The organism is Haloferax sp. Atlit-4N, from assembly GCF_003383025.1.
GTDB classification, from domain to species: Archaea; Halobacteriota; Halobacteria; order Halobacteriales; family Haloferacaceae; genus Haloferax; species Haloferax gibbonsii.
The window spans coordinates 1430117-1540939 of sequence record NZ_PSYY01000001.1 but is presented as its reverse complement, the minus strand read 5'-3'; the positions used below and the strand labels follow the sequence as shown (position 1 = coordinate 1540939).

At 67.1% G+C, this 110823-nt stretch carries 114 protein-coding genes and 1 tRNA gene (1 of these 115 running past the window's edge); 68 read left to right on the top strand and 47 right to left on the bottom strand.

The window, feature by feature from the left end:
* The first annotated feature begins 99 nt into the window (after positions 1-99).
* Positions 100-1023, top strand: a complete 924-nt coding sequence (locus C5C07_RS08045) for a glycosyltransferase family 2 protein (RefSeq protein WP_081605239.1) — start codon at positions 100-102, stop codon at positions 1021-1023.
* Between the two features lie 106 nt (positions 1024-1129).
* Entirely contained in the window at positions 1130-2065 is a 936-nt protein-coding gene (locus C5C07_RS08040) for a hypothetical protein (RefSeq protein ID WP_231608303.1), read from the top strand.
* A 57-nt stretch (positions 2066-2122) separates the two neighbouring features.
* On the opposite strand, the gene C5C07_RS08035 is transcribed toward C5C07_RS08040, so the two are convergent.
* Positions 2123-3466, bottom strand: coding sequence for a sulfatase-like hydrolase/transferase (locus C5C07_RS08035; RefSeq protein WP_115804850.1), 1344 nt, complete (start codon positions 3464-3466; stop codon positions 2123-2125).
* Positions 3467-3567: 101 nt separating this feature from the next.
* Here C5C07_RS08035 and C5C07_RS08030 point away from each other — a divergent pair, with 101 nt between their 5' ends.
* From C5C07_RS08030 to C5C07_RS08020, 3 genes are all read left to right on the top strand, one after another.
* Positions 3568-4980, top strand: coding sequence for a sulfatase-like hydrolase/transferase (locus tag C5C07_RS08030; protein ID WP_004976955.1), 1413 nt, complete (start codon positions 3568-3570; stop codon positions 4978-4980).
* 114 nt (positions 4981-5094) lie between these two features.
* Positions 5095-6492, top strand: coding sequence for a sulfatase-like hydrolase/transferase (locus C5C07_RS08025; RefSeq protein WP_004976958.1), 1398 nt, complete (start codon positions 5095-5097; stop codon positions 6490-6492).
* A gap of 48 nt (positions 6493-6540) precedes the next feature.
* Positions 6541-7983, top strand: a complete 1443-nt coding sequence (locus tag C5C07_RS08020) for a lipopolysaccharide biosynthesis protein (protein ID WP_004976960.1) — start codon at positions 6541-6543, stop codon at positions 7981-7983.
* A 68-nt stretch (positions 7984-8051) separates the two neighbouring features.
* Here C5C07_RS08020 and C5C07_RS08015 read toward each other — a convergent pair whose 3' ends face one another.
* Positions 8052-9125, bottom strand: a complete 1074-nt coding sequence (locus C5C07_RS08015; protein ID WP_115804849.1) for a glycosyltransferase family 4 protein — start codon at positions 9123-9125, stop codon at positions 8052-8054.
* The gene (locus C5C07_RS08010) at positions 9122-10276 is read right to left on the bottom strand and encodes a glycosyltransferase (RefSeq protein ID WP_004976965.1); all 1155 of its coding nucleotides are present in this window, start codon (positions 10274-10276) and stop codon (positions 9122-9124) included. The genes C5C07_RS08015 and C5C07_RS08010 overlap by 4 nt, the downstream gene beginning before the upstream one ends.
* A 111-nt stretch (positions 10277-10387) precedes the next feature.
* Between C5C07_RS08010 and aglJ the strand changes: the two genes are divergently transcribed.
* Positions 10388-11296, top strand: coding sequence for an S-layer glycoprotein N-glycosyltransferase AglJ (gene aglJ, locus C5C07_RS08005; protein WP_050459074.1), 909 nt, complete (start codon positions 10388-10390; stop codon positions 11294-11296).
* Positions 11297-11354: 58 nt separating this feature from the next.
* Here the strand turns inward: aglJ and C5C07_RS08000 are convergent, their stop codons facing one another.
* Positions 11355-11681 (bottom strand): hypothetical protein, encoded by a 327-nt coding sequence (locus tag C5C07_RS08000; RefSeq protein ID WP_004976971.1) that lies wholly within the window; start codon positions 11679-11681, stop codon positions 11355-11357.
* A 138-nt stretch (positions 11682-11819) separates the two neighbouring features.
* On the opposite strand from C5C07_RS08000, the gene C5C07_RS07995 reads away from it, so the two are divergent.
* Positions 11820-12032 (top strand): ribbon-helix-helix domain-containing protein, encoded by a 213-nt coding sequence (locus tag C5C07_RS07995; protein WP_004976972.1) that lies wholly within the window; start codon positions 11820-11822, stop codon positions 12030-12032.
* Positions 12033-12095: 63 nt separating this feature from the next.
* Here the strand turns inward: C5C07_RS07995 and C5C07_RS07990 are convergent, their stop codons facing one another.
* The 3 genes from C5C07_RS07990 to C5C07_RS07980 all read right to left on the bottom strand — a co-directional run bounded on the left by C5C07_RS07990 (position 12096) and on the right by C5C07_RS07980 (position 13703).
* Entirely contained in the window at positions 12096-12614 is a 519-nt protein-coding gene (locus C5C07_RS07990) for a hypothetical protein (protein ID WP_115804848.1), read from the bottom strand.
* On the bottom strand, positions 12614-13300 hold the full coding sequence (locus C5C07_RS07985; RefSeq protein WP_115804847.1) for a hypothetical protein: 687 nt from the start codon (positions 13298-13300) through the stop codon (positions 12614-12616). The genes C5C07_RS07990 and C5C07_RS07985 overlap by 1 nt, the downstream gene beginning before the upstream one ends.
* A gap of 115 nt (positions 13301-13415) precedes the next feature.
* Complete coding sequence (locus C5C07_RS07980) at positions 13416-13703, bottom strand: DUF5779 family protein (protein ID WP_004976976.1); 288 nt, start codon at positions 13701-13703, stop codon at positions 13416-13418.
* Between the two features lie 357 nt (positions 13704-14060).
* Between C5C07_RS07980 and C5C07_RS07975 the strand changes: the two genes are divergently transcribed.
* The 17 genes from C5C07_RS07975 (at position 14061) to C5C07_RS21655 (ending at position 29978) form a co-directional block, all read left to right on the top strand.
* The gene (locus C5C07_RS07975; protein WP_231608308.1) at positions 14061-15305 is read left to right on the top strand and encodes a LeuA family protein; all 1245 of its coding nucleotides are present in this window, start codon (positions 14061-14063) and stop codon (positions 15303-15305) included.
* A gap of 364 nt (positions 15306-15669) precedes the next feature.
* Positions 15670-17433, top strand: a complete 1764-nt coding sequence (gene ilvB / locus C5C07_RS07970; protein ID WP_115804846.1) for a biosynthetic-type acetolactate synthase large subunit — start codon at positions 15670-15672, stop codon at positions 17431-17433.
* On the top strand, positions 17430-18086 hold the full coding sequence (gene ilvN / locus C5C07_RS07965; protein WP_050459070.1) for an acetolactate synthase small subunit: 657 nt from the start codon (positions 17430-17432) through the stop codon (positions 18084-18086). The genes ilvB and ilvN overlap by 4 nt, the downstream gene beginning before the upstream one ends.
* Positions 18083-19129: a ketol-acid reductoisomerase gene (gene ilvC / locus C5C07_RS07960; RefSeq protein ID WP_004976982.1), complete on the top strand. Its 1047-nt coding sequence runs from the start codon at positions 18083-18085 to the stop codon at positions 19127-19129. The genes ilvN and ilvC overlap by 4 nt, the downstream gene beginning before the upstream one ends.
* Before the next feature lie 11 nt (positions 19130-19140).
* Positions 19141-19410, top strand: a complete 270-nt coding sequence (locus tag C5C07_RS07955; RefSeq protein WP_050459069.1) for a hypothetical protein — start codon at positions 19141-19143, stop codon at positions 19408-19410.
* Positions 19403-20824 carry a 3-isopropylmalate dehydratase large subunit gene (gene leuC / locus C5C07_RS07950; RefSeq protein ID WP_004976987.1) on the top strand — a complete coding sequence of 474 codons (1422 nt, stop codon included), beginning with the start codon at positions 19403-19405 and terminating at the stop codon, positions 20822-20824. Before C5C07_RS07955 ends, leuC begins: the two co-directional genes overlap by 8 nt.
* Positions 20821-21429 (top strand): 3-isopropylmalate dehydratase small subunit, encoded by a 609-nt coding sequence (gene leuD, locus C5C07_RS07945; RefSeq protein ID WP_115804845.1) that lies wholly within the window; start codon positions 20821-20823, stop codon positions 21427-21429. Before leuC ends, leuD begins: the two co-directional genes overlap by 4 nt.
* A complete protein-coding gene (gene leuB / locus C5C07_RS07940) occupies positions 21422-22396 on the top strand; it encodes a 3-isopropylmalate dehydrogenase (RefSeq protein ID WP_004976994.1) in 975 nt (324 codons plus the stop codon). The genes leuD and leuB overlap by 8 nt, the downstream gene beginning before the upstream one ends.
* Positions 22397-22599: 203 nt before the next feature.
* On the top strand, positions 22600-23367 hold the full coding sequence (gene glpR, locus C5C07_RS07935) for an HTH-type transcriptional regulator GlpR (RefSeq protein WP_004976998.1): 768 nt from the start codon (positions 22600-22602) through the stop codon (positions 23365-23367).
* Positions 23364-24281: a 1-phosphofructokinase gene (pfkB, locus tag C5C07_RS07930; protein WP_004977000.1), complete on the top strand. Its 918-nt coding sequence runs from the start codon at positions 23364-23366 to the stop codon at positions 24279-24281. The genes glpR and pfkB overlap by 4 nt, the downstream gene beginning before the upstream one ends.
* Positions 24282-24386: 105 nt before the next feature.
* On the top strand, positions 24387-25514 hold the full coding sequence (gene ptfC / locus C5C07_RS07925) for a fructose PTS transporter subunit IIC (protein ID WP_004977002.1): 1128 nt from the start codon (positions 24387-24389) through the stop codon (positions 25512-25514).
* A 44-nt stretch (positions 25515-25558) separates the two neighbouring features.
* Positions 25559-26023 carry a fructose PTS transporter subunit IIA gene (gene ptfA, locus C5C07_RS07920; protein WP_004970773.1) on the top strand — a complete coding sequence of 155 codons (465 nt, stop codon included), beginning with the start codon at positions 25559-25561 and terminating at the stop codon, positions 26021-26023.
* Positions 26023-26292, top strand: coding sequence for a phosphocarrier protein HPr (ptsH1, locus tag C5C07_RS07915; RefSeq protein WP_004977004.1), 270 nt, complete (start codon positions 26023-26025; stop codon positions 26290-26292). The genes ptfA and ptsH1 overlap by 1 nt, the downstream gene beginning before the upstream one ends.
* Before the next feature lie 3 nt (positions 26293-26295).
* Complete coding sequence (gene ptsP / locus C5C07_RS07910) at positions 26296-27993, top strand: phosphoenolpyruvate--protein phosphotransferase (protein ID WP_115804844.1); 1698 nt, start codon at positions 26296-26298, stop codon at positions 27991-27993.
* The gene (gene ptfB / locus C5C07_RS07905) at positions 27990-28466 is read left to right on the top strand and encodes a fructose PTS transporter subunit IIB (RefSeq protein ID WP_049905204.1); all 477 of its coding nucleotides are present in this window, start codon (positions 27990-27992) and stop codon (positions 28464-28466) included. Before ptsP ends, ptfB begins: the two co-directional genes overlap by 4 nt.
* Positions 28467-28631: 165 nt before the next feature.
* Complete coding sequence (fba, locus tag C5C07_RS07900) at positions 28632-29624, top strand: class II fructose-bisphosphate aldolase (protein ID WP_004977010.1); 993 nt, start codon at positions 28632-28634, stop codon at positions 29622-29624.
* 204 nt (positions 29625-29828) lie between these two features.
* Positions 29829-29978, top strand: a complete 150-nt coding sequence (locus tag C5C07_RS21655) for a hypothetical protein (RefSeq protein WP_004043442.1) — start codon at positions 29829-29831, stop codon at positions 29976-29978.
* 61 nt (positions 29979-30039) lie between these two features.
* On the opposite strand, the gene C5C07_RS22110 is transcribed toward C5C07_RS21655, so the two are convergent.
* Both C5C07_RS22110 and C5C07_RS07895 read right to left on the bottom strand, forming a co-directional pair.
* A complete protein-coding gene (locus C5C07_RS22110) occupies positions 30040-30165 on the bottom strand; it encodes a hypothetical protein (protein ID WP_255409903.1) in 126 nt (41 codons plus the stop codon).
* 106 nt (positions 30166-30271) lie between these two features.
* Positions 30272-30718 carry a DUF5799 family protein gene (locus C5C07_RS07895; protein WP_115804843.1) on the bottom strand — a complete coding sequence of 149 codons (447 nt, stop codon included), beginning with the start codon at positions 30716-30718 and terminating at the stop codon, positions 30272-30274.
* 158 nt (positions 30719-30876) lie between these two features.
* Between C5C07_RS07895 and C5C07_RS07890 the strand changes: the two genes are divergently transcribed.
* Positions 30877-32100 carry an HAD family hydrolase gene (locus tag C5C07_RS07890; RefSeq protein WP_008093357.1) on the top strand — a complete coding sequence of 408 codons (1224 nt, stop codon included), beginning with the start codon at positions 30877-30879 and terminating at the stop codon, positions 32098-32100.
* Between the two features lie 27 nt (positions 32101-32127).
* Here the strand turns inward: C5C07_RS07890 and C5C07_RS07885 are convergent, their stop codons facing one another.
* A complete protein-coding gene (locus tag C5C07_RS07885; protein ID WP_115804842.1) occupies positions 32128-32724 on the bottom strand; it encodes a hypothetical protein in 597 nt (198 codons plus the stop codon).
* Positions 32725-33130: 406 nt separating this feature from the next.
* Here C5C07_RS07885 and C5C07_RS07880 point away from each other — a divergent pair, with 406 nt between their 5' ends.
* Positions 33131-33577 carry a luciferase family protein gene (locus tag C5C07_RS07880; RefSeq protein ID WP_004977017.1) on the top strand — a complete coding sequence of 149 codons (447 nt, stop codon included), beginning with the start codon at positions 33131-33133 and terminating at the stop codon, positions 33575-33577.
* Between the two features lie 76 nt (positions 33578-33653).
* Positions 33654-34892 (top strand): mandelate racemase/muconate lactonizing enzyme family protein, encoded by a 1239-nt coding sequence (locus C5C07_RS07875; RefSeq protein WP_004977018.1) that lies wholly within the window; start codon positions 33654-33656, stop codon positions 34890-34892.
* A 191-nt stretch (positions 34893-35083) separates the two neighbouring features.
* On the opposite strand, the gene galK is transcribed toward C5C07_RS07875, so the two are convergent.
* The 3 genes from galK to C5C07_RS07860 all read right to left on the bottom strand — a co-directional run bounded on the left by galK (position 35084) and on the right by C5C07_RS07860 (position 37662).
* Positions 35084-36358 carry a galactokinase gene (gene galK, locus C5C07_RS07870; RefSeq protein WP_115804841.1) on the bottom strand — a complete coding sequence of 425 codons (1275 nt, stop codon included), beginning with the start codon at positions 36356-36358 and terminating at the stop codon, positions 35084-35086.
* A complete protein-coding gene (locus C5C07_RS07865) occupies positions 36355-36936 on the bottom strand; it encodes an MOSC domain-containing protein (protein ID WP_115804840.1) in 582 nt (193 codons plus the stop codon). Before C5C07_RS07865 ends, galK begins: the two co-directional genes overlap by 4 nt.
* A 90-nt stretch (positions 36937-37026) precedes the next feature.
* A complete protein-coding gene (locus C5C07_RS07860; protein WP_004977021.1) occupies positions 37027-37662 on the bottom strand; it encodes a hypothetical protein in 636 nt (211 codons plus the stop codon).
* Positions 37663-37798: 136 nt separating this feature from the next.
* Here C5C07_RS07860 and C5C07_RS07855 point away from each other — a divergent pair, with 136 nt between their 5' ends.
* Together C5C07_RS07855 and C5C07_RS07850 are read left to right on the top strand one after the other, a co-directional pair.
* Complete coding sequence (locus C5C07_RS07855; protein WP_115804839.1) at positions 37799-39565, top strand: globin-coupled sensor protein; 1767 nt, start codon at positions 37799-37801, stop codon at positions 39563-39565.
* 66 nt (positions 39566-39631) lie between these two features.
* Positions 39632-40774: an MBL fold metallo-hydrolase gene (locus tag C5C07_RS07850; protein WP_115804838.1), complete on the top strand. Its 1143-nt coding sequence runs from the start codon at positions 39632-39634 to the stop codon at positions 40772-40774.
* 123 nt (positions 40775-40897) lie between these two features.
* Here the strand turns inward: C5C07_RS07850 and C5C07_RS07845 are convergent, their stop codons facing one another.
* The 3 genes from C5C07_RS07845 to C5C07_RS07835 form a co-directional block, all read right to left on the bottom strand.
* Complete coding sequence (locus C5C07_RS07845) at positions 40898-41224, bottom strand: 2Fe-2S iron-sulfur cluster-binding protein (protein WP_115804837.1); 327 nt, start codon at positions 41222-41224, stop codon at positions 40898-40900.
* 125 nt (positions 41225-41349) lie between these two features.
* A complete protein-coding gene (locus C5C07_RS07840) occupies positions 41350-41835 on the bottom strand; it encodes a universal stress protein (protein ID WP_004977024.1) in 486 nt (161 codons plus the stop codon).
* Between the two features lie 34 nt (positions 41836-41869).
* Positions 41870-42157, bottom strand: coding sequence for a hypothetical protein (locus C5C07_RS07835; protein ID WP_004977025.1), 288 nt, complete (start codon positions 42155-42157; stop codon positions 41870-41872).
* Positions 42158-42258: 101 nt separating this feature from the next.
* Here C5C07_RS07835 and C5C07_RS07830 point away from each other — a divergent pair, with 101 nt between their 5' ends.
* Positions 42259-43902, top strand: coding sequence for a flippase activity-associated protein Agl23 (locus C5C07_RS07830; RefSeq protein ID WP_115804836.1), 1644 nt, complete (start codon positions 42259-42261; stop codon positions 43900-43902).
* A 71-nt stretch (positions 43903-43973) separates the two neighbouring features.
* Here C5C07_RS07830 and C5C07_RS07825 read toward each other — a convergent pair whose 3' ends face one another.
* A complete protein-coding gene (locus tag C5C07_RS07825) occupies positions 43974-44927 on the bottom strand; it encodes a transcription initiation factor IIB family protein (RefSeq protein WP_004043457.1) in 954 nt (317 codons plus the stop codon).
* A 141-nt stretch (positions 44928-45068) separates the two neighbouring features.
* Between C5C07_RS07825 and C5C07_RS07820 the strand changes: the two genes are divergently transcribed.
* The 3 genes from C5C07_RS07820 to C5C07_RS07810 all read left to right on the top strand — a co-directional run bounded on the left by C5C07_RS07820 (position 45069) and on the right by C5C07_RS07810 (position 47288).
* On the top strand, positions 45069-46052 hold the full coding sequence (locus tag C5C07_RS07820; protein WP_115804835.1) for a lamin tail domain-containing protein: 984 nt from the start codon (positions 45069-45071) through the stop codon (positions 46050-46052).
* A gap of 214 nt (positions 46053-46266) precedes the next feature.
* On the top strand, positions 46267-46662 hold the full coding sequence (locus tag C5C07_RS07815) for a hypothetical protein (protein WP_004977028.1): 396 nt from the start codon (positions 46267-46269) through the stop codon (positions 46660-46662).
* Positions 46662-47288 (top strand): METTL5 family protein, encoded by a 627-nt coding sequence (locus C5C07_RS07810; protein WP_004977029.1) that lies wholly within the window; start codon positions 46662-46664, stop codon positions 47286-47288. Before C5C07_RS07815 ends, C5C07_RS07810 begins: the two co-directional genes overlap by 1 nt.
* 51 nt (positions 47289-47339) lie before the next feature.
* Here the strand turns inward: C5C07_RS07810 and C5C07_RS07805 are convergent, their stop codons facing one another.
* The 3 genes from C5C07_RS07805 to C5C07_RS07795 all read right to left on the bottom strand — a co-directional run bounded on the left by C5C07_RS07805 (position 47340) and on the right by C5C07_RS07795 (position 49686).
* Positions 47340-48992, bottom strand: a complete 1653-nt coding sequence (locus tag C5C07_RS07805) for a rhomboid family intramembrane serine protease (RefSeq protein ID WP_115804834.1) — start codon at positions 48990-48992, stop codon at positions 47340-47342.
* A 144-nt stretch (positions 48993-49136) separates the two neighbouring features.
* Positions 49137-49415 carry a UPF0058 family protein gene (locus tag C5C07_RS07800; RefSeq protein ID WP_004977032.1) on the bottom strand — a complete coding sequence of 93 codons (279 nt, stop codon included), beginning with the start codon at positions 49413-49415 and terminating at the stop codon, positions 49137-49139.
* Between the two features lie 58 nt (positions 49416-49473).
* Positions 49474-49686: a ribbon-helix-helix domain-containing protein gene (locus C5C07_RS07795; protein ID WP_004043463.1), complete on the bottom strand. Its 213-nt coding sequence runs from the start codon at positions 49684-49686 to the stop codon at positions 49474-49476.
* Between the two features lie 182 nt (positions 49687-49868).
* Between C5C07_RS07795 and C5C07_RS07790 the strand changes: the two genes are divergently transcribed.
* The 4 genes from C5C07_RS07790 (at position 49869) to C5C07_RS07775 (ending at position 54485) form a co-directional block, all read left to right on the top strand.
* On the top strand, positions 49869-50462 hold the full coding sequence (locus tag C5C07_RS07790; RefSeq protein ID WP_004977033.1) for a sulfite oxidase-like oxidoreductase: 594 nt from the start codon (positions 49869-49871) through the stop codon (positions 50460-50462).
* A gap of 299 nt (positions 50463-50761) precedes the next feature.
* Complete coding sequence (locus C5C07_RS07785) at positions 50762-52093, top strand: isochorismate synthase MenF (protein ID WP_115804833.1); 1332 nt, start codon at positions 50762-50764, stop codon at positions 52091-52093.
* A 71-nt stretch (positions 52094-52164) separates the two neighbouring features.
* Positions 52165-53913, top strand: a complete 1749-nt coding sequence (menD, locus tag C5C07_RS07780) for a 2-succinyl-5-enolpyruvyl-6-hydroxy-3-cyclohexene-1-carboxylic-acid synthase (RefSeq protein WP_115804832.1) — start codon at positions 52165-52167, stop codon at positions 53911-53913.
* A 59-nt stretch (positions 53914-53972) separates the two neighbouring features.
* The gene (locus C5C07_RS07775; RefSeq protein WP_004977036.1) at positions 53973-54485 is read left to right on the top strand and encodes a hypothetical protein; all 513 of its coding nucleotides are present in this window, start codon (positions 53973-53975) and stop codon (positions 54483-54485) included.
* A gap of 9 nt (positions 54486-54494) precedes the next feature.
* Here the strand turns inward: C5C07_RS07775 and C5C07_RS07770 are convergent, their stop codons facing one another.
* Positions 54495-55013, bottom strand: a complete 519-nt coding sequence (locus C5C07_RS07770; RefSeq protein ID WP_115804831.1) for a hypothetical protein — start codon at positions 55011-55013, stop codon at positions 54495-54497.
* A complete protein-coding gene (locus tag C5C07_RS07765; protein WP_004977038.1) occupies positions 55006-55470 on the bottom strand; it encodes a hypothetical protein in 465 nt (154 codons plus the stop codon). Before C5C07_RS07765 ends, C5C07_RS07770 begins: the two co-directional genes overlap by 8 nt.
* Positions 55471-55589: 119 nt before the next feature.
* Between C5C07_RS07765 and C5C07_RS07760 the strand changes: the two genes are divergently transcribed.
* The 8 genes from C5C07_RS07760 to C5C07_RS07725 all read left to right on the top strand — a co-directional run bounded on the left by C5C07_RS07760 (position 55590) and on the right by C5C07_RS07725 (position 63609).
* Positions 55590-56507 carry a 1,4-dihydroxy-2-naphthoyl-CoA synthase gene (locus C5C07_RS07760; protein WP_115804830.1) on the top strand — a complete coding sequence of 306 codons (918 nt, stop codon included), beginning with the start codon at positions 55590-55592 and terminating at the stop codon, positions 56505-56507.
* Positions 56508-56651: 144 nt separating this feature from the next.
* Positions 56652-57863, top strand: a complete 1212-nt coding sequence (locus C5C07_RS07755) for an ABC transporter substrate-binding protein (RefSeq protein WP_050459052.1) — start codon at positions 56652-56654, stop codon at positions 57861-57863.
* A 1-nt stretch (position 57864) separates the two neighbouring features.
* Positions 57865-58833 carry an NAD(P)/FAD-dependent oxidoreductase gene (locus C5C07_RS07750; RefSeq protein ID WP_115804829.1) on the top strand — a complete coding sequence of 323 codons (969 nt, stop codon included), beginning with the start codon at positions 57865-57867 and terminating at the stop codon, positions 58831-58833.
* Positions 58834-59014: 181 nt separating this feature from the next.
* Complete coding sequence (locus tag C5C07_RS07745; RefSeq protein WP_049905205.1) at positions 59015-59953, top strand: 1,4-dihydroxy-2-naphthoate polyprenyltransferase; 939 nt, start codon at positions 59015-59017, stop codon at positions 59951-59953.
* 2 nt (positions 59954-59955) lie between these two features.
* Positions 59956-61008, top strand: coding sequence for an o-succinylbenzoate synthase (gene menC / locus C5C07_RS07740; protein WP_199522724.1), 1053 nt, complete (start codon positions 59956-59958; stop codon positions 61006-61008).
* Positions 61009-61077: 69 nt separating this feature from the next.
* On the top strand, positions 61078-61887 hold the full coding sequence (locus tag C5C07_RS07735) for an enoyl-CoA hydratase/isomerase family protein (RefSeq protein WP_004977043.1): 810 nt from the start codon (positions 61078-61080) through the stop codon (positions 61885-61887).
* Between the two features lie 98 nt (positions 61888-61985).
* Positions 61986-62702: a ThuA domain-containing protein gene (locus C5C07_RS07730; RefSeq protein ID WP_004977044.1), complete on the top strand. Its 717-nt coding sequence runs from the start codon at positions 61986-61988 to the stop codon at positions 62700-62702.
* A 148-nt stretch (positions 62703-62850) separates the two neighbouring features.
* Entirely contained in the window at positions 62851-63609 is a 759-nt protein-coding gene (locus tag C5C07_RS07725; protein ID WP_050459048.1) for a glucose 1-dehydrogenase, read from the top strand.
* 277 nt (positions 63610-63886) lie between these two features.
* On the opposite strand, the gene C5C07_RS07720 is transcribed toward C5C07_RS07725, so the two are convergent.
* Positions 63887-64762 carry a hypothetical protein gene (locus tag C5C07_RS07720; RefSeq protein ID WP_004977047.1) on the bottom strand — a complete coding sequence of 292 codons (876 nt, stop codon included), beginning with the start codon at positions 64760-64762 and terminating at the stop codon, positions 63887-63889.
* A 412-nt stretch (positions 64763-65174) separates the two neighbouring features.
* Between C5C07_RS07720 and C5C07_RS07715 the strand changes: the two genes are divergently transcribed.
* Positions 65175-66716, top strand: coding sequence for an ATP-binding protein (locus tag C5C07_RS07715; protein WP_115804827.1), 1542 nt, complete (start codon positions 65175-65177; stop codon positions 66714-66716).
* Positions 66717-66721: 5 nt separating this feature from the next.
* Here C5C07_RS07715 and pyrI read toward each other — a convergent pair whose 3' ends face one another.
* From pyrI to gdhB, 5 genes are all read right to left on the bottom strand, one after another.
* Positions 66722-67189: an aspartate carbamoyltransferase regulatory subunit gene (gene pyrI, locus C5C07_RS07710; protein ID WP_004977049.1), complete on the bottom strand. Its 468-nt coding sequence runs from the start codon at positions 67187-67189 to the stop codon at positions 66722-66724.
* Positions 67186-68100 carry an aspartate carbamoyltransferase gene (pyrB, locus tag C5C07_RS07705; RefSeq protein WP_004977050.1) on the bottom strand — a complete coding sequence of 305 codons (915 nt, stop codon included), beginning with the start codon at positions 68098-68100 and terminating at the stop codon, positions 67186-67188. The genes pyrI and pyrB overlap by 4 nt, the downstream gene beginning before the upstream one ends.
* 168 nt (positions 68101-68268) lie before the next feature.
* On the bottom strand, positions 68269-69522 hold the full coding sequence (locus C5C07_RS07700; RefSeq protein ID WP_050459045.1) for a Glu/Leu/Phe/Val dehydrogenase: 1254 nt from the start codon (positions 69520-69522) through the stop codon (positions 68269-68271).
* Between the two features lie 138 nt (positions 69523-69660).
* A complete protein-coding gene (locus C5C07_RS07695; RefSeq protein WP_115804826.1) occupies positions 69661-70500 on the bottom strand; it encodes a CoA ester lyase in 840 nt (279 codons plus the stop codon).
* Between the two features lie 51 nt (positions 70501-70551).
* Entirely contained in the window at positions 70552-71838 is a 1287-nt protein-coding gene (gdhB, locus tag C5C07_RS07690) for a glutamate dehydrogenase GdhB (RefSeq protein WP_004977053.1), read from the bottom strand.
* Between the two features lie 184 nt (positions 71839-72022).
* Here gdhB and C5C07_RS07685 point away from each other — a divergent pair, with 184 nt between their 5' ends.
* Positions 72023-72523 (top strand): MaoC family dehydratase, encoded by a 501-nt coding sequence (locus C5C07_RS07685; protein ID WP_338072316.1) that lies wholly within the window; start codon positions 72023-72025, stop codon positions 72521-72523.
* 96 nt (positions 72524-72619) lie between these two features.
* Complete coding sequence (locus C5C07_RS07680) at positions 72620-73075, top strand: DoxX family membrane protein (RefSeq protein ID WP_004977055.1); 456 nt, start codon at positions 72620-72622, stop codon at positions 73073-73075.
* On the opposite strand, the gene C5C07_RS07675 is transcribed toward C5C07_RS07680, so the two are convergent.
* The 4 genes from C5C07_RS07675 to C5C07_RS07660 form a co-directional block, all read right to left on the bottom strand.
* The gene (locus C5C07_RS07675) at positions 73059-73418 is read right to left on the bottom strand and encodes a DUF5658 family protein (protein WP_004977058.1); all 360 of its coding nucleotides are present in this window, start codon (positions 73416-73418) and stop codon (positions 73059-73061) included. The genes C5C07_RS07680 and C5C07_RS07675 overlap by 17 nt on opposite strands.
* Positions 73419-73607: 189 nt before the next feature.
* The gene (locus tag C5C07_RS07670; protein WP_004977059.1) at positions 73608-75353 is read right to left on the bottom strand and encodes an acyl-CoA carboxylase subunit beta; all 1746 of its coding nucleotides are present in this window, start codon (positions 75351-75353) and stop codon (positions 73608-73610) included.
* Positions 75354-75561: 208 nt separating this feature from the next.
* Positions 75562-76455 (bottom strand): class 1 fructose-bisphosphatase, encoded by an 894-nt coding sequence (locus C5C07_RS07665; protein WP_004977061.1) that lies wholly within the window; start codon positions 76453-76455, stop codon positions 75562-75564.
* A gap of 302 nt (positions 76456-76757) precedes the next feature.
* Positions 76758-77687, bottom strand: a complete 930-nt coding sequence (locus C5C07_RS07660) for a helix-hairpin-helix domain-containing protein (RefSeq protein ID WP_004977064.1) — start codon at positions 77685-77687, stop codon at positions 76758-76760.
* Between the two features lie 124 nt (positions 77688-77811).
* Here C5C07_RS07660 and C5C07_RS07655 point away from each other — a divergent pair, with 124 nt between their 5' ends.
* Positions 77812-78672 (top strand): 3-hydroxyacyl-CoA dehydrogenase family protein, encoded by an 861-nt coding sequence (locus C5C07_RS07655; protein WP_115804824.1) that lies wholly within the window; start codon positions 77812-77814, stop codon positions 78670-78672.
* Here the strand turns inward: C5C07_RS07655 and C5C07_RS07650 are convergent.
* Positions 78669-78923: a hypothetical protein gene (locus tag C5C07_RS07650; protein WP_004977066.1), complete on the bottom strand. Its 255-nt coding sequence runs from the start codon at positions 78921-78923 to the stop codon at positions 78669-78671. The genes C5C07_RS07655 and C5C07_RS07650 overlap by 4 nt on opposite strands.
* A gap of 111 nt (positions 78924-79034) precedes the next feature.
* Here C5C07_RS07650 and C5C07_RS07645 point away from each other — a divergent pair, with 111 nt between their 5' ends.
* The 5 genes from C5C07_RS07645 to C5C07_RS07625 all read left to right on the top strand — a co-directional run bounded on the left by C5C07_RS07645 (position 79035) and on the right by C5C07_RS07625 (position 84537).
* Positions 79035-80027 (top strand): ABC transporter ATP-binding protein, encoded by a 993-nt coding sequence (locus C5C07_RS07645; protein ID WP_004977067.1) that lies wholly within the window; start codon positions 79035-79037, stop codon positions 80025-80027.
* Complete coding sequence (locus C5C07_RS07640; RefSeq protein WP_115804823.1) at positions 80024-81883, top strand: ABC transporter permease; 1860 nt, start codon at positions 80024-80026, stop codon at positions 81881-81883. The genes C5C07_RS07645 and C5C07_RS07640 overlap by 4 nt, the downstream gene beginning before the upstream one ends.
* Positions 81876-82934, top strand: a complete 1059-nt coding sequence (locus C5C07_RS07635) for an ABC transporter permease (protein ID WP_115804822.1) — start codon at positions 81876-81878, stop codon at positions 82932-82934. The genes C5C07_RS07640 and C5C07_RS07635 overlap by 8 nt, the downstream gene beginning before the upstream one ends.
* Positions 82935-83030: 96 nt before the next feature.
* Entirely contained in the window at positions 83031-83369 is a 339-nt protein-coding gene (locus C5C07_RS07630) for a DUF5798 family protein (RefSeq protein ID WP_004977070.1), read from the top strand.
* Positions 83370-83556: 187 nt separating this feature from the next.
* Positions 83557-84537, top strand: a complete 981-nt coding sequence (locus C5C07_RS07625; protein ID WP_004977071.1) for a PLP-dependent cysteine synthase family protein — start codon at positions 83557-83559, stop codon at positions 84535-84537.
* A 51-nt stretch (positions 84538-84588) separates the two neighbouring features.
* Here the strand turns inward: C5C07_RS07625 and C5C07_RS07620 are convergent, their stop codons facing one another.
* From C5C07_RS07620 to C5C07_RS07610, 3 genes are all read right to left on the bottom strand, one after another.
* Complete coding sequence (locus C5C07_RS07620) at positions 84589-85008, bottom strand: CoA-binding protein (RefSeq protein WP_115804821.1); 420 nt, start codon at positions 85006-85008, stop codon at positions 84589-84591.
* 85 nt (positions 85009-85093) lie between these two features.
* Entirely contained in the window at positions 85094-85705 is a 612-nt protein-coding gene (locus C5C07_RS07615) for a hypothetical protein (protein WP_004977073.1), read from the bottom strand.
* Positions 85706-85892: 187 nt separating this feature from the next.
* Positions 85893-86747: a geranylgeranylglycerol-phosphate geranylgeranyltransferase gene (locus C5C07_RS07610; protein ID WP_004977074.1), complete on the bottom strand. Its 855-nt coding sequence runs from the start codon at positions 86745-86747 to the stop codon at positions 85893-85895.
* 94 nt (positions 86748-86841) lie between these two features.
* Between C5C07_RS07610 and C5C07_RS07605 the strand changes: the two genes are divergently transcribed.
* From C5C07_RS07605 to C5C07_RS07560, 10 genes are all read left to right on the top strand, one after another.
* Positions 86842-86916 (top strand) — tRNA-Arg (locus C5C07_RS07605).
* A 724-nt stretch (positions 86917-87640) separates the two neighbouring features.
* Positions 87641-89458 carry a hypothetical protein gene (locus C5C07_RS07595; protein ID WP_115804820.1) on the top strand — a complete coding sequence of 606 codons (1818 nt, stop codon included), beginning with the start codon at positions 87641-87643 and terminating at the stop codon, positions 89456-89458.
* Positions 89459-89543: 85 nt separating this feature from the next.
* Positions 89544-89912, top strand: a complete 369-nt coding sequence (locus C5C07_RS07590; protein ID WP_233510298.1) for a hypothetical protein — start codon at positions 89544-89546, stop codon at positions 89910-89912.
* Positions 89912-90319: a hypothetical protein gene (locus tag C5C07_RS07585; RefSeq protein ID WP_004977079.1), complete on the top strand. Its 408-nt coding sequence runs from the start codon at positions 89912-89914 to the stop codon at positions 90317-90319. Before C5C07_RS07590 ends, C5C07_RS07585 begins: the two co-directional genes overlap by 1 nt.
* A 111-nt stretch (positions 90320-90430) precedes the next feature.
* Positions 90431-92002 (top strand): hypothetical protein, encoded by a 1572-nt coding sequence (locus C5C07_RS07580; protein ID WP_115804819.1) that lies wholly within the window; start codon positions 90431-90433, stop codon positions 92000-92002.
* 1 nt (position 92003) lies between these two features.
* Positions 92004-92177, top strand: coding sequence for a hypothetical protein (locus C5C07_RS21650; protein WP_004977081.1), 174 nt, complete (start codon positions 92004-92006; stop codon positions 92175-92177).
* A gap of 34 nt (positions 92178-92211) precedes the next feature.
* A complete protein-coding gene (locus C5C07_RS07575; RefSeq protein WP_115804818.1) occupies positions 92212-92808 on the top strand; it encodes a hypothetical protein in 597 nt (198 codons plus the stop codon).
* Positions 92805-93668: a hypothetical protein gene (locus C5C07_RS07570; RefSeq protein ID WP_233510296.1), complete on the top strand. Its 864-nt coding sequence runs from the start codon at positions 92805-92807 to the stop codon at positions 93666-93668. Before C5C07_RS07575 ends, C5C07_RS07570 begins: the two co-directional genes overlap by 4 nt.
* Entirely contained in the window at positions 93665-94045 is a 381-nt protein-coding gene (locus tag C5C07_RS07565; RefSeq protein ID WP_115804817.1) for a hypothetical protein, read from the top strand. The genes C5C07_RS07570 and C5C07_RS07565 overlap by 4 nt, the downstream gene beginning before the upstream one ends.
* 121 nt (positions 94046-94166) lie before the next feature.
* Positions 94167-95144: a hypothetical protein gene (locus C5C07_RS07560; RefSeq protein ID WP_004043509.1), complete on the top strand. Its 978-nt coding sequence runs from the start codon at positions 94167-94169 to the stop codon at positions 95142-95144.
* Here the strand turns inward: C5C07_RS07560 and C5C07_RS21275 are convergent, their stop codons facing one another.
* A complete protein-coding gene (locus C5C07_RS21275; RefSeq protein ID WP_158546581.1) occupies positions 95145-95315 on the bottom strand; it encodes a hypothetical protein in 171 nt (56 codons plus the stop codon). It abuts the gene before it with no gap.
* Positions 95316-95425: 110 nt separating this feature from the next.
* On the opposite strand from C5C07_RS21275, the gene C5C07_RS07555 reads away from it, so the two are divergent.
* Positions 95426-96223 carry a hypothetical protein gene (locus C5C07_RS07555; protein WP_115804816.1) on the top strand — a complete coding sequence of 266 codons (798 nt, stop codon included), beginning with the start codon at positions 95426-95428 and terminating at the stop codon, positions 96221-96223.
* 172 nt (positions 96224-96395) lie between these two features.
* On the opposite strand, the gene C5C07_RS07550 is transcribed toward C5C07_RS07555, so the two are convergent.
* Positions 96396-98213, bottom strand: a complete 1818-nt coding sequence (locus tag C5C07_RS07550; RefSeq protein WP_115804815.1) for a DUF4365 domain-containing protein — start codon at positions 98211-98213, stop codon at positions 96396-96398.
* A 98-nt stretch (positions 98214-98311) separates the two neighbouring features.
* Entirely contained in the window at positions 98312-98569 is a 258-nt protein-coding gene (locus tag C5C07_RS07545; protein ID WP_115804950.1) for a hypothetical protein, read from the bottom strand.
* 554 nt (positions 98570-99123) lie between these two features.
* Here C5C07_RS07545 and C5C07_RS07540 point away from each other — a divergent pair.
* A complete protein-coding gene (locus C5C07_RS07540; RefSeq protein WP_181950700.1) occupies positions 99124-100173 on the top strand; it encodes a tyrosine-type recombinase/integrase in 1050 nt (349 codons plus the stop codon).
* Between the two features lie 366 nt (positions 100174-100539).
* On the top strand, positions 100540-101877 hold the full coding sequence (locus C5C07_RS07535; protein ID WP_115804814.1) for a permease: 1338 nt from the start codon (positions 100540-100542) through the stop codon (positions 101875-101877).
* A gap of 81 nt (positions 101878-101958) precedes the next feature.
* Here the strand turns inward: C5C07_RS07535 and C5C07_RS07530 are convergent, their stop codons facing one another.
* The 7 genes from C5C07_RS07530 to mvaD form a co-directional block, all read right to left on the bottom strand.
* The gene (locus C5C07_RS07530) at positions 101959-102261 is read right to left on the bottom strand and encodes a non-histone chromosomal MC1 family protein (protein ID WP_049968431.1); all 303 of its coding nucleotides are present in this window, start codon (positions 102259-102261) and stop codon (positions 101959-101961) included.
* A gap of 96 nt (positions 102262-102357) precedes the next feature.
* Positions 102358-103338, bottom strand: a complete 981-nt coding sequence (locus C5C07_RS07525; protein WP_115804813.1) for a phosphotransferase family protein — start codon at positions 103336-103338, stop codon at positions 102358-102360.
* Positions 103339-103409: 71 nt separating this feature from the next.
* Complete coding sequence (locus tag C5C07_RS07520; protein ID WP_004977096.1) at positions 103410-104108, bottom strand: HAD family hydrolase; 699 nt, start codon at positions 104106-104108, stop codon at positions 103410-103412.
* Between the two features lie 120 nt (positions 104109-104228).
* Positions 104229-105383 (bottom strand): acyl-CoA dehydrogenase family protein, encoded by a 1155-nt coding sequence (locus C5C07_RS07515; RefSeq protein WP_115804812.1) that lies wholly within the window; start codon positions 105381-105383, stop codon positions 104229-104231.
* A gap of 103 nt (positions 105384-105486) precedes the next feature.
* Positions 105487-107226 (bottom strand): histidine kinase N-terminal 7TM domain-containing protein, encoded by a 1740-nt coding sequence (locus C5C07_RS07510; protein WP_004977098.1) that lies wholly within the window; start codon positions 107224-107226, stop codon positions 105487-105489.
* 164 nt (positions 107227-107390) lie between these two features.
* Complete coding sequence (locus C5C07_RS07505; RefSeq protein ID WP_049905214.1) at positions 107391-108524, bottom strand: NAD(P)/FAD-dependent oxidoreductase; 1134 nt, start codon at positions 108522-108524, stop codon at positions 107391-107393.
* Positions 108525-108593: 69 nt separating this feature from the next.
* A complete protein-coding gene (gene mvaD / locus C5C07_RS07500; RefSeq protein ID WP_004977100.1) occupies positions 108594-109568 on the bottom strand; it encodes a phosphomevalonate decarboxylase MvaD in 975 nt (324 codons plus the stop codon).
* Positions 109569-110173: 605 nt separating this feature from the next.
* On the opposite strand from mvaD, the gene C5C07_RS07495 reads away from it, so the two are divergent.
* Complete coding sequence (locus C5C07_RS07495) at positions 110174-110638, top strand: SRPBCC family protein (RefSeq protein WP_233510293.1); 465 nt, start codon at positions 110174-110176, stop codon at positions 110636-110638.
* Between the two features lie 48 nt (positions 110639-110686).
* On the opposite strand, the gene C5C07_RS07490 is transcribed toward C5C07_RS07495, so the two are convergent.
* A protein-coding gene (locus C5C07_RS07490) for a hypothetical protein (protein ID WP_115804811.1) crosses the window boundary here: on the bottom strand, positions 110687-110823 show its 3' end. The gene runs 517 nt beyond the window's last position; 137 of the gene's 654 nt are visible here — the last part of the coding sequence; its start codon lies beyond the right edge, outside the window; the stop codon is at positions 110687-110689.

The window sequence follows — 110823 nt, the reverse complement described above, 5'->3', positions numbered from 1 at the left end:
GCCCTCCAGTTATCAACATTGATAGGAAAGGGCGATGAGCACGCGACTGCGATGACGACCGGACAGTTGATTTTTAACCTCGTGTGGGGCACTCTGAGTATGTCCAGTTCCCCTCGCTACTCCATCGCGGTCTGTAACTACAACATGGCCGAGACCATCGAGGAGTCGCTTCGGAGCATGGTTGAGCAGGTCGACGAGGAACTGTACGAGGTCGTCGTCGTCGACGGCGGTTCGACCGACGGTAGCCGCGATATCCTCCGCGAGCTGGAGGCCGAATTCGACAACTTGCGGGCGGTTCTTGACCGGTCGGACGAGTGCGACTGGCTCGGCGGGGACCGAAACATCTCCTTCGAGGAGTCCCGCGGCGAGTACGTCCTCGAATCGCTCGACACGGACGACTACTACCACGAGGGGGTCATCGAGGACTTTGTCGAGATATTCCACGCGCTGGAGGCGCAGGTCGACCGTCCCTTCTTCCTCAGCGGGCGCGGGATGAACATCGCCCCCCGCGGACTCCTGCTCGACGTGCCGTACTACGACGTGGGCGGCGCAGAGGACCGCGACCACTGGCGACGGCTGTACGCCCGCGACGCGCTCATCTGGCTGGACCACGGTCACGTCTCGGACTCGCTGGGCTACGACTTCGACCTGCGCGGCGAAATCAGCCGCGACATCCACGGGAAGATAACCGACTTCCAGTCGGGCGTCTCCTTCTGGAGCGCGATTCGGTGGACGCTCCACCACGAACACCACTACATCTTCGAGCGACCGCGGAGCCTCCCCCGCGAGGTCCTAAAGCGCCTCTACGACCTCGCGACGTTCCCGTACGCCTACCTGAAATCGCTCCCGCTCGAACGACACGAGGCCCCGGCGGAGTTCCGGCGGAAGGGCGCGCTCGAAGCGCGCATCGCAGCGACGCGGATGACGCTCCCCGAGATGGAAGCCCACTACGGCTTCGAGGTCGACTGCGACGAGTTCAGCGAGGCGGGCAGGAAGGCGTTCTGCGAGTACGCCGACACGTGACCGACGCTGGAACGTCTCGCGCCGACCGGTGGGATACTCGGTGCCTGATTATCAAACTGTATTTCTGTGGAGAAACGTTCAAAACCCCCTGAAGGAAGTGTCTCCTATGGGGCTTGGCGATTGGGCATCTAACGCACGGTGGTACTATCAGAATCTGAACCTCGGGACCGCGGCGAAAGTCAGCGCCGCGGAGCTACTGGGGGGCGCGGTTCGGCGGGCGTATTCGCACGCTCCACGACTTGGGAGACCGATATACGAGCGGGACTGGGACGCGCTGATTATTTTGGACACGTGCCGTCCCGACGCCCTCGAAGCGGTCGCATCGGAGTACGACTTCCTCCCCAACGGTCGCGTCCCGACCGCCACCTCGCTCGGGTCGAACTCCCGCGAGTTCATGCGGTACAACTTCACCGAGGAGTATCGCGAGGAGATGGACCAGACGGCGTTCGTCACGTTCAACCCGAACTCTGACGCCATGCTCGACCCCAACGACTGGTTGCTGTTGGACGAGGTGTGGCGGGACGCCTGGGAGGCCGACATCGGGAGCGTCCGGCCGCGGACGGTGACGAACCGCTCGATAGCGGCTCACCGCGAACTCGATCCAGAGCGAACGATTATCCAGTACCAACAGCCGCACACGCCGTACCCGCACTTCGAGAAGCACGACTGCGGGGCGCTCGCCATCGAGGACGACGCGAACGACCGGTCCGGGATATTCGGCGCGATTCTCGACGGAAAGATAACTCGCGAGGAGGCGTGGGAGGGCTACCTAGACAACCTACGCTGGGCGCTCGACGACCTCGAACTCCTCCTCTCGAACCTCGATGCGGAGCGGGTGATACTCACGTCGGACCACGGCGAGTGTTTCGGCGAGTGGGGACTGTACGGCCACCACAGATCGACTCCAGTCCCGGAACTCATTCGCGTTCCGTGGGTCGTCACCGAGGCGACTGACGAGGGAACTCACGAGCCGCCCGCCGCATCCACCGACCCCGACGATGTCGGTCTCGACAGCAAGCTCTCTTCGCTCGGCTACCTGTAGCGTCCCGTCGTAGCGGGACGACACCACGCTATCGCCGCTGACGACGTCTCCTCGCGGTCAATCCATATATCCGAGCTCTTCGAGTCGCTTCTGTACGTCCTCGCTCACGTCGTCGGCCTCCGGGACGCCCTCGGTCGTCTCGCGCAGCAGGTGCGGCGGAATCTCCGACCGGAACGAGGCACAGCGGTCGGGGTGGTCGGCCGCGACGTTCTCGCGCTCTTTCGGGTCGGCACGGAGGTCGTACAGTTCGTCTTCCTCGCCGTCGACCGCGATGTACTTCCAGCCGTCCTCGCGGACGCCGACGACGGGGCCGGCGTCGCTGAACGATCCGGTCGAGACGACCCGCCGGGGACCGCCCTCGAAGAGGTCGGTTCCGCGGAACGCGCTCGGCGGTTCGACGCCGTGGTTTCGCGCTACCGTGGGCGCGAGGTCGAGGAGTTCGCGCTGGTCGTCGACGACCCCGCCGTCGCCGCGGTCGGACTTCACCACGAGCGGGACGTGCGTCAGTTCGTCGTAGGGGCGGTTCCGGTGGTAGTAGTTCCCGTGGTCGGCGAACTCCTCGCCGTGGTCGGCGGTGAGGATGATATCCGTCTCGTCGTAGCGGCCGAGCGACTGCAACCCGTCGAGGAAGCGGTCGATGTGGTCGGACGTGTACCGGATATCCGAGTCGTAGAGGTCGACGATTCGCCGACGCTCCGCTTCGGTCACGTCTTCGGGGTGGATTCCCGCCTTGGACATGAGACGGCGAATCTCCGACTCGTCGGCGGGCTCGGCGTACGCCGGGTCCTCGAGGTCGATGCCGTAGGGGCGGTGTGGGTCCATGTAGTGGACCCACAGGAAGAAATCACCGTCGACGCCGTCGAGCCACTCCAGGGCCCGGTCGGTCGTCTTCTCGGCGTTCTCGTACACCGTCTGCTCCATGATGAGCGACGCCGGGAAGACGGCCTCCTGAATCCGTTCGGCGAGGGGACGTATCCCGAGCGACTCGACCGTCGGACGGACGACGTCCATCGTCCGCCGAAACAGCCTGTGGGCCGCCGACGGCGACCCCGAGTCCTCGGAGTCCATGATGCCGAAGTCGTCGAAGTGGTCGAAGTCGGCCGGGCGGGGGACGCGGCTCGCGAAATAGGTGTTCGAATGGATGCCGGCGGTCGATACCTCGTCGGGGAGCGGAGAGGCGATGTTTGGCCCGTCGCGGGCGTGTTCGTCCCCGCGGTACCGGGAGGTGAGAAGCGACGGCACCGAGATTCCCGTGTTGGTACCGTTGGCGAAGGCGGCGGTGAACAGCGTCGAGTCGTCGTCGAGCAGGCGGTCGAGGACCGGAAGCGTGTCCCGCTGGTAGCCGTACTGGCCGACGTGGCCGGCCCGGAGCGCGTCGACGGTGATCAACACGGTGCTCATTGCTTCGGTGGTGTGGCAGGTGCGTTCAAATATCTGTTGCTCAGCGGTCGGCACACTCGAAGGTGCTATAACCTCCGGCGAAGAATCGCCGACAACCCGAAATGAGAAACGTCGTCCTCATCTGTCTCGACACCGTCCGGAAGGACTACTTCGACCGGTTCGCCGAGCGGTTGCGCGAGCGGGCCGACGCCTCTTTCGACCAGTGTCGGGCTGCGAGTGGCTGGAGCGTTCCGAGCCACGCGAGCATGATGACCGGGAAACTACCGCACCAACACGGGATTCACGTGTACAACCGGGATTTCTCAGGGCTCCGTCGGGAAGACACGTTTCTCGCTGACCTCCCGGACCACCGGGCGTTCGGGTCGAGCGCGAACGTCTACGCCAGCGACGCGTTCGGCTTCGACCTGCTTTTCGACGACTTCACCAGCGTCTCGCCCGACCGGCGGTTCCCCGACGGCATCGACGCCGAAAAGTTCGGACAGGAGTGTGAGGAGACGGGGCTCGCCCGCTACCTCGCCTTCCTGAAAGCCTCGCTCGCCAGCGACCATCCGGTCCAGAGCCTCGCCAACGGCGCGCTCGTCGAGTTCGACCGACAGTTCGCCGAGCTCCCCGTGCCGAAGCCGCTCGACGACGGGGCGAACATCGTCTCGCGCGAGGCGGTGAAGCTCGTCCGCGAACACGGCGACGCGGACCCGTTTTTCATGTTCACGAACTTCATGGACGCCCACGGTCCGCTCACCCACGTCCGCGGCTACGACTCAGACCTCCACGACGCGCCGTACTCGTGGACGACGGGCGAGTACAGCACCCACGAGGTCAACGTCTCCGGCGAACTCGAAGAGAACTGGGAGCACATCGAACACACCCGCGGGCTCTACGGCGCGGCCATCGACTACCTCGACCGCAAGGTGTGTTCGTTCATCGACCGCGTGCAGGACGAGACGGACCGAGAGACGACGTTCGTCATCACCGCCGACCACGGCGAGAACCTCGCGTTCGAGGCCGACGGCGGCCTCCTCGCCCACAAGGGCGTCCTCACGGAGGGGCTGCTCCACGTCCCGCTTCTCGTCGTCAACGCGCCCGAGGGATACGACGACAGCGAGACCGGCTACTTCTCGCACGTCGACCTCGGTCGCTTGCTCGTCGGACTCGCGCGCGGGGAGACGCCCGACGTGTTCGAAGCGCGTATCGCCGCCGAGCGAATCGGCTCCAACATGGCCGCCGACGCGTCCGAGGCGGAGCGCCGCGAGTGGGACCGCATGATCCGCGTCGTCTACGACGGGGCCGACAAGTACGAGTGGGATTCCAACGGGACTCGGCTTCGCCACCGACTCGACCCGGACCGACCGAACTGGCAGGAACTCGCGGCGGAGGACGTCGATATCGGCGACCTCGACGAGGCGTTCTTCGACGCTCCGCTCGACGAGTACAAGCGCGAGGCCGTCACCGCGAGCACCGACCACGACGTGGACCAGACGACGAAGTCGCGCCTGAGCGACCTCGGCTACATCTGAACAGCTGACGCGCCGGTCGGCGACCGTTTCCTCCCGATTTCGGGCGGTTTCGGCGGTGATTTCGGTCCCGAAGAACCTTTCTATGGCCGCCGCATCAGCCACCTGTACCGACGTATGAGAAATGTCGTCCTTATCTGTCTCGATACTGTCCGAAAGGACTTCTTCGATTCCTTCTCCTCGCGGCTCCAGGAGCGGGCGGACATCATCTACGACCAGTGCCGAACCGCCAGCACCTGGAGCGCCCCGAGCCACGCGAGCATGTTCACGGGGACGCTCCCCCACGAACACGGCGTCCACGCCTACCACCGCGACTTCTCGGGTATCGGTCGCGACGACACGTTTCTCGCCGAGCTTCCGGACCACCGCGCGCTCGGCGTGAGCGCCAACGTCTGGGCCGGGTCGTCGTTCGGGTTCGACGGCTTCTTCGACGAGTTCTCCAACATCTCTCCCGACCGACGTTTCCCCGAGGGCATCGACGTGGCCCGGTTCGGCCAGTCCTGCGAGAAGACCGGCCTCGGGAAACAACTCGAGTTCCTCAGGCGCGCGCTCGAACACGAACAGCCGGTTCAGAGCCTCCTCAACGGCGCGGCCGTCCAAGTTGACAACATGCTGGCGACCGCGCCGGTGCCGAAGCCGATGGACGACGGCGCGAAGACGCTCATCGGGCAGGCAAACCGCCTCGTCGGCGCGTCCGACGAGCCGTTTTTCCTCTTTACGAACTTCATGGACGCCCACGGTCCCCTGCGGCACATCCTCGGCTACGACGGGAGTCTCCACGACGCGCCGAACTCGTGGAGCTCCGAGCGCCTCGACTGGTCGCGAATCGTCGCCGAGGGCGACGAGACCGAGATGACGCGCTACCGCGACCTCTACGGCGCGGCCATCGACTACCTCGACCGCAAAGTGTGTTCGTTCATCGACGAGGTGCGGGCGGCGACAGACGAGGAGACGACGTTCGTCGTCACCTCCGACCACGGCGACAACCTCGCGTTCGAGGCCGACGGCGGCCTGTGGGGTCACACCGAAAGCAGCCTCAACGAAGCGCTGACGCACGTCCCACTCGTGGTCGTGAACGCGCCCGGTGAGGGCACCGACGTCGTCGACGGCTACGTTTCGCACCTTCGGCTCGGCGACCTCCTCGTCGGCCTCGCCCGTGGGGAGCGCCCCGACGTGACCGACGCGCGGATTCCCGTCGAGCGAATCGGTCACAGCGGCAAACAGCACAAGCTCGCCGAACAGGCGCGGGACACGAACCGGATGCTCCGCGCCGTCTACGACGGCGACCGCAAGTTCGTCTGGGCGGACGACGGGAGTCGAGAGACCTACCGTCTCGACGCCGACCGCCCGTGCTGGCAGGCCGAGACCGACGAACCGTTCGACGCCGAGTCGCTCGACGACTCGTTCTTCGAGATGCCCGTCGCCGACTACGCGGAGCGCGCTCGGTCCGCCGAAGACGAACTCGGCGTCGACGGCGCGACGGCGGACCGACTCCGCGAACTCGGCTATCTCTGACCCAGCCGTGACAGACCACTCCCTCGCACGCCGGTCGTTCAGCCTCCCATGAAAAAGACAGACAGCCTCTCCATCGGCCGCGAGGCGTTCCTCTCCCTGTTCTCGAAGGTCCTCACCGCCGGTACCGGCTTCGCCGGCGTCGTCATCTTCGCGAACCTCCTCGGCGACGTCGGCTGGGGAAAGTACCGGACCGTCCTCGCCGCCGCATTCGTCCTCACGCAGGTTCCGAGCGGTATCGGCGCGGCGGTCAAAAAGCGGGTGAGCGAGGTCGGCGTCGAGCCCGGCTCCTTTTTCGGGACGGCGCTCCTCGCGCACCTCGCGTTCTCGCTCGTCGTCGCCGGTGCGTACGTACTCCTCGAGCCCTACGCCGTCGACTACTTCGGAACCCGCGAACTGGCCGTCGGCGTGGTGCTCGTGGTGGTGTCGCTCGGACTGTTCAACATCGCGAACAAGCTCTACGCCGGCACGGGTCACCCGGCGGTCTCCTCGTGGGTCGACGGCATCCGGAGCCTCCTGACCATCGCGCTCCAGCTGCTCTTTTACTGGCTCGGCTTCGAGGCGTTCGGGCTCGTTCTCGGCCTGGCCATCGCGACGGTCGGAACGGCTGTCCTCGCCGCAGTCCTCTCGCGCGTTCTCCCCGCGCGCCCGACGAAACGGGTCGCAGAGCGAATCTACGACTTCGCCCGGTGGAGCGTCCCGACCTCGATGCTGTCGAATTTCTACTCCAGCGCCGACGTGCTCATCATCCAGGCGTTCGTCGGCCCGGCCTCGGTCGCGTACTACTCGGTCTCGATTCAGCTCGCCCAGCCCGGGGCGATGTTCGCGACGACCATCGGAAACGTGCTGAACGTCAAGTCGAGCGGCGTCGACTCCGTCGGCGGCGACGTGCGGTTCGACCTGATAAACTCCATCTCCTACGCGGGGCTCATCGCGATTCCGGTCTTCTTCGGCGCGGCCGCGATGCCGAAGGAGTTGGTGACGACGCTGTTCGGTAGCGATTTCGCCAACACGCCGGTGCTCGTGGTCGTCGGGATGACCCTGTTCCAGATCGGCAATGCCTACCGCCACCCCTTCGAGGCCGTCTTACAGGGCACCGACCGCCCGGAGCTCGTCTTCCGGGTGAACAGCTTCATCGTCCTCCTGCACCTTCCGGCCGCGGTCGCGCTCGGGAGCGTCTACGGGCTCGTCGGCGTCGTCGCCAGCACGGTCGCCGCGGAGGTCGTTCGACACGCCGTCTTCCAGTACGTCGCCCACCGCGAGTTCGGCGGCGTCGTGTTCACGCGTCCGATGCTCGAACAGACAGTCGCCGGCGCGGTCATGTTTGCCCTCGTCTGGTCGGTCCTCGAATACGCCGTCTCGATTACCGGGTGGGTCTCGCTACTGCTCGTCGTCGGGTTCGGTGCCGTCGCCTACTTCGCGGCGCTCCTCGGACTGAGCAGCCACTTCCGCGAGACGGTCAGAAACACGGTCCCCGGGCTCTCGGGCGAGTAAGCGAGCGACGCCGGCGTCGGGGGCCGCCGCATCAACCCAGTCCGACCCGACCCGACCCAGTTCGGTTCTCAGTGCGCCGCGTTCCACCCGCCGCGACAGACCGTGTCGTAGACCGCGGTCGTCCGCTCGACCACGGACTCCCACGTCGGAAGCGGTTCCGCCGGCGCGTCGAGGTCGACCGCGCGCTCGATGCCCGAAACGAGGGCCGCGGGGTCGACGCCGACGCAGTCGTCGCGGTCCGCCCAGTCGACGAGCGCTCCCGCGTTGCGGACGACGCACGGGGTGCCCGCGGCGAGCGCCTCGGCGACCGTCATCCCGTAGGCCTCGAACTCCGACATCGTCACGAACGCCGCCGCGCCGGCGTACAGCCCCGGCAGGTCCTCGTCGTCGACGAAACCGAGGAAGTGAACGCGGTCTTCGACGCCGACCTCGCGGGCGAGTCGCTTCAGCTCCGACCCGTAGTCGCCGGAGCCGGCGACCACGAGGTCGTAGTCGAGGCCGGGGAGGGCTCGAATCACGTGCTGAACGCCTTTGTACTCCGCTAACCGACCGACAGAAAGCAGGTAGTCGCGGTCCGCCCACTCGGGGTCGGGCGACGCCTCGGCGAACCGCGACACGTCGAGACCGTTCGGAATCACCGTCGCCTCGACGCCGAAGTCGGCTTCGAGCTGCCGGCGCTCCCAGTCGCTGACGGCGATGCGGGCGTCGGCGCGGCGGAGCGCCCACCCGCCCGGGACTCGGTAGACGGACAGCAGTTTGTCTCGCAGGTCGGAGGCGCTCCCGCCGTGGTAGTGCGGGGTGGCGACAAACGGCGTCTCCGCGCCGGTGCCGAGCGCCGCGAACAGGAGCGGAAGCGAGTGGTAGTTGTGTGCGTGGACGAGGTCGGCGCCGCGGGCGAGGCGGCGCACGGTCGCCAGTATCTCCGGGGCGACGTGGAACGCGCCGCCGGGGGCGACGCCGGGGTGTCGAATCACGCGGACGCCGTCTCGGTACTCCGCCGAGCGGGTGAGTCCCTCGGCGTCGGCGGTCAGGACCGTCACGTCGTGTCCCACCGCTGCGAGCCGGGTCGCGAGCTCGGCGACGTGTGCCTCGACGCCGCCGGTGTGCGGAGGATACCGCGTCGTGACGTAGAGGACGTTCATTCGAAGTACTCCCTCGACTCGCGGTCGAGTTCCCACGTGCCGTCGCCCTCGTCGCGGAGGAGTTCGACCGCGGCGACGAGCAGCGACACCTGCGAGTCGAAGACGGCGTACAGCGGCTGGAGCGGACCGAGGCGTTCGGACTGCCCCGCCCACGCGAAGGCGGCGACGGCACCCGGCACGGCGAGGCCGAGCGGCCCCGCGAGGAGGACGCCGGCGGCGGTCGCCAGCGCGACGGTCGCCGCGAGCAGCCACGGCGAGACGACCATGAACCACCAGTTGAACGGGAGGACGACGGTCCCGTAGAACCCGTAGCGGCCGAGCATGTCTCGGTTCTGGACGAGGAGTTTGAGCAGGCCCATCGCCCGGCGGTCCTTGCGCTGTCGGCGCTTCGAGAACTCGGAGACGCCGGACTCGGTGAACGCCATCGCGGGGTCCATCACGACGCGCTTGCCGGCCCGGCGGATGCGGAGCGCGAGTTCGGTGTCGTCGGCGAGGGAGTCGTCGGAGATCGGGACGAAGTCCTCGGCGCGGAACGCGAAGCAGGGGCCGTGGAAGATGAACGTCGAGTCGAGGTGGGATTCGAGGCCCTGAATCTTCGTGAGGATGCCGCGGTAGTCCGATTCGACCTCGCTGTCGCCGAGGACTTCGGACTGTTGGCCCGTCACCGCGCCGATAGTCGGGTCCGAGAGGTTCGCCGCCGCCTGCCGGAGCACGTCCGGGGCGAGCTTCGAGTCGGCGTCGGTTCGGAAGAGCAGTTCGTTGCTCGCCGCCGCGAACGCCTCGTTGAGGGCGGGTGCGACCCCCCGACGCTCGTCGTCGTGGAGGAGCGTCAGTTCGGGGGCGTCGCGTCCGGCGAAGAAGTCGCGGACGACAGCGGGCGTGTCGTCGTCGCTCGCGTCGGCGACGACCACCTCGACCTTCTCCATCGGGTAGTCGAGCGCGAGGATGTCTTCGAGCTTCGCCTCGATGATGCTCGCCTCGTTGTAGGTCGGGAGGACGATGCTCACGGTCGGCTCGTCAGGGGACTTCCGGGCGGGCGACCCCGAAGTGTCGACGACCCGGAGCAACGCGAGGTAGACGAGGTAGGGGACCCCCGTCAGAGAGAGGAGTCCGAACGTCGCGGCGAGGAGGCGACGGAGGCGTGCGCGCATGAAATGTGGTTTTCCCACCAAGAATAAAAGTGCTGTAGGTTGCTCTCGCCCCGCGGATTCGCGGGGACACATCCAGAAGTCCTTTTATACTGTCCGCTGGATGTCCCGCTGATGGACTACGCGGACGTTTGCGTCCTCGTCCCGACCTACAACGAGGCGGAGACTATCGCCGAGGTCGTCGCCAGCTACCGAGACGAGGGGTTCCACAACGTCCTCGTCATCGACGGCGACTCCACGGACGGGACGCGGGAACTCGCCGAGGAGGCCGGCGCGCACGTCGTCGTACAGCGCGGGAGCGGGAAGGGACAGGCGGTCAGGGAGGCGGTCGAAGAGCACATCGAGGCGACGTACGTCCTGATGCTCGACGGCGACGGCACCTACGAGGCGGGCGACGCGGCGAAGATGCTCGACCCGCTCACCGAGGGGTACGACCACGTCATCGGCGACCGCTTCGCCGACATGCGACCCGGCGCGATGACGCGGCTCAACAAGGTCGGAAACCGCATCATCAATCGAGCGTTCGCGTTCATCCACGGCCAGGACTTCCGCGACATCCTCAGCGGCTACCGGGCGTTCACCCGCGAGTCGTTCCTCGATATGACGCTCACCTCCGACGGCTTCGGCATCGAGACGGAGATGGCCGTCGAGTGCGCGAAACGCGGCATCGAGACGACGGTCGTCCCCACGACCTACTACCCGCGACCGAACGGCTCGGACACGAACCTCAACCCGGTCCGCGACGGCGGTATCATCTTCCTCGAACTGTACCGCCGCGCCAAGACCAACAACCCGCTTTTCTACTTCGGCAGCGTCGGGCTCACGTCGACCGCGACGGGGGTCGGCCTCGCCGGCTACGTCGCCTACGAGTGGTTCATCCGCTCTATCTCCCACGAGGTCATCGCCGTCGTCTCCGCGGCGGGCATCCTCTTCGGCGTGCAACTACTGATGTTCGGCGTGCTCTCGGACCTCATCCTCTCGTTACACCGCGAGCAGATGAAACGAATCGAAGAACTGGAGTGAGCGTCGGCGTCGGCTCGCGCCGGGGCGTCGGAACCGGGTGAATCGACCGAGACCGCCTTCAGAACGGGACGAGCGAACGGAGCCGCCCCATCAGACTCTTCGACGCCTTGGCGCGGAACTCCTCGAACACGGGGTGGAGCGTCTCCAAGAGGTCGCGGCGGGAGTCGAACCGGTCTTTCGGCGCGGCGGCGAGGGCGTCGCTTATCGCGACCGTGTTGCCCGCGGCGTCTATCGGCACGGCGACGTCGTCGAGCGCCCGCGCAATCGCTCTCGCGTCTGCCGGGTAGTCGATGTCTGCGGCGTCGACGTCGGCGGCGAGCGCGGCAATACCGAATTCGATTGAGTCCGGCTCTGACGTATCGTTTTGGGGCGGTCTCGCGGCCATCGAACGTGTATAGGATGTCCCGCATGGAAAAACCCCCGACCTTCGGTGATACTGCCAGTGAGCGCCGAAAAACCGCGACGGACGTTTGGTTCGCGACCCACCGTTGGGGTTAACCCCGCCCGGCGCGACGTTCGAGCCATGACGGAGTACACGACGGTCTCCATCCCGAAGGAGTTGGCCGCTCGCGTCGACGACACGCTCGAAGGAACCACGTTCTCGAGCACGAGCGACCTCGTCCGGTTCCTCCTGCGCAGCATCGTCATCCAACACGAGCGCTCCGGCGGCGACCTCTCTGAGTCGGAGTTTCAGGAGATAGCGGAACAGCTGACCGACCTCGGCTATCTGCGGTAGTCTGCCGAGGCGAGCGGCCGCCACCCGCGAGGTGGCAGCGCCGGCCGGCCGAACGGGGTCGGCTCAGTCGAGTTCTTCCTGCGGCGGTTCGGCGTCGTGCACGACGAGTTTCAACTTCCGCCCGGCGCGGTCGAAGGCGGCCAGCGTCCGCCGCTCCCACGGGGGAACGGCGAGGAGCACCACGGCCGCGAGGTCGTCGCGCTCCGTGAGTTCGAACGGTCCCTGCGGGTGGGTGAGAAAGCGGGCGCGGCCGCGGCCGGCCGGCGTCCCGAGGTCCATCCCGAAGACGGCGCTCACGGACTGGCCGGCCTCGGCCATGTAGAAGTGGGTGAGCACCGGCGTCTCCGGGTCGAGGCCGAGGTCGTCGTCGTCGAATTCGCCGGCGGCCGTCGGCGCGAGAACGAGGTTCACCGACGTCGGCTCGGCCTCCTCGGCCATATCGAGCAGCACGTCGACGAGCCCTCGCGTGACGTGGACTCGCTGTCGCTCCGACTCGTCGACCGCTCCATCGGTCGTGCGGTCAGGCTCAGTCTCGGTGCCGGGCGTGCTCTCGTTGCCGACGGCGGTTGTGTCGTCTGACATCAGTTCGAGAGCATCGAGGTGAACGCCTGGAAGTAGGCGCTCGGGAGGTTTCGTCGGGCGTTGCCGAGTGCGGTCCGGAGTTTGTCGCCCGCGTTCACGGGCACGCCCGCGCCGTGGCCGACGAGCAGCCGCTCGGGGTCGTACCGGGAGAGCACGCGCCGCGGCGGGAACGGCCGGAGCATCGGATGGACGCCGAGGTGCTCGCCGCGGGCGCAGAAGTAGCCGACCGTGCCGAGCGTCTCGGGGACGACGAGCAGGTCGTACCCGTCGTGATAGAAGCCGACCTCCTGCCACGGCGGGACGGAGCGGTCGACGAGACGGAACGCCTCGAAGCCGGAGTCGGCGAGGTCGGCCCCGAAGCGTTCGACGGTCGCGTCGAGTTCGTCGGCGACGCCGGTCATCCACGAGGCGACGTAGACCGGCACTTCGTGGCGGTTGGCGATGGCCGCCGAGTCGCGTTTGTGTCGGTCGAGTCCGACCACGACGCCGGCCACGTCACCGAACTCGGCGAACAGGTCGTCGACGCCGGGGGCATCGACGGGGTCGAACAGCCACACGTCGCCGTCGACTTCGACGGCGTGACTGGCCCGCTGCATCGTCTCGTCGGGGTACGCGAGCCATCCGACGCCGTGGTCCCATCGGTCGATTTCGCGGAGGTCGGAAGTGCCGCGACCTTTCATCGGCATGCCAGTATCGTGGGGCGCGCGGCGCATAAGGACTCTCCCCGCGGCCGATGCGCCCGGTTCTGGTCGGTTCGTTCCGTTCGTCGGGACCGCGGAGACCGCGAAGCGGGCCGCCCGGTCAGAGGTCGTCCGTGTTGATGTCCACGCCCGGCGGAGAGACGACGAGGAACTTCCGGAAGTGCATCAGCTGGCCGCCCATATCCTTGATATCACGTGCGAAGCCCGACGCGAGCTTGTTGAGGTCGCCCTCGATGGCGAGAAAGAGGACGTTTCCGCGGGCGACGGACTGGACCCACTCGTCGGGCGGGGTCGACCCGTCGAGGACGCCGAGGACCACGTCACCCTCGGCGTCGTCCTCGTCGAGGTGTTCTTCGGCCGTCTGCAAGTTGAGATTGAAATCGCCCATACCCGCTCGGTTGTCGAGCGACGAGAAAAGGGTTCGGTCGAGCCGCGAACGGCTCTGACGGCACAAACGCGTCCATTGGTATCACGTTTCACACGACAGTCGCAGTTTGCTCCACGTTTGTCCAGTCGAGAGCGCGCGCACCGGGTGCTAAATTTTGTTTCTAAATTCTATTTAGTTATATTATCGCTCAGGAGCCGTCGAACGCCGAGCGGACATATCAAGTCAACATATGTCATGATATCGTATAAGGACGTTTAGGTACAGCGATTAGCCCCGAGAGTAGTTGTCACGCAACACCCGCTGAACGTTCGTGATACTGTCGGGGAGAAACGTTTAAATAGGAGTTCGGGCACGTCACTGACACGATGTCTCACAACGACACGGAGGATTCGTCGGGTTCCCCGGCGGGTCGAGTTCTTCCAGGGCACATTAGCCCAACAATCTGAAATCGAAGACGTACGAATCTTCGACACGACACTCCGCGACGGCGAACAGTCACCGCGAACCTCGTTCAGTTACGAGGAAAAGCGCGACATCGCCGAAACCCTCGACGACATGGGTACCCACGTCATCGAGGCCGGGTTCCCGGTGAACTCGGAAGCGGAGTTCGAAGCAGTCGCAGATATCGCTGCTTCGACGGACGCGACGACGTGCGGGTTGGCCCGCGTCGTCGACAAGGATATCGAAGCCGCGCTGGATTCCGGCGTGGACATGGTGCACACGTTCGTGAGCACCAGCGACGTCCAGTTGGCCGACTCGATGCACGCTTCCCGCGAGGAAGCCGTCGAGCGGGCCGTCCGCAGTGTCGAACACGTCCGCGACGCGGGCGTTGAAGTAATGTTCTCGCCGATGGACGCCACCCGGACGGACGAGGACTTCCTCATCGAAGTCGTCGAGGCCGTCTCCGAGGCGGGCGTCGATTGGATCAACCTGCCGGACACCTGCGGCGTGGCGACGCCGACTCGCTTCGCCCGCATGGTGGCGACGGTCAGAGAACACACCGACGCGAGAATCGACGTGCACGCGCACGACGACTTCGGACTGGCGTCGGCGAACGCGATGGCCGGCTTCGAAGCCGGCGCCGCACAGGCGCAGGTGTCGGTCAACGGCATCGGCGAGCGCGCCGGAAACGCCGCCTACGAGGAGGTCGTCATGGCCGCCGAATCCCTCTACGGCGTCGACACCGGCATCGACACGACGAAGATAACCGAGCTGGCTCGCGTCGTCGAGGCGGCGTCCGACATCCCGGTCCCGGCGAACAAGCCGGTCGTCGGCCGCAACGCCTTCTCCCACGAGAGCGGCATCCACGCCGCCGGCGTCATCGAGAACGCCGACACCTTCGAACCGGGCGTCATGACCCCGGAGATGGTCGGCGCGACCCGCGAGTTCGTACTCGGCAAGCACACGGGGACGCACTCGGTACGCAAGCGCCTCGCAGATATCGGGTTCGAACCCTCGGACGCCGAGGTCCGGGAGGTCACCCGCCGCGTCAAAGACCACGGCGCGGAGAAAGAACGCGTCGACGACGCGACGCTCGAGGTGTTCGCCCGCGACGTGGGTATCACCCACGAGGACGACACGGAGGAGGAGGTCCGCGCCTGATGGCGCCGGGCTGTGGCCCTACGGGGCGACCGCCCTGCTCGCGTCCGACCTCCCGCGCGGTGTGCAATCGTTGCCCGCCGCGAAAGCATTATTACGGCCGGGACGGACGTGTGGCATACGATGACCTCGCACGACGAACACGCGGTTCGCGCGACCTCGGAAGCCGGGGCCAGCGCCGCCGCCGTCGGTGCGATTCGGTCGCTCATTATTGTAGGGGCATAGCCCCCTACCACACCATCTCTCCGACCCGCGTATTCGCACCGTTTTCAGACACGTCCGCAGTCCCCACAATGGCGCACCAGCACCACACGCAGTCACCAGACAGTCCGTATCGACGACCGACCACACACCACGGAGCCCACACATGAGCGAACGAACCGCAGCCACGACCGACCCCGACGCGACCGACGGGGCAGACGATTCGACCGAGACGCCGACCGAGATTACCTCGGGTTCGACGTCAGTCGTCCGCGCCCTCGAAAACGCCGGCGTCGAGACCGCCTTCGGCGTGCAGGGCGGGGCGATAATGCCCATCTACGACGCGTTGTACCACTCTGACATCCGTCACGTGACGATGGCCCACGAGCAGGGCGCGGCGCACGCGGCCGACGCGTACGGCGTCGTTCGCGGCGACCCCGGCGTCTGCCTCGCCACGTCCGGTCCGGGCGCGACGAACCTCGTGACCGGCATCGCCGACGCGAACATGGACTCCGACGCGGTGCTCGCGCTCACGGGGCAGGTCCCGTCCGACATGGTCGGCTCCGACGCGTTCCAGGAGACCGACACCACGGGCGTCACCGCGCCCATCACGAAGCACAACTACTTCGCCTCGTCGCCCGACACCGTCGGCGACACCGTCGGCGAAGCGTTCGCGCTCGCCGCGGAGGGCCGACCCGGCCCGACGCTCGTCGACCTCCCGAAGGACGTCTCGCTCAACGAGACCGACCGCGAGCCCGGTCCGGCGCAGGCACCCGAGACGTGCCGCGCCCGAACCGACCCGGCCGACTCGCAGGTCGAGGCCGCTGCGCGCGCAATCGAGCGCGCGGAGAAGCCCCTCTTGCTGTTCGGTGGCGGCGTCGTCAAGGCCGACGCGACCGAGGTCGCTCGGCGGTTCGCGACCGAACACCGGATTCCGGTCGTCACCACGATGCCCGGAATCGGCGCGATGCCGGAAGACCACGAACTCTGCCTGTCGTGGGCGGGGATGCACGGCACCGGCTACGCCAACATGGCCATCACGCACACCGACTGCCTCATCGCGGTCGGCACGCGGTTCGACGACCGCCTGACCGGCGGTATCGACACGTTCGCGCCCGAGGCCGAAATCGTCCACATCGACATCGACCCGGCGGAAATCTCGAAGAACGTCCACGCGGACTATCCGGTCGTCGGCGACGCCGGTCGCGCCATCGAGCGCGTCGACGCCGAACTGGGCGAGAGCCCCGACGCGCGCGAGTGGGTCGAACAGTGTCTCACCTGGAAGGAGGAGTACCCGATGGACTACGCGGCCCCGGACAACGAGCCGCTGAAGCCGCAGTTCGTCGTCGAGGCGCTCGACGAGGCCACGCCCGACGAGACCATCGTCACGAGCGGCGTCGGTCAACACCAGATGTGGGCCGCCCAGTACTGGACGTTCACCGAGCCGCGGCGGTGGGTTTCGTCCCACGGTCTCGGCACGATGGGCTACGGCTTGCCCGCCGCAATCGGCGCGCGGGTCGCGGCCGACGACGACGAGACGGTCGTCTGCGTCGACGGCGACGCCTCGTTCCTGATGACGATTCAGGAGCTGTCGGTCGCCGTCCGCGAGAACCTCGACATCACCGTCGCCATCCTGAACAACGAGTACATCGGGATGGTTCGCCAGTGGCAGGACGCCTTCTTCGAGGGCCGACGCATGGCCGCCGGCTACGACTGGTGTCCCCAGTTCGACAAGCTCGCCGAGGCGTTCGGCGCGCGCGGCTGGACCGTCGACTCCTACGAGGAGGTCCCCGGCGCCATCGAGGAAGCGCTCGCGTACGACGGCCCCTCGGTCATCGACTTCCACGTCGACCCGGCGGAGAACGTCTACCCGATGGTCTCCTCGGGCGGCGCGAACGGCAAATTCGCACTCTCGGAGGACCAGTTATGAGCGACAATCGGACAGGACTGCAAGGCCCCGCGCCCGACGAGCGGCCACACCCCGACGGCCGACGCAACGCGCAGGGCATCCGCATCGACCCCGAAGCGGAATCGGAACACGAACCGCGGCGAACGGTCTTTTCGGCCATCGTCGAGGACGAACCCGGCGTGCTCTCGCGCGTCGCCGGCCTCGCCGCCCGCCGCCAGTTCAACATCGAGAGCCTCACCGTGGGCCCGACGACCGTCGACGGCCACTCCCGAATCACGATGGTCGTCGAGGAGCCCGAACCGGGCATCGACCAGATAGAAAAACAGCTCGCGAAGCTCAAACCCGTCATCTCAGTCGGCGAACTGGACGACGACGCCGTCCGCGCGGAACTCGTCCTCCTGAAGGTCCGCGGAGAGGACCCCGACAAGGTCCACGCCATCACGGAGATGTACGACGGCCGCACCCTCGACGCCGGCCCCGAGACCATCACGGTCCAACTCTCCGGCGACGAGCGCAAGATAGACGACGCCGTGGACGCGTTCCGGCGGTTCGGCATCATCGAAATCGCCCGGACCGGCCAGACCGCGCTCGCCCACGGCTCGAAGAAGACCGTCCCCGGAGAGGAACCCGGAACCTCCGGCGAACCCACCAAACCAAACACGAACACGCAATGACAGAACTCACCACGGAAGTTTACTACGACGACGACGCCGACCGCTCCCAAATCGACGACAAGACCGTAGCCGTCATCGGCTACGGCAGCCAGGGCCACGCCCACGCACAGAACCTCGCCGACAGCGGGGTCGACGTGGTCGTCGGCCTCCGCGCCAACTCCTCGTCCCGCGCCGCCGCGGAAGCCGACGGCCTCCGCGTCAAAGAGCCCGCCGAGGCGGCCGCCGAGGGCGACATCGTCTCGATTCTCGTCCCCGACACCGTCCAGCCGGCGGTGTTCGAGCAGATTCGAGGCTCCCTCGAGGCCGGCGACACGCTCCAGTTCGCCCACGGCTTCAACATCCACTACAACCAGATTCGGCCCCCGGAGAACGTCGACGTGACGATGGTCGCGCCGAAGTCGCCGGGCCACCTCGTCCGTCGCAACTACGAGGCGAACGAGGGGACGCCGGGTCTCATCGCCGTCTACCAGGACGTAACGGGCGACGCCAAGGAGGAGGCGCTGGCCTACGCCCACGGCCTCGGCTGCACCCGCGCGGGCGTCATCGAGACGACGTTCCAGGAGGAGACCGAGACCGACCTGTTCGGCGAGCAGGCCGTCCTCTGCGGTGGCGTCACCTCGCTGGTCAAGCAGGGCTACGAGACGCTCGTCGACGCGGGCTACTCCCCCGAGATGGCGTACTTCGAGTGCCTGAACGAACTGAAGCTCATCGTCGACCTGATGTACGAAGGCGGGCTCGGCGAGATGTGGGACTCCGTCTCCGACACGGCCGAGTTCGGCGGCCTGACCCGCGGCGACCGCGTCGTCGACGAGCACGCCCGCGAGAACATGGAAGAGATTCTGGAGGAGGTCCAAGACGGCACCTTCGCCCGCGAGTGGATTCTGGAGAATCAGGCGGGCCGGCCGTCGTACTCCCAGCTGAAGGACGCAGAAGAGAACCACCACATCGAACAGGTCGGCGCGCCGCTGCGCGACCTGTTCGCGTGGGCCGACGACGAAGAAGAAGCGGACGCGGAGAAAGCCGAAGCACCGGCGGACGACTGAACACGACACCAATGACACGCGACGACACGACCGACCGAATGCGAGACATCAGCCACACGAACCCCTATACGGGCGAGACGTTCACCACGGTCTACGAGCGCGGCCCGGCCGTCACCGACGGCGGCCAGAGCGATGCGACGCCCGCGGCGGCGGACACGGACGCGACCGAGACCGAGACGATGGGCGACGTGGACCACACGCCCCGCAACGGCGAGGGCGCGAACCAGGTCTGGGAACGCGGCCACGACGACCGCGTCGTACCGGGTGACGGACATGAGTGAGGGAACGCTGTACGACAAGGTCTGGGAGGAACACACGGTCTCGGAGCTACCGACCGGCCAGACGCAGCTGTTCTGCGGCCTGCACCTCATCCACGAGGTGACGAGCCCGCAGGCGTTCGGCATGCTGCAGGAGCGCGACCTCGAAGTCGCCTACCCGAACCGGACGCACGCGACGGTCGACCACATCGTCCCCACGTCGGACCAGTCGCGGCCGTTCCGCGACGACGCCGCGGAGGAGATGATGGCCGAGCTCGAACAGAACGTCCGCGACGCGGGCATCAACTTCTCGGACCCGACCTCGGGCGAACAGGGTATCGTCCACGTCATCGGGCCCGAGAAGGGACTCACCCAACCCGGCATGACTATCGTCTGCGGCGACAGCCACACCTCGACCCACGGGGCGTTCGGCGCGCTCGCGTTCGGTATCGGCACGAGCCAGATTCGCGACGTGCTGGCGACCCAGACGGTCGCGATGGAGAAAAAGAAGGTCCGGAAGATAGAGGTCACGGGCGAACTCGGCCCCGGCGTCGAGGCCAAGGACGTCATCCTCGAAATCATCCGTCGCCTCGGGACCGAAGGCGGCGTCGGCTACGTCTACGAGTACGCCGGCGAGGCCATCGAGAACCTCGACATGGAGGGTCGGATGAGCATCTGTAACATGTCCATCGAGGGCGGCGCTCGCGCGGGCTACGTCAACCCCGACGAGACCACCTACGACTGGCTGAAAGAGACCGAGTACTTCCAGGAGAACCCCGAGCGGTTCGACGAACTCAAGCCGTACTGGGAGTCCATCCGCTCCGACGAGGACGCCGAGTACGACGACGTCGTCACCATCGACGGCTCCGAACTCGAACCCGTCGTCACGTGGGGGACCACGCCCGGACAGGGCGTCGGCATCACCCAGCCCATTCCGGCCCCCGAGGACCTGCCCGAGGAGAAGCAGGACACCGCCCGGATGGCGCAGGAACACATGGGCGTCACACCCGGCGAGACGATGGAGGGCTACGAAATCGACGTGGCGTTCCTCGGCTCGTGTACCAACGCCCGAATGCCCGACCTCCGCCGCGCGGCGGGAGTCGTCGAGGGGCGACAGGTCGCCGACGGCGTCCGCGCGATGGTCGTCCCCGGCAGTCAGCGCGTCAAGGCCGCCGCGGAGGCGGAGGGCCTCGACGAGATATTCAAGGAAGCCGGCTTCGAGTGGCGCGAGGCGGGCTGTTCGATGTGTCTCGGCATGAACGAGGACCAGTTGGAGGGCGACGAGGCCTCCGCGTCCTCGTCGAACCGCAACTTCATCGGTCGGCAGGGGTCGAAAGACGGCCGCACCGTCCTGATGAACCCGCGAATGGTCGCCGCCGCGGCCGTCACCGGGCACGTGACTGACGTGCGCGAACTGAAGGAGGTGAGCGTCGCATGACCGACGAGATTCCCGAAATCGACTCGGCGTCCGGCTCCGGCGTTCCCATCCGCGGCAACGACATCGACACGGACCAGATAATTCCGGCGCGGTTCATGAAGGTCGTCACGTTCGACGGCCTCGGCGAGTTCGCGTTCTTCGACCAGCGCTACGACGAGAACGACGAACCCAAAGACCACCCGATGAACGAGCCGCAGTTCCAGGACGCCGCCATCATGGTCGTCAACGCCAACTTCGGCTGTGGCTCTTCCCGGGAGCACGCCCCGCAGGCGCTCATGCGCTGGGGCATCGACGCCATCATCGGCGAGTCGTTCGCCGAGATTTTCGCGGGCAACTGCCTCGCGCTCGGTATCCCGACGGTCACCGCCGACCACGACACCATCACCGAACTGCAGGACTGGGTCGACGAGCACCCGGCCGCAGACATCGACGTGGACGTGGAAAACGAGACGGTCACCTACGGCGAGAAGACCGTGGACGTGACCGTCGACGACGCACAACGGAAGGCGCTCACCGAGGGCGTCTGGGACACGACGGCGCTCATGAAGTCGAACGCCGACGCGGTCGCCGAGAAAGCCGCTTCCCTGCCCTACGTCGATGACTGAGGAAATCGTCGTCATCCCCGGCGACGGCATCGGCGCGGAGGTCATCCCGGCGGCTGTTGACGTGCTGAAGGCCGTCGGCGACTTCGAGTTCGTCGAGGCCGACGCGGGCGACCACGTGAAGGAAGCCACGGGCGAGGCGCTCCCGCAGGAGACCTACGACCTCGCGGCCGAGGCCGACGCGACGCTGTTCGGCGCGGCCGGCGAGACCGCGGCGGACGTCATCCTCCCGCTTCGGACCGCGGTGGACTCGTTCGTCAACGTCCGCCCGGCGAAGGCCTACCCCGGCGTCGACGCGCTCCGCCCGGAGACGGACCTCGTCTTCCTCCGGGAGAACACCGAGGGCGTCTACGCCGGTCACGAAGACCGCCTCTCCGAGGACCTCTCGACGCTCACGCGCGTCGTCACCACCTCGGCGTCCGAGCGACTCGCCGAGTACGCCTGCGACTACGTCGGCGGTGAGGGTGGCAGTTTCCAGGTCGCCCACAAGGCGAACGTGATGCGCGAGACGGACGGTCGCTTCCGCGACGCCGTCGTCTCCGTCGCCGACGACCGCGGCGTCGAGACCGAGGAAGTCCTGATGGACGCCTTCGCGACGCGCGTCTGTCTCGACCCCACGCAGTTCGACACCATCGTCTGTCCGAACCTCGCGGGCGACGTGCTGTCCGACCTCGCCGCCGGCCTCGTCGGCGGTCTCGGACTGCTCCCCTCGGCGAACATCGGCCCGGACGCCGCGCTGTTCGAACCGGTCCACGGCTCCGCGCCCGACATCGCCGGCGAGGGTATCGCCAACCCGGCCGCGACGATTCTGTCCGCGGCGATGCTGCTCGACTACCTCGACTACGAGGAGGAAGCCGACCGCGTCCGGTCGGCCGTCGAAGGCGTCCTCGCCGACGGGCCGCGCACGCCCGACCTCGGCGGCGACGCCTCCACGGAGGACGTGACCGCCGCGATTCTCGACCGACTCTGAGCGTCGGCGACCCACCGAATCGGCGGTTCGACGTTCGTTTCGAGCGTTCTCGTTTTCGTTTTTGATCGTTTTCTCACCGGCGAGCACACCGTGTTCGTTCTTGTGTGAGATTTGGCTGTTTCGAACAGATACGGGCGGAATCCAACATAAACAATTAACACTACTCCCCGACCTATCTTCCACCTAACGAGGAATCGCTACCGATGTTACCAGCAGAGCGCAAACGCCGCATCGTCGAACTCGTCTCCGACTCGGACGGCCGGTCGGTCGAGTCGCTGTCCGACCACCTCGGCTATTCGAAGGCGACGATACGACGTGACCTGCGCGAACTCGAAGACCGTGGGCTCATCGAGCGGTCGCACGGCGGAGCCGTCCCCGTGACCTCCGTCGGGCGCGAGCAGACCTACGGCCAGAAGGAAGTACAGAATCTCGAAGGGAAACGCGCGATCGCGGACCGCGCGGTCGAAGAACTGGCCGAGGGACAGGTCGTGTTCTTCGACGCGGGGACGACCACGATGGAGGTGGCCCGGAAGGTCCCCAAGGACGGGACGACACTCGGCGTCACCAACTCGCCGCGACTCGCCATCGAACTGAACGAGGAGGACAACGAGGTCAAACTCACCGGCGGGACGCTCCGGCGGCGGACGAAGGCGCTCGTGGGGCCGACCGCGGAGTCGTTCATGGAGCGGACGAACTTCGACCTGCTGTTCCTCGGCACGAACGGGCTGGACGTGGACTCCGGCCTCACGACCCCGAACGAGGACGAGGCGCGGATGAAGGAGCTGATGGTCGAGAAGGCCGCGAAGGTCGTTCTCGTCGCGGACCTCTCGAAGCTCGGCCGACGGAGCTTCGTCCAGTTCGCATCGCTCGAAGACATCGACCTGTTTATCACCGACGGAACGCTCGACGCCGACTCTCGCGAGGAGATAGAGAACGCGGGCGTCACCGTCGTCGACGGAGTTGCACGATGATTCTCACAGTCACCCCGAACCCAGCAGTAGACCACACGATTCACTTCGACGAACCGCTTCAGCCCGGCGTCGTCCACCGGACCGACGACGCGGTGTTCACCGCGGGCGGCAAGGGCATCAACGTCGCCAAGTACGTCTCGGCGCTCGACGCCGACGCGACCGCTTCGGGCTTTCTCGGCGGCCACTTCGGAAAGTTCGTCCGCGACCGACTCGACGCCGACGGCATCGCCTCGGACTTCGTCACCGTCGACGCGGACACGCGCCTGAACACGACCGTGCTCGCGGAAGACGGCGAGTACAAACTCAATCACAACGGCCCGCAGATTCGTGCAGCCGACGTGGACGAACTCGTCGAAACCGCGCAGGCGAACGAGCCCGACACGCTCCTCGTCGGCGGCAGTCTCCCGCCGGGGATGTCCCTCGCCGACGTCGATAGACTCGCCCGCGCGGGCGACTGGCAGATTGCGGTGGACATGGGCGGCGAGTACCTCGCCGAACTGGACGCCGACTACTACGTCTGCAAACCCAACCGTTCCGAACTCGCGACGGCGACGGGTCGAACGGTCGAGACCGAAGCCGACGCCATCGCGGCCGCCGAGGAGCTTCACGCGCGCGGGTTCGAGTACGTGCTGGCCTCGCTCGGCGCGGACGGCGCGCTCCTCGTCACCGACAGCGAGGTCCTCTCTGCGCCCGCGCTCGACGTTGAGGTCGTCGATACGGTCGGCGCGGGCGACGCCGTCATGTCCGGCTTCCTCGCCGCGCGCGAACACGGGCTTTCGGACGCCGACGCCCTCCGAATGGGCGTTCTGACCGCGTCCCGCGTCGTCGGCGTCGCGGGCACCCGCGTCCCGCACCTCGAAGACGTGCTGACGAACGAGACGCACGTCGAGGTGACGACGGTTCGGAGCCGGTGATTCTCAGATGAACGTTTGTTAACGACTGAAACGCTCAGTAACGTTCATATTCGAAAGGGTTTTTGAGCACATTTGCGTATGTTCTTTCGTAGGGGTGGCAACACTATGGCAAACGACGCAGAAGACGCGGTTCGGTCCTACCTCACTTCGGTGAAGGAGGACCTCATGACTGGGGTATCGTTCATGATTCCGTTCGTGACTATCGGCGGAATCTTCCTGGCGCTGGGCTACGCCGTAGCCTCGCTTTCGAACAACGTACAAGACGTATTCAACAGCACGGGGACCGCCGGCTGGTTCCTCGCGCAGATCGGCGTCGCTGGGCTGACGCTGATGGTTCCGGTGCTCGGCGCGTACATCGCGTACGCAATCGCCGACCGTCCGGGCCTCGCACCGGGCTTCATCCTGTCGTACATCATCCAGCAGGGCAACGTCCTGCAGGCGGCCGGTGACGTCATCGGTCTCCAGGGTGGCTCCGCCGGCGCGGGCTACCTCGGCGCTATCGTCGCCGGGTTCCTCGCCGGCATCGTCGCGCGCTGGTTCAAGCAGCGCGACGTGCCCGAGTTCATCGCACCGATGATGCCCGTGCTCCTCATCCCGGTCGCGACGACCGCGGTGCTCACGCCCATCATGCTGTTCGTGCTGGGCGTCCCGATTTCCATCGCGAACGCGGGACTCACGAACTTCCTGAGCAACATGCAGGGCGGCGGACAGGCGATTCTCCTCGGGGGCATCCTCGGGGCGATGATGGCGGCCGACATGGGTGGCCCCATCAACAAGGTCGCCTACGTGTTCTCCGTCGGCCTCATCTCCGAGGGCGTCACCGCGCCGATGGCCGCGGTCATGATCGCGGGTATGGTCCCGCCGATCGGCCTCGCGCTGTCGAACTTCATCGCGCCGCAGAAGTACGCGGCCGAGATGTACGAGAACGCCAAGAGCGGCGTGCTCCTCGGCTTCTCCTTTATCACTGAGGGCGCGATTCCGTACGCGGCGGCCGACCCGGCCCGCGTCATCCCGAGCGTCGTCGCCGGCAGCGCCGTCGCCGGCGCGGCCTCGATGGCGCTCGGCGTGAACATGCCGGCTCCGCACGGCGGCATCTTCGTGGTTCCGCTGTCGAACCAGCCGTTCATGTTCATCGCGTGCATCCTGCTGGGCTCCATCGTCACCGCGGTCATCGCGACGGCCATCAAGCCGAACTTCGACGCCAAGGTGGCCGCCCAGAGCTCCGACGACTGACCACACCGAACTAATCTTTCCAGACCCGAACGAAGTACAATACAATGGACGTCACTGACATCAGCACCATCACACCGCTCGAACTGATATCGCTCGAAGAGCCGCCGGCGACGAAGGAGGGAGCCATCGAGTTCCTCCTCGACCTCGCGGTCGACGCCGGCCGCGTCGACGACCGAGACGCCGCGCTCGACGCCCTCCTCGAACGCGAGGAGGAGGCGACGACCGGCGTGGGCTTCGGCATCGGCATCCCGCACGCGAAGACCGACGCCGTCTCGAAGCCGACGGTCGCCTTCGCGCGCTCGACCGAGGGCATCGACTTCGACGCCATGGACGACAAGCCGGCGAAGCTCCTCTTTATGATTCTCGTCCCCGCGGCGGGCGGCGAGGACCACCTGCAGATTCTGAGCGCCCTCTCGCGGTCGCTCATGCACGAGGACGTGCGCGAGAAGCTCCTCGAAGCCGAGAGCAAGCAGACCGTCCAGGACGTGCTCGCCGAGGTGGTCGAGTGATGGAGCGGACCGTCACGGTCGTCCCCGAAGACGGGCTCCACGCCCGCCCGGCCTCGCAGTTCGTCGAGACCGCGAACTCCTTCGACGCCGACGTACAGCTCGGCCGCGCCGACGAGGACGACCTCGTCCCCGCCGCCAGCATGCTCGCGGTCACCGGTCTCGGCGTCGGACACGGCGAGTCGGTCCGACTCGTCGCCGAGGGTGACGACGCGGAAGCGGCACTCGACGCCCTAGAGGACATCCTTTCGACGCCCGAAGCCAAACAGTAAGCCATGACCGAACGAACCCTCTCCGGCATCGGCGTGACACCGCTTTCGGGCGTCGGCACCGTCGTCTGGTACCGACCGGACGCCGACCTCCCGGAGCCGCCGGCCCCGGAAGACGTGGACGGAGACGCCGAACTGGCGCGCTTCGAGGACGCCCGCGCGGCCGCCGAAGACGAACTCGAAGCCGAGCGCGAGCGGACCGCCGAGCGCGTCGGCGAGGAGGAGGCCGCGGTGTTCGACGCGCACGTCCAGTTCCTCAACGACCCGCAGATAACCGACGGCGTCACCGACGCCATCGAGGGCGGACTCCCAGCCGAACACGCCGTTCAGGAGACGTTCTCCGAGTTCGTCGAGCAGTTCGAGAACATGGGCGGTCGCATGGGCGAGCGCGCCGACGACCTCCGCGACGTGCGCGACCGGCTCGTGCGCGTCCTCTCGGACGGCGAGCGGGTCGACCTCTCGTCGCTGCCGGAGGGGAGCGTTGTCGTCGCCGAGCGCCTCACGCCGAGCGACACCGCACAGCTCGACCCCGAGCGCGTCGCCGGCTTCGTCACGGTGACGGGCGGCCGCACCTCCCACGCGGCCATCTTCGCGCGCTCGCTCGCCCTGCCGGCCATCGTCGGCGTGGGCGAGGAACTCCAGTCCGTCGAGGACGACACCGAAGTCGTCGTCGACGGCGAGTCGGGCGACCTCGTGGTCGACCCGACCGACGAGCGCAAGGAGGCCGCCGCGGCCGCCGCCGAGGTGGACATCCGACACGAGTCGGTCGAGACCGCAGACGGCGTCGAAATCGAGGTCGCCGCCAACATCGGCACGCTTGCGGACCTCGGGCCGGCCGTCGACCGCGGGGCCGACGGCGTCGGCCTGTTCCGCACCGAGTTCCTCTTCCTCGACCGCGAGTCGCCGCCGGACGAAGACGAGCAGTACGAGGCGTACGTCGAGGCGCTCGAATCGTTCGACGGCGGCCGCGTCGTCGTCCGGACGCTCGACATCGGCGGCGACAAGCCGGTCCCGTACCTCGACCTGCCGGACGAAGAGAACCCGTTCCTCGGCGAGCGCGGCATCCGGCGGTCGCTCGGCCCGGACGCGGACCTCTTCGAGACGCAGGTGCGTGCGCTCCTGCGCGCGGCGGCCAGCGCCGACGGGGCGAACCTGTCGGTGATGCTCCCGCTCGTCTCGACGGTCGAGGAGCTTCGCGCCGGCCGAGAGCGGTTCGAGTCGGTCGCGGCCGACCTCGACTCCGAGGGCGTCGAAAACGAACTGCCCGAGTTCGGCATCATGGTCGAGACGCCCGCCGCGGCGTTCATGGCCGACCGGTTCGCGCCGCACGTCGACTTCTTCAGCATCGGGACGAACGACCTCGCGCAGTACGTGATGGCTGCAGAGCGCGGCAACGAGCGCGTTTCTGACCTCGGTGACTACCGTCAGCCGGCGGTCCTCCGCGCCATCGACGCCACCGTCTCGGCGACCGAGGGCGAGGACTGCTGGGTCGGCATGTGCGGCGAGATGGCCGGCGACCCGGACCTCACCGAACTGCTCGTCGGGCTCGGCCTCGACGAACTGAGCATGAGCGCCGTGACGGTGCCGCAGGTCAAGGCGGCCGTCGCGGAGACCGACACCGCGGACGCCCGCGAACTCGCGGAGCGCGTCCTGCAGGCCGACACCAAGGCTGAAGTCGCGGAAATCCTTACACTAGACCAATGAAACTCGTCGCAGTCACATCCTGTCCGACCGGAATCGCACACAGCCAGATGGCGGCCGAGAACCTCCTGCAGGCCGGCGAGCGCCTCGGCCACGACATCGACGTCGAGGTCCAGGGCGCGATGGGCACGCAGGACGAACTGTCCTCGGACGCCATCGCCGAGGCCGACGCGGTCATCATCACCTCGGACACGTCGGTCAGCCGCGACCGCTTCGACGGCAAACTCGTCGTCAAGGGGACGGTCAAAGACGGCGTCAACAACGCCGAGGCCGTCGTGAAGAAGGCGGTCGAACTCGCCGAGGCCGGCAAGACCGGTTCGGTCACGTTCGGAAGCGGCGACGACGGCGAGGACGCCGACGCCGACGCCGGCACCGACGGCTCGTCCGGCGACGCCGCGGAATCGGACGAACCCGTGCGCCGCGGCGGCGACCCCGAAAAGGGGCTGTTCGCCCGGCTGAAGAAGCTGTTCTCGTAACGCCGCCGACGGTTTTCCGTTTTTTCGCTCGCCCGCCAGCGGCGGCGCTTCGTCCGCCGACGAAAATTAACTCGAACGCGAACAAACGAAAACGTGCAGAATCGAAACTCGCTTCCCATACATTATTAGTCTCGCAGTCGTTGACGAAACCGAGGTGAACGCATAATGCCGTTCTACGGCGGGGAGGAACTCGCCACAGTGTACGACGAGGCGCTCGACGAAGGATTCGGCCTCATCGCGAGTAACATCGCGGAGCCGAACATTATGATGGGTCTCATGGAGGGGGCCGACCGGATGGACTCGGACCTCCTGTTGCAGATGAGCGGTGGTGCCTGCCGGTTCGCCGGTGACGGCGACGCCGTCGCGGGCCTGAAAGCCATGGGGAACTACATCGAGACCATCGCCGAGCGGTACGACATCGGCGTCTTCCTCAACATGGACCACCAGACTGACCTCGAGTTCATCGAGCAGCAGATCGAACTCGACATCCCGTCGTCAATCATGATCGACGCCTCCCACGAGCCGTTCGACGAGAACGTCGCGACGAGCCGCGAGGTCGTCGAGATGGTCGAGGCCGCGGACTCCGACGTCCTCATCGAGGCCGAACTCGGCCAGATAAAGGGCGTCGAGGACGAAATCGAGGCCGAAGAGGCGTTCTACACGGACCCCGAACAGGCCGTCGAGTTCGTCGACAAGACGGGCGCGGACCTGCTCGCCATCTCCGTCGGCACGCAGCACGGGGTCGCCAAGGGCAAGGACCTCGAACTCCGCCCGGATCTCGCCCAGGACATCCGACAGGCCCTGCGCGACCACGGCCTCGACACGCCGCTCGTCCTCCACGGTTCTTCGGGCGTCCAGCCCGACCAACTGCAGGAGATGCTCAAACACGGCATCTGCAAGGTCAACAAGGACACCCGCTACCAGTACGAGTACACGCGCACCGCCTACGACCTCTACAGCGAGGACCCCAACGCCATCGTCCCGCCGGAGGGCGTCGAGGACGCCCGCGACACGTTCTTCAACGAGACCGAGTGGTCGCCGAACAAGGACGTGTTCGACCCCCGCGTCGTCGGTCGCGACATCCGCGAGCGTATCGCCGACGTGCACGCCGGTCTGACCGAGGTCTCCGGCAGCGCCGGCCAGTCTCTGTTCAAGTAACCCGCGCGGGCGGTGATTCGTTCACCGTCGAGCGTTCGCCGCGTCCGCACGGCGGACCGGAACCCGGTTGTCGTCTCCACCCGGCACTCCGCCGGCTCTTCGTTTCGATACGCTTCTCGCCCAGCGGCGGCGCTCTCGGGGGTCGACGGCAGTCGAATTCGATGCCCCACGTCGCTTAAGGTGTCACGCGGCGTGGACGTACGTATGCCGCAGATTCACCTCGACGACGAGACGGTCGCCCGACTCGACGCGCTCCGCGAGGACGACGAGGAGTACGACGACCTCATCAACGAACTGATGAACATCTACGAGGCGAGCGAGCGAACGCTGTTCCACGCCGGCGACGAGTACTGAGTCGTCGCCGCCGACGCTCGGCCGTCCGTCCGACCGGTTCGTGGTCGCTCGCGGTGGTCCGTTACGAACCGAGCCACCGCGCGAGCGCTCCCGCGAGGAGCACCAGTGCGCCGGCGATAAACGTGCCGGGAATCGGAAGCACGAACAGGAGTCCACCGAACGCGAATATCAGCGTTGACGGTCTCATCTAGCAGCGACGTCGCGCCCGCGCCTGTTACGAATTGTGGCCCTCGAACGGAATGTCGACACCGGAGCCGGGTGAGCGCTCCCGCCGCGGCCGGTCGCCCGGCCCGCTATTCGAGGTAGCTGACGCGGACCTGATTCCACTTGCCCTTCTTTTCGAGGTGGTCTTGGAGCGCGTCCGCGTACTCTTGTGTGAGCCGTTCCGCGTCCTCGAGTTTCTCCTGTTCGCCCTTCTTGCCGCCGCCGCCCATGCCGAGCGCGCCCTTGATGGAGTCGACGATGCCGCCGCCGCCGGACGACGAGTCGCCTCCGCCGCCGCCCATCGCGCCCATCTGGCTGCGGATGTTGTCGAGTTCGGGGATAATCTGCGGGACTTTCTCCGTGTCGGCGACGATGCGCGCCTCCTCGGGGTCGTCCGCGTTCTCGATTTCGAACTCCGTCGCCGTCATGATGAGACCCCACTCCTGACTGTTGAACCGGGAGTTCATCACCTGCTCGTTGAACTCGCGGTCCACCGTCATCCGGTCGCCGACGATGCTGTCGGTCCAATGTGCCATGTGCACACGTCGTCGGCCGGTCGGTATCAGAGTTGCGGGGCCGACCGGCTCCGGAGGCGACCGACCGCGGAGGCGACCGCGTCCCAGTCAGCCGACGAGACGCCGGGACGGATTGCCTCCCACGCGGGTTTAATGCGGTTGGGTGACGACCCCGAATCATGGAGCGGTACGACCTCCTGTACAGACTGTACGGGAACTTCGACGCGGACGCGGTCCGGGACGCACAGGACTTCGTCGACCTCTTGCCGCCGCTCGGCTCGCCGGTGGCGCTGTCGCACTGGCAGGCGGTCGACGACGAACTCACGGCGAAGAAAGACCGCATCCGCCGGGCGCTCTCCGACGGCGACCGCTACGCCGAACTCGCCGCGCGCGCGACGCGGGACCAGGCCTTCACCGCCCTCGACCTTTACACGAAGTACGGCCGGGCCGTGAACGCGCTCGTCCTCGACGTGGACGAGACGCTGCGCTCTGCGGGACAGACCGACAACGAGATTCCGCGCGAGGTGCTGCACCTCCTCACCCAGTTCCACGAGGAGGGCGTCCCCATCGTCATCTGCACCGGCCAGACCTTGGAGAACGTCAAGGGCTTCGCCATTCAGGGATTGGGCAACGAACTCGTCCACTCGGGGAACGTGAGCATCGTCTACGAGGCGGGCACCGGCGTCTTCACGCCCGGCCACGGCTCGGATACGAAGCGCCTTCTCTACGAGACGCTCGACGACCCGGTGCAGTCGGTCTTCGAGTCGGTTCGCGGGCGCGTCATCAGCGACCTCCCCGACGCGCTCCGCGGTGGCGTTCACCTGCAGGGCAACGAGTTCAACGTCACGCTCAAGCCGAACTTCGAGACCGGCAGCGACGACGCCGAGGAAGTCATCGACGGCGCGCTCGTCTACTTGCTCGACCTCCTCGGCGAGGCGCTCACCGACGACCCCGCCGGTCCCGACTGGGCGCGGGCGTACTTCGCGGAGCGCGACCCTGAGATAGCGGGCGTGCTCGACGACCGCGACGCGCTTCCCACCTCGGAGGCGGCGGAGATTCCCGATGACGTGAGGCGGACGCTGGAGCGCGTGACGGTCGCGTACTACCACGCCGACGCCGCGGAACTCTCCGCGGTCGACCTGAACAAGGCGGCGGGCGTCCGCGCCGCGCTCGACGTGCTCGGGGTGGACGACCCGTTCGTCCTCGTGATGGGAGATTCGAAGTCCGACCTCGACGTGATGAGTTGGGCCGCCGAAAACGAGTGCGGGCTCGCGGCCGCCCCCGAGCACTCCTCTCCGGGTGTGCTCGAACACGTTCGCGAGACCGACGAACTGGTGTTTCCCCGCGGCGACGCCGCCTCGGTGCTCCGGACGGCCTACGCGCTCAACCTCTTGGTCGACTGAGGGTGGGGCGCTGCACGGTGTCTCAGCTCACACCGTGCACATTCCGATGTCGTCACCCGAGTCGTCGTCGGTCGAATCGTCCGAAGACGAGCCGCTGTCGTCGGTGTTCGACCCGTCGTCGTTCGAGTTGTCGTCGGTGTTGTCATCGTTCGAACTGTCGTCGGACGAACTGTCGTCGGTGTTGTCATCGCTCGAACTGTCGTCACTCGAGTCGTCGTCGTTCGATTCGTCGGACGAACTCTCGTCGTTCGAGTCGTCGCTGTCGTTCGATTTCGAACTGCTGCGTTTCTTCGAGGACTTCTTCGTCGTCGAGTCGGTGTCGTCGTCGGCAGCGTCGGTTTCGACCGTCTCGAACGCGCCGGTCGCGTTCTCGGAGTCGTCCGCGGACGAGCCGCCGTCGGCATCGTCGGCGTCACCCGAGTCGTCGCCGACGACGGGCTCTTCTTGGATTTCGACGTCCTCGTCCGGCGCGTCGCCGTCGGGGTCGGTCACGTCAGCGCCGATACTTCTGTCGGCGTCGTCGGCGGGAGCGGGCGTCTCGGGCGTATTCACGCCGCCGGAGAGGAGGGCGAACACGACGATGACGAGGACGACGGCACCGACGCCGAGTTGGCCGAGGTTCATCGCGCGGCCTCCCGGGAGTCGAAGTCGGGACCCTGTGTCGGTACATCGGTGGCAGTCAGAGACATGGTTCGTCCCGTTATTTGCGTCCCGAGGCTTTCGTTACGAATCGTCTACCCCGGACGCCGCGGTAGTTCGGGATTCCGTCGGTCTGAGAGCGCGCCCCGCGACGGGGGCCCGACGCGAAGTCGTCGCGGGACGCGAAAATTCGCGTTCCTAACCCGTGTTAATACGCGAATACCGCGCCGGTCTGAGTGTCTATTTTCGGTTGACTCTCACCGTGAACTGAATGTCTGGAAATCCTGTGGTTATCGCCCGACTACGGAGCGTTTGACGGACGGTGTCTGGCCCGACACCTCCCGCCGGTCCGACTTCGCAGTTATCTCCTCGGAACGCGTACATTCACCGAATGACTACCTCCATCGACAGAATCGTCTCGCGGGTCTCGCGGTGGCCCGGCGTCGAGACCGCGCCGCACCGCTTCGGGGGAACCGAGTTCCTCGTCGCCGGCCGGGAGATCGGCCACGTCCACGACGCCGGCGTCGTCGACCTCGCGCTCACGAAACGCGTCCGCGACGTGCTCCTCACCGACGGCCTCGCGGACCCGCACCACGTGCTCCCCGACTCGGCGTGGGTGACCTACCGCGTCCGGAGCGCCGCCGACGTGCCGGGCGCGATGCGCCTGCTCAGGCTCGCGTACCTCTGGCGACTGCTCGCGCTCCGCCGCCGCGGCGTCGACCTCGACCCGGCGATTGACCCCGACACCGACCTCCGGCGACTCGGCCTCCCCGCCGACCTCGACGCGCTCGTCCGAGAGACGTTCCGCGACACGCTCGACCGACGCGCGCCGGTCTGACCTGTTCCCGCGAGTCCCGAGCGGGGATATGTCTCGGTCGGAAAAACTTTACTAACGTCCGAGTAAACCACTCTACATGGGTAAGAACTACGCGGAGTTGCACGATCCGAACGCGGAGTACACGATGCGAGAGCTGTCGGCGGAGACGATGGGCGTGACGGCCAAGCGCGGCGGCGGCCGCGACGTCGAAATCACCGACGTGCAGACGACGATGGTCGACGGCAACTTCCCGTGGACGCTCGTCCGCATCTACACCGACGCGGGCGTCGTCGGCACCGGCGAGGCCTACTGGGGCGCGGGCGTGCCCGAACTCATCGAGCGCATGAAGCCGTTCGTCATCGGCGAGAACCCCCTCGACATCGACCGCCTGTACGAGCACCTCGTCCAGAAGATGTCCGGTGAGGGCTCCGTCGAGGGCGTCACGGTCACCGCCATCGCGGGCATCGAAATCGCGCTGCACGACCTCGCGGGCAAGATTCTCGACATCCCCGCCTATCAGCTTCTCGGCGGGAAGTACCGCGACAAGGTCCGCGTCTACTGCGACTGCCACACCGAAGAGGAGGCCGACCCCGAAGCGTGCGCCGACGAGGCAGAGCGCGTCGTCGACGAGCTCGGCTACGACGCGCTGAAGTTCGACCTCGACGTGCCCTCAGGCTTCGAGAAGGACCGCGCGAACCGCCACCTGCGACCCGGCGAGATTCGGCACAAGGCCGAAATCGTCGAGAAGGTGACGGAGCGCGTCAAGGACAAGGCCGACGTGGCGTTCGACTGCCACTGGACGTTCTCGGGCGGCAGCGCCAAGCGCCTCGCCGCCGCGCTCGAAGACTACGACGTGTGGTGGCTCGAAGACCCCGTGCCGCCGGAGAACCTCGACGTGCAGGAGGAGGTCACGAAGTCCACGCTCACGCCCATCACGGTCGGCGAGAACCGCTACCGCGTGACGGAGCTTCGCCGGCTCATCGAGAAGCAGGCCGTGGACATCGTCGCGCCCGACATGCCGAAGGTCGGCGGCATGCGCGAGACGCAGAAAATCGCGGACGTGGCGAACCAGTACTACGTGCCGGTCGCGATGCACAACGTCTCGTCGCCGGTGGCGACGATGGCCTCCGCGCACGTCGGCACGGCGATTCCGAACTCGCTGGCGGTCGAGTACCACTCCTACGAGCTGGGTTGGTGGGGCGACCTCGTCGAGGAGACGGTCATCGAGGACGGCTACATCGAGATTCCGGAGAAGCCGGGCCTCGGTGTGACGCTGGACATGGACACCGTCGAAGAACACATGGTCGACGGCGAGACGCTGTTCGACGAGGCGTAAGCCGAAGTCGAATCAGTCGAGCTTCGCTCGACGCGATTCGACGAGGAGTGAAACGACTCGTCGAGCCAGCAGCACGGAGTGCTGCGCTGTTCGACGAGGCGTAAGCCGAAGTCGAATCGGCGAATCTCTGATTCGCCTCATTCGACGAATCGAACCCGAACTCACAGACTGGCTTCCGATTTTTCCGAGGCTCAACGCGGAGCCGTCGGCTCGTCTCCTCGTTCCTCGTCGACCAGCCGAACGCCACCGGAGGGTCGACAGGCGAACACGTGAGCGTCGGGGCCGACGCGCTCGGGGGCGGCGTCTCGAATCGCGCGCGCCGCCCGGTCGAGGGCGTCGCCGTCGACCAGCGCGACCGCGCTCCCGCCGAAGCCGCCACCGGTCATCCGCGCGCCGTAGACGCCCGGCGTCTCGGCGGCGAGTTCGACCGCCGCGTCGAGCTCCGGACAGCTCACCTCGTAGTCGTCGCGCAGGCTCTCGTGGGCCGCGAGCATCGCGTCGCCGACGCGGTCGAGGTCGCCGGCAGCGAGCGCGTCGCGGGCGCGACGGACGCGCTCGTTTTCGGTCACGACGTGTCGAACCCGGCGGCGGTGTATCGGCTCCAGCGCGTCGGCGTGGGCGTCGAGGAGGTCGCGGTCCACGTCCCGGAGGGAGTCGAGGTCGCGGTCGGCGCGCTCCCGGAGGCGGTCGAGCGCCGCCGCGCACTCGCGGACGCGGTCGTTGTAGCCCGACTCGGTCAGTTCGTGGGAGACGCCGGTGTCGATGACGAGGACGCCGACGTCGTCGCCGACGGGCACCGACTCGAACTCGTGGGTTCGGCAGTCGAGAAAGAGCGCCGAGTCGGCCTCGCACAGCGCCGCGGAGAACTGGTCGAGGATGCCGCACTCGACGCCGACGCCCTCGACCTCGGCCCGCCAGCACGCCAGCGCGAGGTCGGCGGTCGGGAGGTCGCGCCCGGAGACCGCGAGAAGCACGCGGCCGACTGCGAGTTCGAGCGCGGCCGACGAGGAGAGGCCCGCGCCCGTGGGCACGTCGGAGGCGATGGCGAGGTCCGCGCCGCCGACGGGGCCGTCCTCGCGGAGGACGCGCGCGACCGCGGCGACGTAGGCGGCCCACCCATCGGGGTCGTCGTCGGGGGCGAGTTCGGCCGTCTCGTCGAAGTCGGCGGCGCGGACGCGGAGCCGGTCGTCGTCTCGCGGGCGGGCCGCGACCGCGACGTGGCGGTCGACGGCCATCGGGAGACAAAGGCCGTCGTTGTAGTCGGTGTGGCCGCCGACGAGGTTCACGCGACCGGGGGCGACGGCGACCGTCAGATTCGCAGGCTCCGTCGGCTCCGGGGTCGAAGTCGAATCGGAATCGGAGGCGTCGCCGCCGGCTCTGAGCGCCGCGAGAGCGGTCTTCGCGCGCTCGACCGGCGTTCCGGCGTCGTCGGTCACCGCGTCGTCAGCATCGTCGTCGCCGGTCATACGTGGCCGTCTCCGTGCGGTTCCCCGGCGCTCGTCGCGTCTTCGTCGGCCGCGACGGCCTCGCCGCCGAGACGGTGGGCTATCTGCCGACCCAGTTCGCGCGGATTCGCCTCGGTCACGCGGAGGTCGTCGCCGACGGCGACCCGGCCGGGCGAAAGCACGTCCGCGCAGATGCCGCCGCGGGACTCGCGGAGGGCGTCGCCCACGTCGTCGCCGACGAGGTCCGCGAGGTGCGCGCAGGGCGGTCTGCGCTTCGTCCCGCGGAGTTCGGCCCCGCCGAGTTCGAACGTCGCGTCGAGGAGGGCGTCGAGGTCGACGCCGCGGACGACGACGTTCCGGCGGTGCTCGCCGGCCGAGAGGTCGAGGTCGTACTCGCGCTTCGCGTCGTCCAGCACCGCGGCGTCGACGAGCGTCACCTGACAGCCGTCGGTCGCCGAGTAGAAGCCGTCGCCGTCGGAGTAGCGGTCGCTCTCGATACCGCCCTCGGCGACCGCGACGGTCTCGTGGGAGACCATCGGCTCGCCCTTCGACGGCGCGGTGTACAGCGCCTCGACGCGTCCGCGAACCTCGGAAGTCATACCTCCGGCTACCACTCCGGGACACGAATAGGTTGGGTCGGCGGGGCGCGGCGGTGCAGTCCGGGGTCCGAAGCGCCGAGCCGAGCCGACTCAGCAGAGCGGCTTCGGGTCGACGCCGAGTTCGGCGAGGCCGTCGGCGTAGTCGTCGTACGCCAGTTGGACGACGTACTCGGCGACCATCCGGGCGCGCTCCCAGTCGTCGTCGCTCTCGCAGCGCTCGGCCAAGAGGTCGAGACCGGTCGCGAGCGTCTCTTCGGTCTCGGCTTTCAACTCGCGGAAGAGGTCGGCGCGGGGCTCGTCGGCCTCGTTGACGAAGAAGCCGATGACCTGCGTGTGGGTCCGGACCGAGACGAGGCCGCGGCCGACCATCCCGGCGGCGGCCCGCTCGACCGTGTCTTCGCGCCCGCGGAGGTACGCGTGCATCACGCCCGGTTCGTCCGGGAGGTCGACCTCCTCGTCGAGCGCGTCGAGGACGCGGTCGAGGTGCTCGGCCTCTTGGGCCGCGGTGGCCTCGAAGGCGGCTCTCGCGTCGTCGTCGGGCTCGTCGTCGGCCCACGCCTCGAACGTCCCGCGGGCCGCGTGCTCGGAGTACGCGGCGGCGCGGAGCACCGCCGGTTCGGAGAGGTCCGCATCGGTCAGCGCTAACAGGAGCTTCGACGAGCCGAGTCGGTCGAGTTGCGTCCGTTTCGCCGCCTCGACTGACTCGCGGAACGAATCGGCGTCCATACCGTTCATCGGTCCGCCAGTCACCTGAACATTCGGACCGGTCCACGAATGTGGGATTCTCACGGCAATCAGTTCCGGTATCATTCGTGATACTCCGCGGTGAGGCTTGAAATACTGGAACCTATTGGGAACGGGTATGACGAACTCCTCGGCACCAGTCGACGCCAACGCGCGAGCGCGTGTCGACGGGGATGCGCTACTCTCAGAACTGGACATCGATGCGGCGGAAATCGACCGCCGGAAGTCGTTCGTTCGCCTCTCGGCGGCGGACGAGCGGCGATTGAGCGACCTTCAACCGCTCTTCGACGAGTTCGCGGACGAGTTCGCCGCGGAGTTCTACGACCACCTCGGCGAACACGCGGCGGCGACGACGTTCTTCGGTCGCTCGACGAAGAACACGGAGATGCTGCAGGCCGACCAGGCGGCGTACCTCCGTGAACTCGGCCGCGGGGAGTACGGCGAGGACTACTTCGCGAAGCGGGCGCGAATCGGGAAGTTACACGACATGATAGACCTCGGGCCGAAGTTCTACCTCGGCGCGTACTCGGTCTACTACGAGGGCATTCTCGGTGCCGTCGCGGACGAGGTGAAAGCCGAGTTCACCGGCGGCGGGCGGACGGTCGGCGACGAGTCCGGCGCAGACGGCGACGGTGCGGGCGACGCTGAGGACGGTGGCGGTCTGCTTTCCGGGCTCCTCGGCGGCGCGGCCGGCGTCTCAGGCGGGCTCCGCGGCGGCGACGACCGGGTCGAAGACGCCGTCGACGAGGTCGTCGCGCGCATCCTCCCCGTGTTGAAGCTCCTGTCTCTCGACCAGCAGGTGGCGATGGAGACGTACATCCACTCGTACAGTCAGGCCGCGCGGGAGGCGGCAGAGCGCCGACGCGCCCTCGCAAACGAGGTCGAAGCCGACGTGAGCGAGCCGGTCGAGTCGCTCCTGCGGACCTCCGAGGAGGTCACGGAGCGAACCGACGACATCGAGACCACGGCGCGGGCGCAGGCCGACGACATGGCGACGGTCGCCGCCGAGGTGTCGGACATGAGCGCGACCGTCGAGGAGATTGCGGCGACCGCGGAGGAGGTCGAGCGGACCAGCGCCGACGCCGCCACGCGCGCCGCCGAGGGCGAGGACGCGGCCGACGAGGCCATCGACGTGATGCGCGACGTGAGCGAGGCCGCCGAGACGGCCTCTGAGGACGTCCAGCAACTCCACGACCAAATCGCGGAGATAGACGAGGTGCTCGACGCCATCAACGACATCGCCGAACAGACGAACCTGCTCGCGCTCAACGCCTCCATCGAGGCTGCCCGCGCCGGCGACGCGGGCGAGGGCTTCGCCGTCGTCGCCAGCGAAGTCAAGAACCTCGCGGAGGAGTCGCAGGCCCGCGCCGCCGAGGTCGAGGGCACGGTGGGCAACATCCAGTCCGAGGCGAGGGAGACCATCGAGAGCCTCTCGCAGACGACCGGCCGACTCTACGACGGCATCGACCGCGGCGAGGACGTGATGCGCAGTCTCTCTGACATCTCGGCGGCGGTCGAGCAGGCGACCGTCGGCGTCGGCGAGGTCGCCTCGGCGACCGACGACCAGGCCGAGAGCGCCGAGCAAATCGCCGGTATGGTCGACGACGCGACGGAGCGCGCGACCGCGGTGTCGGACCAAATCGGCGAAATCGCCGACGCCAACCGCTCGCAGACCGAACAGGTGCTCTCGATTCGCGACGCGGCCGCGCGACTCGGCGGCGGCGAGACGGGCGGCGCCGGCGGGGCGGGCGCGCCCTCCGAACCGAACTCCGACACTCCGACAACCGGCGGTGTCGACGGCCCGCCGGCCGGCGTCCTCGACGAGTCCGGCTTCGACGAACCGCCATCGAGACGCCTGAGCAACGACGGCGGAACGTCGGAGTAGCGCGGGTCACTGTTCTCTCTTCGGTCCGCGTAGCGTTCTTGCGGCCGGCGCGCGTATGGTGTCCGTATGACCCCCGAGGAACTCGCGAGCCGACTCGCCCGCGGCGACCCGACGGCGATTCTCGACGTGCGCGACCGCGACGAGTTCGAGGCGTGGCGCGTCGACGGCCCGGCCGTGACCGCGACGCAGATTCCGGCGATTCGCTTCACGCAGGCCGAGATTCGCGGGACGGTCTCCGAACTCGCGGCGGGGTTCGAAGACGCCCCCTCGCCCGTGGTCGTCGTCTGCGCGGAGGGCCGGTCGAGCGCGCACGTCGCCGAGTTGCTCTCCGAGGCCGGTGTCCCCGCGGAGAATCTCGAAACGGGAATGGACGGCTGGGCGCGCGTCTATCGCGCCCGCGAACTCCCCGTCGGAACCGCGGACGCGACGGTTCTCCAGTACGACCGCCCCTCCAGCGGCTGTCTCGCCTATCTCGTCGTCGCCGGCGACGAGGCGGTCGTCGTCGACCCGCTTCGGGCGTTCGCGGGGCGGTACGTCGAAGACGCCCGCGAGCGCGGCGCTGAGGTCGTCGCCGCCGTCGACACCCACGTCCACGCCGACCACGTCAGCGGCGTCAGCGCCGTCGCCGAGCGAACCGGCGCGACCGTCGTCCTCCCGGCGGGCGCGACAGACCGCGGCCTCGACTTCGACGCGCGACTCGTCGCGGACGGCGAGACTATCAGCGTCGGCGACGCGGAACTCGTCGCCGTCCACGCGCCGGGACACACGACCGAGATGACCGCGTTCCGCCTCGGCGACCTGCTCTTTGCGGGCGACAGCCTCTTCCTAGAGAGCGTCGCGCGCCCGGACCTCGAAGACGGCGACGAGGGCGCGCCCGACGCCGCGAGGCGACTCCACGCGACGCTCACGGAGCGGTACGGCGAGTTCACGGACGACACGCGGGTCGCGCCCGCACACTACGGCCCGCGGACGGTCCCGGACGAAAGCGGCGCGTACGTCGCGGAACTCGGGGCGCTCCGGGACCGACTCGGGGCGCTCTCGATGGACGAGGCGGCGTTCGTCTCGTTCGTCTGTTCGGACATGCCGCCGCGGCCGGCAAACTACGAGCGAATCATCGAGACGAACCTCGGTCGGGACTCGCTGTCGGACGAGGAGGCGTTCGAAGTCGAGTTGGGGCCGAACAACTGCGCGGCGACGAGCGAGGCGTGAGGCGCGGTCCGCGGGCCGAGCGAGTGCGTCGGTCCGACGCGTCGGGCCGGCGCATCGGCTCGGCGACTCGGTGCGAAACGGAGAAACGCGGGCCGGCGCGCCGGCCCCGGAGAGTACCCGTCGTCAGTCGTCGTCGTCGGCGGTGCCGGCGGCCGCGGCGTCGCCTTCGATGCTCGGCGGGTAGACGCCGCGGTCGAGTTTGAGGTCGCTCTGCGGGCGGGCCATGCAGGTGAGGGCGAACCGCTCTGCCTCCTCGTCGGTCAGCCCGCGGGCGGCGGGCTGGGTGACGTCGCCTTCGAGAATCTCGGCGGAGCAGGCGAGGCACATCCCGACGCGGCAGGAGTACTCCTGTGCGATGCCCTCCTCGATACAGGCCTTGAGGATGGTCTGCTTGTCGGATACGGTGATGGTCTCGCCCGTGCCGACGAACTCGACGGTGTACTCGGTCATACCGCGGCGTATGAGCGACCGCACCAAAACTGTTTATCAAAGTCGCGGCGACCTCGTCGCCGACCGCGCGGTCGGAGCAGGCTGCCGAGCGAGTCGGGAACGCGCGACTCGCGCCCGAGTTCGGGCTACTCCGCGGCTTCGGCGTCCGCGTCCGCGCTCTCGTCAGCGTCGTCTTCTTCGTCCTCGTCGTCCAGTCGGATGGTGAGCACCGGGACCGGCGAGGTGCGGACGACGCGTTCGGTGACGCTCCCGAGGAGGTAGTGGCTCAGCCCCGTGCGCCCGTGGGTACCCATGACGACGAGGTCGATGTCGTGGTCGTCGATGTACTCCCGGATGGAGCGGTAGGCGGTCCCGGTGACGACCTCGGCCTGCACGTCGACACCGGCTTCCTCTGCGGCCTCGCCGACGTGTCGGGTCGCAGCGTCGCCCTCCCGTTCGAGGGCGTCGATGACCACGTCCGCGCCGGCGTCGAGCGAGGTGTAGATGCTGGTGTCGATGACGTACAGCGCGTGAATCCGCGCGTCGTACGTCGTCGCGAGGTCGAGGGCGTGGTCGATGGCGCGTTCGGCGGCCCTGCTTCCGTCGGTTGGGACGAGGATTTCGCTGTACATGATAAATTGTACTTAGTTCGGAACGCGGTTAATACTACTCCTCGTTCCCGTCGTCTCGGAACGACAGGATGGCCTCCTCGCACGCCCGCAGTCCGTCGATTCGCTCGGTCTCCTCGTCGAGTTCGACCGTCTCGACGACCGACCAGCCGGCGTCGTCCTCGTAGGCGGCGGCCTTGACCCACGCCTCGGTGGCGAAAAGCAGGCTGCGGGCGGGGCCGTCGTCCTCGACGGCGACGACGAGGTCGAACGCGTCGGCGCGGTTCAGAGACGTCAGCTCCTGCGGTTCGAGGGGGCGAGCGGGTAGCGACTCGATGAGCGACATATCCGAGTGCTACCGGTCGGCGGGGATGACGCTTTCGAAGGGGCGGGCCGCCGGCCTTCCAAGTCGTAACCTTTCTGCCGTCCGGCGCGCCACGTCATCCCATGATTCCCTCCCGCGTCGGGCGGCGACCCGACCGAACGACGCTCGCCGTCGTCGCGCTCGCCGCCGCGGCGCTCGTCGTCCGCCTCGTCGGACTCGGCGACCGGCCGCTCCACTGGGACGAGGCCCGCGTCGGCTACTGGAGCCTCCGGTCGCTCGAAACCGGCTTCTTCTCGTACCGCCCCGTCGCCGGCGGCCCGCTCGTCTATCACCTCTCGCGGCCGTCGCTCGCTCTCTTCGGCGCGACCGACTTCGCGCTCCGCCTCCCCTTCGCGCTGTTCGGCGCGGCCCTCCCGCTCGCGGCGCTCCTCTTCCGCGGCCGCCTCGCCGCCGACGAGACCGTCGGGTTCGCGGCCGTCCTCGCGGCGAACCCGATTCTCGTCTACTACGGCCGGTTCGCCCGCGGCGACGTGCTCGCGGTCGGCTTCGCGCTCGTCGCCTTCGGCTTCGCGGTCCGTCTCGTCGACGGCGCGGGGCGGCGCAACGCCTACGGACTCGCCGCGGCCGTCGCGCTCGCCGTCGCCTCGTCGGGGCTCGGCGTCGTCGCCCTCGGCTGTCTCGCCGTCGCCGGCCTCTTGGTGTTCGACCACGCGGCGCTTCTCCCGTCGGCGCGACCGGCCGCGATGCGCCTCGGCGAGTACGCCGCCCGACTCCGCGGCGCGGCGACCCCCGCGGCCCGCGCGCTCCTCGTTTTCGTCGGACTCTACGTCTTCGCGTTCGCCCCGCGGGCGGGCGACACCGACGGCGCGGGGCTCTACACGCCGGGGACGATTCTCGGCGCAATCGACGCGGCGCTGTTCGGCTCGGTCCGTCGCTTCGTCGGCGTCCGCGTCGTCGACCGCTACCCGGAGGGAACCCACGAGTATCTCCCGTACTTCGGCGACCTCCTCGGCGCGCTCGCGCTCGCGGCGCTCCCGGTCGTCCTCCTCGGCGCGGCGGTCTTCCTCGTCGACCGCTACACGGCCGGCGGGCCGCGTTCTGAGGTGTCGGCGGCGGTCTACTGGGCCGGCGCGTCGCTGGCGTTCGTCCCCATGCTGACCGAGGTGTCCGCGCCGTGGCTCGGCGTCTACGTCGTCGCCCCGCTCGCGCTCCCGGCGGGTATCGGCCTCGCGGCGCTCGTCCGCTGGGGTCGCAGCGCGTTCGACTCGCGGGACGTGCCCCGCGTCGCGGCCGCGGTCATCGTCCTGCTCGCGCTCGTCGCCCAGACCGGCGCGGTGGCGACGACCGAGGTGTACGGCCCGAGCGACCGCGACACCGAACTCGCGCACTTCGCACAGCCGTCCAGCGAGTTCTCGTCGTTCCGCGACAACCTTTCGGCGTGGGTCGGGCCGACCGACGACGAGGGGCCTGAGGTGCTCTACTACGGCAGTTCGATGTACGTCGCCGACGACGCGGCCGACTATCCGCCGGTCCCCGACTCGTGGGGCGAACAGCTCCCGATGGCGTGGTACGTCGAGCGAATCGGCGCCGACTCGACGTCGGCGGCGACGCCCGAGGCGCTCGAATCTCGGTCGTCGGTTCCGCCGGTGGTCATCGCGCCCGCCGACGAGCGCGGGACGGTCGCGCCGCTCCTCGACGGCTACGTCGCACACCAGTACGACACCGGCCTCTGGGGCCGGCCGGTCGTGGTGTTCGTGAAAAACTAAAACTGCGTGTCGTCGACGTCGTCAGTCGGTGACGGTGAGCCGGGTCGCGGGTCGGGTCGGCGGGCCGACGCTCAGCGGAAGCCCATCGCTTCGATCTGTTCTTGGTAGCGGTTCCGGATGGTGACTTCCGTCACCTGCGCCACGTCCGCGACCTCGCGCTGGGTCTTCTTCTCGTTGCAGAGAAGCGACGCGGCGTAGATTGCGGCGGCGGCGAAGCCGGTCGGCGACTTCCCGGAGAGAAGCCCCTGCTCGGCGGACACGTCGATGATTTCGGTCGCCTTGGCCTGGACCTCCTCGGAGAGGTCGAGCGCGGAGGCGAACCGCGGGACGAACTGCTTGGGGTCGACGGGCTTGAGTTCGAGGCCGAGTTCCTGGGAGATGTAGCGGTACGTGCGACCGATTTCCTTCTGCGGGACGCGCGACACTTCCGCGACTTCGTCGAGCGAGCGCGGGATGCCTTCCTGACGGCAGGCGGCGTAGAGCGCCGAGGTGGCGACGCCCTCGATGGAGCGCCCCCGAATCAGGTCCTCGTTGAGCGCGCGGCGATAGATGACCGAGGCGACCTCGCGGACCGACCGCGGGACGCCGAGCGCCGAGGCCATGCGGTCGATTTCGCTGAGCGCGAACTGGAGGTTGCGCTCGCCGGCGTCTTTCGTGCGGATGCGCTCTTGCCACTTGCGCAGGCGGTGCATCTGCGACCGCTTCTCGGACGAAAGCGAGCGACCGTAGGCGTCTTTGTCCTTCCAGTCGATGGTCGTCGTCAGCCCCCGGTCGTGCATCGTCTCCGTGATAGGCGCACCGACGCGCGACTTCGACTGCCGCTCGGAGTGGTTGAACGCCCGCCACTCCGGGCCGCGGTCGATCTGTCGCTCGTCGAGGACGAGTCCGCAGTCGTCACACACCAGCTCCCCCTGGTCTGCGTCCGTGACGATCTGGTCAGAGCCACACTCCGGACAGTTGACTTGCTCGTCCTCTTGTGCCGTTGCCTCCTCCTCTCGTTGACGCTGCCGGCTCGGACGTTCCATTAAAAGGTTTCTGGTGGAGCGTGAATTTAAACCTTTGTAACAGAAATATGATACAGGCCGCTGTCTGGCGATTCGACGAGCTCGGATTCGGGCGACTCGGACGCAGCTACTTATACAGTTCCCTGACTAACGGTGAATCGAATGGTCAGACGTGCTACCGCGACACTCGTCGTCGTCGTTCTCGCGGTCCTCGCGGGCTGTCTCGGCGGGGGCGGCGCGGGGGCGGCGACGACGGTCGAATCGACCGCGACAGAGACGGCATCGCCGACGGCGCAGTCGGGGTCGCCGACGACCGCGGCCGCCGAAGGCGACGTGACAGTCGAGGTGGTCGACGTGGTCGACGGCGACACCATCAAGGTCGTCATGCCGGACGGCGCGCGCGAGACGGTTCGGCTCCTCGGCGTCGACACGCCGGAGGTCCACGCCGAGAACACGCCCGACGAGTTCGAGGGCGTCCCCGAGACCGAGGCCGGCCGGACCTGCCTCCGCACGGCGGGCGAGGACGCGAGCGCCTACGCGAAGTCCCGGCTCGCCGACCGGACGGTCGAGCTCCGATACGACGAGAAGGCGGGCGAGCGCGGCTACTACGGCCGGCTCCTCGCGTACGTCGTCGTCGACGGCGCGGAGTTCAACTACGACCTCATCACCGAGGGCCACGCCCGACTCTACGAGAGTTCGTTCGAGGAGCGCGAGCGCTACGAGCGCGCCGAGCGCGACGCCAGAGAGCGCGGGGTCGGCCTCTGGTCCTGCGCGACCGAGGGCGCGGCCGCGGGCGGCGCGGACGCGACCACCGACGACGGCCTCTCCGTCTCGGTCGTCGCCGACGCGCCCGGCAACGACAACGACAACCTGAACGAGGAGTACGTCACGCTCCGGAACGACGGGGACGACCCCGTCGACCTCTCGGGGTGGACCGTCTCCGACGCGGCGGGCGTGACCTACACGTTCGCCGAGGGGACCGAACTCGACCCCGGCGCGTCGCTGACGCTCCACACGGGCTCGGGAACCGACACCGATGAAGACGTCTACTGGGGTCGCGGCGGCGCGGTGTGGAACAACGGCGGCGACACGGTCACGATTCGGGACGCCGCCGGAACCGAAGTGCTCGCGTACGCGTACGAGTAGAGTCGCCGGCTCCGGGCGGAACCACCCCGCGGGGTCAGGGGGAATGGGGGCGGAGCGTGTGCCCCCACAAGCAGTACGGTACCAATGGGCATTACTCTCTAGGCTGTCATGTCTGCGTGGCGAACCGCCCTGCCATCGGCGGATTCCACGCGCAGGAATTACTACTGGGCATTTACAAAGATATATACATAACCAAAGGAAATGTGTGTGCAACATGAGCACGCTCGAATCCTCGTCCGTCGAAGCCGGACTCGTCGCCGGCCGTCCCGCCGACCTGACTCCCGTCGTCCTCGACGCCGCGGGGCTGGAGTCGACCGCCCCGTCGCACCTCCGCGACCTGAAGGCCGGACTCGCCGAGGAGGGCTACCTCCCCGCCGAACTCACCGTCGAAGCCCGCTTCTGCGAGGACGACCCCCTCGCGGTGCAGTCGGAGTCCGACCGCCTCCGCGAGTACGTCCGCGCCGCCGCGTTCCTCGGCGTCGGGCGCGTCGCCGTCGACGTCGCGGAGTGCTGTCGCCCCGACGACGCCGAGTCCGCGCTCGCGGCGCTCGGCGAGCGCGCCCGGCGCGAGGGTGTCGCTTTTGAGCTTCGAGGTTCCATCGACGGCTGATGGCAACCAAGGCCGCGCTGGAGGCGCAGTTGGCGGTGGTCGCCGGCTTCGAGAACCCGAAGGTCTCGCTCGAACAGTACCCGACGCCGCCGGACCTCGCCGCGCACCTCGTCCACCTCGCGGACCTCCGCGGCGACATCGAGGGCGCGACGGTCCTCGATTTGGGCTCCGGAACCGGCATGCTCGGACTCGGCGCGGCGCTCCGCTCGCCCGCCCGCGTCGTCGGCGTCGAACTCGACGACGCGGCGCTCGAAACCGCGACGGACAACGCCCGCCGGGTCGGCGCGAGCGCCCCCATCGACTGGATTCGCGCCGACGCGACTCGCCTGCCGCTCTGTCTCCCCGACGACCGGCAGGTCACGGTACTCATGAACCCGCCGTTCGGCGCGCAGCGGGGCAACGAACACGCCGACCGCGCGTTCCTCGAATCGGTCGCGTCGGTCGCCGACGTGTCCTACTCGGTCCACAACGAGGGGAGCAAGGAGTTCGTCGAGTCGTTCGTCGCCGACGCGGGCGGCGACCTCACCGACGCGTTCCGGGCGACGTTCGACCTCGACCGCCAGTTCGACTTCCACGACGAGGACCGCCGACAGCTCGACGCCGAAGTGTTCAGAATCGAGTGGTGAGGCGACCGTGACCGCCCCGTCGTCAGCGCGCGCGTCGACCGCGGACCCAGACTAATTGTACGTCTCTTTTCGCGCGACTCGGACTTTCGTCCCCCGCGACTCGGCGAAGACGAACGACTTCTCGCGGACGAACCGGATGCCGTCGAGCGTCGTGCTCGCGTTCTCGGTCGGCATCGGTCCTCTGACGGTCCCGCTGTCCGACGACACCTGAATGTCGTAGCCCGTCGCCGTCGGCACGACCGAGATGTTCCGCCGGGCGACGACCGGTTCGGCTCGGACCGGCCCGGTCTCGTAGGCCAGTCGCGCCTCGCCGTCGGCGACGAGGAACACCCGGTAGGCGGTTCCCGCGCCCGAGACGACGTAGCCGTCGCGGACCGCCGTCACCTGGTCGCGCCAGCCGAGGCCGCCGAGCCTGACCGCCGACTCGCCGTCGAACGCCAGCCGACTCGTGGAGACGGCCGTCGTCCAGATACCGCGCCGCTCGCTTCTGACGATGACCCCGGAGGTGTTGGTCGTCGTCGACTCGCCGAACAGTTCGATGTCGAAGACGGCGGTCAGCCCGTTCGGCACGTCCTCGGCGTAGGTCACGTCGTAGTCCCTGACCGAGACGCTCTCGCCCGGCAGGTCGTCGCCGCTCGCGGTGAACGTGTTGTACAGCATCGCCGGCCCCGACAGGGCCGCGACGACGACGAGGAGAACGGCGAGGCCGGCCTGCCAGCGGCGGGCCGAAAACACCGAGTTGTCGGGCGCGTACTCGCGGAGCGGCTTGTCGGAGGCCGCGACGGTCAGCGCGACGATGGTCGCGAGCGCGACGACGAGCGCGAAGCCGACGGCGCGAAACAGCACGTAGGTCTCGCCGCCGCGGTACCAGTACACCGCCCACAGCGACTCGCTCACGGAAAACAGGAGGACGCCGGCGAAGCTCCGGAGGGCGGGCGGGTTCGACCCCTCGCGGCGGTGGCTGAGCCACACGCCGAGGAGGACGCCGAACAGGAAGCCGATGGCGTGGCCCTGAATGGCGATTTGGGACCACCACGGCGTCGAGAAGATGGGGCGGGCCGACGAGACGACTTCGGGCGACAGCATCGCGTTGTAAAACAGGCTGACGACGCGCCCGGAGACGAACGCCAAGATGGTCGCCAGCGGCCGGAAGACGAGCGCGAAGCCGGCGAACGCGAACACGACGCCGGAGAAGCCGACGACCGGGCCGAGCGCGAAGACGGAGGTCAGAAGCCCCACGCCGACGACGGCCGCGGGGAAGACGACGAGCGACCGGACGTAGGGGTTCTCGCGGGCCGACCCGAACGAGGTGGACCCGGGGCGCGTCGGGTAGTGTCCCCACGCGTACTCCGCGACCGGCGCGAGCGTGAGCGTACCGACGAGGTTGCCGACGAGGTGGCCGGCGCTGGAGTGAGCGAACGCGGCGGTCAGCATCCCGGTCGGGTAGAAGTACGACCACGCCCGGAACGGGATGACGACGGGCCGGTACCACGACGACCAACCGTCCTGCACGACGAGATAGACGAGGAGGACGCCGCCGACGCTGACGAGCGTTCCGAGCGGGAGGCCGAACAGGAAGCGCCGCCGGAGGGCCGCCGAGAGCCGAGTCGGTCTGTCGACGACGGCGAGCGCGACGGCGGCCGCGAGGAGCGCGAGGAGCGCGGCGAGTCGCTGGAACGGTATCCAGCCCGGTATCTCTAGCATTAGCTACCTGTGTCGTACGAATGGGTGATAAAGAAACCCGCGGAGAACTGCTTGAGAAGTGCTAGCGAGCGACACGAATCCGACGGCGGGAGGCGGCTCAGCGTCGGGCGGTCGGTCGCGGGGCGCGCTGCGGCGGACGGCCGCTCAGATTTTCCCTTCGGCGTCGTCGGCCAGTTCCTCCATGCGCTTGCCGACGCGGCCCGCGCTGGAGAACTCGTCGTCGCTCATCGCGGTCGCGAGGGCGTTCCCCAGCACGAACACGGCGTGTTTGTGCTCGCTTTTCGATTTGTGGACGTGGGAGGGCTCGACGGCGAGCTCGTCGTAGGGGTCGAACAGGCTCGAATCGACGTGGTCGCGGGCCGAGAAGTGGTCCTTGATGATAACCATCTGTTCGTGCAGCTCCAGCAGTTCGTCCTTGTGCATGAGCGTTGGTTAGGCGCGAGGGCGGTTTAAGCGTTATTGGGGGATACTGTCACTCGGCTCAGAAGACGTACTCGTCTTCGTGGCCCATCATTCCGTCGTCTTCGTACGCGCGGTCCTCGTCGGACATCGGACCGCTGGTCTTGTACGCGCGGATACCGGTCGACAGCAGGTCCTCGATGGCCTCGTCGCGGTTGACGAACTCGCCCTGTTCGACGAGTTGGACGATCTGCATCTCCAGGTGTTCCGGCACGGTAATCTCTACTTTGGGCATCTGAACGTCCGTCGCTTTGGAAGGGCCGTATATAACTCTACCGGGGGAATACTCGGGTTTTCCGAAGGTCGTTCCGGCGAACGCGAATCTCCGCTTACGTTCGGTTAGTGCGGCTGCCGCCCCGGTCGCCGACGGGTGTCCGGAGTCGTTAGTGATAGGTGCGTCGGGCCGAAGATTCGACCATGGCCAACGACGTGACCCACCTCTACGAGGAGTTCGGCGACGACCGACTCCCGCCGGGCCAACGCGAGACCCAGCGGTTTCCCGTGCTCTCCAAGAGCGGCACGCCCTCGTGGGACCCGGAGACGTGGTCGTTCGAGGCGTGGGGCGCGGTCGAGACCGAACTGGACCGCTCGTTCGACGAGTTCCGCGACCTCCCCTCCGAGACGCAGGTACAGGACTTCCACTGCGTCACCGGCTGGAGCAAGTTCGACTGCGAGTTCGAGGGCGTCACGTTCCCGACGCTCGCTGACGCGGTCGGCGTCGACGACGACGCGGTCCACGTGATGTTCCACGCCATGGACGGCTACACCACGAACCTGCCTCTCGACCAGTGCATGCGCGACGAGGTCATGTTCGTCTGGGGCTACGACGGCGAGGACCTGCCCGCCGACCACGGCGGCCCCCTCCGGGTCGTCACCCCGCACAAGTACGCCTACAAGGGCGCGAAGTGGGTCTCGGGCGTCGAGTTCCTCACCGAACCCGAACGCGGCTACTGGGAGAAACGCGGCTACTCGAACACGGCGAACCCGTGGAACGAAGAGCGGTACAGCTAGGCTGAGTTTTTGGTCCACCGTGAGACTGCATGCAGTCTCACGAGTCTTCGCTCGCTATCGCTCGCGAAGACAGCTTTTTGCGTGGTGAGCGCAGCGAACCACGGAAAAAGGTGGGCGAATCCGTGGAACGAAGAGCGGTACAGCTGAGCTGATTTTCCAGCGTTTTCGGCGGTCGCTTCGCGTCCGAGCCACCAGCGTTGTCGTTCGGTGGACGGATGTGCGCGTCCCGCTGTCTCCCCGGAGCGGCGCGCGGGACAGAAGGGAGAGTTTCAAGCGTCCCCGGTCCTGACCCACGGTCGATGGAACCGTTGCGGACAGACGAGGTGGGGGACCATCTCGTCAGCAGGTCGGTTCGACTGTCTGCGCCGCCCGTCTCGGCGTCGCTCGCGACGATGCGCCGCCCGCGGGCGCTGTGGACCGCCCCCGACGAGCCGACAGTCGTCGGCGGCGGCGTCGCCGTGGCCGTCGAGGCCGACGGCCCTGAGCGACTCGCGCGCATTCGCGAGTCGGCCACGGCGCTGTTCGACGGCGCTGACGTTGACGCCCCCGACGTCGCACGCCCGCGATTCTTCGGCGGCCTCGCCTTCCACGAGGAGGCGACCGGCCGCGACCCGTGGGCCGACTTCCCGGCCGCGCGCTTCGTCGTCCCCGAGGTGCAGGTCGCCTTCGACGGCGACGACGCGTGGCTCACGGTCACCGCCGTCGGCGCGGACGCCGACCCCGAGGCCGTCGGCGACCGACTCGACGAGGTCCGCGAGACGCTCGAATCGCTCGACGACACTCCCCCCGAGGGACCGCCGGGCGTCTCGAACCGCCACCGGACGACCTCGGTCGAGGCGTGGCACGAGAGCGTCGACGCCGCGGTCTCTCGCATCCGCGCCGGCGACCTTCAGAAGGTCGTCCTCGCGCAGGCGCTCGAAGTCGAACTCGACCGCCCCGCCGCCGCGCCCGACCTGCTCGCCCGCCTCGGTCGGACGTACCCCGACTGCCACCGCTTCCTCGTCGAACCGAACGGCGGGGCGAGCTTCCTCGGCGCGACGCCCGAGCGACTCGTCTCGCTCCGCGGCCGCGAGGTCGAGACCGGCGCGCTCGCCGGGACGACCGGCCGCGGCGACACCGACGACGAAGACGAGTGGCTGGCGAACGAACTGCTCGGAAGCGAGAAGGACAACCACGAACACGAACTCGTCGCGGAGACGATTCGGGAACAGCTCGCCCCCCTGTCGGCCGAGATTCGCGTCGGCGACCGCGGGATTCGGAAGCTGGCGACCGTCCAGCACCTCTGGACGCCCATCGACGCGACGCTCGAACGCGACGAACACGTCCTTTCTCTCGTGGACGCGCTCCACCCGACGCCCGCGGTCGGCGGCCTCCCGCCGGAGGCCGCCCTCGACGTGATTCGAGACACCGAACCGTTCGACCGCGGCTGGTACGCCGCGCCGGTCGGCTGGTTCGACGCCGACGGCGACGGCAGTTTCGCGGTCGCCCTCCGCTCGGCCATCGTCGAGGAGACGCTGGCGACGCTCTTTGCGGGCGTCGGCCTCGTCGCCGACTCCGACCCCGACGCGGAGTGGGACGAGGTGCAACTGAAGTACCGACCCATCCTCGACGAACTCGAACGCGACGACTGAGTTCGAGGCTGGCGACCGTCGCCGACGACCGACTCCGACTCGATTCACCCCGATTTGACGACCCAGACGAGATGACAGCACCGAACCGAAACGCCCTCTGGGCACGGACCTTCGCCGACGAACTGGCACGCACCGGCATCGACGCGGTGTGCATCGCACCCGGCAGTCGCTCGACGCCCCTCACGGAGGCGTTCGACCGCCACGACGACATCGAGACGTTCTCGCACCTCGACGAGCGCTCGGCGGCCTACTTCGCGCTCGGCCGCGCCCGGCGCACGGGCGAGGTGACGCCCGTTCTCTGCACCTCGGGCACCGCCGCGGCCAACTTCCACCCCGCCGTCATCGAGGCGTCGCAGGCCCGCGTGCCGATGCTCGTCCTCACGGCCGACCGACCGCCGGAACTCCGCGACAGCGGGGCCAATCAGACTATCGACCAGGAGAAGCTCTACGGCGACGCCGTCCGCTGGTACAAGGACATGCCCGAACCGGAGGCCACCGACAGGAAACTCCGGAGCCTCCGAACCACCGCCGGCCGCGCGGTCTCCGAGGCAACCGGCGTCGACGCCGGTCCCGTCCACCTCAACTTCCCCTTCAGAAAGCCGCTCGAACCGACGTACGTCGAGGGCGACGTGCCCGCCGACCTCGACCCCGAGGCGCTCGACGGCCGGAGCGGGAGCCGACCCTACGTCAAGACGACCGCGGGCGCGCCGGAACTCTCCGAGGACCACCTCCGAAAGCTCGCCGACGACCTCGCGGTCGACCGCGGACTCATCGTCGCCGGTCCCGCCGACCCGCCCGGATTCAACGCCGAGGCCGTCGCCGCGTTCGCCCACGCGACCGGCTTCCCCGTCGTCGCCGACCCGCTTTCGGGACTCCGCTTCGGCGGCCACACCCGGACGACGACCGTCCTCGGCGGCTACGACGCCTACCTCGACGAGCGCGTCACCGCCGACTGGCTCGACCCCGAAGTCGTCGTCCGCATCGGCGCGTCGCCGACCTCGAAGGCGCTCCGGAAGTACCTCGCGCGCACCGACGCCCGGCAGTACCTCGTCGACCCGACGGGCCGCTGGCGCGAGGCCGAGTTCGGGGCGACCGACCTCGTTGAGGCCGAGCCCTCGGTGCTCGCGTGGCGGCTCTCGCAACTCATCCGCAACCGCCCGGACGAGTCGTGGAACGCGCTGTGGACCGACGCGGAAGACGCCTACTGGAGCCTCGTCGACGACGAGAGCGACGCCTTCGAGGGCCGGCTCGCGGCCGACGTGGCCGACCTCGCGCCCGAGCCCGCGACGCTGTTCGTCTCGAACTCCATGCCCGTCCGCGACCTCGACCGCTTCGCGCGACCCTCGACGAAGTCCCGCACGGTCCTCGGGAACCGCGGCGCGTCCGGCATCGACGGTATCGTCTCCTCGGCGCTCGGAGCCGGCTCCGCGGCGACCGACCACCTGACGCTCCTGACCGGCGACCTCGCGTACTACCACGACATGAACGGCCTGCTCGCGCTCGGCCGCCTCGGGGTGGACGCGACCATCGTCCTCGTCAACAACGACGGCGGCGGCATCTTCCACATGCTCCCCATCGAGGGGTACGAGCCGCCCTTCACGGACCAGTTCAAGACGCCCCACGGTCTCGACTTCGCGGCCACGGAGGACCTCTACGACCTCTCGTTCGCGTCGGTCGACCCGGACGACTTCCGCGACGCCTACGCCGAGTCGGTCGCCACCGACGGCACCGACGTCATCGAGGTCCGGACCGACGCCGAGTCCTCGCACCGCGTGCGCGAGCGCATCGCCGAGCGCGCCAGAGAGCGACTGTCCGACTGACCGACTGACCGAACCAGTCGACCGACTGACTTTTCTCCCGCGCTCCGAATCGTGGCGACATGCCCTCCGAACTCTTCCGCCAGTACCGCGGCAGCGTCTACGCCGTCGCCGGGTTCCTCGGCGTTCTCGCGTTCGCCTACGCGACCGTCGTCGCGTACGAACCCCTCGCCGGGGTCTTCGCCGGCGGGACCGTCGTCTTCGGCGTGGTGCTTCTCTCGGACCTCGCCGAGCGCGGCTATCCCCCGGCGCTCGGCCGCTACTGGACGCTCGCGCTCGTCGCGGTCGTGGTCGCCTTTCCCGTCCTCTGGTTCGTCGTCCAGCGGCCCCTGACGGGCCTCGGCCTCGCGCCGCTCGTCGCCGTGGTCGCTTGGGGGCTCGCGCGGTTCAAAGCCGGCGGCTACCCCGAGTCGATGGGCCGCCGCCGGTCGCTCGCGACCGCGTTCGTCGGGACGGGGCTCGTCGCCTACGGCTCCGTGGCCGGAACGACCGCCTTTCTCGTCGGCATCGCGGCCGCGGTACTCGTCGGACTGGCGTCGTGGCTGACGAGTCCGCGCGGCCCGCTTCGAGACTGACTGACCCACTCACTCCGCGTCGGAAGCGTCGGCCGAGACAGCTGACTTCGCCCACGGCCCGACGAGCCGCCCGGCCGCCCAGTAACAGCCGGCGTCGAGGACGACCGACAGGCCGCCGATGACTCCGCCGACGACGCTCGCGGCCGCGACGCCGATGAGCGCGATGAACGCCAGCGAGAGGAGCGGGGCTCCGTTCAGAACCGCGCCGACGAGGACCACTCCGAGGAGGAACGCCGCCCCGATGAGCGCGCCCGCCGCGAACCCGCGGAGGACGAGTCGCCAGAGTCCGCGGAGACCGTTCCGCAGGTCGGCCAGCCCGCCGTCAGCCAGCGCCCACCGGGTCGCGGCCGCGGTGAGGAGCCACAGGTAGGCGAAGACGGCGACGCCGGGGAGCGTCCCGAAGTTGGCGAGTTCGCCTTCGAGCGCGCCGCTCGCGTGCGCCGCGACGAGTCCGACGAGGCTCAGGGCGACGAGGTTGAACGACGAGACGACCCACGCCTCGAAGCGGCCGGCGGCGGCCTCAGCCATGGGCCAACACCTCCGCGAGCGCGACGAGGACGAGGAGCGCGGCGGCGGTCGCGCCGTAGCTCTTCGCGAGGAGCGAGCGCCCGGCACCCGCCGGATGGTCTCGTCGGACCCTGAGCGCGACGAGCGTCCGGACGAACGACCCGAGAACGAACGCGGTCACCGCGAGGAGCTTCACCGTCAGTATCGTTCCCCAGCGGCCGGACGGGCCGGGCGGACCGAGCGCGCCGAGGTTGCCGACGCCGGTGACGACCATCGCGCCCATCGCCGCCCAGAAGACCCACTCGTAGGTGGTCGCGAGAGGCGACGGGTCGCCGACGGCCCCGGCCGAGCTATCTGCTCTCTTGCTCCCGGAACCGGGCGCTCTGAGCGTCGCCCACGCGAACACTGCGCCACCGAAGACGAGCGCCATCCCGACGATGTGAACGAATCTGACGAGGAGGCTGGTCGCGGCCGACATACGCGAGAGTAGTTCGTCGGCTGACAAATAGTTCCGGGCCGAGCGGGGAACGCGCCGCCACTCGGCCCCGACCATCGCCGCAAGCGAATCTTTTTGCGCCGCCCGCGCCGCCACTCGGTATGGTCTCGGAGATTTTCGACCCCGACCGCTGGGAGCCCGTCCCGGGGTCCGACGAGTTCGACGACATCACCTACCACCGCGCCGTCGACGTGCCGGCGGTCCGCATCGCGTTCGACCGCCCCGAGGTCCGAAACGCCTTCCGGCCCGGAACCGTGGACGAACTCTACGCCGCGCTCGACGACGCCAGAAAGCGCGCGAACGTCGGGTGCGTCCTCCTGACCGGTAACGGTCCCTCCGAGAAGGACGGCGGCTGGGCGTTCTGTTCCGGCGGCGACCAGTCGGTCCGCGGCGGCTCGGGCTACGAGTACCGCGACGACGACGAGGCCGACGCCTCCGACGACCCGCTCGTCCGCGAGGCGAAGGCCGGTCGCCTGCACATCCTCGAAGTCCAGCGGCTCATCCGCTTCATGCCCAAACCCGTCGTCGCCGTCGTGCCGGGGTGGGCCGTCGGCGGCGGCCACTCCCTGCACGTCGTCTGCGACATGACGCTCGCGTCCGAGGAGCACGCGAAGTTCCTCCAGACAGACCCCGACGTGGCCTCCTTCGACGGCGGCTTCGGCTCCGCGTACCTCGCCAAGCAGGTCGGCCAGAAGAAGGCCCGCGAGGTGTTCTTCATGGGCAAGACCTACTCCGCCGAGGAGGCCGTCGACATGGGCATGGCGAACGAGGCGATTCCCCACGAGGAGCTAGAGGACGTGGCGCTGGAGTGGGCCGACGAGATGACGAAGAAGTCGCCGACGGCCATGCGCATGCTCAAGTACGCCTTCAACATGACCGACGACGGCATGGTCGGCCAGCAGGTGTTCGCCGGCGAGGCGACCCGGCTCGCCTACATGACCGAAGAGGCCCAAGAGGGCCGCGACGCCTTCCTCGACAAGCGCGAGCCGCGCTTCCGCGACTACCCGTGGCACTACTGAGGGTCTGACGCCGACTCTCGCCGGACGCCGGACCCGCAACCGCGATGCGGTCCCTCCCGTCGGGCCAAGACACGTCGCCTCGCCAATGTTTAGGCCGGCCGAAAAATAGGAACGCTCTTATACATTTAGGTTAGCCTAAACCCCATGGAAGAGAAATCCACCGGGCGGGAGGGACTCACGCGACGCAACTACATTCGGTACGGCGGCACGGCTCTCGGGGCCGGGATGCTCGCCGGCTGTACGTCGGACTCGTCGGGGAGCGACGAGACGACCACGGCGGCCGAGACGACGACCGAGGAAGCGACTGAAACGGAGACCGCGACCCAGACGACCGAGGCGGACTCCTCGTACTCGGTGACGATGGAGCCGATGGGCGAGGTCGCGTTCGACTCGGTCCCCGAGTCGTGGGCCGCCTACGACGGCGGCTACGCGGACATGGCCGTCGCGCTCGGCGTCGGCGACGGGCTGACCGGCGTCGGCGGCGCGGGTCGGTACTACACCTACGTCTACGACGAACTCCCCGGCGTGAGCGTCGACCGCGAGCAAATCGAGGCGTACCCCGAGGTCCGGACGAAAGAGGAGTTCTACGAACTCGACAGCGACGTCCACCTCTACGACCCCAACATGCTCGTCAACTGGTTCGACTGGGACCAAGCCGACGTGGACGAAATCGCGGAGAACGTCGCCCCGTTCGTCGGCAACCTCGTCTTCCGCCGGTCGGACGGCTGGCACGACTACCGCTACTACACGCTCTACGAGGCGTTCGAAAAGGTCGCGCAGGTGTTCCAGCGCGAGGACCGCTACGAGGCGTTCGAGGCGCTCCACGACGAGTTCATCGCGGAGATACAGGCGGAACTGCCGCCGGCGGACGAGCGCCCGAACGTCTTTCTCACCTTCGAGGGGACGACCGAGCCCGAGACGTTCTCGCCGTACCGCCTCAACGACAAGGGCACGAGCAAAAAGCAGTGGAACGACCTCGGCGTCACCGACGCGCTCTCGGGGACCGACATCGAGAATCTCAGCACGACCAATCGCGGCGAACTCGACTACGAGAACCTCCTCGAAATCGACCCCGACGTGATTCTGGTCCGCGGCCACGAGCGCAAGACGCCCGAGGAGTTCCGCGACACCGTCCTCGCGTACATGGAGGACCACCCCGTCGGCGGCGAACTGGCGGCCGTCCAGAACGGTCGGGTCTACCGCGGCGGCTACCTGTTCCAGGGGCCGATTCACAACCTGTTCCTGACCGAGCGCGCCGCGAAGCAGATGTACCCCGACGTGTTCGGCGACGTGACGGACGACGCCGAACTGTTCGACCGCCAGCGCGTCGCGGACATCGTCAACGGGGAGTTCTGAGATGGCGGACGCCGAGCGCTCGGAGGGGACGGCGACGGCGACAGCGACCGACCCCGAAGCGGCGGCGTTCGACTACGATGTGGCCATCGTCGGCGGCGGGCCGACGGGCTGCTCGGCGGGCGTCTTCACCGGCCGGTACGGCCTCGACACCGTCGTCTTCGACCGCGGCCGGTCGTCGCTCCAGCGCTGTGCCTATCTGGAGAACTACCTCGGCTTCCCCGGCGGCGTCGACGTCGAGACGTTCTACGGACTCATCCACGACCACGTCGAGGCGGCCGGCTGCGACCTCGTTCCGGAGCTCGTCGAGGCGGTCGAACCCGCCGCCGGCGACGAGACCGAGACTGCGGACGCCGCCGGGCCGGGCTTCGAGGTCACGACGCAGGACGGCGAGACCGTCACGGCGAGGCGGGTCGTCGCGGCCGCCCGCTACGGCGGCGACTTCCTCGAACCGCTCGGCGACGACGAGATGTTCATCACCTACGAGTACGACGGCGAGACGCGGACGAAGTTCGACCGCGACTACGCCGACGTCGAGGGCCGGACAGCCATCGACGGGCTGTACGTCGCCGCGCCGGTGAGCGAGGTCAACGTGCAGGCCATCATGTCGGCCGGACAGGGCGCGCGCGTCGGCCGGTCGGTCATCACCGACCACCGCCTCGAACAGGGGTATCCCGAGGACCTCGCGGCCCACTGGGACTGGATACGTCCCGAGGCGGAACTCGCCGACGAGGAGACCGCCCGCGACGACTGGCGCGAGCGGTTCGACAGCCGAGTCCCCGACGACTGCGACCTCGCCGACGAGCGACTCCGCGAACTCCGCGAGGCCGACGTGGAGCGCCAACGCGAGATGTACGTCTCCGAGGGGACGGTCGAATCCCGGGCCGAGCGCGGTCGCGAGCGACTCGCCGACCACCTCGGCGTCGACGCCGATTCCGGTCCCGCCGCTGATTCCGCTTCCGACTCCGAATAGCGAGTCATCGACGACCCTGGTCGGCGACGGCGATGACCACGTCGTCGCCGACACCGGGGGCGCGACCGGCTCGTCAGGACCGACGCGCACGCCGGGGGGCCGTCGTCTCCCACCCACCGCCCCGGCGTCGCGCGCTTTCGGATAGGAACTTACTCACTGCTTCGGCCCTCGTATGCAGACAATGAGCACGCAGGACATCTCTCGCAGGCGGGCGTGGGTGATGGCGTCGCGGCCGCAGACGCTCCCGGCGGCCGCCGCGCCGGTCGTCGTCGGCACCGCGGTCGCCGTCCACGCCGACCTGTTCGCCCCGCTCCCCGCGCTCGCGGCGCTCGTGGGCGCGCTTCTCATCCAAGTCGGGACCAACTTCGCCAACGACTACTACGACGCGGTGCAGGGCGCGGACACCGAGGCCCGCGAGGGCTTCACCCGCGTCACCGCCGGCGGGCTCATCCCGCCGGCCGAGGTCAAGCGGGCGATGTACCTCACCTTCGCCGCCGCCATCCTCCTCGGCACCTACCTCGTCTACGTCGGCGGCGTGCCCATCCTCGTCATCGGCCTGCTCTCTGTCGCCTCGGGCATCGCCTACACCGGCGGCCCGTACCCCCTCGGCTACCACGGCCTCGGCGACCTGTTCGTCTTCGTCTTCTTCGGCCTCGTCGCCGTCGTCGGAACGTTCTACGTGCAGGCCGCGAGCGTCCTCGCCGCCCCGCTCACGGTCGGAATCCCGGAGGGAACCGTCACGCTCGTCGCCGTCGTCGCCAGCCTCCCAATCGCGGCCATCTCCACGAACATCCTCGTCGTGAACAACGTCCGCGACAAGGAGGAAGACGCGACCACGGGCAAGCGGACCCTCGCGGTCCGGTTCGGCTACGGTTTCGCCCGCGCCGAGTACGTCGCCATGCTCGCGCTCGCCTACGTCGTCCCCGCCTACCTGTGGACCCGCGCGGGCTTCGACTGGTTCGTCCTCCTGCCCATGTTCTCGATGCCCGTCGCGGCCCGCATCGCGCGGACCGTCGTCACCGAGACGAAAGGCGAGAAGCTCAACCCCGCGCTCGAAGACACGGGCAAACTCCTCGCGCTCTACGCCGTCCTCTTCTCGGTCGGCCTCGTCCTCGCGTGACGATGCGCCTCCGCGAGTTCGCCGTCGACCTCGAAACGCCGCTTTCGACCGCCAAGGGCGACATCGAGCGCCGCGAGGGATTCCTCGTCGCGGTCGATGCCGCGGGCGAGACGGGCGTCGGCGAGGCGACGCCGCTTCCGGGCTGGACCGAGTCGCTCGGCGACTGCCGCGACGCGCTCGCCGACCTCGCCGAAGGCGACGCCGCGGCCGACGCCGACCCCGTATCCGCACTCGAAGACGGGTCGCTCGCGGACGCGCCCGCCGCGAGACACGCCGTCTCGCTCGCCGTCGCCGACGCCCGCGCTCGCGCCGCCGACCGACCGCTCGCCGCGTCCCTAGCCACCGACTCGCACACCTCGCTTCCGGTGAACGCGACTCTCGGCGACGACGGTCCCGAGGCGACCGTCGAGGCCGCCGAGGCCGCCGTCGAATCGGGGTACGGCTGCCTCAAACTGAAGGTCGGCGCGCGCGACCTGACCGACGATGTGGCGCGCCTGCGGGCCGTCCGCGAGGCGGTCGGTCCCGACGTGTCGCTCCGGGCCGACGCGAACGCCGCGTGGGACCGCTGGACCGCGGACCGCTTTCTCGACTCGGTCGAGGAACTGGGCCTCGACCTCGACTACCTCGAACAGCCGCTTCCCGCCGACGAACTCGACGGCCACGCCGTCCTCCGGCGGCTCCACGACACGCCCATCGCGCTCGACGAGTCGCTGGCGGCGGTCCCGCCGCAGCGGGCGCTCGCCTCGAACGCGGCGGACGTGCTCGTCTGCAAGCCGATGGCGCTCGGCGGCCCGGACCGCGTCCGCGACCTCGCGGCTCGCGCCCGCGACGCCGGCGTCGACGTCGTCGTCACGACCACCATCGACGCCGTCGTCGCCCGACTCGGCGCGCTCCACGTCGCGGCGTCGCTTCCCGGCGAACGAGCCCACGGGCTGGCGACCGCCTCGCTCCTCGACGCCGACCTCGCGGCCGACCCGGCTCCCGTGCGCGAGGGCCGGATGCGCGTCCCCGAGGGTCCGGGCCTCGGTATCGACGTGTCCGCGCTGTTCTCCTGAGCCGGTCGGCAACGATTCAACTCTCCACGGTCCAAACGTTTTTCACGGTTCTGCACGTCGAACCGGGGGATGACCGAGGTCGAACTCGACTCCGACGCGGTACGGCTCGCGCTCGACGACGGCGTGGCGACGGTGACGCTGGACGCCCCGGCGGTTCGGAACGCGCTGACGGTCGAAGTCACCGCCGGCGTGCGCGAGGCGCTGGGCTCGCTCCCCGACGAGGCGCGCTGTGTCGTCCTCCGCGGCAGCGACGAGGCGGGCGCGTTCTGCGCCGGCGGCGACGTGAACGCCATGCTGGAGCTACAGGCCGACGCGATGACGCTCCCCGAGGCGGTCGACCACGTCGTCCGCGACACCGCCGACTGCGTGCGCCGCGTCTACGAGTGCGACCTGCCGACGGTCGCGGCCATCGACGGCCCGGCCGTGGGCGCGGGCGGCGCGCTCGCCATCGCCTGCGACCTCCAACTCCTCCGCGAAGACGCCTCCGTCGGCTTCGGCTTCCGCCGGGTCGGCCTCGCGGTCGACTCCGGGCTGTCGTACCTCCTTCCCAGACTCGTCGGGCGCAACGTCGCCATGGAACTCGTCTACACGGGCGAGAAACTCGGCCCCGAGCGGGCGCTGGAACTCGGCGTCGTGAACCGCGTCGCCGACGAGGACGAGTTCGAGGCGGAACTCGACGCCCTCACGGAGCGCATCGCCGGCGGCCCGACGAAGGCGCTCACCGCCTCCAAGCGCCTGCTGCGCCGCCCCGACGACTCCATCGAGGCGGCCATCGAACACGAGGCGTCGGCGCAGGCGGTCATGTTCGGGACCGACGACCACGCCGAGGGCGTGGAGTCGTTCATGAGCCGGCGGGAACCGGAGTTCGAAGGCAAGTAGCCGACTCGGCGGGGGACCGCCACGGGCCGCCCTCGCCTTCGCCTTCGGCGCATTTCGCTGTCGGTGCATACTTGTCGCCGCCCGGCGACGGCGGGAGTATGGTCACCGTCACCGTCTGGAACGAGTACCGACACGAGAAGGAAAACGACGAGGTCGCCGAAATCTACCCCGACGGCATCCACGCGACGATAGCCGAGGGGCTCCGCGAGGCGGGTTACGACGTGCAGACCGCCACGCTGGACGAGCCCGAACACGGCCTCACCGAGTCGGTCCTCGACGACACCGACGTGCTGGCGTGGTGGGGGCACAAGGCCCACGACGAGGTGGACGACGCAATCGTCGACCGCGTGGTCGACCGCGTCCGCGACGGGATGGGCCTGCTCGTCCTCCACTCGGGCCACTACTCCAAGCCGTTCAAGCGCCTGATGGGGACGACCTGCTCGCTGAAGTGGCGCGAGTCGGGCGAGAAAGAGCGCGTCTGGGTCGTCGAGCCCGGCCACCCCATCGCCGACGGACTTCCCGAGTCGTTCGAGGTCCCCCGCGCCGAGATGTACGGCGAGCGGTTCGACATCCCCGCGCCGGACGAACTCGTCTTCACGTCGTGGTTCGAGGGCGGCGAGGTGTTCCGCTCCGGCTGTTGTTACACCCGCGGCAAGGGCCGCGTCTTCTACTTCCGGCCGGGTCACGAGACCTACCCCATCTACGAGCAGGAGGAGGTTCGGACCGTCCTCGACAACGCCGTCGACTGGGCGGCCCCCGGCGACGGTCCCGACCCGTACTTCGGTAACGCGGAGCCCATCGAAGACCTCGACTGAGCCGTCGGTCGCTGAGCGCGGGGCGAAGTAATCGGTTTTTCTCGGCTGCGAGAGCGTCACGCGTCCCTGAAGAGGCGTTATTTCCGAGTGACACCTACTGGCACGCACGACCGCGCCGCCCACGCGGCCGGCGGGTCGTGGTGATATCATGAAGGGAATCGATGGGAAAGTCGCGCTCGTCACGGGCGCGGCGTCGGGTATCGGTCGGGCGACCGCGCTCCGGTTCGCCGAGGAGGGCGCGATGGTCGCGCTCTCGGACGTGCAGGTGGACGCCGGCGAGCAGGTCGTCCGAGAGATAGAAAGCGAGGGCGGCGACGCCGCATTCTTCGAGGCCGATAGCTCGAAGGAAAGCGACGTGGCGAGCCTCGTCGACAGGGCGGTAAGCGAGTTCGGCGGCCTCGACTTCGCGCACAACAACGCGGGCATCGAGGGGACGCCGGGCCCCATCGCCGAGATGTCCATCGAGGACTTCCAGCGGGTCATCGACATCAACCTGACCGGCGTGTTCCTCGGCCTGAAGTACGAGATTCCCCGTCTCGTCGAGAACGGCGGGGGCGCCATCGTCAACACGTCTTCCGTGGCGGGACTGACCGGCGGCGCGAACCTCGCGCACTACTACGCCGCCAAACACGGCGTCATCGGGTTGACCCGCTCGGCGGCGCTCGAAGTGGCGGCCGAGAACGTCCGCGTCAACGCGGTCTGTCCGGGCGTCATCGAGACGCCGATGATAGAGCGATTCACCGCCGGCAACGACGAGGCGAGGGCCGGACTGCTCGAAGACGAGCCAATCGGCCGCCTCGGCAAACCCGAGGAGGTTGCCAGCGCCGTCGTCTACCTCTGTTCCGACGACGCGTCGTTCGTCACCGGCCACCCGATGGTCGTCGACGGCGGCTACGTCGTCCCGTAGCCGACCCGCGCAGAGCCCCGTTTTTTCGCCGCCGGAGCTCGCCCGCCCGGACGGGACCGTCCGGAGCGCCGACTATCATAAGTGGGTGCGGTCCGGAGAACGCCCATGGCACAACCGACGAGCGGACAGCGGCGACTCATGTTCGCCCTGTTCGCGTTCGCGGCGCTCGTCTTCCTCCTCGGCATCGTCGTCATCGGCTACCTCGCCGGCGCGTTCTGAAACTCCCGAGGGCACCCGCGACCGTCCCCGCGGCTCGGGACGGCGAACAGCGGCCGGCTCAGCGGGTCGCGTCTTCGGGGTGGTAGGTCTTCCCGCGAGAGCCGTCGGCGGTCATCCGGCGGAGCGTCGCGGCGGCGTTGCTCGCGTCGTAGCCGAACAGCACGTCCTTCGCGTACTCGTCCGCGACCTCGATGGCGTGGATGAGGTCGTCCACGTCCACGTTCACGGCGTACAGTTCGAGCGAGAAGTCGACGTCGTAGGGCTCCAAAAGCGAGACGAAGCCGCGGGCGATGGTTTCGAGCCAGTAGGTCGTCCCGTAGTTGGTGTCGTAGAGCGGGACGACGAACTCGTCGACGTGCGCCGAGAGCGCCTCGATGTCGAGGCCGGCGCGGCGGTAGAGGTGGCCCGGATAGGGGTCGGGATAGAGCGTGAGATACAGGCGACCGGGGACGCGCTCGGCCGCGTCGGCGACGAAGTCGGTGATGACCTCGGCGCGCCACTCGAACCAGGCGTCCTCGTCGTCGGCGTCGCGGCCGCGGTCGACGGCCCACGCCTCGAACTGCGAGGTACACCGGTCACACCGGCAGTACTCGTCGCGCGGGAAGCCGACGTCGTCGAGGCGAACGTCGCCGTTGGCCGCGGCGGCGTCCTCGACGATTTCGAGCAGGCCGGCGCGGTACTTCTCGTTCGTCGGGCAGATGTACGCCCAGTCGAAGTACGTTCGGTCCCGCGTCGCCGGGTTCCCCTCGCCGTCGACGGGGACCAACTCGGGGCTCTCGTTGGCGGCGGCGTTGTCGCCGAAACACGATATCATGTTGACGGCGTTCGACAGCGGTTCGGCCGCCCGGCCGGTGACGTCCTTGACCTCGTAGAAGCCGCGGTCGAACTCCGGCCAGTCGACTTCTTCCTCGTTGCGCGTGACGACCCCGTACATGGCTCCGCCTTCGCGCGGGCGGCGGGTAAGTCGTTCGCTCTCGGGCGTGCACCTCCTCTTCGGGCGTCGTCACTGACCGGCCGCGAGTGAGGCGAACCCGGCCGAACGCGGCCGAGCACGCGAAAAGGTGGTTACTCTTCGATTTCGACTTCGACGGTGTCTCCGCTCCCGGAGAACACGGTGTAGAGGACCGCCACGAGCGCCAGTACCAGAACCAGTTTGGCCTTCTTGGACATGCCGAGAACTTCGACCGCACCGCACTAAGTGATTACGACACCGGGGCAACTGTGGCGAGCGATTTAAAAACTGGATGCACGTTCCGAACTGGCGTTAATTAAATGACAGAAAGCGCAGAAACGTTATCTTATCTGAGAGCATTCCGTCACTCGTTCAGTTTCCTCTGCTCCGCCCGATGCAACTCGATACTCCGCTCCGCGTCCTCTCCGCCGACGGCGACCGCGCGATTACCCGCGCCGTCCAGCGGACGGTCTCGAACGCCGCCGTCGAGTCGGCCGAGACGCTCGCCGCCGCTCGCTGCGCCCTCGACGGCGACGACGCGTACGACTGTCTCGTTCTCGGTTCGGCGTTTCCCGACGGTGACGGTGTCTCCCTGCTCCGCGAGATTCGCGCGGCCGGTGACGACCTCCCGGTCGTCTTCCTCGCGCCCGGTGACGCCGACCACTCAGTGACCGAACTGGTCGACTTGGATATCGACGCGTACCTCGCCCGCGAGGAAGTCCTCGCGCGGGCGACGGCGACGGCCGACGACGCCGGTGGTGCCGACGGCGCCGAAGACCCGCTCGGCTCGCGGGTCCGGCGACTCGCCCGCGAGCGCCACAGGACGCGGGACGCCCGCGAGACGGCCGAATCGGTCGAGGAGGCAGTCGACACGGAATGGTTCATCGAAGACGCGCTCGACGCCCTCGACGACGTGTTCTACGTCTACGACCGCGAGGGGAAACTCGTCTCGTGGAACGAGCGACTCTCGGAACTCACCGGCCTGTCGGACGCCGAACTCACCGGCATGTCGGCCGACGCGTTCTTCCACGAGGCCGACCGTTCGGCGGTCGAGCGCGCCGTCGAGGAGGTGATGCGGACGGGGACGACCGTCGTCGAAGCGCGGCTCCCGACCGACGACGAGACGCTGTTGTTCCAACTCACCGGCCGCCGGCTCACGGGGCCTGACGGGGAGGTCGTCGGCTTCTGCGGCGTCGGCCGCGACATCACGACCCGCCGGCAGCACGAAGAGCAGCTCGCACAGCAAAACGAGCGACTCGGGGAGTTCGCCCGGGTCCTCTCGCACGACCTCCGAAACCCGCTTTCCATCTCGATGGGCTTTCTCGACCTCGAACGGGAGGCCAACGACTCCGAACATCTCGAACGGGTCGCGACCTCGCTGACCCGCATCAGCGACATCGTCAACGACGTGCTGGCCGCGGCCCGAAGCGGAAGGGCGGTCATCGATTTCGCGCCCGTCTCGCTCGAAGCGGTCGCTCGCCGGGCGTGGAACACGGTCGAGACGGGCGACGCGACGCTCGTCGTCGAGTCCGGCGCGACGGCTCACGCCGACCCCGGTCGGCTCCAGCGGCTGTTCGAGAACCTGTTTCGGAACTCGGTGGAACACGGTTCCACGGGCGGTCGCACCCCGGCGCTGACCGTCCGCGTCACCGCGTCGCCGGCCGACGAGACGTTCGCGGTCGAAGACGACGGCTTCGGCATCGACGCCGCCGTCGCCGCGCGGGTGTTCGAACGCGGTTTCACCACCTCGCCCGAGGGGACGGGCTTCGGTCTCGACATCGTCCGGTCGCTCGCGGAGGCCCACGGCTGGACCGTCTCCGTCGGGTCGGCGGCGACCGGCGGCGCGCGCTTCGAGTTCGACGGCGTCGAGTTCGCCGACGAGGACCACCGCTGTCAGGCGAGCGCCGCGGGAAAAAGGGCGTCGAACGACTCCTAAACCGGTCAGTTCACGTCGAGGTTGGCCGCGACTTCGTCCTCGCGGACGATGGTCTCGCAGTAGTCGCAGCGCACGCCGTCCGAGAGGACCGTAAAGCGGGACCGGATGGGTTCGTCGGCGTTGGAGATGCAGTTCCTGTTCGGACACGAGATGATGCTCGCGACGGCGTCGGGGCGGACGACGCGGTTCTTCTCGACCACGTCGTAGTCGCGGACGATGTTGATGCTCGCGGCGGGCGCGATGAGCGACAGCACGTCCACCTCGGACTGGCTCAGCTCGCGGCCTTCGACCTTCACGATGTCCTTGCGGCCGAGGCGGTCGGAGGGGACGTTCATCCCGACCGAGACCGCCTCCCCGCTGGTGCCGTCGATGCCGAGGATGGCGAGGACGTTGAGCGCCTGTCCCGCGGCGACGTGGTCGATGACGGTGCCGTTTCGAATCTTCGAGACGCGGAGTTGGTGGTCGTCTGTCATCGGTCTTGGGAGAGGAGGATGTCCAACAGCGCCATCCGGACCGGGATGCCGTTGTGGGCCTGTTCGAAGTACGTCGCGTGGTCGGTGTCGTCGATGTCCGGCGAAATCTCGTCCACGCGGGGGAGCGGGTGCATGACGGTGAGGTCGTCCGCCGCCGCCTCCAGCGTCTCCGAGTCGATTTGGTACTGTCCCGCGACCTTTCGGTACTCGTTTTCGTCGGGGAAGCGCTCGCGCTGGATGCGCGTCACGTAGAGCACGTCGAGTTCGGGGAGCACCTCGTCGAGTTCGGTGTGTTCTCTGACCTGCGCGCCCGAGGCGTGGAGGTCGTAGCGGACGTTCCGGGGGAGCCGCAGGCTCTCGGGGCTGATGAAGTGCTGGCTGGCGTCGAAGTTCGTCAGCGCCTCGGCCAGCGAGTGGACCGTCCGCCCGTACTTCAGGTCGCCCATGATGCCGATGGTGAGGTCGTCGAGGCCGGCGTTCTCTCGGATGGTGTAGAGGTCCAGCAAGGTCTGGCTCGGGTGCTGGCCCGCGCCGTCGCCCGCGTTGACGAGCGGTACGTCGACGAACTCGGCGGCCATCGTGGCCGCGCCCTCGCTGGGGTGGCGGAGCACGAGCGCGTCCGCGTAGCCCTCGACCACGCGGACGGTGTCGGCGAGCGTCTCGCCCTTCTTGACCGACGACGACTCGACCGGTCCCATATCGACGGTCTGGCCGCCGAGGCGTTTCATCGCGGAGTCGAAGCTCATCCGAGTTCGCGTGCTCGGCTCGAAGAAACAGAGCCCGAGAACCTTTCCGGCGTGTCGCTGCCGGAACGCGGCCGGGTCGTCGTCGATGTCGGCCGCGCGGTCGAGCACCGCCTCGATGTCCTCCCGCGAGAGGTGCGACGCGGAGATGAGGTGGTCCTGACGCATCGATGAATGACGCGACCTACACCGACTTGAATCCCCCGGCATCGGACGCTCCGCGTGATATTCACCACCATGCACAGAATCGCCGACACCGCCGACCGCGGCGGAAACAGAAACTCGGTCGAAACGGTCGGAACACGCGGCGACGACCGACGCCGAACCGACTCGACCTTACGGCCAGTTCCCGGCGGAGTCGTAGGAGTCGACGACGCGCCGGATGGCGACGACGTAGGCCGCGGTGCGGAAGTTCGGCAGGTCGTGGGTCTCGTAGGCGTCGACGAGCTCCTCGAAGGCGTCGACGATGACGCGCTCCAGTTCGTCGTTGACGCGGTCTTCGGTCCAGTAGAACCGCTGGCGGTTCTGGACCCACTCGAAGTACGAGACGGTGACGCCGCCGGCGTTGGCGAGGATGTCGGGGAAGACGTGGACCTCGCGCTCGGTGAGCACGTCGTCGGCGTCCGGCGTGAGCGGGCCGTTCGCGGCCTCGACGACCACGTCCGCGTTCACGTCGTGGGCGAGCTCGCCGTCGATGGCGTTCTCCAGCGCGGCGGGGACGAGCAGGTCCACGTCGAGGGTGAGAAGCTCCTCGTTGGAGATGGCCTCCGTTCCCTCGTAGTCCGAGACGGTGCCGGTCTCGTTTTTGAACTGCTTGACCGCGCGAGTGTCGAGGCCGTCGGCGTCGTAGATGCCGCCGGAGGAGTCGGAGACGGCGACGACTGACGCGCCGAGGTCGTCGATGAGCTTCGCGGCGACGGAGCCGGCGTTCCCGTAGCCCTGGACGGCGACGGTCGCGCCCTCGATGTCGCGGCCGAGGTAGTCGAACGCCTCGCGGGCGGTGAGCATCGTCGAGCGACCGGTCGCTTCGACGCGGCCCTCGCTTCCGCCGTTCGAGAGCGCCTTCCCCGTGATGACGCCCGGTGCGGTGGTGTTTTCGAGGGTCTCGTAGGTGTCCTTAATCCAGTTCATCTCGCGCTGGCCGGTGTTCACGTCGGGCGCGGGGATGTCGCGGTTCTCCCCGATGAGGGGGCGAAGCTCCTTGGCGAACGACCGGGTGATGCGTTCGAGTTCGGACTCGGAGTACGCCTTGGGGTCGATGACGATGCCGCCCTTGCCGCCGCCGTAGGGGATGTCCACGACGGCGCACTTGTACACCATCCAGCCGGACAGCGCCTTCACCTCGTCGCGGCTGACGTTCGGGTGGTAGCGAATCCCGCCTTTGTACGGGCCGCGGTCGCCGTTGAACTGCGACCGGTAGGCGCGAAACAGTTCGACGTCGCCGTCGTCCATCTCGACGGCGAGGTTCGTTTCGAGGACTCGCTCGGGGTTCTTCAGCCGCTCGATAACGTCGTCGCGCACGTCGAGGTAGGCGGCCGCGTCGTCGATTTGCTCCTGTAGACTCTCGAAGGGATTCGCCTCTTGTGCCATGTCCTAATACGCTCCGGGCATCCGGTTAAGCGTAGCGGGGATTTTAGCATACCACACTATTGAGACACATACTCATTGATAAAAGGTAACAGCTAACGGAGGTTGGACCGACGGGGGGTCGCGCCGGTCCGAGCGCGCTCAGTACGACTCGCCGGCGCGGTCGAGAATGTTCTCGGCCTGTTTGACGAGCGGGGCGTCTATCATCTCGCCGTCGACGCCGAAGACGCCTCGACCCTCACTGGCGGCCTCGTCGCGGGCGCGGAGCACCTTCTTGGCCCACGCGACGTCCTCGTCGTCGGGCGAGAACGCCTCGTTGATGACGGGGACCTGCGCGGGATGGATGGCGAGTTTCCCGTCGTAGCCGAGTCGTCGACCGAACGCGGCGTCCTCGCGGAGCCCCGCCTCGTCCCGATAGTCGACGTGAAGGGTGTCGATGGCGTCGACGCCGGCGGCCGCGGCCGCGACGACGACGCGCTCGCGGGCGTAGAGCACCTCGGTTCCCTCGTCGGACCGAGTCGCACCCACGTCGGCGGCGAAGTCCTCCGCGCCGAAGACGACGGCGGTCGTGTCGGGCGCGGCCGCGACCTCGGGGGCGGCGAGGACGCCCGCCGCGCTCTCGACGATGGCGATGACGGGACAGTCCGCGCCGACCTCGCGGGCCGCGACGGCGACGCTCGTCACGTCGTCGGCGCTCGTCGCCTTCGGGACCACGAGCGCGTCCGGCGGGTGGGCGGCGCAGACGGCGGCGATGTCGTCGCGGCCGGCCTCGCCGGGGTTGACGCGGACCGCGACCTCGGCGTCGGGGTCGAAGTCGGGGTCCGACAGGACCGCGGAAACGGTCTCCCGAGCCTCGGCTTTCCTGTCGGGCGAGACGGCGTCTTCGAGGTCGAAGACGAGCACGTCCGCGCCCGCGCCGGGGGCTTTCCGCAGCAGTTCGGGTCGGTCGCCGGGGGAAAACAGGACGCTTCGTCGGGGCATGGTGTGTGTATCGGGGGGAGCGGTGAAATATCGACTCGTCGCCGACCCGGCTCAGGGCCAGAGGCCGCGGTGTTCGTGGGCCTCGGAGACGCGTTCGAGCGCGACCATGTAGGCGGCGTCGCGCCACGTCACGTCGTGTTCCTCGACGCGCTCGCGGACGGCGGTCCACGCGCGGAGCATCTCGGTCTCCAGTTCGTCGTGGACGCGTTCGAGCGACCACGAGCGGTGGTTGAGGTCCTGCAGCCACTCGAAGTACGAGACGGTGACGCCGCCGGCGTTGGCGAGGATGTCGGGGACGACCGGAAGCTCGCGCGCCTCGAAGATTTCGCCCGCGGCGGAGGTGGTCGGGCCGTTCGCGCCCTCGACGATGAGGTTCGCCTGCACGTCGCGGGCGTTCTCGGCGGTCAGGACGTTCCCGACGGCCGCCGGGATGAGCACGTCCACGTCGAGTTCGAGCAGTTCCTCGTTCGAGAGTTTCCGCGGCGCGTCGTACTTCATGACCGCCTCGGGCTCTTCCTCGTGGGTCGGCACGTCGCGGGTGTCGAGGCCGTCGGGGTCGTAGATGGCCCCGTTCACGTCGGAGACGGCGACGACGGTCGCGCCCTCGTCGTCGAGGAGGCGCGCTGCGGGCGCGCCGACGGACCCGAACCCTTGGACCGCGACGGTGGTGTCTTCGATGTCCCAGCCGAGGTAGTCGATGGCCTCGCGGGCGATGATGGCGACGGAGCGGCCGGGCGCGGTGTCGCGGCCCTTGCTCCCGCCGACCACAGGCGGCTTCCCCGTCACGACGCCGGGCGTCGTCTCGCCTTCCTGCATCGAGTAGGCGTCCATGAACCACGCCATCGTCTGGGCGTCGGTGCCCATGTCGGGCGCGGGGATGTCCTTCGTGGGGCCGATGAAGGGGCGAAGCTCTTCTGCGAACCGGCGGGTGAGCCGCTCTTTCTCGTCGGTCGAGAGGTCCTTGGGGTCGACGACGATGCCGCCTTTCCCGCCGCCGAACGGGAGGTCCATCACGGCGCACTTCCAGGTCATCCACATCGAGAGCCCGATGCACTCGGCTTCGGTCACGCCGGGGTGGAACCGGAGGCCGCCCTTGTACGGCCCGCGGACGCTGTCGTGCTGGGCGCGGTAGCCGGTGTAGACCGCGGTCGAGCCGTCGTCGCGTTCGAGGGGCACCGAGACGCGGTGGACCTGATTCGGGTGTCGGAGCCGCTCGATGACGCCGGGGTCGACGTCGAGGTGCGCCGCCGCGCGTTCGAGCTGCCGGCGGGCCGTCTCGAGGGCTGTCTCTTCCGTCGGTTCGTCGTCCGTCGCGGTGGATGGTGCTGCGGATGCCATGATGGTTCGTGCCGGGCGGATGCCGGCTGAGCCGGGAGACAGACGCGCTGTCCCGCGCCCGTCGCGGCCGGCGAATCGGCCGCCATCGGGCGCTTTCGCAATCCTCTATTGTGGATAATTATAATGGTTGTTATCTAGTTTCGCTCGGGGCAATAGTTGTCACACCGGAGGGCCGACCGGCACGATTTTATCACGGTCTATCACACGGTTCACCATGACCGGGCTATACTACGAGGAGTTCGAGGTCGGTCAGACCATCGAACACGAGAAGCGACGGACCGTCTCGGAGTCGGACAACCAGCGCTTCTGCGACATGACGATGAACCAGCAGCCGCTCCACCTCGACGCCGAGTTCGCGGGCGACTCGCAGTTCGGCGAGCGACTGGTCAACGGTCTCTACACCATGAGCCTCGCGGTCGGTCTCTCGGTTCCCGACACGACAGACGGGACCATCGTGGCGAACCTCAGCTACGACGACGTGTCCCACCCGAACCCGGTGTTCCACGGCGACACGCTCCGCGCGCAGACGACCGTCCTCGACAAGCGCGAGACCTCCGACGGCGAGCGCGGCGTGGTGACGATGAAAGTCGAGGTGTTCAATCAGGACGACGACCTGGTCTGCGAGTTCGAGCGGACGGCGCTGTCGCTGAAACGCGAGTTCGCCGCCGACGCGGACGACGCCTGAGCCGGGCCGGGCCGGGTTGGGTCGAGCCACGGCGCGTCGCCCCGCGTCTCCGCGACCCACCCGCACCGTTTTCTCCCCGGGGTCGCTAGCCGGGACATGGATTTCGACGGCCTCTCCGCGCGGGCCGCCTCGGCGGCCGACTGGTCCGCTTCGGTCGCCGCCCGCGCCCCGGAGCCGATGACGGTCGCCCGGGTCGGCCTCGGCGCGATGGTGTTCGCCGCGGGCGTCCACAAGCTTCTGGACCCGCTTTCGTGGTCGGCCTACGTCGTCCCGTGGCTTGCGCCGCTGCTCGTCGTCTCGCCGGTGACGTTCATGCTCGCAAACGGCGTCCTCGAAGTCGGGTTCGGCGCGGCCATCGTCGCCGACCGCTACACCGCCCTCGCGAGCGCCGTCGCGGCCGTCTCGCTGTCGGCGACGTGTCTCTACCTCGCGGTCGTCTTCGTCGCGGAGGGCGGCCTGTTCGGCGACGTGCTCGCCCGCGACATCGGGCTCGCGGGGCTCGCGTGGGCCGTCTTGGTCGAGTCGCTCCGGCGGCCTACCCGAACACCGTGACGAGGATGAGCTGGGTGTTCATCAGCCCGGCGACGCCCCACGGAACGGCCACGCCGATGGGAATCGCGCCGCGGTAGCGGCCGGGGAGGACGTGCCACGCGACGACCGCGACCGCGAGGACGACGAGCTTCAGCGAGATGAGCGCGCCCACCGGGCCGAACGCGGGGATGAGCGCGAGGACGACGGGGTTCAGTTCGGCGAGGCCTCGGCCGAGCCCGTAGAGCGTCGTCAACACGTCGAGGACGAACGCCAGCATCGTCACGGTCCAGAGGACGTGCTCGTCGCTTACCGCGTGTGCGAGTGCCGCTCGGGGCGTCTCGGGAAGGGGAACTTCGTGGCTCATGGCGGGCTATCGGCAGGCGACGGCCCCGAAGCCGGGACGTGACAGGTCGGGTGGGACCGAGTGGGACGGAACGGGAGTCGGCCGACGATGAGGTCCGTAGCATCCCGACCGTCCTCAGTACGAGCCGCTTAGGTCAGTTACCGTGAGATTACCCGCCGGAAAAACGGAGCATTAACCGCCGAGGTCGGCTCAGAGAACCGTTCCGTGCTTCTTGTCGGGAAGCGACTTGTCCACGTCGGCGTAGAACTCGAAGCGGGCGACGAGCTCGTCGCGGAGGCTCGACGGCGGGACGATTTCGTCGATGACGACCTCGCTCGCCATCCGGTGGGCGTCGATGTCCTCGCGGTACTCCTCGCGGAGTTCGTCTTCCATCCGCGCCCGCTCTTCGGGGTCGTCGATGTCGGCGAGCTTGTTCGCGTAGACCGCGTTGATGGCGGCTTCCGGACCCATGATGCCGATTTCGCCCGAGGGGAGTGCGATGACGCTCTCCGGGTCGTAGGCGGGGCCGCCCATGGCGTAGATGCCCGCGCCGTAGGCCTTCCGCACGATGACGGTCTGTTTGGGCACCGTCGCCGACGACGTGGCGTAGATGAACTTCTTGCCCTTCTCCAGGATGGCGTCCTTTTCGACCTGCGAGCCGGCCATGAAGCCGGGCGTGTCGCAGAGGTAGAGAAGCGGAATCTCGTAGGCGTCGCAGGTCCAGATGAACTCCGCGGCCTTCTCGGCGGCGTCGGGGAAGATGGCCCCCGACCGCTCGGTCGGCTGGTTGGCGACGATGCCGACCGGCCGGCCGTCGATGCGGGCGAACGCGGTGACGATTTCCTTGCCGTAGTCGGGCTTCAGTTCGAACACGGACTCCGCGTCGACGGCGCGCTCGATGAGGTCGTGGGCGTCGTAGGGGCGGTTCGGCGACTCGGGGATGAGTTCGTCGATGCCGTCGGGCGAGTACCGCGGCGGTTTCGGCTCCGAACGAGGCGGCTTCTCGCCGGCCTTGTCGGGGAGGTAGGTGACGAGCTGCGAGACGAGTTCGCGGGCGTGCGCCTCGTCGCGGGCGACGAGGTCGGCGCTGCCGGACTCCTCGGCGTGCATCCGCGCGCCGCCGAGGTCCTGCATGGATATCTCCTCGCCGGTGACCATCTTCACCATGCGCGGCGAGGCGATGGCCATCGCGGACATCCCCTCGACCATGATGGTGAAGTCGGCGAAGACGGGCGTGTAGGCCGCGCCGGCGATACACGGCCCGTAGAGGACGCATATCTGCGGGACGTACCCCGAGAGCATCGAGTGGTTGTAGTAGTACTTCCCGATGCCCTCGCGGTTGGCGAAGAAGCCGGTCTGCTGGTCGATGCGGCCGCCCGAGGAGTCCATCAGGTAGAGCACCGGCTTGCCGGTCTTGAGCGCCCGCTGTTGCATGCGGAGGAACTTCTCGACGCCGCGGCGGGCCATCGACCCGGCCTTGACGGTGAAGTCGTTGGCCATGAAGTGGAGGTCGCGACCCTCGAACTCGGCGGCACCCGTGAGGAGACCGTCGCCGGGCAGCCGGGTGTTCGGGTCCGCCTCGTCGACCTCGGGGGAGTTCTCGTGCCACGAGTCGAAGTTGGCGAACTTGCCGTCTTCGAACTTCAGTCCCTCCGGGAACCAGCGGTCGAGGCGGTCGCGGACGAACAGTTTGCCGGACTCCGGCAATCGCTGTTTGTACTTCTCGGGGCCGCCGCCGAGGATGTCGGCGATTTCCTCGCGGAGTTTCTCCTCGCGCTCGGTTGGTCCCATGTCGTCGTCGAGCGGGAAGGTGTCCGCGGGCGGTTCGGCGTCCGCGACGGCCTCCTCGCCGTCGCCGACGAAGACGCTCACGTCCGTCCCGAGGTGTCGCGCCAGCGCGCTGGCGATGGCCTCGGCCTCGTCGCCGGTCGCGCCGTCGCCGATTCTGACCTTCATACTCGGTGATGCACCACCGTATTCAAAATGGTTTTCCATGTATGATTTGCCGGTCGGGCGAACGGAGGCCGACGACTATCTGGCCGGAGACCGGTCGCTGTCGACGACGGAGTCCGCGGAAAACGAGTGTGCCCGGTCGTTTCGGTTCGCTCGGGACGGTCGGTGGGGTCGGCGGACTAGTCCCGCCAATAGACGGGTCGGCCGCGCGTCAGTCCAGCGCCGCTTCGAGCTTCGCCACGAGGTCGGTGTTGCCGACGTACATCGGGGTCCGCGCGTGGAGGTCGTCCTTGTCCACGTCGAGGAGCGACTTCGCGCCGTCGGAGGTCGCGCCGCCGGCCGTCTCGATGACGTAGCCGATGGGGTAGCCCTCGAACTGGACGCGGAGTTTGCCCTCGGGGGCGGACTCCAGCGTGGGGTACGCGAAGATGCCGCCGTAGGTGAGAATCTGGTTCACGTCGCCGATCATCGACCCGCCGTAGCGGAGCTTGCGCGAGGCGTCCTGTTCGACCTCGCGGGCGAACGTCTCGAAGTCGTCGGTCCAGTCGGGGACGCGGCCGCCGAAGCCGTAGACCGACCCCTCGTCGGGGAGGGTGACGTCCTCGCGGACGAGTTCGTAGCTCGCGTCGTCGTGGATGACGTACTCGTCGACGGTGCCGTTGCGGGCGACGACCATCGTCATGACGGGGCCGTAGAGGACGTAGCCGGCGGCGACGAGGTCGCGGCCGTGGGCCGGCAGCGGGGCCTCGTAGACCGCGAAGATGGTCCCCATCGTGTTGTTCGGCTTCAGGTTCGACGAGCCGTCGAGGGGGTCGACCGCGACCGACAGCCGACCGGTTCCCACGTCGACGGACTCGGGGCGCTCTTCGCTGGCGTACTCGCCGACGCCCTCGAGCGCGCCGATGCGCTCGCAGAGGAGGTCGTCGGCGAACACGTCGGCGGCCATCTGCGTCTCGCCGCTCGGATTCTCGTCCTCGGCGGTGACGCGGCGGCCGGGAAGACCGGTTCGAATCTCGGGCGCGGTGGTCGCGATGACGTCGACCACGCCGTCGATGGTCCGCACGTCGCGGGCGGTGTCGGCGGTGTTGATGTCCGTCGTCGCCATCAGGCCCACCCCTCGGAGCGTCGGCGAGTCGGGCGTGAATCGTCGGCGAGGCGGGAGCGTTCCCCGAGCGTCGTCGGGGCGGGAGATACCGTCTGCGGGGAGTCGACGGCCGTGTCGGAGCCGGGCATCATCTGATTCAAAGTGGTGTAACTACCTATATAAAATCTGCGTCTAATGTGGTTTAGGAGATATTGCCGAATTCGTCCGTTATGGGGTTCGTAACGAAATATTACGGGAAATGATTCTCCGAATGAAAATTACTACTCAGATAGTAAAAATTCGGGACGTGCGGGGCGGGACGCTCACTCCATCGCGTCGCGCGCCTGCGCCTTCCACGCGCTGACGACGGTCGGGTCGATTCGGAGGGCGTCGGCGACGTGTTCCGGGTCCGCGGTGGCGAGTCGCCTGACGGAGCGGACGCCCGCCTCGGCGAGCAGTTCCGCGTCGTCCTCGCCGACGCCCGCGAGCGTCGTCAGCGACTTCGGCTTCGACCGCTCGCGCCACGCCGCCTCGGCCGCGAGCGCGTCTCCCGAGCCGTCGGCTGACGCGTCCGCCGCCTCTGCCCCGCTCGGTGTCCAGTCGCCCGACGTCGTCGGCTCCGAGCGCGCTTCCGCGCCGTCGTCCGATCCCGACGGCGTCCAGTCTCCGTCCCGCGCTGGCCCGTTCGACCCCGCCGCCTCCGTTCCGCTCGGGGTCCAATCGCCGGCGTCGCGCTCGTCGTCACCGGTACCTGCCTCGTCGGTGGCGTCCCAGTCACCCGAACTCGCGGCGACCCACGCGCGCTCGTCGTCGCCCAGCCCGCGAACCTGCGAGGAGCGTCGGTCGAGGTCGTCGCCGGAGTTGAACGACCACGAAAGCGAGTGCCAGCGCCGAATCTTCGCCGCGACGCCGGGGTTCGTCCCGGCGGCGACGAGGTCGCGGTAGCACACCTCGCCGTCGACGATAGCGTCCACGTCGATGTTCGACTCGGCGAGGGATTCGGCCGTCGCCGGGCCGACGTACTTCAGGTCCTGTAGCTCGGTCGGCACGGCGTCGCTCGCGCGTCGACCCCGCGGTCTGAGCAGGTGCGTCAGCGCCTCGTCGGGGTTCGACGGCCCCTCGTCCGCCTCGCTCGCCTCGTCCGCCTCGGTTGCCCGGTTCGTGCCCTCGCCGTCGCTCCGGCGCGCGTCCGAGACGGCTTCCCCTCCGTCCCCGCCCGCGTCGTCTTCGTCGTATCTGCCGGCGTCGTTCACCCCAGTCACCGTTGCATATCCCCATTCTTGCGCCCGACTTGAGTCTTCCCGTGAAAGTCACGAGTCTGTCACTATTCCGAACGCATCGGCAAGTTTTACCTCCCCACCTCGCGCAGAACCGGACATGTACGATACCGAAGATATCGACACGGTGGGCGTCGTCGGCGCGGGAACGATGGGCAACGGCATCGCGCAGGTGGCCGCGATGGCCGGCTACGACGTGGTCATGCGCGACCTCGAAGCGGAGTACGTCGAACGCGGCCTGTCGGCCATCGACGACAGCCTCTCGCGGTTCGTCTCGAAGGAGAAACTGACCGCGGCGGAGGCCGACGCGACCAAGGGGCGCATCTCGGGGACGACCGAGCTCGCGGACCTCGCCGACTGCGACCTCGTGGTCGAGGCGGCCGTCGAGAACATGGACGTGAAACGCGAGGTCTTCGCCGACCTCGACGACATCGTCCCCGAGGGCGTCGTGCTGGCGACCAACACCAGCACGCTCTCTATCACGACCATCGCGGCCGCGACCGAGCGCCCCGACCTCGTCGTCGGCCTCCACTTCATGAACCCCGTCCCGATTATGAAGGGCGTCGAGGTCGTCCGCGGCGAGAAGACCGACGACGAGGTCGTCGCCTTCGCCCACGACTTCTCCGAGGACCTCGGCAAGGAGACGTGGGAGTCCGACGACAAGCCCGGCTTCGTCACCAACCGCATCCTCATGCCGTGGCTCAACGAGGGCATCCGCGCCTACGACGAGGGCGTCGCCTCCAAGGAGGACATCGACCGCGGCATGACCCTCGGCACGAACGTCCCGATGGGCCCGCTCACCCTCGCGGACCACATCGGCCTCGACATCTGTCTGGACGCCTCCGAGACGCTGTTCGAGGAACTCGGCGACCGCTACAAGCCGGCGTACCTGCTCAAGCGAAAGGTCGCGGCGGGCGACCTCGGCAAGAAGACGGGCAAGGGCTTCTACGAGTACGACTAACGGCGCTCTCCGGTCGCCGCCGTCTTCGACGCCGAATCCGAACCGCGGCGATAGCGCATCACACCGGCACCGACCGCCCCCGCGACCAGAAACAGCCCGCCCAGCCCCGCCAGCGCCAGCGCCAACCCTTCGACGGTCTGTGACCCGGCGGCGGCGACGAAGGCGATGAGCGCGCCGAAGAGGAACACGGCGGCGACGAATCCGCCGACGAAGAGGACGAACGACGGCGAGAGGAAGTCGTCTGCGGGCATACGCTCACCTTGACCGCGAGGAGACGAAACTGTTGCCCCGCGAAGGAGAAGGCTATCAAACCTGAAATCCCGCGCGAACCCTTTTATCCCGTCCCGCGTGAAGGTCTCTCAATGATTACGGTCGAGAACCTGCGGAAGACCTACGGCGACTTCCCCGCCGTCGTGGGAAGCGATTTCTCGGTCGAGTCGGGCGAGGTGTTCGGCATCGTCGGCCCCAACGGCGCGGGGAAGACGACGACGCTGAAGATGCTCGCCGGGCTCGTCGAACCGACCGGCGGGTCGGCGTCGGTGCTCGGATACGACCCCGAGGAGCCGGCGATGCGGCGCAAACTCGGCTTTCTCCCCGAGGAGTCGCCGCTGTACGAGGACATGACCGCGCGGTCGTACCTCCGATTCTTCGCCGACCTCTACGACGTGCCCCGCGACGTGGCCGACGAGCGAACCGGCGCGGTGCTCGACCGCCTCGACCTCGAATACCGCGACCGCCGGCTCGGCGACATGTCGAAGGGGATGAAGCGCAAGGTCGCCATCGCCCGGTCGCTCGTCAACGACCCCGACCTGCTCATCTACGACGAACCGGCCAGCGGCCTCGACCCCCTGACGACGAACGTCGTCTTGGAGTTCGTCCGCGAGCTCCGCGACGAGGACAAGACCGTCGTCTTCAGCGCGCACAACCTCTTTCACGTCGAGTCCATCTGCGACCGCGTGGTCATCATGAACCGCGGCGAAATCATCGCCCGCGGGACGGTCCCCGAGATTCGCGCGGAACACGGCGAGACGACCTACCGCGTCTTCACGACCGTGCCGCTCCCGGAGACCCTGCCCGCGGACGACGAGGTCGGAGGCGAAGGCGAGGAGCGCCACGTCGCCGTCGTCGACGAGATGGCGGCCGTCGAGTCGCTCCGCGAGGCGGCCGAGGCCGCCGGCGGCCGCGTCGCCGACATCCGAACCGACGAGGCGTCGCTGGAGGACATCTTCCTCCGACTCGCCCGCGAAGCGCCGACGACGAGCGAGGCCGAGGGCGGTCGCGGACGGGCCGCTGGCGGGGAGGGCGTCGCCGGTGAGCACGGACAGCGCGCCCCCGGAGGTAACGGGCAGTCGTGACCGACCTCCGAACGCGACTGGTCGCACACGCCCGGACCGTTCTCCGAATCGCCCGCTGGGAGGTGTCGCGCTCGGCGGGGACGCTCGACCGCCGGACCGCCGTTATCGGACTGGTCGCCGTCCTCGTCGCCGGCGGCATCGCGGCCGGGGCGGCCGGCGGCGGGGTCGCGCTCGACCGCGACCTCTACCGCGTCGGCATCGCCGGCGACAGTCCCTACTACGACGCCGTGGACCAGTCGTCCACGCTCGACCCGCGACCCGTCTCGGACCCGAACGTCGAACTCGTCGTCAGCGAGACGCACATCTCGGTCGCGGACACCCAGACCGGTCGGGCCGCCTACAGCGCGTTCCGCGACGCGGTCCAGTCGTACAACGAGCGACAGATGGCCCGCGAGGAGAACCAGTCCGCGGCGTTCCCGGTCGTCGTCGACCTCCAGTACCGCGAGCGCGCCGCGCTCGTCCCGGCCGGAAGCCGCGTCGACGGTGGCGCAGGTGGGGGCGGTGACGCCGGTACCGGCGGCGGGGGCGGAACCGACGCCGGAACCGGAACCGGAACCACCGGCGGCGACACCGCGGGTGACTCGGCCGCCGACGGACCCGACGCTTCGGACGCCGCCGCGGCCGACGACGGCGGCGTCGACGCCCCGTCGTTCGGCGGGATGGCGAGCCTCTTCGGCGGCGACACCAGCGGGTCGCCGGCGAGCATCAGCCCGCCGTTCCCCTTCGCCTCGCTCGTCCTCGCATTCGCCTTCCTCGTGCCGATGAACTTCGTGATTCAGGCCTACGGGTCGAGCATCCTCAACGAACGCATCAACCGCCGCGGCGAACTGCTCCTCGTCGCGCCCATCTCGCCGGGCGACATCGTCGCCGGCAAGACGCTCCCGTACCTGCTCGGCACGGTCGCGATAACTATCGCCATCGCGGCCGCGGTCGGCGGCGGCGTCGTCTCGGTGGCGGCGGTCGTCCCCATCGGCCTCCTGTTTCTCGCGTCGACGTTCGTCGGCGCGATGTTCGCCCGCTCGTTCAAGGAACTCACGTTCGTCACGGTGACGGTGTCGGTGTTCCTGACGACGTACACGTTCGTCCCGGCCATCTTCACGAACGTCACGCCCATCGCGCTCATCTCGCCGCTGACGCTCGTCGTCCGCGACCTCGCCGGCGAGTCGATTCCGCTCGGCGAGTTCCTGTTTTCGGTCGGGCCGATTCTCCTCGCCGCGGGCGTGCTGTTCCTCCTCGGCGTCGGCGTCTACCGCGAGGAGGACATGTTCACCCAGCGGCCGGTCCCGCTGAAGTTCCTCGACGCGCTCGACAGTCGCATCTCGCGGGCGCGCTCCGTGGCGACCCTCTCGGCGCTGTCGATTCCGTTCGTCTTCATCGCCGAACTGCTGGCCATCGCGGTGCTGTTCGTCCTCCCGGTGGACCTGACCGTCCCGATGATTCTCCTCGCGGTCGCGGTCATCGAGGAGTTGGCCAAGAGCCTCCACGTCCTCGCCGCCTTCGAGAAGGCGCGCTTTTCCCGGACGCTCCGGTCGTCGCTCGTCCTCGGCGGGCTCTCCGGCCTCGGCTTTTTCGTCGGCGAGAAGTTCACCGCCATCGCCCAACTCGCCGGGTTGCAGTCGCTCACGCTCGGGCAGACCGCCTTCGCGCCCTCCGGCGTCGGTATCGGCGACGGGACCGGCGTGAGCGCCCTCGTCGTGCTCGGCCTGTTCCTCGCGCCGCTGGCGCTCCACGCGGTGACCGCCAGCGTGACCGCCTTCGGGGCGAGTCGGGGGCGCTCGGCCTACGGGGTCGCGCTCGCGGGCGCAATCGCGATTCACCTCGTCTACAACCTCCAGGTGGTGAGCGCCCTTGGGTAGCCCGCGACTCGCCATCGCCCGGCGCGAACTCGGCAGTCTCCGCAAGGAAAAGACCATCGTGCTGGCGCTGGCCATCCAGCTGTTCGTCGCGGCGTTCTCGTCGTTCCTCGTCGTCGGGCTCGTCTCGCTGTACGACCCCGGCGCGGCGAGCTATCAGGTGGACGTGGCCGTCACGGGCGACGAGGAGGCCGTCGAGGACCTGCTTCGCGCCGTCGGGACCGAAGACGGACTCAGCGGGCGGCCGTACTCGTCCACGTCGGCCGCGATGACGGCGTTCCAAGAACGGCAGGTCGATGCCGTCTTAGAGGCGTCTACGGGCGAGGACGGCAGGATACGAGTCGCGGCGGTCGCGCCCGACACGGGCGTGGAGACGACGGCGGTCGTCACCCGCCTCCGCGACGCGCTCCGCGAACTGGAGCGCAACGAACGCGCGGAGCGGAGCGCGTTCCTCGCCACGGACCCGCTGTCACTCCCGCCGGCGGCGGATTCGAGCCCGTACTTCGGCTTCACCTACACGGTGCTCGTCCCGCTGTTGCTGTTCCTGCCCGTGTTCATCTCCGGGTCGCTGGTGGTCGACTCGCTCACGGAGGAGGTGGCCCGCGGGACGCTCGAACTCCTGCGGGTCGCGCCCGTGAGCTTCGCGGCCGTCGTCGACGGAAAGCTCCTCGCAGCCGGCGGGCTGGCACCCGTGCAGGCGGTGGCGTGGATGCTCCTCCTCCAACTGAACGGGTCGACCATCGAGAGCGTCCCGTGGCTGTTCGGCATGGTCGCCGGGCTCTCGGCCGTCGTCGTCACGCTCGGCGCGGCGGTGGCGATTACCTCGCCCGACCGCCGGGTCGCCCAACTCCTGTACTCCATCGGCGTGCTCCTCGTCTTCGCGGGCACGTCGCTCCTTCCATTGAGCCCCGCGAACACGGCCGCGCGGCTGGCGCTCGGGACGGCGGGGGTCGGCGCGAAAGTCGCCGTCGCGGGGCTCGTCTTCGTCGGCGTCGTCGCGCTCGTCGGCCTCCGGTTCGTCGTCGACCGGGTGGACCCGAACGAACTCGGCTGAGGCCCCGTCTCTCAGTTCCGCGCTCGGCGTTCCCGCCCGCCCTCCCTGTGACACCGCACCGGAAGTCGTACAAGCCCCGAGTCCGAGAGGCGACACATGGCACTCGGAGGCACCGCGAAGAAGCTCCAGAAGGTCGCAGAGATGGCCGAAGACGTGTACAAGAAGCTCAACGAACTGCGCGAGCAGGTCGTCGAGGTCCGTGAGACGGTCAACGAGACGAAGTCGCGCGTCGACCGACTCGAAGCCGAGAACGCCGAACAGCGGGCGATTCTCGAAGCCATCGCGGAGGAACAGGGCGTCGACCTCGACGCCGCAATCGCGCAGGCGCACATCTCCGAAGCCGAGGAAGGCTCGGCCGGAGACGACACCGAGGCGACCGCCGACGCGTCCGACGCCGATGCCGACGCATCGAGCGACACCACCGACGAAGCGTAATCCGACCGCCCCTCCGTCTCTCTCCGTTCTCTTTCGACATCCCGTCCCCGCCGCAGCCCCGCCGCCAGTCCCGAAGACGACGCTTTGTTTTCGACCGGCGTCAGTCGCTCCGGCCGCGAGTCGCCCGCCGACGAGGGGACGAACCGGGATGAAAACGTTCAGGGCCAGGGGCAACTTTTGCCCACGTATGACCACGCACCGCGACCCCCTCGACTCGGTGCTCGACGCCGTCGGCGAGACGCCGCTCGTCAGAGTCCACGCGTCGCCCGACGAGGTGCCCGTCTACGCGAAGCTCGAATCGTTCAACCCGGGCGCGAGCGTCAAGGACCGCATCGGGACGTACATGCTCGAACGGATGCTCGAATCGGGCGCACTCCCCGAGGGCGGCACCATCGTCGAGCCGACCGCCGGCAACACCGGCATCGGCTTCGCCGTCGCGGCCGGACAGCTCGGTATCCGCGCGGTGTTCGTCGTCCCCGAGCGGTTCAGCGTGGAAAAACAGACGCTCATGCGCGCGCTCGGTGCCGACGTGGTGAACACGCCCACCGAAGACGGGATGGGCGGCGCTATCGACCGCGCGCACAAGCTCGCCGACGAACTCGACGACGCCGTCGTCCCTCAGCAGTTCTCAAACCCGCTCAACCCCGAGGCGCACTACGAGACGACCGCGCCCGAAATTTACGACGCCCTCGACGGCGAGGTCGGCGCGCTCGTCGCCGGCTGCGGCACCGCGGGCACGCTCATGGGGATGGCGCGGTACGGCCGCGAGCACCACGAGGACACGTTCGTCACCGCGGTGGAACCCGAGGGCTCGCTCTACGCCCGGCTCCACGGCCGCGACGTGGCGGAGGCGTCGTACAAGACCGAGGGTATCGGGACGCACGACCCCGCGACGAACGAGCTGTTCGACCCCGAGCTGGTGGACGAAATCGTCCAAATCGCCGACCGCGACACCCACGACGAGATGCAGCGCCTCGCCGCCGAGGAGGGCCACCTCGTCGCGTCGAGCGCCGCCGCCAACTCGCTGGCCGCCGTCGACGTGGCCGAGCGCGCCGCCGCCGGCGACCTCGACCTCCCGTACGACGCCGTCGTCACCGTCTTCCCCGACTCCTCGGAGCGATACCTCTCGAAGGGCGTCTACGGCGACTTCGAGTCGTGGGAAGGGTGAAAACGGCGGTTCAGCGGCCGTCTCAGGCCGACTCGTCGCCCCGCCGTCCGCTCAGGCGAGCCGCGAGTGTTCGACCTTGAAGCACCTGTCCTGGACGAACGAGAGCCCCGCCTCCTCGGCGCGGGCGGCCGCGTCGTCGTCGCTGATGCCGAGTTGGAGCCAGACGGCCGCCACGTCGCCGCGGGCGTCGGCGCGCTCGATCGCGGCATCGACGATGTCGCCCGCTTCCTCGGACGGCCGGAACACGTCCACGAGGTCGATTTTCTCGTCCACGTCGGCGAGCGAGTCGTACGCCGTCTCGCCGAGGATTTCGTCGTGGAAGGGGTTGACCGGAACGACGCGGTAGCCGTGGCGCTGCATGTACGCCGGGACGTCGTGGGCGGGCTTGCCGGGCGTGGCCGAACAGCCGACGACCGCGATGGTCTCGGCGTCGAACAGCCCGCGGATGTCGTCGTCGCTGGTGATGGGCATACCTACGACGTGACCGGCTGCGGATAAAAATCTCGGGCGGCTGTGCGGCGCGGCCACCGTCCCAGTCCGGAATCGGGGATACGACTTAGTGGTCCGCGATGCGGATGTCCGGCGGCGCGTCCTCGTGAGTCGTGATGATGCCGTCGAAGAGCTGTTTGATGGTGTTCATCGTCCGGTCGTCGTGGGCGTCGGCGTCGATGGTGAACAGGCCGAGGCCGCCGACGCTCTGGATGCGGCCGGTGAACACGTGGAGGAACCGGAAGACGGTCTGGAGGTCGGCGTACATCAGGAGCGTCGACAGCGAGTGGAGCATGATGCGGTTCTCCGGCAGACCGCGGTCCTGGTAGTACTCCTGGAGAATCTCCGAGAGCTTGATTCCGATTCCGGTCATGTCGACCGGCGACGACGTGTATCGGATTCGCTCGTCGTCGCGGACCTCGCCGACGCCCTGCTGTTTCGTGACGCAGTCGACGACTGCGACGGGTTTGCCCTCGTAGTCGAGTCGCTTGCCGAAGTCGTTGAGGATGCGGTCCGCGCCGTCTTTGGTCGTGACGATAACCGCGCCCTCGCCGTTTCGGGTGCCCTCGGCGAGGATGTCGAGCGCCAGCGAGCGCTTGCCGGTCAGCGGCGGCCCGACGAGAAGGAGGTTCGTGCCCGGTTCGACCTCGACGTCGAGGTCAGCGCCTAGCTTATACATGCGGGTACCTCGGTTCGACGGTATCGACTCCGAGGAACGCAATCGCGTGACGCTTCCGCTCGCCGAGGGTCATCGGATAGTACGACCATGCGGTGAGCCGGTAATATTCTTTTTGATTGGCGGATAGAACGCTCCCCGCTCGTCGGCGCGTTCCCCGGAATCCGACCGATTGTTCGTCCGCATACATTTATATGGTTCCTCCAGTCTGCGCCGTCGCCCGTCCGACGATGAAGGCGAACGCCGCTAAAAACATCCCGTATTTGAGTCGGCGCTGCGCCGCGGCCGGGTCGGCGAACGACCGAACCGCGGCCGCGAGCATGACCGCGTCGGCGGGGGCGACGATTCCGAGGTACGCCAGCCCGAACCCGCCCCAGACGAACGGCACCGCGCTCGCGGCGACGGCCACGACCAAGACGACCGCGCCGAGCCACAACGACGCCTTCTCGCCGACGACGATGGGAAGCGTCCGCAGTCCCTCTTCCCTGTCGCCGCCGATGTCCTCCACGTCTTTGACGATTTCGCGGGTCAGCGTCGCCAGCGCGGCGAGTACACAGAGGACGACCGCGCCCAACGGCTCGCCGATGGCCGCGCCGCCGAAGAGGAACGTCGAGCCGGTGAGCGCGGCGACGACGACGTTGCCGACACCCGGGAGACCCTTGAAGAACTCCGTGTACGCGAGGAGCGCGACGAGGTTGACGACGGCGATGGCGATGGCGACGACCGGGAGGACGAACGCCGAGACGACCGCCCCGCCGAACAGCGCGACGCTGAACCACTTCGCCTCGGTCGCGGTCACCGCGCCGCGCGGAATCGGCCGGTCGGGGCGGTTGATGCGGTCGATATCGCGGTCGAAGTAGTCGTTGATGGCGTTGCCCGCGCCCGTGGCGAACACGGTGGCGAGCATCGCCGCGACGACGACGAGCGCGTCGCTCGGGGACGCCCCGGCGACGAACGCCCCGGTGAACGTGAGGACGCCGGCGGCGACGGCGTTTCCCGGTCGGGTGAGTTCGGCGAACCCGCGCGCTCGCGTACCGAGAGACATACCCCGTACTGTTCGGAGGTCGGGTATAAATCGCGCGGAGTCGCCGCCTCGAATCAATCCATTTAAAACAATCCACGACAGACGAAGTCATGTAGGGCGCTTAGCTCAGTCTGGACAGAGTGCTTGGCTTCGGACCAAGTTGCCGTGGGTTCAAATCCTGCAGCGCCCATCCAAAATTTAGGTCCTTCGAGGCCGAAATTAAAAAGCCGCGAGACGGCTCTACGCCGTCGATATCGGCCAAATCGGCGTTTTCTCAAAATCACCGAGAAAATTATTCCCTCAGCTCCCATGCAACGGGTCGCCGCTGTCGGGCGAAATTAGAAGCCAAGAGGGGTGCATGGTAGATGTCTCACGTTCGTCGCGAGAGACATCTATGGCGGTACGTCCGCTACGTCTGCGGCAGCTGCAAAGCCTGGTGTCTCGTCGACCACGCTGAGCGCGCCGCGAAAATGCGCGAGTGCAAAGACTGCGCGCGCATCCCCGCCATCGAGGACGAGATTCGGGACCACCGACTCACCTCGCTCCTGTGGGCGCACCAACTGGCTGCAGAAACCACCGCAAGGACCGGAACAGCGGAGGGCGGGTCCCAGTCCGCCCGAAGCGGCCGGAAGCAGGGGCTTGCCCCTGACCCGGAAGCCGGTCCGCACGAGGCCCGCGGCCGCGGGCCTCGAACGAGTGGCGGTAAGGCCCAGTGCCGTCTGAGCGATTTCATCCGCACAGACGGGGGTTCGCGTGAGTAACGCGGGCACCCGCGCCCCCGGCGCTCACGACTTACCAGCGGCGCGTGCGGTCTCTCGGGGAGATAGATGAGCGTCGGAAAACGCTCATCGTCCGAAATCGCCGGCGTGTGGGGCTCTCGGCTCCGTCCAGACCGATGTAAAGATGCCTACCTCGTGGATTACCTGGGCGACCTCGGCCTGCTGGCCTACGGGTACGACCCGGCAGACCCGGACGACGACCTCGAACTCCGCGGGCGCGACCGGGACCGCGTACGGCTGGTAAAGCGTATCTCGACCTCACCAGAGGGGATTTACCTGCCGACGCTCGTCTCTGAGTGCGTCAAGGGTCAGTACATCGGGCAATGCGAACGGTTCGACGGGAGCGACCCGGACTACCAGTTCGTCTACCGGTTCCTGAACGACCTCGACGGGCACGACCCCCAGCTCATCGAAAAACGCCAGTCTGACGGCATGACGATGGTCACCCCGACAATTCGCCTACTTGACTTGATATCAGAAGGCATTACTCAAACAACCAGGGAACGCGACGACCTGCTGTACGACCGGCATTTCTGCGAAAACTACCTGAGAACCGCGAATGAGGTCGATGACTGGGGTCGGGACCTACTGGAAGACTCTTTACATCGGTACCTGAAGCGCATCGAGAACTACCAGCTGCTGTTCGACGTCCACTTCTGTGGGCGGCGTGGTGGCGACACCACCCGCCGGATGACGAAAGCGTACAACACCCGCTTCAACTCCCAGGGACGACTCCGAAAGACGTGGGCGCGCTACAACAGCGCGCTCGAACACGCGTACGAGAAGTACGATAACGCCGTCTTGATGACGCTGACGACGGACCCCGGCACGTTCGACGACCCGACTCGACCAGACCCGCGCTCGCTGTACGACGGTATCTCGTCGATAAACCCGAACTTCAATCGGCTCCTCTCGTACTTCGATTCCGATCCGTCGACGAAAGACGACACCAGGAAGGATGGCGTACCCAGCTGGACACCGGCGCTCGACGGCAAGGTGACCGGGCGACCTCGCTACCGGCCACCGTATCTGAAAGCCCTGGAGTTCACCGAGAAGGGCTACGCGCACCTGCACGTGCTGATGTTCGACGTTCCGACCCGCGAGAGCGACGGGATGCCGTTCCTGATAGACAAAGCGGAGCTGGAACGAAAGTGGAAGGACTACGGACAGGGCCAAATCGTCGACCTCTACCCGCTCGTGTTTCGGGACGACCTCGACGACGTTGGGAACTTCGGCACCAAAACGCTCGTCGATGACGACGGCGACCAGTACGAGATTCCGGTCTCGAAAGGATTCGTGGACTGGTACCGCTACGGCGACCACGACCACAGCGAAGAGTGGATAGCGAAGAACGCGCGGTCTCACGACCTCATCGAGTTCTACGACGACGAGAGCGGCGAGGATAGCGACGAACAGATGCAAAGCCGGACGGCTGGCGCGTACCTCGGAAAGTACCTCTCGGCCACCTTCGGCTCGCTGCTCGAAGCCTCCGAGTCGTTCGCCGACGCGAAAGAGTCGGATTCGTACGCGGACAAGGCGGCGACGTGGAAACTCGGCCTCTACTGGGCGACTGGCCGGCGGTTCTGGTCCATCTCGCGGGACATCGAGAAAGCGATAGAGAAGCCCGAACACCTGCAAGACCCGGACGTTCGGCACGCCGTTCGAGAGCTCTCTATCGACTCTCTACATCTCGCGTGCGATGGCGCGACAGTCGATGACCTCGACCTCGACGACGTTGTGACTCCAGGCGTAGAATCGACGCTCCCAGAGAGTGCCGACTTCTACTGCCACATCGACTACTTGGGCTGCTACGCCTACTGGGACATGCCGACAGCCGACGCGACGGCTGCCAATCTTGAACACGTCGAAGACTACGTTGCGTCGGGCGGTCAGCCCGAATACCCCGATGTTGGCGGAGAGAAACCCCCGCCGGTTGCCGACGTGTGGGGCTGACGTAGGAACCTACCCTGCCCGGTGATTCCACTTTCACCCGGTTGGTAGGTACGGCTAGTACCTACTAACAAAATATCTAGGTGTAATGGCGTCTGAACCAATGTCGTTCGACGACTTCGAAGAAACGCAAGTCGAAGACGACTACGACGACGGAGTAGAGGAAATCAAGTTCGAAGTAGACGAGCCGGTCATCGGCGTTATCGTCGACATCGACCACGACGTGGGACCGAACGAAAACGACGTGATTCACCTCGCCCGCGGCGGCGACCTCGGCGACCGGGTGAAGTTCTGGTCGAACGGCCAGATTCGCCGGACCATCGACAAAAAGGGCCTCTCGAACGGGAGCTGGCTCGCGGTCAAGAAGACTGCCGAGACGCGGACGTACGAACTCGAGAACGACGACGGCTCGACGGAAGAACGCGAGTACCACGTGTTCGACGTGAGGGGCGAGTAATGGCATCGCGCTACTCGCAGGGTCTCAGCGGCCTCGCGTCGGACTACGCGATGCTGCGGACCATCCCGGCGCTGCTGTCGGTCGTGTTCGTCGCGACCGGCCTGTACGCCTTCGGCGGCATCTCCGACATCACCATCACGTGGCTGTCGAACTACACGCTGACGAGCGAGCACGCGACGCTCGGCGGCATTCTCGTGTACGCTGTTGCGTTCATGTCCAGCGAGACGAAGTCGCTCGAGCACTACGAGCCGTGGGAAATGGCGTTCATCGTCGCGTCGCCCGCTGTCATCCTCGGCTGGCAGTACGTGACCGAACTGAAGGATCTCCTGCTCGGACTGGGCGACCCGCTGGGCGCGCAAGTCGCGTTCCTGATTACGGTCGTCGGCTGGGCGGTCGCTGTGAGGTAACCAGACCATGACCCTTCCTTTCGGCCTCACCAGACTCGAAGCGACTGCGACGCTCGGCTACCTCGCCGCGTGTCTCGGTGCAGCCGCGTTCATCATCACGGGAGGTCTCTGATGCGCGAGTTCGCTCGACGCGGGCTCGCACTCGTCTTCGTAGTGCTGATGGTCACGACCGCGGCGACCGGCCCGGTCGCTGCGGCCTCGACGACGGTCACCGTCGACTACGAGCACTGCGGACCGACTGACCTGCTCGAACAGACGTTTTCGATGTTGCTCGGTGGTGACAAGGAGGCCTGCTTGCAGGGCGGTGTCTCCTACGATGACCTCGAAAACATCACGTCGACCGACGGCTACGCGGCCGGTCTCGCGGTTGATGACTCCGTGGAGTCGTTCAACACGACGCTCGAAAACCGCCTACAGGACACCCGAACGGTCGCCTACTCGAAGGCGAAGATTCAGGTCGTCAACGACATCAACAACGGGACCGCTGAAACGCTCGCCAAAGAGCGCGCGAACGAGACGGTGACGGCGTATTACGCTCAAATTGAGCGCAATATCATCCGTGACTGGAACGCGAAAATGTCGGAACTGGAGTACCTGAACCAGACTGAGACTGGCTTTGCGTTCCACGAACCGAGTGACAGCGACGAATACCAAATTCCCGGTCAGTACGCTGAGAATCCTGATGGATTCCAAACGGGAGTTCACCAGATGAACTACACGCTCGTCAACGGGACGAACGTCACAATGAAATTCTGGCTCCAACCGCACAACGTCGGCGGTGACGGAACCGGCGCGAACGCTGCAGTTGGGGTCTTGCCGAAGACTTCGCTCGCGCCGGACCTGTACGCCTACTCGAACGAGCTTCACGGCTGGTCGACCGGTGGTGACTACTACTCTGCGAGTGACGGTCTTGCCGTTCAGTCGCCGTCGACCTCTAACTACACTGGTGTTCTGTACGGTGCCGACTACACCGGCCTGCTCGAAGACCTCGACACCCAACAACAGCAGGTGCAGGCGAACATGGCGCAGGTTGTCGAAGGCTACTACGCTCAGTACACCGCTGGCGATATCGACTCAACGGACCTCGCTCGCCTCGACCCGTCGACTATCGGAGCGGAAGCGTCGACCGAGTTCAACACGACCGGCTACTACTCGTACGCGGCCGTGCAACTCGCGTCGATTGGCTACTCGGGCGACCTCAACTCCTCGCACACCATCGCGGTCGAAGGACAGAACGGGACGACCATCGTCAACGGGACGATGTTCTACACCGGCGAGGACGCCCCCGCTGGCTGGGACACCGGCTCGACCTACCAGTTCGCGGACTACAACGGGACGTTCTACTTCGCGTACCAGAACGCGAACGACAGCGGGATTTACGACCTCTCGGAGTACGGTGAGAACTTCACTATCGTCGAAGCGTTCAACGTCCAGACCGGCGAGGCCGTCAACACGACCTCGACCCAGCAGTACGTCTACGAGGACACGAACGCGACCGCGCTCCAGTCGCAACTCGACCAACTGCTTGAACTCCGAGAGTGGTTCGAGCAAGAGGCTGGAACCGCGGGGTCGACCGACGGCGGTCGAAACCCGGCTGGAGGACTGAACACGCAAGTTATCGGCGGCGCGCTGCTGGTCGGCGCGGCGGCGGTGCTGCTCATCCAGCGGGAGGGCAACAAGTAGGATGTTCGTCTTCCTGCTGAAGCAGCTCCCCATCGGGCTCATCCTCGGTGTGGTCATCATCGCCGCTGGGCTCCAGTTCATCGGCGTCGACCTCATCGGGATGGGCTCGGACCTGCTGCTCGACCTGCTCGGCGTGCCCGACTGGTCGGGCGACTGGCTCGGGTCGCTGCTGTAACGCTCGCCAACCTCCCTGCCCCACCCCTACCCGTATGACTCGAATACACACCATCATACTCGTCAGTTGCATCGCTCTGCTGCTCGCCGTTCCCAGTACAGTCGTCGCTCAAGAGACCGCGAACGCGTCTGCTCCGACAGAGACGACGACAGCCGCGGCTCCGACCACGGCTTCGGAGTCGTCGAACGAGAACGAGACGACGTACTTCGGCGACGTGGCCGGCGACCCGCTGCTGCGTATCGTCGACGCTGAATACCGCGATGGCACCGCCATCATCACGCTCGAAGCGGACGCCCCGCGGCTGGTGACGGTGACCGCGCCGACCGGCTCGACCTCGGCCGGCGTCGCCTCTGGTAACATCGTCCGTCGCTCCGTGCCGAAAGGACGCTCGACGATTCGCGTCGCGTCGCCCGAACCGCGGGTGACGCTGACGACCTCGACCAGCATCAGAAACGAACAGTACACCGAAATCCGGTTCGAGGACGGCTCGGCGCTTATCGCCGGTCCGTTCACCGGAACAGACGTGCGAGACGCGGCTATCGGCGGCGCGTTCGGCACGTCGTTCGGTGCGCTCCTGATAATCGTCCGGCGGCGCTTCGGCCTCCACCGTGGCATGGAGCGTGTCGCATGAGCGACGACGCCGAAAGCGGAGCTGCGCCTCAGCGGGAAACTCCCGACGAACCAGAACTGGGCGCGGCCTCGACGACGGTCGCGCCGGACCGCGACGCGGGACGGCTCGTCACGGCGTTCGTGTGGGTGATGCGCTACGGCGTTCACCTCGCCGTGGCTGGCTCGCTGCTGCTCGTTGGCCTCGTGCTCGTCTTCGACGTGCACGTGCCTCGATCGCTCCAAATCATCGGCCTCACGGCTGGCCTCTCGGCAGTCATCGCCGGGCGCTGGGTCGGCGGGCAGGCCGTCGACCTGATGGGCGGTCCACAGATGATGTGGCTCGTTGACCTCGACCTGCTCGAGCGCGACGGCGCGGGTGTCTACACCTGCCCGACGCCGCGGTGGTCCGAGTGGACAGTCGTTGACGGCCAACTGTGGTGGGCGACGCCGAACCTCGCGTTCGGCCGCGGCGTCGACCTCGACGCACGGGAAGTCGCCGGGACGTGGGTCGGCTCGCTGCCGGACCCGGTGCTGGCGCGGGCGCTCGAATACCTCCGGTACAATCGGAAACAGTTGGAGCCGAAGGCTCGGAAAGGCGAATCGCTCGAAATCAACTCCTTCGCTATCGTCCGAGCGGCGGCGGTCAAGACCGTGAAACACGTCGTGCGGACGTTCGAGAAAGGCGCGCTGCCGGACGACGGCGAGGCCCTTCACTCGGAGATTGATAGCGTGCTCGAAGACTTCGACCTGGACGGCTCGGATTCCATCTTCGACGAGGACCCGACCGAGTGGGCACCAGGTGACGGCGACCCTGCACCGGACCCGCTGGCCGACCTCGACCAGCGACGGAAGCAACACGCGGCCAACGGTGAATCAGAATGAAACTCGAACTCGAACTTTCGACGCGCGAACAGTACATAATCTCCCTCTCGCTGTCGGTTGGCATCGTCGCTGGCCTGTGGTTCGGTATCCTGATGATACCGCCGCGGGCGCTCGACGTGCCGATGCGCTTCCTCGAGGACGGTTCGGTGTCGGCGTCGTACTACCCGGTGACGAATACGCACCTGTTCATCTCGGCGGCGCTGCCGCTGGCGACGGCGTACCTCGTGCGGAACCACGCGCGGAACGACGGGACGGACGAACTCACTCCTGACCGCTCCGACGGTGACGGAGATGGGCGCGACTCCGCTCACGACCTCGACGGCAGTTCGACCCGCGAGTTCGGCCCGCATCCCCTCGACGGAGGTGAATCCGCGTGACTGACCCGGACACTACTGCTGAGTGCGACTACTGCGGACGGCCGATGTTCCCCCGGAACCCCACGGCGAAGGGACACCTCTGCCGGCGTTGCCTCCGCGATATTCAGGTGGGTGACCGGCTGTGACCGACGAACGACTGCTGACGGCGGCGAAGTTGTACGAACAGGTGCGCGGGCGCATCGACGGCGACCACCGGCTGCTCGACCACGCGGGACTACCGGTCTCGAAGGGCGACCACGCGAACCTGTCGTTCCTGAACTCGCTCGACCTCACCGAGGACGACGAGCTGGCCGACTCGTTCGCCGAGACCTCGCTGGGCAGGCTCGTGGATTCGTCGCTGCGGACCCAAGCCGCGACCCGCGCGGTGCAGTCGTCGCACGCGACCGCGCTTTCGTACTTGGTGGGCGTGACTCAGCAGGACCTCGACGCCAGTTCGCTGACGCTGCCGCTTCGGCTCGTCGACGAGCTCGAAAACGGCGGTGGTCTCACGACCATCACCGGCGCGGGGAACCCGAACACGGGCAAGACGAACACGATGTTCCTGCTGAATGGCGACCTCGCGCGGGCGCACTTCGGCGATGACCTGCTGGTCATCTCGAACGTCGGCACGTGGGACGGCGCGGACATCGTGGTGCGGTCGATGTACGACCTGATGGACGTGCTGCTGACCCACCGCGAACGGCCGAAGACCGTCACTATCGACGAAGGTTCGACGCACTTCGACGCCCGGACGTTCAGCCGCGAAGTGGCGTCCCAGTGGACGCCCGCGATTAAGCGGTTCTCGAAGCTCGGCGTCGAGTCCGTCGGCGTGGTGAGCCACACGGGGAAGGACGTGCATCCCGAACAGAAACGGCTCTCGACGCTGTCGTTCTACAAAGAGGCGCAGGACGAAGTGACGTTCTACCGCGACTGGGACGCCGATTCAGACTCGCCCGATGGTGAGCTGTTCGGCGGCTCGCTCGTGAACCTCGAACCGACGCTGGAGACGTACGACCCGGACGACGCCGCGCCGTGGGCGTGGAACCTGCCGAGCGACCTGTTTCAGGAGCAGTTCGAGAACTGGAGCGAGTTTCACAAAATATTGCAAAATAGTAATTGATTATCGCGGGCCTTCGTCCTCCGTTTGTGCTTTTTGAACCTCCATCCCACATAGATTGTGTTCATACTTCGTCCTCATTGGGGCTCCTGGCTTTGTTTCTTCAGAGGTTTCAGTAACTTCACCACTATCAATCCATCTCTGGCACTCCTCACACCAGTAGTCACCTGCCATATGTATCCTTCTCAACAATACCTATTAAAATCACTTGTAAATATCAACAAAGACTGTGATATTAATACTTCGAGAAAGATTCAATTCCCTACCATTTCCTCTACTAACCAGTGTACCGTTATACCCCGGACGAAATCGACTACGAACGCGCCAACCACCAAGCGAAAGTCCAGGACCGAAAGAACCTCGACGTAAAGCGAATCGGGAACCTCGGAGAGCTCGCGTTCGAACAGTTCTGCCGCGAATACCTCCCTGTCGAGCTCTGGGAGTGGAAGAACGAAGAAGCGATGCGGCGATGCAACCCTGAAAGTTTCTCGTCGTATGACTTCGAAGTGTTCGGCTACGAAGTTGACGTGAAGACCTCGCGCGACGTATCCGCATTCCTCCCCGAAACCCTCCTCGACAACGACCCGGATGACGACATCATCGTGATGGTCTGGCATCGAGACAACGAAGACAGTCTCATCCTGCTCGGCTGGGAGCGCACCGAGACGCTGAAATCAAAAGCGGCCTCGCAAGAGAAGTATTCCGGTGAAGAACCCGAGAAACTGGATCACCTTGCGGCCCGACCGATGAACGAACTCATCGACCTCGGACCGAACACGGCGTACATGAACCAGAAGCCGAAGAATCCGTTTTCGCCCGGCGACCGAGTGAAGAAGAAAGGCGACAAAGACGCGTCAGTTGCGATTGTCGTGGAGGTACTTCCCCCGGAACAGAACACCGGCGCGTACGGTGTGGAGATGGAAGGCGAAGCGGTCAGCGTTGCGTTCCCGTCCAGCCTCGACGAAGGTCCGGGGAACTGGAAGACGATTCACCCGGCGTTGTATGCCTCGTACTGCTACGACCAGAATATCAGGCTCTACACGTACAAACACTCGAATCTGGAGTTTGCTGAGAAAGAGTAGCGACTGACTTTTGGCCTAAATTAAGGAAGCCCGACCCAGAGGAGCTACCCGTGCAGAAAGCTTGCTGAATAACGTGCTTTAGGAGCAATTCAACGACCGGCAAGAGTTCCATAGTATATTGGTGAGTTGAATAGAAACATCGTATTCTTCTCAAATCTGAATACCTAGGTTTCTAGTTATCTGTATGTTTGACTGGCACTTTTTGTTCGTGGAAGTAGGTTCTCACTTTTCTAATCAATTCGTCGTGCACATCGTCTAATAGAGACTCATAGTCGCTATCGATCGTCCTTAGTATCTCATCACCACCCATGCTGATAACTGGAGCGTGATATTCCACACCGTTGTATGTGATATCATGGCCAGATTGAGGTTCCTCAGGCACTTCTGGATCAGTAGACCAGTGACAATCAACAGTCCAATCGTCCACATCACTTTCTAACCAATAGGTTCTAATGCTCCACATTCTGAGTACATCTTCTCCACTTTCCGACATTATTATCAAAAGATGGTTTGTGTTCTTTGTCGATATCTCATCCAAAATCTGGGGAAAATTATTTTCTACTATCGTTTCGTATTCTTTATAATAATTTTCATAATATCGTCGTGTGTTTTCGATCGCGGATTTGTTTGAGTAATATGCGAGAATATTCGATACATCCGAATCTAGACTGTCTTTGTCTCGACCGCAGAATGGGCGTTCTAGCTTATCTATATCTGATTCATACAATACATCAATGAATTCTTCTAATAACCTTTGTTTATGATCGCTCAAAGTTAATCGATGCCTTGGAGGGTCGGTCTCTTCTTCCTCAAATCTTTTTTCAGCAACATTGTGTGCATGCTCATAGGATTTGTCAGGGTCTAAGTTGAGATAACCCTCGAGCCCGACGTGAACCTCACCTACTGAATGGTCTTGAAGAATTCCTCTCATCTTCTCCGATAACCAATACTGTAGGTATCTATAGTAACCATCTCTCACCTCCTCTGTTGAGTAACTCTCTTTCTCATCCAATCCAAGTAATTCGTGAAATTCACTTACAAAGTCATAGATATATTCTGCTGCAAGAAAAGTACAGCCGGAATAATCAAGATTTTTGTTTCTGATAAGGTCTTGTACTGTGTATTCTAATGCATTGTATGCATAACGACTTGGAGAGCGTGATAGCGGATTATCAATTTGGGAACCCGAAATTGCTTTTGCACCTAGGTCATGTACCTCATCCCATGACTTCTCAATGTCTCTAATTTGTGCGTCATTTTCATCTATATCTATTGGATAAAGCGTATATTCTAAGCTATTTTCTTCATACGTGATACTCCCAAACCCAACTCTCCATACATCGGGGTATATTTTACTTTTTACAATTTCGAATTCTGTCTGTAAAAGATCATGGTAACTGTCTAAAAATGCATGTATTTCTCCGAATTCAGGACTATTTCTCCCGATTGCTGGATTTGACCTCTGTTTTAGACTTTGATACTTTTCATAATTTTTAATATACTCATTCAGATTATTTAGTATCCTTTTCCATTCTTCAACATATCCGTTTTCATTCTTCTTTATTGATTGATTTTGTTGGAAGTGAACTACTTTTGAAGATTGCGAACTCAAGTTATTTTCTTTGAACCAATCTACTGTGATATGTTTCCAATAAGCAATTTCTCTGTTCACGTCTACTAACAAAATGAAGAATGGCTCAATACAATAGTGGCAGTATGACAAATGTCTTGTATCAAGTTGCTTTTTCACGCTCTCTTGATTTTTCTTGGGGAGTTTCTTAACCTGAACTACAATTCTCCCGATTGGTGCGTTATCTTTGTCAACTACTTCTACATAGCCATCGTGATTTGGCGCCTTATCCCGAGAGTCTATGTATGATTTTACGGAATCGTCTAATATGTACTCGATTAAGTCCACAGCATCGTTTTCGGCTGTGTCTGTGTCTGGATATGGTGCCGGTTTTACTTTTTCATCATCTTCATCTGCCATTATGTCTATTCAATATCTCAATCATAGTTAGTTTGCCGCTGACATTTCTCCCACCCATCCACCCGCCCCCTTTACGGGTAAGGGTGGTGGGTGCTACCTCACCCGCTTTTCTCTAACGTTGAGGCGTCCAACTTCTCAGAAAGATACTGTTCTCCTGCTTCAGATAGCGTGTAGACTCCGCGGGCGACTTTCGTCAGAAGGCCGTACGATTCGAGCAGGCTACACCGTTGGTTCACGTAGCCCTGACTCTTGTCGATCTCTCTGCTGATGACCTTCGGCGTTCCTGTTCCTTCGTCTGAGATATACTCCAGAATCATATCATCTGCTAATACCCACCAATCTGCCCGCTTTCTCATACATCTCTGAATACGCTGGAGTGTGATTATCATCTCGATAAGCCGACTTCACTTATTCACTAGTGTCCTGTAAAAATGTAAACCTCATCTATAGATACGGATAGCGTAGGTAGAATTAAGTACAGACAATCTGTTCTATCGGCCAACGGAAGCGACACGCGATGTTGACTGTTGTTCAGTCGGCGTCAGAAGCGGACCCAGCGCTGCCACGCTGGCCCGCGGTGGCTCCCGTAACCGAGGTACGGAAGCATGTTCACCTACACGACTCGGGCTATTGAAGCCCCACGACAGACGGCTGTTGACAGACTGACAAAAATAGGTTTCACTTTCGCTCAAACGTACACTTTCACTCCGCGGCTATGGCTCAGGACTTTAAGTAGACATCTCGAATGGATTACCCGGCTGACGGTCCCTTTCGAGGGCGCTCACCCTACCAAAGTTAGCGCCCTCGACCCGGACCGCGGCCTCACAATGGAAGCCATGATTGAGTTAACGCACCCCGGTTGTAAGCGTAGCGAATGGGCCGGAAGTGAATCCGGTTCGGAGGTGATTCGATGAGCAAGCGACTCGAATCGCTCGAACCTGCTCGCGCGGTCCGAATGTACCTGGAGGCCCGCCAGGACGAACTCGCGGACTGGACGTTGAAGTCCCACAAGTACCGACTCCGCGCGTTCGTCGAGTGGTGCGAAGAAGCGGGCGTCGACGACCTGACCGAGCTCGACGGCCGGGACCTCTACGAGTTCCGCGTCTGGAGACGCGAAGGGAACTTCGGCGCGGAGGACGGCGAGACGCCGGAGGAAATCGCGCCGGTCACGCTCAAATCACAGCTCACTACGCTTCGGGCGTTCCTCCGGTTCGCGGCGAACATCCACGCGGTTCCCGAGGACTTCTACGAGCGGGTGCCGCTGCCGAAGCTGTCCGGGACGGACGACGTGAGTGATTCGACGCTCGAACCGGACCGCGCGACTGATATCCTCGAATACCTCCACCGCTACCACTACGCTTCCCGGCGGCACGTCGAATTCGCGTTGCTGTGGGAGACGGGCGCGCGGATGGGTGCGATTCGCGGGCTCGACCTGCGTGACCTCGACCTCGACGGCCGGACGCCGGTCGTCCAGTACAAGCACCGACCCGACCAGGGCACGCCCATCAAGAACGGCGAGAAAGGAGAGCGGTTCAACTCGGTGTCTGACCGGGTGGGCACGATGCTACAGGCGTACATCGACGGCCCACGCGTCGACGCGACCGACGAGTTCGGCCGGAAGCCGCTACTGACGACTTCTCACGGGCGCGTCTCGGCGAGTACGATTCGGCAGGACGTGTACGTGGTCACTCGCCCGTGCTGGCTGAATCAGGGTTGCCCGCACAATCGAGACATCGAGACGTGCGAGGCGGTGGAGCTGAACCACGTCAGTACGTGTCCGTCTTCTCGGTCTCCCCACGACGTTCGGAAGGGCGTGGTTACGCTCTATCGGCGGGAGGAAGTGCCGCGTCGGGTGGTGTCTGACCGCCTCGACGCGAGTGACTTGGTGCTCGATAAGCACTATGACCGCCGTGGAGAGCGTGAGCGGGCCGAACAGCGGCGGAATCACCTCCCGTGGTAGAACAATGAGTGTTCGACATATCCGAACGCGAGAGGTGGTTTATATACCCCGGTCACGGAACCCCTGCAGCGCCCATGATTTTGCGAGGAACTTGGTGACGAGCGGAATCTGGGCCGAAGGAGTTGAACCAAGGAGCGAAGGGAGTGAGCGACTGCGGTTCACAATCTTCTGGGTCAAGAGAATCGCCCGCCGTCGCACGCATCACGCACCTTCCGAGCAGTCGTCGGAGTCGTCGCACCGGCGCTCGGCTTTCCGCTCCAAAATCGACGGCGGACTCGACTTCACAACCCAAACTCGCGCCGCGCCGAAACCCCGATTCTCCTAGGCACAATCCAGTTAGGTACGGCTCCCCTCATATCCGACCACATGGACCGGACCGAATACGCGATACTCACGGTCATCGCACTCGCGACGGTCGGCATCGGCGTGTTCACGACCACGGAGCCGCTGGGGACGTTCCTCGTCGAGAGCGCCCGAGAGGCGCTTTCGACGACCGCGGCCATGGCGTGGGTGACGTGGTGGGCGCTCGTCGTCGGCTTCGCAATCGCCGGCGGCGTGGAGGCGTGGACCTCGGGCGAGGAGGTCTCGGAGCTTCTGGAGGGCCACGGTCCGAGAGAAATCGGCTACGGCTCGCTGTTCGGCTTCGTCTCCTCGTCGTGTTCCTACAGCGCCATCGCCACCGCGAAGAACCTGTTCAAGAAGGGCGGGTCGGCGGCGGCGACCCTCGGCGCGTTCATGTTCGCCTCGACCAACCTCGTCATCGAAATCGGCGCGGTCATCTGGATTCTGCTCGGCTGGCAGTTCCTCGTGGCCGACATCCTCGGCGGGTTCATCCTCATCGGGCTGATGGCGTTCGGCTTCGTCTACCTCGTGCCCGACGAGGTGGTCGAACAGGCCCGACAGAACGTCCAAGACGAGGGTTCGGAGACCGTCCGCGACCCGGTCTGCGGGATGGAAGTCGACCCCGACGAGACCGAGTACTCGGTCGAACACGACGGGCGGACGTTCTACTTCTGCTCGAAGTCGTGCAAGGAGAGCTTCGACCCCGAGGAGGCCAACACGACGGTCCGCGAACAGGCGACGTCGCTGTCGGGGTGGAAGGCGCTCGCCGACAAGCAGTGGAAGGAGTGGGGGATGCTCTGGGACGAAATCGCCATCGGGTTCGTCTTCGCCGGCCTCATCGCCGGGTTCATCCCCGAGTCGGTGTGGACCTCGGTGTTCTCGGGACCGACGTTCGGCGTTCCCGTGTACGTGTTTTGGACCGCGGTCCTCGGGGCCGTCATCGGCGTCGCCACCTTCGTCTGCTCGGTGGGGAACGTCCCGTTCGGGGCGGTCCTGTTCTCGAACGGCCTGCCGTTCGGGAGCGTCCTGAGCTACATCTACGCGGACCTCATCGTCCCGCCCATCATGGACGCCTACCGCGAGTACTACGGGACGAAGTTCGCGGCGATTCTCTCGGGGATGATATTCGTTTCGGCGGTCCTGACGGGCGTGGTCGTCCACTTCGTCTTCCTCGGCGCGGGGCTCACCCCGTCGCCTGAGAGCGTCCAAATCGCCGAAGTGAGCATCGAGGCGGACTACAAACTCGCGTTGAACGTGTTCGCCACCGGCCTGTTCGGCGTCCTCTACTGGCTCCACCGCTCGGAGTCGGTCGGCGACGAGGGCCGCGGCGGCCACGGTGAGGCGGCGAACGCCGGCGGCTGAGCCGCCGACTCGACACGTAACCCACGAACCGCAAAAAACGAAGTCGGGGTTCTCCAGACCGGCCGAATCCCCGGTTAACGTCTATCGGTGCTCGATACCCTGCTTCGAGACGTTCGCTCGGGTGACGTAGTCGTCCATCCACTCGGGGTCGTCGTCGCCTTTCTCCTCGGTCCACGCCCACCCCTCGTAGACGTGGACCCGGTCGGTCCCGCGCTCGCGGAGCCTGAGCGTCGCTTTCCCGTCGATGTCGTCGGGACTCGGGGCGGGGTGGAGCCGCCGAGCGGCCTTCAGCGCCGCCTGCCGGGGATACGTTCCGCTGAACACGCTCGTCTCCTCGCCGTCTTCGACGAGGACGAAGTTTCGCTTGCCGTCTTCTCGTACCATGCTTGTCCCTACCACGCACTCCGAATTAGTAGTTCGTGTCGCCGCGGGGCGCGGCACGCCTTCGAATGGAGCCGACGGCACCGACTCCGAGCGGGGTTACAACAGCGCGTCGAGCCGAGTCAGGTGGAAGTCGACCGCCGCCGTCCCGGTTCGCTCGGGATAGCCGGGACGGGTGACTTCTCCCGTCGAATCGACCGCCGAGTGGACGACAGCGGCGACCTGATAGGCGCGTGGTACCGACGGGAGCGGCCGGACCGACTCGTAGCCCGCGCGGAACGCCCGGCGGAGCGGCGCGCCGTCTTCGACGTACCAGTCGGCGACGAGGTGTTCGACCTTGGCGACGGCGAGGCCCGGCGCGGCGGCCATCGGCTGTCCCCAGTCGAGGACGGCGGTCACGCGGCCGTCGGCGACGAGCGCGTTCCCCGGCCGGAAGTCCCACGGGTAGAGGTTCGACGGCGGGTTCGCGGGGAGCGAGGCGGCCGCGGCGACCTCCTCCAGCCGGCTTCGAACCCCGTCGAACGCCGGCGAGAGCGCCGCGATTCCTTCCCGGACGTAGGCGGAGAACCACGCCTCCCAGTCGGCGTCGGCGGCGCTCACGGCGTCGAATCCGCGGTCGGTCAGCGAGTCGGAAGCATCGCCGCCGTCGGCCCGCGGCCTCCCGGGTGCCGACCGTCCGAGCCGACCGTACCCTCCGAAAGAGAACGCTTCGTGAAGCTGGCCGAGGCCGACGCCGAACGACCGTGCCACGCGGCGTTGGGTCGCCGAATCGAGCGAGACGAACCGCTCGTGGAGTTCGTCGCCGGCGGCGCGCGCTGCGACGACGTACCCGAACCCGTCGACTGCGCCCGACGCGAGGACGCGGGGGACCGGAATCGTCGTGCGCTCGCGGACCGCCCGGGAGAGGGCGGCTTCGAGGGTCAGCGCCGCGGCGTCGGCCGCCGTCTGGACGACGACCTCGCCGCCGTCGGCGAACGTCGCGACCGCGGTCCGCTTGTGGTTTCCGTTCGGGACGCGTGCGGTCGTCGCGACGCGTCGCTCGGGGAACTCGCGGGCGAGCACGGTTGCGACGGGGTCCATGGAGCCACTCTAGGGGCGACGCGAACAAAGGTGCAGCGGACGGCTCCCGCGCGGCCGACCGTAGGAGGTCGTCACGGTCCGCCGTCGAGAATCGCCGAGAACTCGGAGAGCGACCGGAGGACGTACGCCGGGGCGTACGACTCGGCGTCGGGACCGGCCGCGTCAGCGACCTCCGCCTCGACCGGACACCACGCGGCGTCGAGGCCGGCGCGGTGGGCACCGTCTACGTCGAACTCCAGCGAGTCGCCGACGTGGAGGCTCGCGTCCGCCTCGGCGTCGAGGGCGTCGAGCGCCCGGTCGAACGGGTCTGGGTGAGGCTTTCGCCGCGGCATGTCGCCCGCGAAGACGACCGCGTCGAACGCGTCGGCGATGCCAAGCGCGTCGAGCTTGACGGACTGCCGCCGCTCGGGGCCGTTGGTGACGAGACCGACCCGCGCGTGGTCCCGGGCGGCGGCGAGCGCCCCCTCGGCACCCGGTCGGAACGAGACGGCCGAGTAGTCGACCGTCTGGACGAACCCGCGGGCGAGCGCCCGAACGTCGACTCCCTCGCGGTCGTGCTTCGCGGCGACGCGCTCGAAGCCGTCGGCGAGGTAGGCCTCGTGGTCGTCGTGGTCCGGCGGGCCGTCGAGCGCGGTCCAGAGGTCCGACGGCTCGCCGAAGCGGTCGATGCCGGCGGCGTCGAACGCGCCGGCGTAGATGGTCTCGCCGCTCTGGTCGTTCGTACAGAGCGTGTTGTCGAGGTCGAAGAGAATCGCGTCGAACGGTGCCACACGCTCCCTTGGCGCGGCGGCGATAAAACTTCGTCCACGAGCGACGCCGTCCGCGGCGACGACGAGTCGGGGCGGTCGGCGGAGGGAGACGACGGGTCGATAGCTTGCCGCCAGCGGGCCTCAGAAGCCCTTACCGAGCAGCTCGCGGGCGATGATGTTCTTCTGAATCTCCGTGGTCCCCTCGTAAATCTGCGTGATTTTCGCGTCGCGGTAGAGCCGTTCGACGTCGTGGTCGTTGACGAAGCCGGCCCCGCCGTGAATCTGGACGGCCTCGTCGGCCACGTCGGTGGCGACGTTCGAGGCGAACTCCTTGGCCATCGACGCGAGCGCGGTCAGTTGGCCCTCGTCGTTGTCGACGCTCCACGCCGACTTGTAGGTCAACTGCCGGGCGGCCTCGGTCGCGGTGTGCATCTCCGCGAGCTTGTGTTGAATCGCCTGAAAGTCGCCGATGGGGCGGCCGAACTGCTCGCGCTCTTTGGCGTAGTCGAGCGCCCGCTCGCAGGCCCCCTTCGCGATGCCGACCGCCTGCGCGGCCACCGCGGTCCGCGTCTCGTCGAAAAACTGCATGAGCTGGAGGAAGCCCATTCCCTCGGTGCCGACGAGGTTCTCCTCGGGCACGCGCACGTCGTCGAAGACGAGTTCGGCCGTGTCGCTGGCGCGGATACCCATCTTCCCCGTTATCTTGTCGGCGGAGAAGCCGTCGCGGTCGGCCTCGACGATGAGCTGTGAGAAGCCCGCGTAGCGGTCGTCCGCGTCGGGGTCGGTCTGGCACATGACGACGAAGTAGTCGCCGACGCTCCCGTTCGTTATCCACATCTTGGTGCCGTTTATCACCCACTCGTCGCCGTCCTTCTCGGCGCGGGTGCGAACCGAGGTCACGTCTGAGCCCGCCTGCGGTTCGCTGATGGCCGCGCCCATGACGGACTCGCCCTCCGTAATCGGCGGCAGGAAGCGCTCTTTCTGGTCGTCGGTGCCGAAGCTGATGATGGCCTCCGCGCCGAACCCGGCGCTCGTGATGCAGAGCCCGATACCGGGGTCGACCGCGAACAGTTCCTCTGTGACGAGGGCGTTCTCCAGCGAGGAGTAGCCGACGCCGCCGTACTCGACGGGGAAGTGCGCCCCCGTTAGTCCCATCTCCGACGCCTTGCGGACGACCTCCGCGGGATACGTCTCCGCCTCGTCGTACTCGCCCGCGACCGGTGCGACCTCGTTTTCGGCGAACCGCCGGACCTCCTCGCGGATGGCCCGCTGTTCGTCAGAGAGCGAATAGTCCATGATTGATAATCACATACATGGCCGATAACAGTTGTCACACAGCGGGAAACGTGCGGCGAGTTGATTCGACGGACGTGGCGTCGGCCGCGCCCGGGGGGCTCAGTCAGTCGACCGAGTCGGGTCGGTCCGCGGCCTCGACGGCCGCGAGCGGGAGTTCGATGACGAATACGCTCCCCCGGGGTTCGTTGTCCTCGATATGCACGGTGCCGCCGAAGTTGGTGACGATTGTCTCGACGAGGTACAGTCCCGTTCCGGTGCCGGGGCTCTCTAACCCTTTCGCGCCCTTCCCGAAGACGACCGACTTTTGTTCGTCGGAGATTCCGGGGCCGTCGTCGGCGATGCGGACGGTGACGCGCCCGTCGTCCGCCGCCGCCGAGACGGCGACCGACGGCTCGTCGCGGTCGCTGTGGACGACCGCGTTCTTCAGGACGTTCACGAACACGGAGTCGAGCAGGTCGTTGGCGGACACCGTCGCGGACGGGAGGTCGGCGACCGCGAACGTCGCGTTCGGGTGCCCCTCGCGAACGTCTTCGACGGCCTCCCGGAGCGTGGCGCCGACGTCGAGGTGACGACGGCGCTCGTCGTCGTTCGTCGCGCGCATCAGCTGTCCGAGCACGTCGGTGAGGTCGACGGTGTTGAGCGCCCGCCGGAGCGCGGTCTCCAACTGCGACCGCGCCTCGTCGGACAGCGGCTCGTGTTCGAGGACGATGTCGATGTACGCCGTCACGAGCTGCATGTCGTTTCGGATGTCGTGGCGGACGATTCGGTTCAGCACCTCCAGTTCGTCGTTTCTCGACTCCAGGGCGAGTTCGTAGTGCTTCCGGGGCGTCACGTCCCGGACCGAGACCACCCACCCGAGGGGGTCGCCGGCGCGGTCGAGCGGGATGCGCGTCAGTTCGACGTAGCGCTCGCCCTCGACGAGCACGTCGCACGACGAGTGCTCGCCGTCGAGGTCGTCGTCGAGGTCGCCGTAGTTCGGGAGGGCCTCGCTCGCCGGACGACCGAGGAGGGGGTCGCCGGTTCCCAACAGCGGCCGGACGTGGTCGTTGACGTGGACGACGACCCCGTCGGCGTCGAGGACGACGAGGCCGTCAGCCGAGTGCGCGCCGGCGGTCGCGTAGGCGAGCGGGAGGATGTCGAGGAGCTTGTAGCGGTAGACGGCGATGCCGAACGTCACCGAGGGGACCGCGAGCGAGGCGGGGATGAGGTTGACGCCCCCGGCGAGCGGCGGGGTGTGGGTGAGTTCGAGCGCGGCGACGACCGACGGAACGAGCATCCCGACGATGAGGAGCGTCGCCTGCGTCCGGTAGGGGCGGTCGAGTTCGAGCGCGTACTGACCGATGATGCCGAGTCCGAGAAACAGCAGGACGAACCCGTAGACGAGGCCGAACACGCTCACCGGGCCGTCGGCGACGGAGAGTACGGCCACGCCGTCGACGGTCGACAGCTCCCAGCCGGTGTAACCCAGTTCCAGCGGGTTGACAAAGAGGACGGCGAGGAACACCGCGGGAACGACGTACAGCGACGCCACCACGTGGCGGTCGAGCAGCTCCCGGCGGTCGGTGTACGCGAGGGCGAAGACGAAGAACGTCGGCGCGGCCGTCATCGCCCCGACGTGGAGGAGCTTGTACGCCAGCAGTTTCGCGCCGGGGTCGACGAGGAACAGCTTGACCGCCGTCGTCGCGGTCCAGAAGGCGACGGCGGCCGTCAGCACGGCGAACGAGACGACGGTCGGGTTCCGCCCGCGGCGGCGGACGAACTGGACGGCGTAGGCGGAGAGGACGCCGGCGACCACCGCCGCGAAGACCATCGGGTAGGCGTAGGCGGTGTGCTGCCAGTTCATCGGGCGCCTCGCTCGTCAGTCACGGTTCGAGCGGTGCCCTCGGAGGCGTCGTCTCGGAGATGGTGCCCGGCATCGTTGACTATGGACGGCGATACTCCGCCATCGGATAAAGAACTTCTCAGGGGAACCGCCGGACTGCGGGAGCGCTTCCACCGGGGGCGGCGTCAGGCGTGCAGTTCCTCGTCGACGAGGTCGACCGCCCGCGAAATCGCGCCGACCGAGGTGAGATGACCGGCTCCGACGGTGGCTTTCATCGCCTTCGCGGCCTTCCCGCGGAAGATGCTCGGGCCGACCTGCGCGACCGCGCCGTCGCCGACCGAGACGATCCAGCCGGGCACTTCGAACCGGTAGGGGTCGGGCCGCGGCGCGAAGTCGTTCCCGTCGCCGTCGAGTTCGAATTCGACCTGCGCCGCGACGTTGCCGGCGACGGTTTTCGCCTCGCGGAGGGCCGCGGAGGCGCTCGCGGGGACCGGCTCGCCGTCGGCGTCGACCGCGCGGGCCGCGTCGCCGACGACGAACGTCCGCCGGTCGAGCCGGAGGTCGGCCCTGACGGGGGGTCGCTCGCCGCCCATCGCGTCGTCGCCGGCGATGCCGCCGGTCCAGACCAGGAGGTCGTAGTCGAGGTCGCCGGTGTCGGTCGCGACGGTCGCGTCCGTCACCGACTCGACGGTCGTCTCGGTCCGAATCTCGACGCCCCTGTCGAGGAGTTCGTCGCGGACCGCCCGCTGGAACGGCTCGGCGAACGACGGCGCGACGGCGTCCAGTTGCTCCACGAGGACGACGTCGGCGTGCGCGCCCTCCTCGTCGCGGAGCGCGGCGAGTTCGCCCGCGACCTGCACGCCCGACAGCCCCGCGCCGCCGACGACGACGGTCCCGCCCTCGTCGCAGTCGTCGAAGAACCGCTTGCGGATGGTTTCGGCGTCGGCGACGCGCTTCAGCGGGACCGAGTGGGCTTCGAGGCCGGGGATGCCGTAGTAGGCGGTCTCCGCGCCCAGACAGACCGCGCAGTAGTCGTAGTCGAGCGCGTCGCCCTCGGCGAGTTCGACGGTCCGCGCGTCGCGGTCGACGCCCGTCACGCGGTCGACGACGACCTCGGCGCGGTCGAGCGCCTCGTCGAGGGGGACCTGAATCGCGTCGGCGACCGCCGGCCGTCGAATCGCGCGGTGGACTTCGTGTTGGACGAGGTGGTGCGGGGAGTCGTTCACCACGGTCAGGTCGGCGTCGACGGGGAGTCGGCGTTCGAGGTCGCGGGCGAGCGTGAGGCCCGCGTACCCGGCACCGAGAACCAGGACACGCATGGCTGTCTCGTCGGGCGCGAGCAAAAAGAGGGTGACGGCGGTCGCGGTACGCGGCGGTCGGTCGGACGCTCAGAACAGCGCTTCGGACTCGTCGAGCACTTCGGCGGGGCCGCCGACGCCCCACACGTCGGTTTCGACGCCGCAGTCGGCGACGGCTTCCTCGACGCGGTCGACGTGTTCCTCGGTGGTGTTGACGTAGACGCTCGCGCCGGTGTCGGTCGAGAAGTAGACCGGCACGTCCTCTTCGTTCCGGAGCCTGCGGACGGCGTTGAAGACGGCGATGGTGCGCGGCTGCCAGTAGACCCAGCCGGCGGGCCCGGTCATCGTCGTCGCCGCGAGCGACAGCGAGTCGTGCTCGGCGAGTTCGAAGGCGGCGTCGAAGTCGGCGTCGTACAGCGCGTCGCGCATGTCGTCTATCTGGGCGTGGATGTGGGCCATCCGGGCCTGGAACATGTGGCTGTCGGCGGCCTCGGCGTGGGCCTGCTCGGTCTCCTTGTAGGCGGGGACGTGCGCGGCGACGATGCGCAGGTCGTCTTCGAGGTCGGTCTCGATGCGCTCGGAGCGGCAGTCGGTGTCGTTCATCCCCGAGTAGAGGTGCGAGACCGCGCCCGTGACGGCGCGGGCGGCGGACGCCGACCCGCGGCGGGCGATGGTCGAGACTTCGGGATGCGTCATGTCGAGGTCGGCCGCCTCGGCGAGCGCCATCGCGGCCGCGGCGAACCCGGACGCCGACGAACCGAACCCGATGTTCGAGGGGAAGGAGTTCTCGCTTTCGAGGCGGACGCGGTGGTCGAAGTCGGCCAGCTCGCGGACCCGGTCGACGACGGCGCGGATGCGCTCCGCGCCCCGGCCCTCGACTTCCTCGCCGCCGATGACGTAGACGTCTTCGTCGGCGTCGGGGAGGAATTCGACGGTCGTCTTCGTGTGGCTCGGGGCCGTGCAGACGCTGATGCTGTCGTGGTACGGCATCCGTCGCTCCGTGTCTCGCATCCCGTGATACTTCACGAGGCCCTGAATCGGGTGGGCCTTGGCGGTGGCCTTCATGTTCGAACGCCCGTCGGACTCGGGGTTAAACGTCCCGATAGGTGTCGACACCGGCGGGTAACGGGTACAGTCGGTCGGAAATCGAGTGCGCGCCGGCGGGACGGCCGGCGCGGGTCGGTCGCAACGGTGCGCAGGAAGGACGCACGTTCTCCCTCTCCAGCGGGAGGCGGTCGAGTTCGATACGGTGGGTCGCTCGTTCGGTTACTTGGGTAGTCGTATCGTGTTGGCTGTCTCGTGATTGATTCGCTGGGTTCGGTTCGATTGGTTGGCTGGTTAGTCGAGTTCGATGCGGGCGGTTCGTTACGATGCGGGCGGTTCGTTACGATTCGATTGGTTGGCTGGTCGTTCGAGTTCGGTGCGGGTGGTTCGTTGCTGTTCGTCGTCGTGCGATTGGTTCTGCCCGGCTATTCTGTGGACTCGGATTCGTGTCCTCGCTCCCAGACGTTCATGACGCTCTCGCCTGTGGGCGGTGTGTGGCTGACGTCTCGCATCGTCTTCGGGCGGTCACTTGTGTTGCTCATGTGTTGCCTTGGTAGTTGCTACCACGGTTCGTGGATAAAGATTTCGGCGATGTTATATTACGACTTATTAGCATACTAGGAGATATGAGGGGCGAGTCGAGCCGGACCCGAACGCGGGTGGAGCGCACGCCGGAGGGACGGCGACTGGCCGTCTCCCGACGGATTTCGGCTCCCGCGGACGCGGCGTGGGACGTGTTGGTGTCGGTCACCGACTGGCCCGACTGGGGGCCGAGCGTGTCGGCCGTCCGCGGCGTCGACGGACGCATCGAGGCGGGGAGTCGCGGCGAGGTCCGCGTCGCCGGCGTCTGGGTCCCGTTCAGCATCGAGACGTGCGACGACGAGTCCCGTCGGTGGACGTGGCGCGTGGCCGGGATTCCGGCGACGGGACACCGCGTGGAGTCGGTCGGGGCCGACCGCTGCGAGGTGGCGTTCGAAGTGCCGGTTCTCGCGGGGCCGTACGCCGCGGTCTGTGCGCTCGCGCTGCGCAGAATCGAGCGGCTCGCGAAGCGGCGGCTCACAGACGAGGCGAGCCGGGGCCGAAGTGAGTGAGTGAGTGAGGTGAGTCAGCGAGCCGAGGACGTATCTCAAAGCGACGGCTCAGAACGGGCCGAACAGCACGAACGCAGCCGCGACCGCCGCGATGACCACGGCCGCGACGAGGAGTGCGAGCGCGCGACCGGAGCCGGCGTCCTCGGCGGCGTCCGCCTCGGCCGCGGCGCGGGCTTCCTCGGCGT

Coding starts and splice junctions, on each gene's coding strand:
- C5C07_RS08045 (WP_081605239.1), top strand. CDS start 100: ATGTCCAGTTCCCCTCGCTACTCCATCGCGGTCTGTAACTACAACATG.
- C5C07_RS08040 (WP_231608303.1), top strand. CDS start 1,130: ATGGGGCTTGGCGATTGGGCATCTAACGCACGGTGGTACTATCAGAAT.
- C5C07_RS08035 (WP_115804850.1), bottom strand. CDS start 3,466: ATGAGCACCGTGTTGATCACCGTCGACGCGCTCCGGGCCGGCCACGTC.
- C5C07_RS08030 (WP_004976955.1), top strand. CDS start 3,568: ATGAGAAACGTCGTCCTCATCTGTCTCGACACCGTCCGGAAGGACTAC.
- C5C07_RS08025 (WP_004976958.1), top strand. CDS start 5,095: ATGAGAAATGTCGTCCTTATCTGTCTCGATACTGTCCGAAAGGACTTC.
- C5C07_RS08020 (WP_004976960.1), top strand. CDS start 6,541: ATGAAAAAGACAGACAGCCTCTCCATCGGCCGCGAGGCGTTCCTCTCC.
- C5C07_RS08015 (WP_115804849.1), bottom strand. CDS start 9,125: ATGAACGTCCTCTACGTCACGACGCGGTATCCTCCGCACACCGGCGGC.
- C5C07_RS08010 (WP_004976965.1), bottom strand. CDS start 10,276: ATGCGCGCACGCCTCCGTCGCCTCCTCGCCGCGACGTTCGGACTCCTC.
- aglJ (WP_050459074.1), top strand. CDS start 10,388: ATGGACTACGCGGACGTTTGCGTCCTCGTCCCGACCTACAACGAGGCG.
- C5C07_RS08000 (WP_004976971.1), bottom strand. CDS start 11,681: ATGGCCGCGAGACCGCCCCAAAACGATACGTCAGAGCCGGACTCAATC.
- C5C07_RS07995 (WP_004976972.1), top strand. CDS start 11,820: ATGACGGAGTACACGACGGTCTCCATCCCGAAGGAGTTGGCCGCTCGC.
- C5C07_RS07990 (WP_115804848.1), bottom strand. CDS start 12,614: ATGTCAGACGACACAACCGCCGTCGGCAACGAGAGCACGCCCGGCACC.
- C5C07_RS07985 (WP_115804847.1), bottom strand. CDS start 13,300: ATGCCGATGAAAGGTCGCGGCACTTCCGACCTCCGCGAAATCGACCGA.
- C5C07_RS07980 (WP_004976976.1), bottom strand. CDS start 13,703: ATGGGCGATTTCAATCTCAACTTGCAGACGGCCGAAGAACACCTCGAC.
- ilvB (WP_115804846.1), top strand. CDS start 15,670: ATGAGCGAACGAACCGCAGCCACGACCGACCCCGACGCGACCGACGGG.
- ilvN (WP_050459070.1), top strand. CDS start 17,430: ATGAGCGACAATCGGACAGGACTGCAAGGCCCCGCGCCCGACGAGCGG.
- ilvC (WP_004976982.1), top strand. CDS start 18,083: ATGACAGAACTCACCACGGAAGTTTACTACGACGACGACGCCGACCGC.
- C5C07_RS07955 (WP_050459069.1), top strand. CDS start 19,141: ATGACACGCGACGACACGACCGACCGAATGCGAGACATCAGCCACACG.
- leuC (WP_004976987.1), top strand. CDS start 19,403: ATGAGTGAGGGAACGCTGTACGACAAGGTCTGGGAGGAACACACGGTC.
- leuD (WP_115804845.1), top strand. CDS start 20,821: ATGACCGACGAGATTCCCGAAATCGACTCGGCGTCCGGCTCCGGCGTT.
- leuB (WP_004976994.1), top strand. CDS start 21,422: ATGACTGAGGAAATCGTCGTCATCCCCGGCGACGGCATCGGCGCGGAG.
- glpR (WP_004976998.1), top strand. CDS start 22,600: ATGTTACCAGCAGAGCGCAAACGCCGCATCGTCGAACTCGTCTCCGAC.
- pfkB (WP_004977000.1), top strand. CDS start 23,364: ATGATTCTCACAGTCACCCCGAACCCAGCAGTAGACCACACGATTCAC.
- ptfC (WP_004977002.1), top strand. CDS start 24,387: ATGGCAAACGACGCAGAAGACGCGGTTCGGTCCTACCTCACTTCGGTG.
- ptfA (WP_004970773.1), top strand. CDS start 25,559: ATGGACGTCACTGACATCAGCACCATCACACCGCTCGAACTGATATCG.
- ptsH1 (WP_004977004.1), top strand. CDS start 26,023: ATGGAGCGGACCGTCACGGTCGTCCCCGAAGACGGGCTCCACGCCCGC.
- ptsP (WP_115804844.1), top strand. CDS start 26,296: ATGACCGAACGAACCCTCTCCGGCATCGGCGTGACACCGCTTTCGGGC.
- ptfB (WP_049905204.1), top strand. CDS start 27,990: ATGAAACTCGTCGCAGTCACATCCTGTCCGACCGGAATCGCACACAGC.
- fba (WP_004977010.1), top strand. CDS start 28,632: ATGCCGTTCTACGGCGGGGAGGAACTCGCCACAGTGTACGACGAGGCG.
- C5C07_RS21655 (WP_004043442.1), top strand. CDS start 29,829: ATGCCGCAGATTCACCTCGACGACGAGACGGTCGCCCGACTCGACGCG.
- C5C07_RS22110 (WP_255409903.1), bottom strand. CDS start 30,165: ATGAGACCGTCAACGCTGATATTCGCGTTCGGTGGACTCCTGTTCGTG.
- C5C07_RS07895 (WP_115804843.1), bottom strand. CDS start 30,718: ATGGCACATTGGACCGACAGCATCGTCGGCGACCGGATGACGGTGGAC.
- C5C07_RS07890 (WP_008093357.1), top strand. CDS start 30,877: ATGGAGCGGTACGACCTCCTGTACAGACTGTACGGGAACTTCGACGCG.
- C5C07_RS07885 (WP_115804842.1), bottom strand. CDS start 32,724: ATGAACCTCGGCCAACTCGGCGTCGGTGCCGTCGTCCTCGTCATCGTC.
- C5C07_RS07880 (WP_004977017.1), top strand. CDS start 33,131: ATGACTACCTCCATCGACAGAATCGTCTCGCGGGTCTCGCGGTGGCCC.
- C5C07_RS07875 (WP_004977018.1), top strand. CDS start 33,654: ATGGGTAAGAACTACGCGGAGTTGCACGATCCGAACGCGGAGTACACG.
- galK (WP_115804841.1), bottom strand. CDS start 36,358: ATGACCGGCGACGACGATGCTGACGACGCGGTGACCGACGACGCCGGA.
- C5C07_RS07865 (WP_115804840.1), bottom strand. CDS start 36,936: ATGACTTCCGAGGTTCGCGGACGCGTCGAGGCGCTGTACACCGCGCCG.
- C5C07_RS07860 (WP_004977021.1), bottom strand. CDS start 37,662: ATGGACGCCGATTCGTTCCGCGAGTCAGTCGAGGCGGCGAAACGGACG.
- C5C07_RS07855 (WP_115804839.1), top strand. CDS start 37,799: ATGACGAACTCCTCGGCACCAGTCGACGCCAACGCGCGAGCGCGTGTC.
- C5C07_RS07850 (WP_115804838.1), top strand. CDS start 39,632: ATGACCCCCGAGGAACTCGCGAGCCGACTCGCCCGCGGCGACCCGACG.
- C5C07_RS07845 (WP_115804837.1), bottom strand. CDS start 41,224: ATGACCGAGTACACCGTCGAGTTCGTCGGCACGGGCGAGACCATCACC.
- C5C07_RS07840 (WP_004977024.1), bottom strand. CDS start 41,835: ATGTACAGCGAAATCCTCGTCCCAACCGACGGAAGCAGGGCCGCCGAA.
- C5C07_RS07835 (WP_004977025.1), bottom strand. CDS start 42,157: ATGTCGCTCATCGAGTCGCTACCCGCTCGCCCCCTCGAACCGCAGGAG.
- C5C07_RS07830 (WP_115804836.1), top strand. CDS start 42,259: ATGATTCCCTCCCGCGTCGGGCGGCGACCCGACCGAACGACGCTCGCC.
- C5C07_RS07825 (WP_004043457.1), bottom strand. CDS start 44,927: ATGGAACGTCCGAGCCGGCAGCGTCAACGAGAGGAGGAGGCAACGGCA.
- C5C07_RS07820 (WP_115804835.1), top strand. CDS start 45,069: ATGGTCAGACGTGCTACCGCGACACTCGTCGTCGTCGTTCTCGCGGTC.
- C5C07_RS07815 (WP_004977028.1), top strand. CDS start 46,267: ATGAGCACGCTCGAATCCTCGTCCGTCGAAGCCGGACTCGTCGCCGGC.
- C5C07_RS07810 (WP_004977029.1), top strand. CDS start 46,662: ATGGCAACCAAGGCCGCGCTGGAGGCGCAGTTGGCGGTGGTCGCCGGC.
- C5C07_RS07805 (WP_115804834.1), bottom strand. CDS start 48,992: ATGCTAGAGATACCGGGCTGGATACCGTTCCAGCGACTCGCCGCGCTC.
- C5C07_RS07800 (WP_004977032.1), bottom strand. CDS start 49,415: ATGCACAAGGACGAACTGCTGGAGCTGCACGAACAGATGGTTATCATC.
- C5C07_RS07795 (WP_004043463.1), bottom strand. CDS start 49,686: ATGCCCAAAGTAGAGATTACCGTGCCGGAACACCTGGAGATGCAGATC.
- C5C07_RS07790 (WP_004977033.1), top strand. CDS start 49,869: ATGGCCAACGACGTGACCCACCTCTACGAGGAGTTCGGCGACGACCGA.
- C5C07_RS07785 (WP_115804833.1), top strand. CDS start 50,762: ATGGAACCGTTGCGGACAGACGAGGTGGGGGACCATCTCGTCAGCAGG.
- menD (WP_115804832.1), top strand. CDS start 52,165: ATGACAGCACCGAACCGAAACGCCCTCTGGGCACGGACCTTCGCCGAC.
- C5C07_RS07775 (WP_004977036.1), top strand. CDS start 53,973: ATGCCCTCCGAACTCTTCCGCCAGTACCGCGGCAGCGTCTACGCCGTC.
- C5C07_RS07770 (WP_115804831.1), bottom strand. CDS start 55,013: ATGGCTGAGGCCGCCGCCGGCCGCTTCGAGGCGTGGGTCGTCTCGTCG.
- C5C07_RS07765 (WP_004977038.1), bottom strand. CDS start 55,470: ATGTCGGCCGCGACCAGCCTCCTCGTCAGATTCGTTCACATCGTCGGG.
- C5C07_RS07760 (WP_115804830.1), top strand. CDS start 55,590: ATGGTCTCGGAGATTTTCGACCCCGACCGCTGGGAGCCCGTCCCGGGG.
- C5C07_RS07755 (WP_050459052.1), top strand. CDS start 56,652: ATGGAAGAGAAATCCACCGGGCGGGAGGGACTCACGCGACGCAACTAC.
- C5C07_RS07750 (WP_115804829.1), top strand. CDS start 57,865: ATGGCGGACGCCGAGCGCTCGGAGGGGACGGCGACGGCGACAGCGACC.
- C5C07_RS07745 (WP_049905205.1), top strand. CDS start 59,015: ATGAGCACGCAGGACATCTCTCGCAGGCGGGCGTGGGTGATGGCGTCG.
- menC (WP_199522724.1), top strand. CDS start 59,956: ATGCGCCTCCGCGAGTTCGCCGTCGACCTCGAAACGCCGCTTTCGACC.
- C5C07_RS07735 (WP_004977043.1), top strand. CDS start 61,078: ATGACCGAGGTCGAACTCGACTCCGACGCGGTACGGCTCGCGCTCGAC.
- C5C07_RS07730 (WP_004977044.1), top strand. CDS start 61,986: ATGGTCACCGTCACCGTCTGGAACGAGTACCGACACGAGAAGGAAAAC.
- C5C07_RS07725 (WP_050459048.1), top strand. CDS start 62,851: ATGAAGGGAATCGATGGGAAAGTCGCGCTCGTCACGGGCGCGGCGTCG.
- C5C07_RS07720 (WP_004977047.1), bottom strand. CDS start 64,762: ATGTACGGGGTCGTCACGCGCAACGAGGAAGAAGTCGACTGGCCGGAG.
- C5C07_RS07715 (WP_115804827.1), top strand. CDS start 65,175: ATGCAACTCGATACTCCGCTCCGCGTCCTCTCCGCCGACGGCGACCGC.
- pyrI (WP_004977049.1), bottom strand. CDS start 67,189: ATGACAGACGACCACCAACTCCGCGTCTCGAAGATTCGAAACGGCACC.
- pyrB (WP_004977050.1), bottom strand. CDS start 68,100: ATGCGTCAGGACCACCTCATCTCCGCGTCGCACCTCTCGCGGGAGGAC.
- C5C07_RS07700 (WP_050459045.1), bottom strand. CDS start 69,522: ATGGCACAAGAGGCGAATCCCTTCGAGAGTCTACAGGAGCAAATCGAC.
- C5C07_RS07695 (WP_115804826.1), bottom strand. CDS start 70,500: ATGCCCCGACGAAGCGTCCTGTTTTCCCCCGGCGACCGACCCGAACTG.
- gdhB (WP_004977053.1), bottom strand. CDS start 71,838: ATGGCATCCGCAGCACCATCCACCGCGACGGACGACGAACCGACGGAA.
- C5C07_RS07680 (WP_004977055.1), top strand. CDS start 72,620: ATGGATTTCGACGGCCTCTCCGCGCGGGCCGCCTCGGCGGCCGACTGG.
- C5C07_RS07675 (WP_004977058.1), bottom strand. CDS start 73,418: ATGAGCCACGAAGTTCCCCTTCCCGAGACGCCCCGAGCGGCACTCGCA.
- C5C07_RS07670 (WP_004977059.1), bottom strand. CDS start 75,353: ATGAAGGTCAGAATCGGCGACGGCGCGACCGGCGACGAGGCCGAGGCC.
- C5C07_RS07665 (WP_004977061.1), bottom strand. CDS start 76,455: ATGGCGACGACGGACATCAACACCGCCGACACCGCCCGCGACGTGCGG.
- C5C07_RS07655 (WP_115804824.1), top strand. CDS start 77,812: ATGTACGATACCGAAGATATCGACACGGTGGGCGTCGTCGGCGCGGGA.
- C5C07_RS07650 (WP_004977066.1), bottom strand. CDS start 78,923: ATGCCCGCAGACGACTTCCTCTCGCCGTCGTTCGTCCTCTTCGTCGGC.
- C5C07_RS07645 (WP_004977067.1), top strand. CDS start 79,035: ATGATTACGGTCGAGAACCTGCGGAAGACCTACGGCGACTTCCCCGCC.
- C5C07_RS07630 (WP_004977070.1), top strand. CDS start 83,031: ATGGCACTCGGAGGCACCGCGAAGAAGCTCCAGAAGGTCGCAGAGATG.
- C5C07_RS07625 (WP_004977071.1), top strand. CDS start 83,557: ATGACCACGCACCGCGACCCCCTCGACTCGGTGCTCGACGCCGTCGGC.
- C5C07_RS07620 (WP_115804821.1), bottom strand. CDS start 85,008: ATGCCCATCACCAGCGACGACGACATCCGCGGGCTGTTCGACGCCGAG.
- C5C07_RS07615 (WP_004977073.1), bottom strand. CDS start 85,705: ATGTATAAGCTAGGCGCTGACCTCGACGTCGAGGTCGAACCGGGCACG.
- C5C07_RS07610 (WP_004977074.1), bottom strand. CDS start 86,747: ATGTCTCTCGGTACGCGAGCGCGCGGGTTCGCCGAACTCACCCGACCG.
- C5C07_RS07590 (WP_233510298.1), top strand. CDS start 89,544: ATGGCGTCTGAACCAATGTCGTTCGACGACTTCGAAGAAACGCAAGTC.
- C5C07_RS07585 (WP_004977079.1), top strand. CDS start 89,912: ATGGCATCGCGCTACTCGCAGGGTCTCAGCGGCCTCGCGTCGGACTAC.
- C5C07_RS07580 (WP_115804819.1), top strand. CDS start 90,431: ATGCGCGAGTTCGCTCGACGCGGGCTCGCACTCGTCTTCGTAGTGCTG.
- C5C07_RS21650 (WP_004977081.1), top strand. CDS start 92,004: ATGTTCGTCTTCCTGCTGAAGCAGCTCCCCATCGGGCTCATCCTCGGT.
- C5C07_RS07575 (WP_115804818.1), top strand. CDS start 92,212: ATGACTCGAATACACACCATCATACTCGTCAGTTGCATCGCTCTGCTG.
- C5C07_RS07570 (WP_233510296.1), top strand. CDS start 92,805: ATGAGCGACGACGCCGAAAGCGGAGCTGCGCCTCAGCGGGAAACTCCC.
- C5C07_RS07565 (WP_115804817.1), top strand. CDS start 93,665: ATGAAACTCGAACTCGAACTTTCGACGCGCGAACAGTACATAATCTCC.
- C5C07_RS21275 (WP_158546581.1), bottom strand. CDS start 95,315: ATGGCAGGTGACTACTGGTGTGAGGAGTGCCAGAGATGGATTGATAGT.
- C5C07_RS07550 (WP_115804815.1), bottom strand. CDS start 98,213: ATGGCAGATGAAGATGATGAAAAAGTAAAACCGGCACCATATCCAGAC.
- C5C07_RS07545 (WP_115804950.1), bottom strand. CDS start 98,569: ATGAGAAAGCGGGCAGATTGGTGGGTATTAGCAGATGATATGATTCTG.
- C5C07_RS07540 (WP_181950700.1), top strand. CDS start 99,124: ATGAGCAAGCGACTCGAATCGCTCGAACCTGCTCGCGCGGTCCGAATG.
- C5C07_RS07535 (WP_115804814.1), top strand. CDS start 100,540: ATGGACCGGACCGAATACGCGATACTCACGGTCATCGCACTCGCGACG.
- C5C07_RS07530 (WP_049968431.1), bottom strand. CDS start 102,261: ATGGTACGAGAAGACGGCAAGCGAAACTTCGTCCTCGTCGAAGACGGC.
- C5C07_RS07525 (WP_115804813.1), bottom strand. CDS start 103,338: ATGGACCCCGTCGCAACCGTGCTCGCCCGCGAGTTCCCCGAGCGACGC.
- C5C07_RS07515 (WP_115804812.1), bottom strand. CDS start 105,383: ATGGACTATTCGCTCTCTGACGAACAGCGGGCCATCCGCGAGGAGGTC.
- C5C07_RS07510 (WP_004977098.1), bottom strand. CDS start 107,226: ATGAACTGGCAGCACACCGCCTACGCCTACCCGATGGTCTTCGCGGCG.
- C5C07_RS07505 (WP_049905214.1), bottom strand. CDS start 108,524: ATGCGTGTCCTGGTTCTCGGTGCCGGGTACGCGGGCCTCACGCTCGCC.
- mvaD (WP_004977100.1), bottom strand. CDS start 109,568: ATGAAGGCCACCGCCAAGGCCCACCCGATTCAGGGCCTCGTGAAGTAT.
- C5C07_RS07495 (WP_233510293.1), top strand. CDS start 110,174: ATGAGGGGCGAGTCGAGCCGGACCCGAACGCGGGTGGAGCGCACGCCG.